This is a genomic window from Sporosarcina sp. G11-34 (assembly GCF_026931025.1).
In genome coordinates, this window is record NZ_JAHNZW010000006.1 from 57,672 (window position 1) to 173,014 (window position 115,343).

Annotated in this window: 116 protein-coding genes, 1 riboswitch and 1 other annotated feature (2 of these 118 cut by a window edge); of the genes, 8 read left to right on the forward strand and 108 right to left on the reverse strand. The window is 40.9% G+C overall.

The window, feature by feature from the left end:
- The 41 genes from KSU66_RS09860 to KSU66_RS10060 form a co-directional block, all read right to left on the reverse strand.
- Positions 1 to 670 carry the start of a PolC-type DNA polymerase III gene (locus tag KSU66_RS09860; RefSeq protein ID WP_443028963.1) on the reverse strand. Its footprint begins 3,653 nt before the window's first position, so the window shows 670 of its 4,323 coding nt (coding positions 1–670); it begins with the start codon at positions 668 to 670; the stop codon falls past the left edge of the window.
- Positions 671 to 745: 75 nt separating this feature from the next.
- Positions 746 to 2,452, reverse strand: coding sequence for a proline--tRNA ligase (locus KSU66_RS09865; RefSeq protein WP_269051281.1), 1,707 nt, complete (start codon positions 2,450 to 2,452; stop codon positions 746 to 748).
- A gap of 68 nt (positions 2,453 to 2,520) precedes the next feature.
- Positions 2,521 to 3,780, reverse strand: coding sequence for an RIP metalloprotease RseP (gene rseP / locus KSU66_RS09870; RefSeq protein WP_269051282.1), 1,260 nt, complete (start codon positions 3,778 to 3,780; stop codon positions 2,521 to 2,523).
- 76 nt (positions 3,781 to 3,856) lie between these two features.
- Entirely contained in the window at positions 3,857 to 5,005 is a 1,149-nt protein-coding gene (locus KSU66_RS09875) for a 1-deoxy-D-xylulose-5-phosphate reductoisomerase (RefSeq protein WP_269051283.1), read from the reverse strand.
- 16 nt (positions 5,006 to 5,021) lie between these two features.
- Entirely contained in the window at positions 5,022 to 5,816 is a 795-nt protein-coding gene (locus KSU66_RS09880; protein ID WP_269051284.1) for a phosphatidate cytidylyltransferase, read from the reverse strand.
- Positions 5,813 to 6,607 (reverse strand): isoprenyl transferase, encoded by a 795-nt coding sequence (locus tag KSU66_RS09885; RefSeq protein WP_269051285.1) that lies wholly within the window; start codon positions 6,605 to 6,607, stop codon positions 5,813 to 5,815. Before KSU66_RS09885 ends, KSU66_RS09880 begins: the two co-directional genes overlap by 4 nt.
- Before the next feature lie 199 nt (positions 6,608 to 6,806).
- Positions 6,807 to 7,364, reverse strand: coding sequence for a ribosome recycling factor (frr, locus tag KSU66_RS09890; protein WP_269051286.1), 558 nt, complete (start codon positions 7,362 to 7,364; stop codon positions 6,807 to 6,809).
- On the reverse strand, positions 7,364 to 8,089 hold the full coding sequence (pyrH, locus tag KSU66_RS09895) for a UMP kinase (protein ID WP_269051287.1): 726 nt from the start codon (positions 8,087 to 8,089) through the stop codon (positions 7,364 to 7,366). The genes frr and pyrH overlap by 1 nt, the downstream gene beginning before the upstream one ends.
- An 84-nt stretch (positions 8,090 to 8,173) precedes the next feature.
- A complete protein-coding gene (gene tsf, locus KSU66_RS09900; protein ID WP_269051288.1) occupies positions 8,174 to 9,064 on the reverse strand; it encodes a translation elongation factor Ts in 891 nt (296 codons plus the stop codon).
- A 240-nt stretch (positions 9,065 to 9,304) separates the two neighbouring features.
- Positions 9,305 to 10,027 (reverse strand): 30S ribosomal protein S2, encoded by a 723-nt coding sequence (gene rpsB / locus KSU66_RS09905; RefSeq protein ID WP_269051289.1) that lies wholly within the window; start codon positions 10,025 to 10,027, stop codon positions 9,305 to 9,307.
- Between the two features lie 335 nt (positions 10,028 to 10,362).
- Positions 10,363 to 11,139 (reverse strand): GTP-sensing pleiotropic transcriptional regulator CodY, encoded by a 777-nt coding sequence (gene codY / locus KSU66_RS09910; RefSeq protein WP_269051290.1) that lies wholly within the window; start codon positions 11,137 to 11,139, stop codon positions 10,363 to 10,365.
- 89 nt (positions 11,140 to 11,228) lie between these two features.
- Positions 11,229 to 12,629 (reverse strand): ATP-dependent protease ATPase subunit HslU, encoded by a 1,401-nt coding sequence (gene hslU / locus KSU66_RS09915; protein ID WP_269051291.1) that lies wholly within the window; start codon positions 12,627 to 12,629, stop codon positions 11,229 to 11,231.
- Entirely contained in the window at positions 12,629 to 13,168 is a 540-nt protein-coding gene (gene hslV, locus KSU66_RS09920; RefSeq protein ID WP_269051292.1) for an ATP-dependent protease subunit HslV, read from the reverse strand. Before hslV ends, hslU begins: the two co-directional genes overlap by 1 nt.
- 14 nt (positions 13,169 to 13,182) lie before the next feature.
- Positions 13,183 to 14,097, reverse strand: coding sequence for a tyrosine recombinase XerC (xerC, locus tag KSU66_RS09925; RefSeq protein WP_269051293.1), 915 nt, complete (start codon positions 14,095 to 14,097; stop codon positions 13,183 to 13,185).
- 375 nt (positions 14,098 to 14,472) lie between these two features.
- On the reverse strand, positions 14,473 to 16,560 hold the full coding sequence (gene topA / locus KSU66_RS09930; RefSeq protein WP_269051294.1) for a type I DNA topoisomerase: 2,088 nt from the start codon (positions 16,558 to 16,560) through the stop codon (positions 14,473 to 14,475).
- 107 nt (positions 16,561 to 16,667) lie between these two features.
- Positions 16,668 to 17,561, reverse strand: a complete 894-nt coding sequence (dprA, locus tag KSU66_RS09935) for a DNA-processing protein DprA (RefSeq protein WP_269051295.1) — start codon at positions 17,559 to 17,561, stop codon at positions 16,668 to 16,670.
- A gap of 71 nt (positions 17,562 to 17,632) precedes the next feature.
- A complete protein-coding gene (gene sucD / locus KSU66_RS09940; protein WP_269051296.1) occupies positions 17,633 to 18,535 on the reverse strand; it encodes a succinate--CoA ligase subunit alpha in 903 nt (300 codons plus the stop codon).
- Positions 18,536 to 18,553: 18 nt separating this feature from the next.
- Positions 18,554 to 19,714: an ADP-forming succinate--CoA ligase subunit beta gene (gene sucC / locus KSU66_RS09945; protein ID WP_269051297.1), complete on the reverse strand. Its 1,161-nt coding sequence runs from the start codon at positions 19,712 to 19,714 to the stop codon at positions 18,554 to 18,556.
- Between the two features lie 147 nt (positions 19,715 to 19,861).
- A complete protein-coding gene (locus KSU66_RS09950; protein WP_329958802.1) occupies positions 19,862 to 20,671 on the reverse strand; it encodes a ribonuclease HII in 810 nt (269 codons plus the stop codon).
- 187 nt (positions 20,672 to 20,858) lie between these two features.
- On the reverse strand, positions 20,859 to 21,707 hold the full coding sequence (gene ylqF / locus KSU66_RS09955; protein WP_269051298.1) for a ribosome biogenesis GTPase YlqF: 849 nt from the start codon (positions 21,705 to 21,707) through the stop codon (positions 20,859 to 20,861).
- A gap of 17 nt (positions 21,708 to 21,724) precedes the next feature.
- Positions 21,725 to 22,282 (reverse strand): signal peptidase I, encoded by a 558-nt coding sequence (gene lepB / locus KSU66_RS09960; RefSeq protein WP_269051299.1) that lies wholly within the window; start codon positions 22,280 to 22,282, stop codon positions 21,725 to 21,727.
- A 99-nt stretch (positions 22,283 to 22,381) separates the two neighbouring features.
- A complete protein-coding gene (gene rplS / locus KSU66_RS09965) occupies positions 22,382 to 22,729 on the reverse strand; it encodes a 50S ribosomal protein L19 (RefSeq protein WP_269051300.1) in 348 nt (115 codons plus the stop codon).
- 134 nt (positions 22,730 to 22,863) lie between these two features.
- Positions 22,864 to 23,601, reverse strand: a complete 738-nt coding sequence (gene trmD, locus KSU66_RS09970) for a tRNA (guanosine(37)-N1)-methyltransferase TrmD (protein WP_269051503.1) — start codon at positions 23,599 to 23,601, stop codon at positions 22,864 to 22,866.
- On the reverse strand, positions 23,601 to 24,116 hold the full coding sequence (gene rimM / locus KSU66_RS09975) for a ribosome maturation factor RimM (protein ID WP_269051301.1): 516 nt from the start codon (positions 24,114 to 24,116) through the stop codon (positions 23,601 to 23,603). The genes trmD and rimM overlap by 1 nt, the downstream gene beginning before the upstream one ends.
- Before the next feature lie 77 nt (positions 24,117 to 24,193).
- Positions 24,194 to 24,427 (reverse strand): KH domain-containing protein, encoded by a 234-nt coding sequence (locus KSU66_RS09980; RefSeq protein ID WP_269051302.1) that lies wholly within the window; start codon positions 24,425 to 24,427, stop codon positions 24,194 to 24,196.
- A gap of 15 nt (positions 24,428 to 24,442) precedes the next feature.
- Positions 24,443 to 24,715: a 30S ribosomal protein S16 gene (gene rpsP / locus KSU66_RS09985; protein WP_269051303.1), complete on the reverse strand. Its 273-nt coding sequence runs from the start codon at positions 24,713 to 24,715 to the stop codon at positions 24,443 to 24,445.
- Between the two features lie 113 nt (positions 24,716 to 24,828).
- Complete coding sequence (ffh, locus tag KSU66_RS09990; RefSeq protein WP_269051304.1) at positions 24,829 to 26,184, reverse strand: signal recognition particle protein; 1,356 nt, start codon at positions 26,182 to 26,184, stop codon at positions 24,829 to 24,831.
- 12 nt (positions 26,185 to 26,196) lie between these two features.
- Positions 26,197 to 26,532, reverse strand: coding sequence for a putative DNA-binding protein (locus KSU66_RS09995; protein ID WP_269051305.1), 336 nt, complete (start codon positions 26,530 to 26,532; stop codon positions 26,197 to 26,199).
- Positions 26,533 to 26,654: 122 nt separating this feature from the next.
- Positions 26,655 to 27,650, reverse strand: a complete 996-nt coding sequence (gene ftsY / locus KSU66_RS10000; protein ID WP_269051306.1) for a signal recognition particle-docking protein FtsY — start codon at positions 27,648 to 27,650, stop codon at positions 26,655 to 26,657.
- A gap of 62 nt (positions 27,651 to 27,712) precedes the next feature.
- Positions 27,713 to 31,270 (reverse strand): chromosome segregation protein SMC, encoded by a 3,558-nt coding sequence (smc, locus tag KSU66_RS10005; RefSeq protein ID WP_269051307.1) that lies wholly within the window; start codon positions 31,268 to 31,270, stop codon positions 27,713 to 27,715.
- A gap of 2 nt (positions 31,271 to 31,272) precedes the next feature.
- Positions 31,273 to 32,037 (reverse strand): ribonuclease III, encoded by a 765-nt coding sequence (gene rnc / locus KSU66_RS10010; protein WP_269051308.1) that lies wholly within the window; start codon positions 32,035 to 32,037, stop codon positions 31,273 to 31,275.
- Between the two features lie 129 nt (positions 32,038 to 32,166).
- Entirely contained in the window at positions 32,167 to 32,403 is a 237-nt protein-coding gene (locus KSU66_RS10015) for an acyl carrier protein (RefSeq protein WP_269051309.1), read from the reverse strand.
- 40 nt (positions 32,404 to 32,443) lie between these two features.
- Positions 32,444 to 33,190 carry a 3-oxoacyl-[acyl-carrier-protein] reductase gene (gene fabG, locus KSU66_RS10020; protein WP_269051310.1) on the reverse strand — a complete coding sequence of 249 codons (747 nt, stop codon included), beginning with the start codon at positions 33,188 to 33,190 and terminating at the stop codon, positions 32,444 to 32,446.
- Complete coding sequence (fabD, locus tag KSU66_RS10025; RefSeq protein ID WP_269051311.1) at positions 33,190 to 34,134, reverse strand: ACP S-malonyltransferase; 945 nt, start codon at positions 34,132 to 34,134, stop codon at positions 33,190 to 33,192. Before fabD ends, fabG begins: the two co-directional genes overlap by 1 nt.
- Positions 34,131 to 35,123 carry a phosphate acyltransferase PlsX gene (gene plsX, locus KSU66_RS10030; RefSeq protein WP_269051312.1) on the reverse strand — a complete coding sequence of 331 codons (993 nt, stop codon included), beginning with the start codon at positions 35,121 to 35,123 and terminating at the stop codon, positions 34,131 to 34,133. Before plsX ends, fabD begins: the two co-directional genes overlap by 4 nt.
- On the reverse strand, positions 35,120 to 35,704 hold the full coding sequence (gene fapR / locus KSU66_RS10035) for a transcription factor FapR (RefSeq protein WP_269051313.1): 585 nt from the start codon (positions 35,702 to 35,704) through the stop codon (positions 35,120 to 35,122). The genes plsX and fapR overlap by 4 nt, the downstream gene beginning before the upstream one ends.
- Positions 35,705 to 35,861: 157 nt before the next feature.
- Positions 35,862 to 37,910: an ATP-dependent DNA helicase RecG gene (gene recG / locus KSU66_RS10040; RefSeq protein WP_269051314.1), complete on the reverse strand. Its 2,049-nt coding sequence runs from the start codon at positions 37,908 to 37,910 to the stop codon at positions 35,862 to 35,864.
- Complete coding sequence (gene sdaAA, locus KSU66_RS10045; protein ID WP_269051315.1) at positions 37,891 to 38,799, reverse strand: L-serine ammonia-lyase, iron-sulfur-dependent, subunit alpha; 909 nt, start codon at positions 38,797 to 38,799, stop codon at positions 37,891 to 37,893. Before sdaAA ends, recG begins: the two co-directional genes overlap by 20 nt.
- 12 nt (positions 38,800 to 38,811) lie before the next feature.
- Entirely contained in the window at positions 38,812 to 39,474 is a 663-nt protein-coding gene (sdaAB, locus tag KSU66_RS10050) for an L-serine ammonia-lyase, iron-sulfur-dependent subunit beta (RefSeq protein WP_269051316.1), read from the reverse strand.
- A gap of 240 nt (positions 39,475 to 39,714) precedes the next feature.
- Complete coding sequence (locus tag KSU66_RS10055) at positions 39,715 to 41,370, reverse strand: DAK2 domain-containing protein (protein ID WP_269051317.1); 1,656 nt, start codon at positions 41,368 to 41,370, stop codon at positions 39,715 to 39,717.
- An 18-nt stretch (positions 41,371 to 41,388) separates the two neighbouring features.
- Entirely contained in the window at positions 41,389 to 41,751 is a 363-nt protein-coding gene (locus tag KSU66_RS10060; RefSeq protein ID WP_269051318.1) for an Asp23/Gls24 family envelope stress response protein, read from the reverse strand.
- Between the two features lie 217 nt (positions 41,752 to 41,968).
- Here KSU66_RS10060 and rpmB point away from each other — a divergent pair, with 217 nt between their 5' ends.
- Positions 41,969 to 42,157, forward strand: coding sequence for a 50S ribosomal protein L28 (rpmB, locus tag KSU66_RS10065; protein ID WP_269051319.1), 189 nt, complete (start codon positions 41,969 to 41,971; stop codon positions 42,155 to 42,157).
- 31 nt (positions 42,158 to 42,188) lie between these two features.
- On the opposite strand, the gene spoVM is transcribed toward rpmB, so the two are convergent.
- From spoVM to gmk, 13 genes are all read right to left on the reverse strand, one after another.
- Entirely contained in the window at positions 42,189 to 42,332 is a 144-nt protein-coding gene (spoVM, locus tag KSU66_RS10070; RefSeq protein WP_269051320.1) for a stage V sporulation protein SpoVM, read from the reverse strand.
- A 13-nt stretch (positions 42,333 to 42,345) separates the two neighbouring features.
- On the reverse strand, positions 42,346 to 42,999 hold the full coding sequence (locus KSU66_RS10075; protein ID WP_269051321.1) for a thiamine diphosphokinase: 654 nt from the start codon (positions 42,997 to 42,999) through the stop codon (positions 42,346 to 42,348).
- Positions 42,996 to 43,664, reverse strand: a complete 669-nt coding sequence (gene rpe / locus KSU66_RS10080; RefSeq protein WP_269051504.1) for a ribulose-phosphate 3-epimerase — start codon at positions 43,662 to 43,664, stop codon at positions 42,996 to 42,998. Before rpe ends, KSU66_RS10075 begins: the two co-directional genes overlap by 4 nt.
- Positions 43,657 to 44,550, reverse strand: a complete 894-nt coding sequence (gene rsgA, locus KSU66_RS10085) for a ribosome small subunit-dependent GTPase A (RefSeq protein WP_269051322.1) — start codon at positions 44,548 to 44,550, stop codon at positions 43,657 to 43,659. Before rsgA ends, rpe begins: the two co-directional genes overlap by 8 nt.
- A gap of 13 nt (positions 44,551 to 44,563) precedes the next feature.
- On the reverse strand, positions 44,564 to 46,585 hold the full coding sequence (gene pknB / locus KSU66_RS10090; RefSeq protein ID WP_269051323.1) for a Stk1 family PASTA domain-containing Ser/Thr kinase: 2,022 nt from the start codon (positions 46,583 to 46,585) through the stop codon (positions 44,564 to 44,566).
- Positions 46,582 to 47,343: a Stp1/IreP family PP2C-type Ser/Thr phosphatase gene (locus tag KSU66_RS10095; protein ID WP_269051324.1), complete on the reverse strand. Its 762-nt coding sequence runs from the start codon at positions 47,341 to 47,343 to the stop codon at positions 46,582 to 46,584. The genes pknB and KSU66_RS10095 overlap by 4 nt, the downstream gene beginning before the upstream one ends.
- Before the next feature lie 32 nt (positions 47,344 to 47,375).
- Complete coding sequence (gene rsmB, locus KSU66_RS10100; RefSeq protein WP_269051325.1) at positions 47,376 to 48,725, reverse strand: 16S rRNA (cytosine(967)-C(5))-methyltransferase RsmB; 1,350 nt, start codon at positions 48,723 to 48,725, stop codon at positions 47,376 to 47,378.
- Positions 48,722 to 49,663 carry a methionyl-tRNA formyltransferase gene (gene fmt, locus KSU66_RS10105; protein ID WP_269051326.1) on the reverse strand — a complete coding sequence of 314 codons (942 nt, stop codon included), beginning with the start codon at positions 49,661 to 49,663 and terminating at the stop codon, positions 48,722 to 48,724. The genes rsmB and fmt overlap by 4 nt, the downstream gene beginning before the upstream one ends.
- Entirely contained in the window at positions 49,660 to 50,160 is a 501-nt protein-coding gene (gene def, locus KSU66_RS10110; protein WP_269051327.1) for a peptide deformylase, read from the reverse strand. The genes fmt and def overlap by 4 nt, the downstream gene beginning before the upstream one ends.
- Before the next feature lie 19 nt (positions 50,161 to 50,179).
- Entirely contained in the window at positions 50,180 to 52,591 is a 2,412-nt protein-coding gene (gene priA, locus KSU66_RS10115) for a primosomal protein N' (RefSeq protein ID WP_269051505.1), read from the reverse strand.
- Positions 52,581 to 53,798, reverse strand: coding sequence for a bifunctional phosphopantothenoylcysteine decarboxylase/phosphopantothenate--cysteine ligase CoaBC (gene coaBC / locus KSU66_RS10120; protein ID WP_269051328.1), 1,218 nt, complete (start codon positions 53,796 to 53,798; stop codon positions 52,581 to 52,583). The genes priA and coaBC overlap by 11 nt, the downstream gene beginning before the upstream one ends.
- A 69-nt stretch (positions 53,799 to 53,867) precedes the next feature.
- Entirely contained in the window at positions 53,868 to 54,092 is a 225-nt protein-coding gene (rpoZ, locus tag KSU66_RS10125) for a DNA-directed RNA polymerase subunit omega (RefSeq protein ID WP_269051329.1), read from the reverse strand.
- The gene (gmk, locus tag KSU66_RS10130; protein WP_269051330.1) at positions 54,093 to 54,713 is read right to left on the reverse strand and encodes a guanylate kinase; all 621 of its coding nucleotides are present in this window, start codon (positions 54,711 to 54,713) and stop codon (positions 54,093 to 54,095) included.
- Between the two features lie 155 nt (positions 54,714 to 54,868).
- Here gmk and KSU66_RS10135 point away from each other — a divergent pair, with 155 nt between their 5' ends.
- Positions 54,869 to 56,560 (forward strand): Rqc2 family fibronectin-binding protein, encoded by a 1,692-nt coding sequence (locus KSU66_RS10135; RefSeq protein WP_269051331.1) that lies wholly within the window; start codon positions 54,869 to 54,871, stop codon positions 56,558 to 56,560.
- 561 nt (positions 56,561 to 57,121) lie between these two features.
- Here KSU66_RS10135 and pyrE read toward each other — a convergent pair.
- From pyrE to KSU66_RS10360, 45 genes are all read right to left on the reverse strand, one after another.
- Positions 57,122 to 57,760, reverse strand: a complete 639-nt coding sequence (pyrE, locus tag KSU66_RS10140) for an orotate phosphoribosyltransferase (protein ID WP_269051506.1) — start codon at positions 57,758 to 57,760, stop codon at positions 57,122 to 57,124.
- Positions 57,757 to 58,467 carry an orotidine-5'-phosphate decarboxylase gene (gene pyrF / locus KSU66_RS10145; protein WP_269051332.1) on the reverse strand — a complete coding sequence of 237 codons (711 nt, stop codon included), beginning with the start codon at positions 58,465 to 58,467 and terminating at the stop codon, positions 57,757 to 57,759. Before pyrF ends, pyrE begins: the two co-directional genes overlap by 4 nt.
- Complete coding sequence (locus KSU66_RS10150; RefSeq protein ID WP_269051333.1) at positions 58,464 to 59,378, reverse strand: dihydroorotate dehydrogenase; 915 nt, start codon at positions 59,376 to 59,378, stop codon at positions 58,464 to 58,466. Before KSU66_RS10150 ends, pyrF begins: the two co-directional genes overlap by 4 nt.
- On the reverse strand, positions 59,375 to 60,151 hold the full coding sequence (locus KSU66_RS10155; protein WP_269051334.1) for a dihydroorotate dehydrogenase electron transfer subunit: 777 nt from the start codon (positions 60,149 to 60,151) through the stop codon (positions 59,375 to 59,377). Before KSU66_RS10155 ends, KSU66_RS10150 begins: the two co-directional genes overlap by 4 nt.
- Positions 60,148 to 63,345, reverse strand: a complete 3,198-nt coding sequence (gene carB, locus KSU66_RS10160) for a carbamoyl-phosphate synthase large subunit (RefSeq protein ID WP_269051335.1) — start codon at positions 63,343 to 63,345, stop codon at positions 60,148 to 60,150. The genes KSU66_RS10155 and carB overlap by 4 nt, the downstream gene beginning before the upstream one ends.
- Positions 63,338 to 64,438 (reverse strand): carbamoyl phosphate synthase small subunit, encoded by a 1,101-nt coding sequence (locus tag KSU66_RS10165; RefSeq protein WP_269051507.1) that lies wholly within the window; start codon positions 64,436 to 64,438, stop codon positions 63,338 to 63,340. The genes carB and KSU66_RS10165 overlap by 8 nt, the downstream gene beginning before the upstream one ends.
- Positions 64,438 to 65,715, reverse strand: a complete 1,278-nt coding sequence (locus KSU66_RS10170) for a dihydroorotase (RefSeq protein ID WP_269051336.1) — start codon at positions 65,713 to 65,715, stop codon at positions 64,438 to 64,440. The genes KSU66_RS10165 and KSU66_RS10170 overlap by 1 nt, the downstream gene beginning before the upstream one ends.
- Position 65,716: 1 nt before the next feature.
- Positions 65,717 to 66,595, reverse strand: a complete 879-nt coding sequence (locus tag KSU66_RS10175) for an aspartate carbamoyltransferase catalytic subunit (protein WP_269051337.1) — start codon at positions 66,593 to 66,595, stop codon at positions 65,717 to 65,719.
- Positions 66,596 to 66,743: 148 nt separating this feature from the next.
- Positions 66,744 to 68,036, reverse strand: a complete 1,293-nt coding sequence (locus KSU66_RS10180; RefSeq protein WP_269051338.1) for a solute carrier family 23 protein — start codon at positions 68,034 to 68,036, stop codon at positions 66,744 to 66,746.
- A 31-nt stretch (positions 68,037 to 68,067) separates the two neighbouring features.
- The gene (gene pyrR / locus KSU66_RS10185; RefSeq protein ID WP_269051339.1) at positions 68,068 to 68,610 is read right to left on the reverse strand and encodes a bifunctional pyr operon transcriptional regulator/uracil phosphoribosyltransferase PyrR; all 543 of its coding nucleotides are present in this window, start codon (positions 68,608 to 68,610) and stop codon (positions 68,068 to 68,070) included.
- Between the two features lie 183 nt (positions 68,611 to 68,793).
- The gene (locus KSU66_RS10190) at positions 68,794 to 69,720 is read right to left on the reverse strand and encodes an RluA family pseudouridine synthase (RefSeq protein WP_269051340.1); all 927 of its coding nucleotides are present in this window, start codon (positions 69,718 to 69,720) and stop codon (positions 68,794 to 68,796) included.
- Entirely contained in the window at positions 69,720 to 70,196 is a 477-nt protein-coding gene (gene lspA / locus KSU66_RS10195; RefSeq protein ID WP_269051341.1) for a signal peptidase II, read from the reverse strand. The genes KSU66_RS10190 and lspA overlap by 1 nt, the downstream gene beginning before the upstream one ends.
- Positions 70,197 to 70,338: 142 nt before the next feature.
- Positions 70,339 to 73,110, reverse strand: coding sequence for an isoleucine--tRNA ligase (gene ileS / locus KSU66_RS10200; protein ID WP_269051342.1), 2,772 nt, complete (start codon positions 73,108 to 73,110; stop codon positions 70,339 to 70,341).
- Between the two features lie 42 nt (positions 73,111 to 73,152).
- Positions 73,153 to 73,376: a binding site (T-box leader), on the reverse strand.
- A 57-nt stretch (positions 73,377 to 73,433) separates the two neighbouring features.
- Positions 73,434 to 73,940 carry a DivIVA domain-containing protein gene (locus KSU66_RS10205; RefSeq protein ID WP_269051343.1) on the reverse strand — a complete coding sequence of 169 codons (507 nt, stop codon included), beginning with the start codon at positions 73,938 to 73,940 and terminating at the stop codon, positions 73,434 to 73,436.
- Between the two features lie 112 nt (positions 73,941 to 74,052).
- Positions 74,053 to 74,829, reverse strand: coding sequence for a YlmH family RNA-binding protein (locus KSU66_RS10210; protein ID WP_269051344.1), 777 nt, complete (start codon positions 74,827 to 74,829; stop codon positions 74,053 to 74,055).
- A gap of 43 nt (positions 74,830 to 74,872) precedes the next feature.
- A complete protein-coding gene (locus KSU66_RS10215) occupies positions 74,873 to 75,160 on the reverse strand; it encodes a YggT family protein (protein ID WP_269051345.1) in 288 nt (95 codons plus the stop codon).
- A 26-nt stretch (positions 75,161 to 75,186) separates the two neighbouring features.
- Positions 75,187 to 75,645: a cell division protein SepF gene (locus KSU66_RS10220; RefSeq protein WP_269051346.1), complete on the reverse strand. Its 459-nt coding sequence runs from the start codon at positions 75,643 to 75,645 to the stop codon at positions 75,187 to 75,189.
- Positions 75,642 to 76,334 carry a YggS family pyridoxal phosphate-dependent enzyme gene (locus KSU66_RS10225; protein WP_269051347.1) on the reverse strand — a complete coding sequence of 231 codons (693 nt, stop codon included), beginning with the start codon at positions 76,332 to 76,334 and terminating at the stop codon, positions 75,642 to 75,644. Before KSU66_RS10225 ends, KSU66_RS10220 begins: the two co-directional genes overlap by 4 nt.
- 70 nt (positions 76,335 to 76,404) lie before the next feature.
- Complete coding sequence (locus KSU66_RS10230) at positions 76,405 to 76,650, reverse strand: PRC-barrel domain-containing protein (protein WP_269051348.1); 246 nt, start codon at positions 76,648 to 76,650, stop codon at positions 76,405 to 76,407.
- Between the two features lie 83 nt (positions 76,651 to 76,733).
- Entirely contained in the window at positions 76,734 to 77,516 is a 783-nt protein-coding gene (gene sigG / locus KSU66_RS10235; protein WP_269051349.1) for an RNA polymerase sporulation sigma factor SigG, read from the reverse strand.
- Between the two features lie 94 nt (positions 77,517 to 77,610).
- Entirely contained in the window at positions 77,611 to 78,321 is a 711-nt protein-coding gene (gene sigE, locus KSU66_RS10240) for an RNA polymerase sporulation sigma factor SigE (protein WP_269051350.1), read from the reverse strand.
- A complete protein-coding gene (locus tag KSU66_RS10245; RefSeq protein WP_269051351.1) occupies positions 78,311 to 79,165 on the reverse strand; it encodes a sigma-E processing peptidase SpoIIGA in 855 nt (284 codons plus the stop codon). The genes sigE and KSU66_RS10245 overlap by 11 nt, the downstream gene beginning before the upstream one ends.
- A 277-nt stretch (positions 79,166 to 79,442) precedes the next feature.
- The gene (gene ftsZ, locus KSU66_RS10250) at positions 79,443 to 80,630 is read right to left on the reverse strand and encodes a cell division protein FtsZ (protein WP_269051352.1); all 1,188 of its coding nucleotides are present in this window, start codon (positions 80,628 to 80,630) and stop codon (positions 79,443 to 79,445) included.
- Positions 80,631 to 80,683: 53 nt separating this feature from the next.
- Positions 80,684 to 81,967 (reverse strand): cell division protein FtsA, encoded by a 1,284-nt coding sequence (ftsA, locus tag KSU66_RS10255; RefSeq protein ID WP_269051353.1) that lies wholly within the window; start codon positions 81,965 to 81,967, stop codon positions 80,684 to 80,686.
- Between the two features lie 93 nt (positions 81,968 to 82,060).
- A complete protein-coding gene (locus KSU66_RS10260) occupies positions 82,061 to 82,432 on the reverse strand; it encodes a small basic family protein (RefSeq protein WP_269051354.1) in 372 nt (123 codons plus the stop codon).
- A gap of 3 nt (positions 82,433 to 82,435) precedes the next feature.
- The gene (locus KSU66_RS10265) at positions 82,436 to 83,155 is read right to left on the reverse strand and encodes a DUF881 domain-containing protein (protein WP_269051355.1); all 720 of its coding nucleotides are present in this window, start codon (positions 83,153 to 83,155) and stop codon (positions 82,436 to 82,438) included.
- 18 nt (positions 83,156 to 83,173) lie between these two features.
- The gene (locus KSU66_RS10270) at positions 83,174 to 83,893 is read right to left on the reverse strand and encodes a DUF881 domain-containing protein (protein ID WP_269051356.1); all 720 of its coding nucleotides are present in this window, start codon (positions 83,891 to 83,893) and stop codon (positions 83,174 to 83,176) included.
- Positions 83,877 to 84,662 carry a cell division protein FtsQ/DivIB gene (locus KSU66_RS10275; protein ID WP_269051357.1) on the reverse strand — a complete coding sequence of 262 codons (786 nt, stop codon included), beginning with the start codon at positions 84,660 to 84,662 and terminating at the stop codon, positions 83,877 to 83,879. The genes KSU66_RS10270 and KSU66_RS10275 overlap by 17 nt, the downstream gene beginning before the upstream one ends.
- 15 nt (positions 84,663 to 84,677) lie before the next feature.
- The gene (gene ftsW / locus KSU66_RS10280; RefSeq protein WP_269051358.1) at positions 84,678 to 85,772 is read right to left on the reverse strand and encodes a putative lipid II flippase FtsW; all 1,095 of its coding nucleotides are present in this window, start codon (positions 85,770 to 85,772) and stop codon (positions 84,678 to 84,680) included.
- Positions 85,773 to 85,796: 24 nt separating this feature from the next.
- Positions 85,797 to 87,146, reverse strand: a complete 1,350-nt coding sequence (gene murD, locus KSU66_RS10285; protein WP_269051359.1) for a UDP-N-acetylmuramoyl-L-alanine--D-glutamate ligase — start codon at positions 87,144 to 87,146, stop codon at positions 85,797 to 85,799.
- Positions 87,147 to 88,127 carry a phospho-N-acetylmuramoyl-pentapeptide-transferase gene (gene mraY / locus KSU66_RS10290; protein ID WP_269051360.1) on the reverse strand — a complete coding sequence of 327 codons (981 nt, stop codon included), beginning with the start codon at positions 88,125 to 88,127 and terminating at the stop codon, positions 87,147 to 87,149. It abuts the gene before it with no gap.
- A 69-nt stretch (positions 88,128 to 88,196) separates the two neighbouring features.
- Positions 88,197 to 90,065, reverse strand: coding sequence for a penicillin-binding transpeptidase domain-containing protein (locus KSU66_RS10295; RefSeq protein WP_269051508.1), 1,869 nt, complete (start codon positions 90,063 to 90,065; stop codon positions 88,197 to 88,199).
- A 102-nt stretch (positions 90,066 to 90,167) separates the two neighbouring features.
- Positions 90,168 to 92,432: a penicillin-binding transpeptidase domain-containing protein gene (locus KSU66_RS10300; protein WP_269051361.1), complete on the reverse strand. Its 2,265-nt coding sequence runs from the start codon at positions 92,430 to 92,432 to the stop codon at positions 90,168 to 90,170.
- Positions 92,363 to 92,734: a cell division protein FtsL gene (gene ftsL / locus KSU66_RS10305; RefSeq protein WP_269051362.1), complete on the reverse strand. Its 372-nt coding sequence runs from the start codon at positions 92,732 to 92,734 to the stop codon at positions 92,363 to 92,365. Before ftsL ends, KSU66_RS10300 begins: the two co-directional genes overlap by 70 nt.
- Positions 92,735 to 92,750: 16 nt before the next feature.
- The gene (gene rsmH / locus KSU66_RS10310) at positions 92,751 to 93,683 is read right to left on the reverse strand and encodes a 16S rRNA (cytosine(1402)-N(4))-methyltransferase RsmH (protein ID WP_269051363.1); all 933 of its coding nucleotides are present in this window, start codon (positions 93,681 to 93,683) and stop codon (positions 92,751 to 92,753) included.
- Between the two features lie 29 nt (positions 93,684 to 93,712).
- Positions 93,713 to 94,144, reverse strand: a complete 432-nt coding sequence (mraZ, locus tag KSU66_RS10315; RefSeq protein ID WP_269051509.1) for a division/cell wall cluster transcriptional repressor MraZ — start codon at positions 94,142 to 94,144, stop codon at positions 93,713 to 93,715.
- A 229-nt stretch (positions 94,145 to 94,373) separates the two neighbouring features.
- On the reverse strand, positions 94,374 to 95,990 hold the full coding sequence (gene bshC / locus KSU66_RS10320) for a bacillithiol biosynthesis cysteine-adding enzyme BshC (RefSeq protein WP_269051364.1): 1,617 nt from the start codon (positions 95,988 to 95,990) through the stop codon (positions 94,374 to 94,376).
- A gap of 91 nt (positions 95,991 to 96,081) precedes the next feature.
- Positions 96,082 to 96,471 (reverse strand): DUF3397 family protein, encoded by a 390-nt coding sequence (locus KSU66_RS10325; RefSeq protein WP_269051365.1) that lies wholly within the window; start codon positions 96,469 to 96,471, stop codon positions 96,082 to 96,084.
- A complete protein-coding gene (locus KSU66_RS10330) occupies positions 96,468 to 96,632 on the reverse strand; it encodes a hypothetical protein (RefSeq protein WP_269051366.1) in 165 nt (54 codons plus the stop codon). Before KSU66_RS10330 ends, KSU66_RS10325 begins: the two co-directional genes overlap by 4 nt.
- Before the next feature lie 66 nt (positions 96,633 to 96,698).
- Positions 96,699 to 98,240 carry an acyl-CoA carboxylase subunit beta gene (locus KSU66_RS10335; protein WP_269051367.1) on the reverse strand — a complete coding sequence of 514 codons (1,542 nt, stop codon included), beginning with the start codon at positions 98,238 to 98,240 and terminating at the stop codon, positions 96,699 to 96,701.
- Positions 98,241 to 98,507: 267 nt separating this feature from the next.
- The gene (locus KSU66_RS10340; RefSeq protein WP_269051368.1) at positions 98,508 to 98,723 is read right to left on the reverse strand and encodes a biotin/lipoyl-containing protein; all 216 of its coding nucleotides are present in this window, start codon (positions 98,721 to 98,723) and stop codon (positions 98,508 to 98,510) included.
- Positions 98,720 to 100,078 carry an acetyl-CoA carboxylase biotin carboxylase subunit gene (locus KSU66_RS10345; RefSeq protein ID WP_269051369.1) on the reverse strand — a complete coding sequence of 453 codons (1,359 nt, stop codon included), beginning with the start codon at positions 100,076 to 100,078 and terminating at the stop codon, positions 98,720 to 98,722. Before KSU66_RS10345 ends, KSU66_RS10340 begins: the two co-directional genes overlap by 4 nt.
- A 140-nt stretch (positions 100,079 to 100,218) precedes the next feature.
- The gene (locus tag KSU66_RS10350) at positions 100,219 to 100,977 is read right to left on the reverse strand and encodes an enoyl-CoA hydratase/isomerase family protein (RefSeq protein WP_269051370.1); all 759 of its coding nucleotides are present in this window, start codon (positions 100,975 to 100,977) and stop codon (positions 100,219 to 100,221) included.
- An 80-nt stretch (positions 100,978 to 101,057) separates the two neighbouring features.
- Entirely contained in the window at positions 101,058 to 101,231 is a 174-nt protein-coding gene (rpmF, locus tag KSU66_RS10355) for a 50S ribosomal protein L32 (protein WP_269051371.1), read from the reverse strand.
- Positions 101,232 to 101,255: 24 nt separating this feature from the next.
- Positions 101,256 to 101,789, reverse strand: coding sequence for a YceD family protein (locus KSU66_RS10360; RefSeq protein ID WP_269051372.1), 534 nt, complete (start codon positions 101,787 to 101,789; stop codon positions 101,256 to 101,258).
- 116 nt (positions 101,790 to 101,905) lie between these two features.
- Between KSU66_RS10360 and KSU66_RS10365 the strand changes: the two genes are divergently transcribed.
- Complete coding sequence (locus tag KSU66_RS10365) at positions 101,906 to 103,132, forward strand: nucleotidyltransferase (protein WP_269051373.1); 1,227 nt, start codon at positions 101,906 to 101,908, stop codon at positions 103,130 to 103,132.
- Positions 103,133 to 103,179: 47 nt separating this feature from the next.
- Here the strand turns inward: KSU66_RS10365 and KSU66_RS10370 are convergent, their stop codons facing one another.
- The 3 genes from KSU66_RS10370 to KSU66_RS10380 form a co-directional block, all read right to left on the reverse strand.
- Positions 103,180 to 104,478 carry a nucleobase:cation symporter-2 family protein gene (locus tag KSU66_RS10370; protein WP_269051374.1) on the reverse strand — a complete coding sequence of 433 codons (1,299 nt, stop codon included), beginning with the start codon at positions 104,476 to 104,478 and terminating at the stop codon, positions 103,180 to 103,182.
- Positions 104,475 to 105,062, reverse strand: a complete 588-nt coding sequence (locus tag KSU66_RS10375; RefSeq protein ID WP_269051375.1) for a xanthine phosphoribosyltransferase — start codon at positions 105,060 to 105,062, stop codon at positions 104,475 to 104,477. Before KSU66_RS10375 ends, KSU66_RS10370 begins: the two co-directional genes overlap by 4 nt.
- A 155-nt stretch (positions 105,063 to 105,217) precedes the next feature.
- A riboswitch (purine riboswitch) is annotated at positions 105,218 to 105,319 on the reverse strand.
- A gap of 32 nt (positions 105,320 to 105,351) precedes the next feature.
- Positions 105,352 to 106,410, reverse strand: coding sequence for a SepM family pheromone-processing serine protease (locus KSU66_RS10380; RefSeq protein WP_269051376.1), 1,059 nt, complete (start codon positions 106,408 to 106,410; stop codon positions 105,352 to 105,354).
- Positions 106,411 to 106,584: 174 nt separating this feature from the next.
- On the opposite strand from KSU66_RS10380, the gene KSU66_RS10385 reads away from it, so the two are divergent.
- Positions 106,585 to 107,463: a hypothetical protein gene (locus KSU66_RS10385; RefSeq protein ID WP_269051377.1), complete on the forward strand. Its 879-nt coding sequence runs from the start codon at positions 106,585 to 106,587 to the stop codon at positions 107,461 to 107,463.
- A 33-nt stretch (positions 107,464 to 107,496) separates the two neighbouring features.
- On the opposite strand, the gene coaD is transcribed toward KSU66_RS10385, so the two are convergent.
- The 3 genes from coaD to KSU66_RS10400 all read right to left on the reverse strand — a co-directional run bounded on the left by coaD (position 107,497) and on the right by KSU66_RS10400 (position 108,931).
- Positions 107,497 to 107,979, reverse strand: a complete 483-nt coding sequence (gene coaD, locus KSU66_RS10390; RefSeq protein ID WP_269051378.1) for a pantetheine-phosphate adenylyltransferase — start codon at positions 107,977 to 107,979, stop codon at positions 107,497 to 107,499.
- A 10-nt stretch (positions 107,980 to 107,989) separates the two neighbouring features.
- On the reverse strand, positions 107,990 to 108,538 hold the full coding sequence (gene rsmD, locus KSU66_RS10395; RefSeq protein WP_269051379.1) for a 16S rRNA (guanine(966)-N(2))-methyltransferase RsmD: 549 nt from the start codon (positions 108,536 to 108,538) through the stop codon (positions 107,990 to 107,992).
- Between the two features lie 120 nt (positions 108,539 to 108,658).
- Positions 108,659 to 108,931 carry a YlbG family protein gene (locus KSU66_RS10400; protein WP_269051380.1) on the reverse strand — a complete coding sequence of 91 codons (273 nt, stop codon included), beginning with the start codon at positions 108,929 to 108,931 and terminating at the stop codon, positions 108,659 to 108,661.
- 131 nt (positions 108,932 to 109,062) lie between these two features.
- On the opposite strand from KSU66_RS10400, the gene KSU66_RS10405 reads away from it, so the two are divergent.
- The gene (locus KSU66_RS10405) at positions 109,063 to 109,974 is read left to right on the forward strand and encodes a glycerophosphodiester phosphodiesterase family protein (protein WP_269051381.1); all 912 of its coding nucleotides are present in this window, start codon (positions 109,063 to 109,065) and stop codon (positions 109,972 to 109,974) included.
- A gap of 135 nt (positions 109,975 to 110,109) precedes the next feature.
- Here the strand turns inward: KSU66_RS10405 and KSU66_RS10410 are convergent, their stop codons facing one another.
- Positions 110,110 to 110,553 carry a YlbF family regulator gene (locus tag KSU66_RS10410; protein WP_269051382.1) on the reverse strand — a complete coding sequence of 148 codons (444 nt, stop codon included), beginning with the start codon at positions 110,551 to 110,553 and terminating at the stop codon, positions 110,110 to 110,112.
- Positions 110,554 to 110,594: 41 nt separating this feature from the next.
- Positions 110,595 to 112,082: a UDP-N-acetylmuramoyl-L-alanyl-D-glutamate--2,6-diaminopimelate ligase gene (locus KSU66_RS10415; RefSeq protein WP_269051383.1), complete on the reverse strand. Its 1,488-nt coding sequence runs from the start codon at positions 112,080 to 112,082 to the stop codon at positions 110,595 to 110,597.
- An 83-nt stretch (positions 112,083 to 112,165) separates the two neighbouring features.
- On the opposite strand from KSU66_RS10415, the gene KSU66_RS10420 reads away from it, so the two are divergent.
- Positions 112,166 to 112,924 (forward strand): amino acid kinase family protein, encoded by a 759-nt coding sequence (locus KSU66_RS10420; protein WP_269051384.1) that lies wholly within the window; start codon positions 112,166 to 112,168, stop codon positions 112,922 to 112,924.
- Between the two features lie 7 nt (positions 112,925 to 112,931).
- On the opposite strand, the gene KSU66_RS10425 is transcribed toward KSU66_RS10420, so the two are convergent.
- Positions 112,932 to 114,005, reverse strand: a complete 1,074-nt coding sequence (locus tag KSU66_RS10425; protein WP_269051385.1) for a CAP domain-containing protein — start codon at positions 114,003 to 114,005, stop codon at positions 112,932 to 112,934.
- A 211-nt stretch (positions 114,006 to 114,216) separates the two neighbouring features.
- Here KSU66_RS10425 and KSU66_RS10430 point away from each other — a divergent pair, with 211 nt between their 5' ends.
- On the forward strand, positions 114,217 to 114,582 hold the full coding sequence (locus KSU66_RS10430) for a YugN family protein (protein WP_269051386.1): 366 nt from the start codon (positions 114,217 to 114,219) through the stop codon (positions 114,580 to 114,582).
- 113 nt (positions 114,583 to 114,695) lie between these two features.
- A protein-coding gene (ytvI, locus tag KSU66_RS10435) for a sporulation integral membrane protein YtvI (RefSeq protein WP_269051387.1) crosses the window boundary here: on the forward strand, positions 114,696 to 115,343 show its 5' portion. It continues 411 nt past the right edge of the window; the window shows 648 of its 1,059 coding nt (coding positions 1–648); it begins with the start codon at positions 114,696 to 114,698; its stop codon lies beyond the right edge, outside the window.

Genomic DNA, 115,343 nt, shown 5'->3' on the forward strand with positions numbered 1-115,343 from the left:
TAATAGGTGTGCCCAATTGAAATGGTCCGGAAGGGATGTTGCTTTCTTTCCGATCTGTTTCTCGTTTTTTCATATCTGCCAATGCCTTTTTAGCGTATTCTTCTTCTTCAACGAGTCGTTGTGCCAAGAATGCCATACGTGCTTCTTCTGCACCGCTATTTTCTTCGGTTAACGTAAATTCAACAAACGGTTTTGAAAATCCAAACGATGTATACACGTCTGATATGAGGTTCCCATATTTTCCTTTCATCGTTTGAAGCTCTATATCATTTGTGCAAAGTAAGACCATTTTTCCACCGGTCATCATCGGTTGCTGATTCGTAAGCAATTCACGAATCGGAGGTGACATACCACTAATTTCCTCGATGACAATTGGCCAATATTGCCCATAACTTTCTGCATCTGCTACTGTATCCTCACAGACTATTTCTAAACGAATGGTTGCAATTGCTGCAAATGCCTCGTTTACCCGCTGTGTAAATGTTTTGTAGATTTCTATTGGAAGTAATTTTGTTAGCTTCAAATTAAATTGCCATACGCGTGATTTCCGATGTATGCTTACTCTTTCTAAAGAAGCACCTTCAAAAAAACGAACAAATTGATCTTCCGTCAAATCAATTTGCTGAAGCAATAAGTGCAATTTCATCTTCCCGTCATTCATCTGATCCAAGAGTATCCACCTTTCTCAATAAAGAAAAAGAAAAGAAGTACCGATAATCGGCCTTCCTTCCTTCCTTTCTTCTTGTTATTCAGCTCCGAAAAATGCTTGTAATTTTTCAGTAATTTCTTCTTTCGGCCATTCAGTTGACTCGCCTGATTCGCGGAATTTCACTTCAACGATTCCTTCCGAAGCTTTTTTACCGATTGTTATTCTTATTGGTAAACCAATTAAATCTGAATCCGCAAATTTAACTCCTGCCCGTTCTGCCCGATCATCGTAAAGCACTTCGAATCGATACGATTTTAAAAGTTTATACAATTCATCCGCAAGTTCTTTTTGTTTTTCATCTTTCATATTCACAGCAACTAAATGAATATTGAAAGGCGCAAGGTTTTTCGGCCATTTCAAGCCGCTTTCATCGTTAAACTGTTCTGCGACAGCCGCCATAATACGCGATACACCAATTCCGTAACAACCCATCAAATACGGCTTTGACCTACCGTTTTCATCGAGGAATGTGCCCTGCATCGGTTCGCTATATGTTGTTCCAAGTTTAAAGATATGTCCTACTTCAATCCCTCTTGCAAATTTAACAGTTCCTTCACCATCTGGTGTAAGATCGCCTTCTTGAATAAAACGAAGATCGGCATACTGGTCAACCGCAAAATCCCGCTCAGGATTGACGTTCGTTAGATGATATCCATCCTCATTCGCACCACAGACGCCGTTAACAACAGAAGCTACCGAGTGGTCAGCAATTACTTGCAAGTCCAATGGAAGCTGTACAGGACCTATTGAACCCACTTCACAAGAAAGTAATTGTAAGACATCTCCTTCATATGCAAATTCTACAGTCGTTGCATCGAGTGCATTTTTTAGTTTAATGTCATTGATTTCATGGTCGCCTCGGCAAAGGACTGCAACTAGTTTTTCATCTACCTGGAAAATAAGTGTTTTTATGCAATCTACTGCTTCAACATTTAAAAATGTTGCTACTTCTTCGATTGTCTTTTGATCAGGTGTAGCGACTTTTTCCATTTCTTTTAATGGTTCATCGGACTTTTCGTAGTTTGCATTTACTTCGGCCATTTCAATGTTAGCAGCATAGGACGATGTATCACTATAAGCGATTGTGTCTTCCCCAATTTCGGACAGCGCCATAAATTCATGAGTGTCTGTACCACCAATTGTACCGCCATCTGCAATAACTGAACGGAAGTCAAGTCCTAGCCTTGTAAAGATATTTGTATATGCTTGTTTCATTTCCATATACTTTTCGTCAAGACTTTCTTCTGTTGCGTGGAAAGAGTATGCATCTTTCATAATGAATTCGCGACCACGTAATAGACCGAAACGAGGACGTTGTTCATCCCTGAACTTTGTTTGGATTTGGTAAAGAGTCATAGGGAGCTTTTTATATGATTTCACTTCGTCACGTAGAAGAGATGTAATCACTTCTTCATGTGTCGCGCCAAGGGCAAATTCTCTTCCGTGACGATCTTTCACACGGAAGAGTTCGGGTCCGTAAGAAAACCATCTTTCGGTTTCCTTCCAAAGCTCCGCTTGTTGCAATGCAGGCATAAATACCTCAAATGCATCAATTGCTTCCATTTCTTCTTTAATAATACCCTCGATGTTGTCGAGTACTTTTTTTCCTAGTGGAAGATATGAATAAACTCCGCTTGTATTTTGACGAATAAACCCTGCGCGAAGCAGAAGCTGATGTGATCTGATTTCTGCATCGGAAGGTACTTCTCGCATTGTAGGTATAAATGTTAGTGATTGTTTCATATTTCTTTCCACCCCATGTCAGTTATTATATAGATTCGAATCGTCTAATCTTCTCGTTCGTTTCTTGACTAGAAGAAAAACCGTTGTATGTCGTTCCAAGTGACGACAAGCATAAGAAGCATAAGAAGCGCAATCCCGACAAAATGGATCATTCCTTCTTTTCTCTTGTCGATCGGTTTGCCACGTATTGCTTCAAACAAGAAAAACAATAATCTTCCACCATCAAGCGCGGGAAGAGGCAACAAGTTCATAATGCCGAGGTTAATGCTTAATATTGCTGCCCAATTCATTAAATTGAATATACCATATTGGGCAACTTCCTCGGTTGCTTTATAGATTCCTACCGGTCCCGATAAAGCATCGATTGTAAATTTCCCGGTAACGAGCATGCCAAGTAATTCAAATATCCTTCCAAACCAAACTACAGTCTGTTCAGCACCGAATGCAATGGCTTTTAACGGACCTTTTTCAACCGGACTCGTATAACGTACACCAATTTGGCCAAACTTTCTTCCGGCTTCTTCAAGCGTGTCTGGGACGACTTCAATCCTAACTAGTTCGCCGCCACGTTCTACTTCAAATTCCAATGGAACGCCTGGATTTTCTTGGATAATACCCGCAAATTCCGTCCACGTCTGAATGCCCACACCATTTACTTCTTTTACATAATCATCTTGTTTCATCCCCGCGGCAAAAGCAGGGCCTTCACTTACTACTTCAGAAATAATTGGCTCGTTTGTCGGTACTCCTTGAAGAAGCCCAATCGCAATGAATATGAAAAACGCAAGAATGAAGTTAAACAAAGGACCCGCGAAAATCGTCATTGTACGTTTACCGACGGACTTCGATTCAAACTGCCTGTCATATGGAGCGATAATCGTTTCTTGCCCTTTTTCTACTACGACCGCTTGTCTAGATACATTAAAGCGAACAAGTTCACCGTCATCATTGTACCCTTCGATGAATAACTCTTTTTCAAAATCCGACGACTCAGTTTCTATAAACATAACCTCTGGATTTGAAACGTTGCGATTCAAATAGACTTTCTCAACTTCACCTGATGTACCTAGGTAAAGTCCTACACGATATCCCGGTTGGAGTTCAACAGTATCAAAATCTTCGCCCGCCATTCGAACATAACCGCCAAGCGGCAAAAGACGAAGAGTATATAGTGTTTCACCTTTAGTAATCCCGATAATCTTCGGTCCAAATCCAATTGCAAATTCACGCACCATAATTCCCGCTCTTTTCGCAAAAAGGAAATGCCCTAATTCATGAAAAAAGACAAGAGAACCGAATATAATAACAAATGCTAATACGGTTTCCAAGATAAAACCACCTCACTGGCCCCAAGGCCGGATTTAACTCATTAACGGCTCAATCTAGCCGCAATTAATCAATAATTCATTCTACCATAGCGTACACCATTTTTCGAGCTCTTGAATCTGCTTCCAATATCGCCTCAAAGTTTGGTGTTGAAATTGTTTCATGATTATTCATTACACGTTCTACAAATTCTTCAATTTGAAGAAATGGTATTTTCCCTTGCATGAACAAACCGACTGCTATTTCATTTGCGGCATTCATCACGGTTGGTAATGTTCCGCCTTCCCTTCCGGCTGCATAGGCAAGTTCTAACGCCTTAAAACGAACAAAGTCGACTTTTTCAAAATGTAACTGTCCTATTTCTTCAAGACGAAGCCTGTTCGCATTTTTCATAGGAATACGATCGGGATATGTAAGTGCATATTGGATCGGCACTCTCATGTCGGGAGAACCTAGTTGAGCCATTACACTCGTATCTTCAAATTCCACCATTGAATGAATTATGCTCTCTCTATGGAGTAAGACATCGATATCATCGTAAGGCATCCCGAAAAGATGATGCGCTTCAATTACTTCGAGCCCTTTATTCATCATAGTTGCCGAATCAATAGTTAGTTTGTTACCCATTGACCAGTTTGGATGTGCAAGTGCTTGCGCTACTGTAACATTAGCAAGTTCCTCACGCGACAAATCTCTAAAGCTGCCACCCGATGCCGTTAAAATTAACTTGGATACGCGTTTTGGATTTTCTCCGTTCAACGCTTGGAATAATGCAGAGTGTTCACTGTCAACCGGGAGTAAAGGAACGTTATATTTACGCGCTTCTTCAATAACAATATCCCCAGCCGCGACAAGCGTTTCTTTGTTAGCAATTGCTATTGTAATACCTGAACGGATTGCTTCGAGTGTTGGCCTAAGACCAACACTACCAATAACAGCATTCACTACCACATCCGCACCTGTATGTGCTGCAATTTCAATAAGTCCTTCATGCCCGTAAATGAATTTAATGGCTGGGAATTCGGACTGCAGTTTTGCAGCATCCTCACGTAAAATAACCGAAACGACTTTTGGTTTTAAAGTGCTAGCAATTTCCCTTACTTTATCAATATTCTTTCCCGCGGAAAAAGATACGAGTTGGAATTTATCTGGATTCGATTGGATAATATCAATTGTTTGTGTTCCAATGGAGCCCGTAGCGCCTAACAAACTTATTTTCTTTTTCAAAATAACACCCTCTCCGTTATGCTACAAAATGAAGTAAATGAAGCAATGGCAAAACGAAAAGAAGACTGTCAAATCTATCCAGAATTCCACCATGCCCCGGCAGAAGTTTACCTGAATCCTTCACATCATAATGCCTTTTAATTGCTGATTCGACGAGATCGCCCATTTGCCCAACGATTGACGCGATAATTGTTACAACTATAAGTATTAGATAAGAATTGGCGACTGGAAGAAAGTATTGAAAAATACAAGCGAAGACAATTGCCCAGACAATTCCTCCTACAGCACCCTCAATTGTTTTATTTGGTGAAATTTCCGGCCATAGTTTCCTCTTTCCTATCTTTCTACCGGTGAAATATGCTCCCGTGTCTGTCATCCAAATGACAATGAATGCATAAGCGACATATTCAATACCGAAATTTCTCGTTTCTATTAAATAATAAAATCCAATCCCGATATATAACGCACCGAGAATAGAAAATGCAACATGATCAAATGTAAAACGATTTTTAACAAGGACCGTATACGCCAAAAGCATCAATATCGCAGCAAACATTAGTTCAAATTTTGTATAACCAATCGCTTCATAAATCGTGTTACTCCAATTTGTCGGCATAAGCATGACAATTAGAACAATCCACGTGAATAATCCGGGGAGAGAGAATAGATGGAGGTCTTTCATCCGCAATATTTCATATAAACCAATGGTAGCCATTATATAAATTGCAACAGTAAACGGCGTTCCTCCGACTAGTATAAGCGGAACGAATAGTGCCAATGCAACTGCCGCCGTTAAAATTCTTTCTTTCAAGCGTTGTTCTCTCCTTCCACACTACCAAAGCGTCGGCTACGTGACTGAAACTCCTTCATTGCGTTAAGCATACACTGCTCATCGAAGTCCGGCCATAACACATCTGTAAACGAAAACTCGGTATAGGCAAGCTGCCATAACATAAAATTAGATAGTCTTACTTCACCACTCGTTCGAATTAGTAAATCTGGTTCTGGCAAATGCGCTGTCATAAGATGGGAATTAATGACCGTTTCATCGATGTTTTCAACAGATAATACACCTTCTTGCGCAAGTTGTGCTATTTCCTTCACAGCTTCCACAAGTTCAAGTCTAGAACCGTAATTCATCGCAAAGTTAAGGGTCATTCCATCGTTATTAGCCGTTTCTTTCATAGCTTTATGGATTGCGGATTTTGTATGTTCTGGTAATACATCAAAGTTTCCAATCATTTCAACTTTTACATTTTGCTCGATTAGTTCAGGGAGATACGTACTTAGAAATTCTCCAGGTAGTTTCATAAGAAAATCTATTTCAATTTTTGGTCGTTTCCAATTTTCTGTCGAGAACGCATAAAGCGTTAGCACTTTTACACCTAAATCGTTTGAGATTCGGGTAATTTTGCGGACTGTTTTCATACCTTCGTGATGTCCAGCAATTCTTGGTAAATTACGACGTTTTGCCCATCTTCCATTACCATCCATGATAATCGCAACGTGAGCAGGGATTTGTCTGCTTTTCATGTCCGTAATTTGGTCCGATAATGATACCGCAGAACTCACAGGTTTCTTTCGAATTAGTTTTCCTAGCATGTCATTTCCTCCACTCAGTTACTTTTCAGAGCAACCATAATCTTATCGTAACAAATACCTCATTGAATTTCATACTATATAGATTGAACTTATGAATATGAACACCAATTTAGCGAAGGCATCCCCTACCGCCAAGGTCTGGAAAAATAAAAAAGACGCCCTGAAATAAGGACGTCTCGAAATATAGAAAGTTCTTCTATCAGATTTCCATGATTTCATTTTCTTTATCATTTGCAATATCATCGATTTTCTTAATATAAGAATCAGTTAGTTTCTGAACATCTTCACCGCTACGATGTAGACCATCTTCCGTAATTTCACTATTCTTCTCAAGTTTTTTAGCCTCTTCGTTCGCCTCACGACGTACATTACGGATTGCAACTTTCGCTTCTTCCGCTTCTTTTTTCACCGATTTAACTAGTTCTTTTCGACGTTCTTCAGTCAATGCCGGTACGGCAAGACGAATAACAGCGCCATCATTTGAAGGCGTGATACCAATGTCTGATTTCATGATTGCTTTTTCAATATCTCCCAATATCGTCTTATCATATGGTTGAATGACTAGAAGACGAGCTTCGGGTACTGAAACGCCCGCCACCTGATTAATAGGTGTAGGTGATCCGTAATAATCAATTGTAATTCTTTCTAACATTGAAGCGCTCGCACGTCCTGCACGAATTGTTGCGAGTGCACGTGTATAACCACCGAGTGCTTTTTCCATATTATCATTCGCTTGGGTTAAAACTTCTTTTGCCATTACAAATTCCTCCTGACGACCGTCCCGATCGCTTCACCGAGTACGGCTCTTTTTATATTTCCATTTTCCATAATTGAGAATACTACGAGAGGGATGTCATTGTCCATACAAAGAGTTGATGCCGTTGAATCCATCACTTCAAGTCCTTGACTGATTACATCCAGAAACGACAACTCTGTATATTTGACTGCGCTTGGATCTTTCATTGGATCTGCGGAATATACTCCGTCAACGTTATTTTTCGCCATAAGAATTACATCTGCTTCAATTTCTGCAGCTCTAAGCGCCGCCGTTGTATCTGTTGAAAAATACGGATTCCCTGTACCGGCTGCGAATATGACGACGCGCTTCTTCTCAAGGTGGCGTATTGCTTTACGTCTTATGTATGGTTCCGCAACCTGTCTCATTTCGATAGATGAAGATACGCGAGTTTCAACATCTAGTTTTTCGAGGGAATCTTGAAGGGCTAGAGAATTCATAACGGTCGCGAGCATACCCATATAATCTGCTGTCGCGCGGTCCATACCCATTTCACTACCTACTTTGCCACGCCAAATGTTCCCGCCACCGACAACAACAGCAACTTCTACACCAAGTGCAACAACTTCTTTTACTTGTAAGGCGACCGTCTTGATTATATCAGGAGATAACCCAAAACCTTGTTCACCGGCAAGTGCTTCTCCACTTAACTTTAAAACGATTCGTTTATATTTAGGGATGCTCATTTGTATCCTCCGTCTATTGAGATTTCTCGAAAAATAGGGAACACCACTTAGTTGTGTGTTCCCTAATTAGTTATTGTTCGAAAATTAGTTTCCTTTTAATTGGCTTGCTACTTCGTCCGCAAAGTTTTCTTCGCGTTTTTCGATTCCTTCACCAACAGCATAGCGAATGAATTCTTTCAAAGTTCCACCAGTTGTTTTTACGAATTCCCCAACTTTTTGATCGGAGTTTTTAACGAATGCTTGGTCAAGAACACAAATATCTTCGAAATATTTACCGATACGGCCTTCAACCATTTTCGCTACGATATTTTCAGGTTTTCCTTCATTAAGTGCTTGTTCTGTAAGGACTTTTTTCTCACGCTCAACTTCTTCTTCAGAAACTTGATCACGTGAAACGTATTTTGGATTCAATGCTGCAACGTGCATTGCAATGTCTTTCGCAGCTTGTTCATCCGTGCTACCTTCAAGAACAACGAGTACACCGATACGGCCACCCATATGAAGATATGGACCGAAAGCGTCGTTATCCGTTTTTGTGCGAATTTCGTAGCGGCGAAGAGTAATCTTTTCACCGATTTTAGCAACTGCGTTTGAAATGTGATCTGCAACAGTTAAACCGTTATCCAATTTCGACTCGTTTGCTTCTTCAATTGTTGCTGGTTTTGTAGCAAGTAAGTGTTCAGCAAGTTCTTTTACAAGCGTTTGGAAACCTTCGTTTTTCGCAACGAAATCTGTTTCAGCGTTCACTTCAAGAAGAATTGCTTCGTTGCCATTGATGTAGACAGATGTTGTACCGTCTGCAGCAATACGATCTGCTTTACTAGCTGAGCTTGACAATCCTTTTTCACGTAGGAAATCGATTGCAGCTTCCATATCTCCGTTAACTTCTGTTAGTGCTTTTTTGCAATCCATCATACCTGCACCTGTTTTTTCACGTAATTCTTTTACCATTTGTGCTGTAACTTTTACTGTCATTTTCCATTCCTCCAGTTTATGTCGTAAATTCCTAGAAAAAGACGATAAGGGTATATGGCCACTTATCGTCTTTTATTTTACAAAGATTGTCCGAAAAGACTGGTAGAAAAAGCTGTCGAATTCCGTTGTCAGCTTACTTCCTCGACCAACACGTATTAAAACGTGAATGAATTTAGGAGTTTGCATTTCTTAGAATTTCTCGGCTTTTCCCAACCCCCTTTTCAATCTTATATTTAAGTCTTACTCTGCCGCAACTTCTTCTGCTGCAACTTCGTCTTCTTCGCCTTGTCTTGCTTCAAGCAAAGCGTCAGCCATTTTACTTGTTAGTAAACGTACTGCACGGATTGCGTCATCATTCGCAGGAATGATGTAATCGATTTCGTCCGGATCACAGTTTGTGTCTACAATTCCTACAATAGGAATGTGTAATTTAATTGCTTCAGCGACCGCGATACGCTCTTTGCGTGGGTCAACGACGTACATTACGTCTGGAAGTGATTTCATGTCCCGGATTCCGCCTAGGAATTTAACTAATCTTTCGTGCTCTTTATTCAATTGGCCAACTTCTTTTTTAGGTAACACTTCGAACGTTCCGTCTTCTTCCATACGCTCAATTTGCTTCATACGTGCAACGCGTTTTTGGATTGTACCGAAGTTTGTAAGTGTACCACCAAGCCAACGTTGGTTAATGTAGTACATGCCAGCACGTTCCGCTTCTTCTTTGATTGCATCTTGTGCTTGTTTTTTCGTACCGACGAATAGAACTTTACCGCCGTCTTCTCCAACTTGACGCATAAATGCATATGCTTCTTCAAGAAGTTTAACCGTTTTTTGAAGATCGATGATGTAAATACCGTTACGCTCTACGAAAATAAACTTCTTCATTTTCGGGTTCCAGCGACGTGTTTGGTGTCCGAAGTGAACACCTGCTTCTAGTAATTGTTTCATTGAGACTACTGCCATTTTATATTCCTCCTGTTTTGGTTTGATTCCTCCGCGCAAATCATCCGATGGAACGACCTTTCGGCACCGTTTCCTTCGTCCATGCACGTGTGTAGTAATACCACTAGATAATATATCATAAGGTGTTTTTCTTTGCAACTAATTTTATGTAAATCTTAATAATTATTCAACCTATATTTGTTGAAATAACATATCCGGCTAAAAAACGCTTGGTATTTAAATGGGAACGCCTTATTTCAGCACACCCGAAAATCGTTGAATAAGGCGACACCAATGTTTATATAGTAAAACAAAAACACTTCCCCATGAAAGAAGAAGTGTTTTTCATCTTGTTATTAAGATCTTTGTTTTTCTAACTCTTCAAGGAATTTGTCGTTTAGCACTTTGATATAAGTACCTTTCATTCCAAGTGAACGAGATTCGATTACGCCGGCACTTTCAAGTTTACGCAATGCGTTAACAATTACCGAACGAGTAATACCTACGCGGTCAGCAATTTTAGAAGCAACTAGTAGGCCTTCGTTACCATCAAGCTCTTTAAAGATATGTTCGATTGCTTCGTGTTCACTATAAGAAAGTGAATTGATAGCCATTTGTACGACTGCTTTGCTTCGTGCTTCAATTTCGATTACTTCAGATTTCTCACGTAAAATTTCCATTCCAACAACTGTTGCACCGTATTCAGCAAGAATTAAATCATCGTCTCGGAACTCATCTTGCAGTCTTGCCAAAATAAGTGTACCAAGGCGTTCGCCTCCACCCAAAATCGGAACAATTGTCGTTAAGCCATTTTTGAACAGCTCTTTGTTCTCCTCAGGGAATGCCGAATGGATACTATCAATATCTATGTTCGGTGATGTTTCGTTCACATCGAACAACCTTCTTGTGTAGTCTTCAGGGAATTGACGTTCTTCAAACATTTTTTTCATGCGTTCGTTTTCAATCTGTTGGTGAATTTCAACACCTAGAAGTTTTCCTTTGCGACTTACGATAAATGAGTTACATTCGATAACTGAACTAAGTTTTTCAGCCATCTCCTTGAAATTCACTTGTTTCCCTGCTGATTGTTGTAGCATTGCATTGATTTGACGCGTTCTTGATAATAAAGTCATTATGTTCGTTTCCTCCTCAAATTAGTTGCGATTTACTTATACGAATATTCTAAAGGTTTTCAATAATTAAATAAACTAAAGTGCTTCAGTTATAGGATAAATTGTGACAGATCTTTGTTTTTTGCAATTTCTTGTAGTTTTTCGTCGACATAACTCGGCGTTATTTTAATCGTTGTAGGCCCGATATCCGCGGCTTCATATGATAACTCTTCCAAAAGTTTCTCCAAAATTGTATGAAGACGCCTTGCACCAATATTTTCAGTATTATCGTTTACTTCGAAGGCAATTTCTGCGATTCTGCTGACCGCCTCTTCCGTAAAATCAATTACGACACCTTCTGTATTGAGCAATTTTTCATATTGCCGAATTAAAGAAAAGTCAGGTTCTTTTAAAATTCGTTCAAAATCATCTTTGGACAGTTTATCGAGTTCAACACGAATCGGGAATCGACCTTGAAGTTCTGGAATGATGTCCGATGGTTTCGCCGTATGAAATGCACCCGCTGCAATAAATAAGATAAAGTCTGTATTTACCGTACCGTATTTAGTAGATACAGCCGACCCTTCAACGATCGGTAAAATATCACGTTGAACACCTTCCCGTGAAACATCCGCTGAAGAACCACTTCCACCGCGACTAGCTATTTTATCCATCTCGTCAAGGAATATAATTCCCGACTGCTCGGTTAATTCAACAGCACGTCTTGCGATTTCATCGTGATCAATCAACTTATCCGCTTCTTCACTTTCAAGAATGGGACGTGCATCTTTTATTTTTAGTTTACGTTTCGTTGTTTTTTTAGGCATAAGCGAAGATAACGCATCTTGCATGTTGGCACCCATTTGCTCCATGCCCGAGCCTTGAAACGCATCGTATAGAGATGCCGATTGCGCGGTTACTTCTACGGCAATCGTTTCTTCTTCAAGTTCACCCAACTGAAGTTTCTTCGCTATATCAGAACGCTTTTGTTTCACTGCTGCTTCTGCTACGTGATCCGTTTCTTCCTCTTCCGCCTTTTGTCCAAACAACATTTCGAAAGGATTTTGCATCCCACTACTTTTCTTTTTTTCAGGTACGAGTAGTTCAATCAGTCGTTCATTCGCAAGTTTCGTTGCTTGTTCTTTAACTGATTCACGTTTTTCTTCCTTGACAATTCGTATACCAGCCTCGACTAAATCTCTCACCATAGATTCAACATCGCGACCGACATAGCCCACCTCTGTAAATTTAGTTGCCTCAACCTTAAGAAACGGGGCATTGACAAGCTTAGCGATTCTCCTAGCAATTTCAGTCTTCCCAACACCAGTCGGACCAATCATTAGAATGTTTTTCGGAATAATTTCGTTTTTCTCCTCATCCGAAAGAAGACTTCTTCTATATCTGTTTCGGATTGCCACCGCAACTGCTCGCTTTGCATTTTCTTGACCAATAATATAACGGTCCAGATGCGCAGTAAGTTCCTTTGGAGTCAATTCCACTCTTTTTGTCATCATAGTACCTCCACTATAATCTGATCATTTGTAAATACGCATATTTCAGAAGCAGTTTCAAGGGCTGCTTGAGCAATTTCAGTGGCCGTTAGTGTATCGCCACTGTATTTTTTTAACGCTCGCCCAGCAGCAAGGGCATAATGTCCACCAGATCCGATAGCAAGTATACCGTCGTCAGGTTCAATTACTTCACCCGTTCCCGAAACGAGAAGTAGCGTTTCATTGTCCATAACGAGTAGCATTGCCTCGAGTTTGCGTAGTATTCTGTCCCCTCGCCATTCTTTTGCAAGTTCCACAGCCGCCCGTTGAAGATTACCGTTATACTCATTTAACTTTACTTCAAACAACTCGTAAAGCGTAAAAGCATCTGCGACGGAGCCAGCAAAACCTGCTAGCACCTTCCCATTAAATAATCTGCGAACTTTCTTTGCAGTGCGTTTCATGACAACCGAATTTCCAACAGTCACTTGACCATCACCAGACATCGCGCAAGCGCCGTTATGCCGAATTGCAAAAATTGTCGTTGCATGGAATTCCAAAAAAATCACTCTCCCTATGCTCTTGGATGTGTGTTCATATACGTTTTTCTTAAATGTTCTTTCGTTATATGTGTATATACTTGGGTAGAAGATAGATTTGAATGTCCAAGTAGTTCTTGAACAGTTCTTATATCAGCTCCACTTGCAAGTAAATGCGTGGCAAATGAATGACGAATCATATGTGGATAGACTTTTGAATGAAGTGATGCCTGTTCTACCATGGCGCTAAGAACATATCGCACACCGCGATCAGTTATCGGATCTCCGCGTAGACTAACAAACAATTGGTCATGCTCTTTCTTTTTTACTAGTGCCGGACGACTATTCTCTCTATACAAATCAAGCGCATCTTGGGCAAAACTACCGAAAGGAACATAACGTTCTTTTCTACCTTTCCCCATAACAAGAACAATACCCAACGTATCGTCGATATCGCCCATCTTAATCGATGTAAGTTCACTGACACGGATGCCCGTTGCGTAAAGCATTTCAAGTATCGCACGATCCCGTAGTGATTTTTTATCATCACCCGCACAAGAAGTAAATAATAACTCCATTTCTTTTTCGTAAAAAAAGTCTGGAAGCCTCTTTTCTTTCTTTGGATGATGAAGTGACCTAAATGCATTATCGTTAATGTCATATCTCGAACTTGCAAATTTGAAAAAAGAACGGACAGAGGATATTTTTCTGGAAATAGTTGCTCTAGATAAACCAAAGTCATATAAACCAGTTACATAAATTCTTGCTTCTGGATAAGTAACATCATTCAAATCTTGAATTCCTTCAGCTGATAAAAACGAAAGAAATCCGTCTACATCTTTTTCATACTCTGAAACTGTTAATGGTGAGAAGTTTCTTTCAAGACGAACATAAGTAATATACTCATCACGGACAATTGAAGGTTCTATCACTGCATGTTTCACCTCCATAATGAAAAGCCTCTAAAATCTAGTGGATATTTTCTGGATAATGATAGCTTGGCAAAGCTGATTATTCCCGGAATTCAAAATTCATAAACCATCCGCTACTTACTATACCGCAATTGTTTGTGCTACGGCAACTACGAGTCATCTAAGTTGTCCGTACTTCTATGAAAACATAAAAAAATGTCACTTATTTGTCACTTAATAATTAGAAACACGACTTTATAAAAAAGCGGATAGATTCCAAAGCCTAAATACTGTTAAAAGATGAATCTCGTAAAAAAAGAGGCGGCACACGCCACCCCTTTTCAATCTATGCTATGCACGTCAATAATGTTCAAAGCAAGTGCTGCTCTTCTATGTTAAGCACCTTTTCCGATATTATTGTACGTCTTCTTTATAATCACATTCTGTACATTGAACGTGTACACCTTTTTTCGATTTTTTCTCAACAAGTGGATTGTTACATTTCGGACAAGGTCTTGCCACGGGCTTATCCCAAGAAACATATTCACATTCTGGGTATTGGTCACAACCGTAAAAAATTCGCTTCGTCTTACTTTTACGTTCAACGACTTCCCCTTCTTTACATGTAGGACATTTAACACCAATCGGCTTAATGATTGCTTTTGTATTACGGCAATCCGGAAAACCAGAACAAGCCATAAACTTACCGTACCGACCAAGTTTAAACACCATCGGTAATCCACATTTTTCACAATCTTCACCAGCGGGTTCATCTTTGATTTCTATCTTTTCCATTTCAGTGTCTGCGTATTCAACTGTTTTTTCAAAGTCTATATAAAAATCATCGATTACTTTTTTCCACTTTTTATTACCTTCTTCTACATCATCCAACTCTTTTTCCATTTGTGCAGTAAACTCGACATCAATAATTTTCGGGAAAAATTCATCCACTGCTTGATGAACGATTCCACCGAGCTCTGTCGGCATGAACCTTTTCGCATCTAGCGTGACATATCCCCGCTTTTGAATCGTATCAAGTGTCGGTGCAAATGTAGAAGGACGACCTATACCGAGTTCTTCTAGCGTTTTAACAAGGCGCGCTTCCGTAAATCTTGGAGGTGGCTGTGTAAAATGCTGCTTTGGATCAATATTTTTATAATGTACTTGTTCACCTTCTTCTAAAGGTGGAAGGATGCGATCTTTTTCTTTCTCTTCTTCTTTATCGTCATTACCTTCTACATACACTTTCATAAATCCATGAAATTTCACTTGTGAACCATTCGCTCTAAATCGAACGTCATTGTTAACTAGATCCGCAGAAACCGTATCAAGAACAGCCGGGGCCATCCGACTTGCGACGAACCGCTCCCAAATTAGTTTATATAACCTTAGTTGATCACGTGATAATACCGTTTTCATCGCAGCCGGTAAACGCATAACAGATGTTGGACGAACCGCTTCATGCGCATCTTGTGTTTTTGCGGCTTTCCCAGTACCTTTAGCCGCCGGTTTCCCTTCCGTTTGAAACTCTTTTCCATAAGTAGTTTCTATAAACGATGCCGCCTCTTCATTTGCCGTATCCGAAGTTCTTGTGGAATCTGTTCGCATATAGGTGATCAGACCGACGTTTCCTTCTTTTCCAATATTAATACCTTCATATAATTGCTGGGCAATCATCATCGTTTTTCGAGCGCGGAAATTTAGTTTTCGCGCTGCTTCTTGTTGTAAAGATGACGTAGTAAAAGGGAGCGCGGGATTACGCTTCCGCTCTTTCTTTACCACTTTGTCAATTTCGAAAGTGTCTCCTTCTAATCGACCAAGAATTTCATCTACTTGCACTTTATCCGTCAACTTAACCTTCTTCTTACCTACACCGTAGAAAGTTGTGTCAAATTCAGATTTCCCTTTAGTCACTTTAGCGGCAATGCTCCAATACTCTTCAGGTACAAATGCATTGATTTCATTTTCCCTGTCAATAATTAGACGTAGCGCGACAGATTGGACTCGTCCAGCTGAAAGACCTTTTTTAACTTTCTTCCATAGAATTGGACTGATGTTATAGCCAACAAGTCGGTCAAGAATTCGTCTTGCTTGTTGTGAATCTACAAGATCCATATCAATTGGACGTGGATTTTTAAATGAGTCTTTAATTGCTTCTTTTGTTATTTCGTTAAATACAACGCGACAATCCGATTCTACATCAACGCCAAGCTGATTCGCCAAATGCCAAGCAATCGCTTCCCCTTCTCTGTCGGGGTCAGCTGCGAGATAAATTTTCTTTACTTTTTTTGCTTCTTTCTTTAATTCTTGAAGAATCGGGCCTTTACCACGAATCGTAATATATTTAGGTTCATAATCATTTTCGGTGTCTACACCCATTTGACTGCGGGGAAGATCCCTTAAGTGTCCAAGTGAAGCCCGTACGATATATTTTTTCCCTAGGTAGCGTTCAATTGTTTTCGCTTTCGCTGGGGACTCTACAATTACCAAAAAATCAGCCATTTACTTGTGCCTCCTCAGAGAGGTTCCATATTTATTCCTAAAAAGAATATCTGTTGCAAAATGTATACTAGATTCTAAAAAAAAGCAAACTTTTCAGCAATCTTCCTTTAATTCGGTTCGCGTGAAGATAGTGCTTCGATAATCTGAAAACCGCTCCATAACGGCTGTGCCCCTTCATCTATGAGCTTATGTGGTCCTGCCGAAAGAAGGGATGTGACAAGTCCCGGAACCGCGTAAATGTCCTTGCCATGATCTAGCGCATGCTCGACTGTACTCATCGTACCACTTTTGTCTGCAGATTCTGTTACAACGACTGCATCGGACAAACCACTAATGATACGGTTTCGCATTGGAAATGTCCATCGTTCCGGCTTTAAATAAGGCGGATACTCTGTAATAAGTAATTGATTTTCGGCCATTTCTTCGGCAAGATCTTTGTTTTCCTTCGGATAAAGATGAAAAAATCCATGCCCTAAAACAGCAATTGTCTTGCCTCCGTAGGCGATTGCGGCCTTGTGTGCCATCGTATCGGCCCCTTTAGCTAGCCCGGATACAATGATTATATTATTCTCCACAAGAGGCGGGACAACGAATTTCATCGCCTGTTGCGAATACACAGTCGCCTTACGTGAACCGATGATTGCTACTTGAAAGTTTTGGGATAGTAAACTCGAATCACCTTTTGTATAAAGGACCGTGGGGGGATCAATTAACAGTAAAAGTTGTTTAGGATATAAGGGATTTGTAAACGGAATTGGGGTTATATCATACCGTTCATACAATTTTTCATAAGGGGTTGTTACGCTTTTTTGTAAGTTTTCTTTTAACTGAATCGCTTTTTGAACCGTAATTCGTAATACTTTGGCAAGCTTGTCAGCCGAATAGGTATGAAAGTTTACTAGATCGGGGTCCATCTCGTAAAGTATTTTCAACCTATTTACAGGGACTGGAAATAAATAATGAAGAGCCAACAATCGTCTTTCCACATCTGTTAGTTTCACTGAATTCCTCCTTGCATTAAATTATATTAAAAAAATGCAGCGCATCGAATAGACACGCTGCATCTTCTATATTAATGTGTTTTACACTGTTCGTATAGACCTTTTTCTTTAATAACTTTAATTAATGTTTCTCCGATAACTGATGGAGTATCAGCAGTTTCGACGCCAGCTTCGTTAAGAGCTTTAATTTTATCTGCTGCAGTTCCTTTACCACCAGAAATGATTGCACCCGCGTGACCCATACGTTTTCCTTCAGGAGCCGTTTGGCCACCGATGAAACCAACTACAGGTTTTGTCATGTTTTCTTTGATCCACTGGGCAGCTTCTTCTTCTGCTGTTCCACCGATCTCACCAATCATAACAACCGCATATGTTTCAGGATCTTCGTTGAATTCTTTAAGAACATCAATGAAGTTTGTCCCGTTAACAGGGTCTCCACCGATACCAACAGCAGTCGTTTGACCGATTCCTGCTTGTGATAATTGGTGAACTGCTTCATACGTCAATGTCCCAGAGCGTGAAACTACGCCTACGTGACCTTTTGTATGGATGTAACCCGGCATAATACCAATTTTACATTCGTCAGACGTAATAACGCCCGGGCAGTTTGGCCCAACAAGACGAGTCTTTTTGCCTTGCATATAACGTTTAACTTTAACCATATCAAGAATCGGAATATGCTCTGTAATACAGATTGCCATATCTAGATCTGCGTCAACCGCTTCCATAATCGCATCTGCTGCGAATGGTGCTGGTACATAAATAACTGAAACGTTAGCGCCTGTTGCTTTCACAGCTTCTTGAACCGTGTTAAATACAGGTACGCCTTCAGCTTCTGTTCCACCTTTACCTGGAGTGACACCGCCGACAATTTTTGTTCCGTATTCAAGCATTTCCTTCGTGTGGAAAAGTGCTGTGGAACCTGTGATTCCTTGTACGATTACTTTTGTATCTTTATTAATATAAATACTCATCGTTTGTCCCTGCCTTTCTTAGCCTACAAGCTCAACAATCTTTTGTGCACCGTCTGCCATTGAACCAGCAGCGATGATGTTAAGTCCTGATTCGTTCAATAGAGCTTTACCTTTGTCGACGTTTGTACCTTCTAGACGTACAACAAGTGGTACTTGGAGACCGACTTCTTTCGCAGCTGTAATAACACCTTCTGCGATAACGTCACACTTCATGATACCACCGAAAATGTTAACAAAGATTCCTTTAACAGCTTCGTCGGAAAGGATGATTTTGAACGCTTCTGTAACTTTTTCAGCAGTCGCACCGCCCCCAACGTCAAGGAAGTTTGCGGGTGATCCGCCGTAGTAATTGATTGTATCCATCGTAGCCATCGCAAGTCCTGCACCGTTTACCATACAACCGATATTTCCATCTAGAGAAATATAGCTAAGGTCATATTTAGAAGCTTCGATTTCTTTCGAATCTTCCTCGTCGAAATCACGAAGTTCTACGATGTCTTTATGACGATAAAGTGCGCTTTCGTCAAAGTTAAATTTCGCATCTAGTGCTAAAATGTCGCCTTCTGCTGTAACAGCAAGTGGGTTAATCTCAACAGTTGACGCGTCTTTTTCGATAAATACTTGATAAAGACCAGCCATGAACTTAACTGCTTTGTTTACAAGTTTCGTAGGAATATTCATATTGAATGCCATACGACGTGCTTGGAAACCAGTAAGTCCTACTACTGGGTCAATAACTTCTTTAAATATTTTTTCTGGCGTAGCATCTGCAACTGCTTCGATGTCTACTCCGCCTTCTTCAGAACCCATAAGCGTTACACGACTTGTCGCGCTATCAAGAACAAGACCGATATAGTATTCTTTTTCGATATTTGACCCTTCTTCAATAAGAAGACGTTTAACTTCTTTACCTTCTGGACCTGTTTGTTCTGTTACTAAAATCTTACCAAGCAATTCTTTTGCATAAGCTTGCACTTCGTCAAAAGTTTTTGCAATCTTAACTCCGCCGGCTTTCCCTCGTCCACCCGCGTGGATTTGTGCTTTCACAACATATACACCTGCTGTGAGTTGTTTTGCCGCTTTAACTGCCTCTTCAGGAGAAAACGCGACTATTCCGTTAGAAACAGCTACACCATAATCTCTTAATAGCTGTTTACCTTGATACTCATGGATATTCATCTTACATCCTCCAATCGAACTTGTAACTCAATTTATTTAGTGCCTTATCTATTGTAGTAAACATGTCAAACAATGTCCACAGTTGGGCACTAAATGTCGAATTTTATATGTAACAAATTTGCTTTGAACGATAAATCGTTATTTAATTTACTTATTTATCCTATTAATCATTGATTTTACTGGCTCAAAACTATTTCTATGATGTTTGCAAGGGCCAAGTAATGTTAAGGCCTCCAAATGCTCAGATGTACCATACCCAGCATTTTTCGCGAAATTATATGTCGGGTACTCATTATGTATTTCCTCCATAATCGCATCCCTTGTAGTTTTAGCAAGAATGGACGCCGCCGCGACCGCTAAACTTTTCGCATCGCCTTTAATAACAGATGCAGTCGGACAGTTAATCGTAAGAGCCATTGCATCTACAATAACAAAATCAGGTTGCACGGAAAGGCTTTTCACCGCCGATTCCATCGAGTCTCTAGTAGCTACGTAAATATTCAACTCATCTATTTTTGTAGCGGGTTGAATATGAATTGAATAGTCAATGGCGACGTTACGGATTTTTTCAGCGAGGTTTTCCCGATTTATTTTTGAAATCGCTTTAGAATCATCTAACCCTATAAGTTCCGGGACGTCTTCTGGTAAAATAACGACTGCAGACACTACAGGCCCCGCTAGAGGACCCCGCCCCGCTTCGTCAACACCTGCAATAAGCGCACCGTCAAACCGCGCATAGGACCTGTCAAACGCCACTTTAGACGCATGCTCTTTTTTCACAAGTTCTCTTTTAGCGTATCGGCGCTGCCACTTCGCAAGAGCCGCCTTTACCCCGGCCCTTGAATCCCCGGCTAATTCATCCATCCAAGGTGCTAGCTCATCAGTAACTTTTAATTTTCCTTCGATTTCTTTTATCGTTTTCAACTTAATCACCTTTCGTTCTATAGCTTTCCGCACTTATTGGACCGCCCGCGGAAAGCGTCCGCTCGGAACGGAAATCAACGGCTTGGTAAAGTTCATCATTGGACTCTTTCAGGTTAGAAACTTTAATTCAACATATATAATACTTTTATTGAAACTTGGAATGCAAAAGACCGATTGCTATGGAGAATCTTCCATATCATATCGGTCTGTCAACTAATTTTTACTCCCCAACGAAGTCAAATGTCACTTTCCCTAGAAGTTCACTCCGAATATCCCGAACGACTAATTCAGCCACTTTGTCGTAATCGACCTCACCGCCGGTTGTATACACAGCACGACGTGCACCGATCTTATTAAAGACGTCCATGATGTCATCACCTACTGTTGTCAGGTCATACCTTTCGGTCAACCGGTTCGGGTAATGCTCCTCAAGAAAACGAAGACCATACACTGCAAGATCCTCCATAACGAGAATCGTATCTTTAATCGCTCCTGTTAGCGCTAGCTTATAGCCTGCTTCTTTGTCTTCAAATTTCGGCCAAAGAATTCCCGGCGTATCGAGCAGTTCTAGTTCTTTTTCATACTTTATCCATTGCTGGGCTTTCGTAACACCTGGCATATTACCAGTTTTCGCAATATTCTTCTTCGCAAGTCGGTTAATAAGTGTTGATTTCCCCACATTTGGAATGCCGACAATCATTGCCCGGATAGCTCCAGGTCGAATTCCTCTTGAGCGCATTCGCGCCAATTTCGGCTCTAGTATTTCTTTTGCCGCTTTCAGTATCGTTTGCATCCCTTTTCCTTCAAAGGAATTAATGGCAACCGCTCGACTTCCCTGTTCTTCGAAGTATCGCAACCATTTTTTTGTTTCCATGTCATCAGCAAGATCTGCTTTATTCAATATAAGAAGTCTTGGCTTTTGATGTATTACTTCGTCAATCATCGGATTTCTTGAAGATAGGGGAAGTCTTGCATCCACCAATTCAAAAACGATATCTACGAGTTTTAGCTTTTCAGTAACTTCTCTGCGTGCTTTTGCCATATGTCCAGGAAACCATTGGATTGTCATAGAATCATCTCTTTTCGTCAGTTAACGATACCAAAATCTTTTATCGGCCAGAAGACAATTTTTGTATTGCCAATTATCTCGTCGATCGATATGACTCCGATATGTCTTGAATCTTTACTTTTTCTTCGATTATCTCCAAGCACAAACACATGCCCTTCAGGGATCGTTTTACTTTGGATTTTATCTTCCAGTTTAAAGTCTTCAGTTAGCGGACTATCAGGAATTTCAGCTTTGTACTGGTCAAGATATGGCTCGTCAAAGGCTTTTCCATTCACGTATAATACGTCGTCAATGTATTCCACTTCGTCACCCGGAAGACCAATAATTCGTTTAATATAGTCTTTTTTCTCTGGTGCATGAAAGACAACAATGTCAAAACGATTCGGTTTTCCAATTGTATAACCAATTTTATTGACAACCATTCGATCCCCATCTGAAAGCGTTGGCATCATAGAAATCCCATCGACGACAATTGGTGTAAATAGAAAAACTCGAATAATCGCGGCGAGTCCAAAAGCGATTAGAAGTGCTTTAATCCATTCCCATGTTTCATTTTTAGTTTTCTTTTCTTTCATTACCAAAGCCCCCCCGCATTATTCTTTCCTCATTGTACAGTCTATTCAATTTTGAGGCAAAAAGAAAGGAGGCCGTGTTGATGGCCTCCTAAATCTTTTTTAGTATCGAATCTCTTTGATACGTGCAGCTTTTCCACGTAGTGAACGAAGGTAGTACAATTTCGCACGACGTACTTTACCGCGACGTATAACGTCAATTTTTACGATTTTTGGTGTATGCAAAGGAAACGTACGTTCCACGCCTACTCCGTTAGAAATTTTACGAACAGTGAATGTTTCACTGATTCCTCCACCACGGCGCTTGATAACAACACCTTCAAATAGTTGGATACGTTCACGCGTACCCTCTACTACTTTTACGTGTAGAGTTACAGTATCTCCCGCACGGAAGTTTGGGTGATCAGTACGAATCTGATCTTGTGTAATTTCTGAAATAATGTTTTGCATTTATATTCCTCTCCCTTATCCACAGATGCTCATACACAGTTTACCTTGCAGCGGAACACCAGTAAGTATGTACTTCTATATAGAAGTACATACAAGATGTTATCACAAACAGGCAAAGCATGCAACACGCACCTTTACTTTTTTTCTTGTTTTAATTTCTTTAATAATTTGCGTTGATGGTCAGTCAAAGGGGCGGTTTCGAGTAGATCCTCTCTTCTGTCGAACGTTCTAAGAAGTGATTGCTCTTCGCGCCACTGATCTACTAACCCATGATTTCCCGATAACAAAACAGGGGGCACTTCCATCCCTTTAAAATTGGCGGGTCGAGTATATTGAGGATGTTCAAGGAGTCCCGTTGAAAATGAATCCAATATTGGAGATTCCGCATTACCTAGTACATTTGGCAACAGCCTGACGACACTATCGATGACAGCCATTGCGGCAATTTCTCCACCCGTTAGAACAAAATCCCCCAACGATAATTCATCCGTTACTAGAAAGTCACGGATTCGTTCGTCATACCCTTCATAATGTCCGCAAATGAAAACGAGGTGCTCTTCAGAAGCCAGCTCTTCGGCCTTCTGCTGAGTGAATCGCTCCCCTTGAGGGCACATAAGGATAACTCGAGGTGTTGTTTTTGTAGTAGCTGTAATCGCTTCTACAGCAGCAAAGAGTGGCTCTGGTTTAAGAACCATTCCCGCTCCACCCCCGTAAGGATAGTCGTCTACTTTTTTGTGCTTGTCCGTAGAATAATCTCGAAAGTTAGTAACTTTGAAAGTTACCGCATCAGTCGATTGTGCTTTCTTCATAATCGAAGAATGAAGCACACCTTCAAACATTTCTGGAAACAAAGAAAGGACATCGACTTTCATCACGAAAGAAGCCCCTCCATTGTTTCAATCGTAATCTTCTTGTTTTCTATATCGATTTCTTTTACGACGTCATCTATATAAGGGATGTACTGCGGTTTACCTTTTTCCGGAGTTACTGTCCAAACGTCATTAGCGCCCGTTTCTAAAATATCGGTAACTTTACCCAAGTTTACGCCCTCAGTCGTAACAACAGCGCATCCTAGAATCTCGTGGTAATAAAATTCACCTTCGTCAAGATCGCCAAGATCATTTTCCGAAATTTTCAACATACCATCTCTGTATTTTTCAACATCATTTAAATTCGGGTGGTTTTCGAACGTTAAAAGTTTAAAGTTTTTATGTGGTCTTTGGCTCGCTATAATTAAGGTGATTGGTTTCGTACTATCGGGCATAAAAAGAGCTAACTTGTTTCCAACAGCAAAGCGTTCTTCCGGAAAGTCAGTATATGAATTCACCCGAACTTCTCCGCGAATACCATGTGTATTAACAATTTTACCAACATTGAACCATTGCATTACTTAACACCATCCTTTTTTAAAAAGCTTAGATATAGACAAAAAAGGAAGGAACATGGGCTCCTTCCTTTTCCATCTCAATCTATTATATCGACATATACCTTTTTGCCGTGGTGACTTCCCGCTGCTGAATAAACAATAGTACGTAATGCTTTTGCTACACGTCCTTGCTTTCCAATTACTTTGCCCATATCTTCGGCATTCACGGAAAGTTTGTAAGTAACTCGGCTATCATGTTCATCCATCACAACCCGGACATCATCCGGATTATCGACCAATGGTTTAACAATTGTTTCAATCAGCTGCTTCATGTACACCCCTCCTGATTATTTACCGTGTTTAGCGTTATGGAATTTTTCCATGATGCCTTGGTCAGAAAACAGGTTGCGAACTGTGTCAGATGGTTGAGCACCGTTTTGAAGCCATTTAAGCGCTAGCTCTTCATCGATTTTTAGTTCAGCTGGTTTTGTAAGTGGGTTGTAAGTTCCCACTGTTTCGATTTGACGTCCGTCACGTGGTGAACGTGAGTCCGCTACTACAATACGATAGAAAGGAGTTTTCTTTGCTCCAATACGTTTAAGACGAATTTTAACTGCCATTATTATTGCACCTCCGAATAGTTTCACACAAGATAGTATGTTATCAAGCTTTTGTTTGTTTGTAAAGTGTTTTTTCTTAACACCCTAAATTTAATTTTTTTCGGCCCTGTTTTTCACTTGAAAAACGCGTCGAAATTGGGCATTTTATTCTTCTTTTTTCCTTTTCCTTGCATACCTGACATTTGCTTAACCATTTTTTTCATATCTTCAAACTGCTTAAGCAAACGGTTTACTTCTTGAATCGACGTGCCTGAGCCTTTTGCGATTCGTCTTCGACGGTTCGCGTTAATAATTTCAGGTGTCGTACGCTCAGTCGGCGTCATGGACTGAATGACTGCTTCAACGCGGCCCATTTGTCCTTCGTCAACTTGGGCATTTTCAAGTCCTTTTATTTTCCCCGCACCCGGCATCATTTTCAATAACTCATCAAGCGGGCCCATTTTCTTCACCTGTTGCAATTGCTCAAGAAAATCGTCGAGTGTAAATGTTTGCGTCCGGAACTTTTCCTCAAGTTCTTTCGCTTTATCTTCATCAACGTTTTCTTGCGCTTTCTCAATTAGCGACATAACATCGCCCATGCCAAGAATTCTTGAGGCCATTCGCTCTGGATGGAACGGTTCTAACGCATCCATTTTCTCGCCCATACCAACAAACTTAATCGGTTTGTCAGTGACCGCACGGATCGATAGCGCTGCCCCTCCTCGCGTATCACCATCAAGCTTAGTTAAAATAACTCCCGTTATCCCAACAGTTTCGTTAAAGTTTTTTGCAACGTTAACAGCATCTTGTCCAGTCATCGCATCGACAATTAAAAATACCTCATCAGGTGTTGTCAAATCACGAATGTCCGCCAATTCCTGCATTAAATTTTCATCGACATGAAGTCTTCCCGCCGTGTCGACGATCACAACATCATGGTGTTCCTTCTCCGCCTCAACAAGCGCTTGTCTAACAATCTCAACTGGGGAAATATCGGTCCCCATTGAAAATACGGGTAACGTCAATTGCTTCCCTAATGTTTCTAGTTGCTGAATTGCAGCAGGTCTATAGACGTCAGCGGCAACAAGAAGCGGCTTCTTATTGTGACGTTTGCGAAGCACCGATGCTAATTTACCAGAAGTTGTTGTCTTCCCCGCACCTTGCAAACCTACCATCATAATGACAGTGGGAGATTTCCTTGCAAACTGAATCGGATTTTGTTCTCCACCCATAAGGTTTGTCAGTTCATCTTTAACTATTTTTACAACTTGTTGACCAGGAGTCAAACTCTTCATAACTTCCTGACCAATCGCTCGTTCACTTACCGTTTTCACAAACTCTCTAACGACTTTCAAGTTAACGTCTGCTTCGATAAGCGCAAAGCGCACCTCACGCATCATCTCTTTGACGTCTGCTTCGTTTATCTTACCCTTGCCCCTTATTTTCTGGAGCGTTCCTTGCAGCCGCTCGGCTAACCCTTCAAATGCCATGCACGCCGCCTCCTAGTCATAATCTTTTAACGTGACCAACAAGTTTCGCAACGTTTCTGATTGGTCATCCATGCCTGTTATGAGTTGTTGCATACTTTCAACAATTTTCTTCCGTTCTTGAAACTTGTCAAATAAGTTCAACTTCACTTCATAATCTTCAAGCATCGCTTCAGTTCTACGAACATTATCATACACCGCTTGACGCGATACACCAAATTCTCCAGCAATTTCTCCAAGCGAAAGATCTTCTAAGTAATACAAATTCATATACATTCTTTGTTTATCAGTCAACAGCGATTGATAAAAATCAAAGAGGAAATTTATGCGGGTTGTTTTTATAAGGGCCATCTATTTCCCCCCTCAACTTACTTCTACCTTCGAATCATAATATGAATCATTATAACTGTCAAGTACTTTTACTTGTCTGTAGTGCATTATCTATAATTATATAAAAGGGAGTTTTGCTGCGATTAGTTATTTGCTTCTTCTTGTTCTAAACCGTCTGCAAATAAACCGTAGACATATTTTTCGGGATCAAAGGGTTGTAGATCATCTACACCTTCACCAAGACCTACAAATTTCACCGGGATATTCAACTTATTACGAATCGCTAAAACGATGCCGCCTTTTGCTGTGCCGTCTAGCTTCGTTAAAACAATTCCAGTGACGTTTGTTGCATCTTTAAATGTTTGCGCCTGAACAAGCGCGTTCTGACCTGTAGTTGCGTCAAGTGCAAGAAGAACCTCGTGAGGCGCACCTTCTACTTCTTTACTAATCACTCGATGAATTTTCTGAAGTTCGTTCATTAAGTTCACTTTATTTTGTAGTCTTCCTGCCGTATCACAAATAAGTACGTCGACTTTCCGACTTTTAGCAGCATGGATTGCATCGTACATAACCGCGGCGGGATCAGAACCTTCCGACTGCCTAATTACTTCCACGCCTGCACGTTCTCCCCAGACAACTAACTGATCAATGGCACCTGCTCTGAATGTGTCCCCCGCTGCTAGCATTACCGTTTTACCCTCTGCCATCAGACGAGCAGCTAACTTTCCAATAGTCGTCGTTTTCCCGACACCATTCACACCAACCATTAAAATAACCGAGAGCTCGCCTTCTTGTATGTTTAAGCCGCTGTCCAGTTTTTCGCCCGCTTCATAAATTCCAACTAACTTCTCAGAGATAACGGATTGGATTCCAGCAGTATCTTTAATATTTTTCCTTTGTACTTCCAGTTTTAGTTGATCGATAAGTTCCATAACCGTTTCGAATCCGACGTCGGCTTGAAGCAATAGCTCCTCAAGTTCTTCAAAAAACTCTTCGTCAACTTCCCTAAATTGTGCAACAAGATCGTTTATTTTCGACGTGAACTGATCACGTGTCTTCGTTAATCCTAATTTAAACTTTTCTGTTACCGCTTCATTTGTACCTGTGATTTTTTCTTTGATTTTTCTAAAAAAAGACACTATTATTCGCTCCTTAAAGAGAGATTATATTTCGTCCCTCGTTTTTTATTAATCGTTCTTTCTTACATAATCGCTTCTTCTGGGACATCGGAAAGTTTTACCGAAATTAAATTGGAAACTCCTGATTCTTGCATCGTTATGCCGTAAAGAACATCGGCACCTTCCATTGTTCCTTTTCTATGTGTAATTACAATAAACTGTGTGTTTTCCGAAAACTTATTTAAGTATTTACTGTACCGGATAACATTTGCTTCGTCGAGTGCCGCTTCGACTTCATCAAGTATACAAAACGGAACAGGTCGTACTTCTATTATAGAAAACAGAAGTGCTATTGCGGTTAAAGCTCTTTCACCGCCGGAAAGCAGGCTCAGATTTTGCAACTTTTTCCCCGGAGGACGTGCAACAATATCAACGCCAGTTTCAAGTAAATTATCAGGTTTCGTAAGAACTAAATCCGCATCTCCTCCACCAAACATTTCTTTGAACACCGTTCGAAAACGATTTTGTACGGCGTCAAACGTCGCGGAAAATCGTAGTGACATTTCCGCATCCATTTCGGACATCGCTTCTTGGAGTGTTTGCTTCGCACCAATGAGATCGTTTCGTTGAATTGTTAAAAAGTCATGGCGCTTGGATACTTCTTCGAATTCGATAATCGCCCCGGGATTAACTGGCCCGATTGCGGAAACTTCCCGCTTTAGCTCTGTTAATGTATTTCTCATTTTTTTCTCATCAAATTCATCAAGGGCGTTGAAATCTGGGAATAAACCATATTCGTTTAGCAACCGATTTGTTATCGCTTCATATTTCACTTCAAGTCTCGACAAATCAACTGTTACTGTATTTAATCCAGCGATTGTTCGATCGGCATTCGCTCTGATTGTTCCGAGCAACACGACTAACTTATCAAGGGATGATACATGCCCCACTCGTTCTTTCTTCCCCTTTGCAATTGCGGATTCAATTGCCTCTTTTTCGGAAACTTCTTTTTCTATACGCTTAACGAGCTCCTCGGAAGTAAGTTCTCCACCTTCTTCATTGCCGTTGAAATAGTTTAGTTCTTCATCTAGCGAAGTAATTCTTCGCTCAGCAGATGATATCGTTCGCTCCATATCATTGATAGACATTTGTTGATAGTTTTTTTGTTCCCGTAGAACTGCTGCACGTTCACGAAACGCCGTAAGACGAGTAGTGAGTGAAGCCTCCTCATTGCGCCAGTCGATGGCAAGACGTTCTAACATTTCTACTTCTTCTTTAATTTTCTCTAATTCATTTTTTATTACAATATGACGATTTTGTAGTTCTTTTTTCTGAGTTTTCAATTCAGAACCGGTATTTTCAGAACCACGCCTTCCGATTTCCGCGGACGCTATTTCCCCTTCAACAGAACGAATGGAAATGTCGGTTTCACGTATTCCTGATTCCGAGGCCGCAATTTTAAGTTGAAGTCTTTCGAAATGGAGACGTGCCTGCTCCGTTTCCTCCATCAACTTACCAACCGTCATTCTTGTATCGCCTATCGTTTTTGTCGCGGATTCAATCGAAGTTGCCAATTGGGCATATTGACCTTTCAATGTTTCAAGTTCGGCTTTTCGCGTAAATACGGAAGCTTGTCCTTTAACACCACCACCAGTAAGCGAACCGCCAGCATTGACGATATCCCCATCAGTAGTTACAACCCGGTAACGATAGCCAATGGCACTTGCAATTTGAGAAGCGCCCGACAAAGAAGAGGCGATGATTACATTCCCTAGAAGATTTTCAGTAATAATTTTATATGGGCCTTCTACTTGCACTAGGCTGTCCGCAGTTCCTATATATTCCGGATAGCCCTCTGCCAATTTCAAAACGGCTGGTTGGATTTTCCTTGACTTCATAACATCTAAAGGAAGAAATGTAGCTCGCCCGGCGTTTTTCGCTTTCAAATAAGAAATTGCCTTTCTCGCTTCTACTTCCGATGAAGTTACGATATTTTGCATCGCACCGCCAAGCGCTGTTTCGACGGCTTTCACATAGTTATTTCCGACAGAAATAAGTTCAGCTACAGCCCCATTTATGCCCGTAAGTTGCTTTGTCTTTTTAGCAATTAAAATTTCTTTTACGCCCGAATAGAAACCGGAAAAATCAGCTTCCATACTTTCAAGTGCACGCATACGCCCTTGCATTTCATGTTGTTTGTTATATGCTTTTTGCAATAGTTCTTGTTTTTGTCTAAGTTCATCTTCAACATTTCGTAAAGTCGTGACAGCTGTTTTATAGTTGGACTCCCCATCACTAATGCTTTTCTTTAATAGCGATAAGTCACTTTTCTTTTCTATTTTTTCAGCTAGCAGTTGTTTACGCCGATTTTTTAAAAAGGATGTATGTTGAAACATTTTTTCAGTAGAAGATTTTTCGCCCAAAAGACGCTCGTCAATATGTTTCAAATCATTCCTAATCGTCGCCTCTTCGTTTAATCGATCGATATAGGTTGACTTCAACTCTTCTATTTCGTTTTCTGTTTCTTTAACGGACCTTTTTAAAGTTTGCGAAATACCGTCCATTTGGCTCGTTACATGATTGTATTCAGTTTGTGTTACAGCCAACTTTTCCAATGCAATTTGTAACTTTTCGGACAGGTCTATTTTTTCTTTTTTCGTAGCGAGTAGTTCGGTACGTATTCGTTCAATCTGTTGGTCTGCATTGCGCCGTTTTTCAACCGAAAGAAGGCGTCGACCTTCCCATTTTTCGATTTCGGAACTCGCATCGACAAGTCGTTTTTGTAAATGATCTAATTTAGTATCTAAAATCGCAAGTTGCTCTTTTAAATGGTTTGACTTTTCTTCCGCTGCCTTTGTAGACAGTTTAAGCTTTTCTTTTTCCTCTTGAAACTTTTCAGCTTTACCCAACATCGATTCTATTTCAACTCGAAAATGTCTAGCGTCGTAATTGAGTAACAATATATCTGTTTCAAACATTTTCTCGGAAATAGTAGCATGTTTCTGAGCATCTTCGGCATTTTTTTGAAGCGGACCAATCCGCGTCTCCAGTTCCTTCAATATATCAAGAACACGATCCAGATTATCAGCCGTTTCAAAAAGCTTGTGCTCAGCTTTCTTTTTCCTCGTCCTGTATTTCAAAACACCCGCGGCCTCGTCAAAAATACTTCGTCTATCTTCCGGCTTACTGTTCAATACTTCATCGACCCGGCCTTGTGAAATAATAGAGAATGCCTCTTTACCGAGACCTGAGTCCATAAAAACATCGGTAATATCTTTTAAGCGACATTGTTGCCCATTTAATAAATAAGCACTTTCCCCAGAGCGGAATACACGTCTACTTACACTGATTTCTGTATAATCCAATGGAAAAAGACCTTTTGTATTGTCAAGAATAAGAGTAACCTCTGCGAAATTAAGAGGTTTTCTTGAATCGCTCCCCGAAAAGATGACATCTTCCATCTTCGCGCCACGCAGTGACTTGGCAGATTGCTCTCCAAGAACCCATCGGATGGCATCGGTAATATTACTTTTTCCGCTTCCGTTCGGACCGACAATAGCCGTTACACCAGGGACAAAGTCAATCCCGATTCGTTCAGCAAAAGATTTAAATCCAATAATTTCGAGCCTTTTAAGAAACACTTTTAATTCTCTCCTTCAGCTTGCTGCCTCTTCAGTTCCCCGATTGCGTGGCGAGCTGCTTCTTGCTCTGCTTCTTTTTTAGATTTCCCGCTTCCTTTTCCAAGCTGTTCATCCGAAAGTTGAACAACGGTCACGAATACTTTAGCATGCGCGGGACCTTTCTCTTCAATCACTTCGTATTGAAGTTGCCCACTATTTGTTTGTTGAACAATTTCTTGTAATCTACTTTTATAATCCATCACATGAGAAAAAGCACCGGATGTAATTTTCGGGAAAACGACACTTTCCAGAAATTTTGTGACAACTTCCATTCCTTGGTCAATATACAAGGCTCCTATGAACGCCTCAAATACGTCGGCTAGAAGAGCTGGACGCATCCTTCCACCAGTTTGCTCTTCCCCTTTTCCAAGCAAAACATAATGACCAAAATCGAGTTCATCAGCAAATTTAACGAGCGCAGGTTCACAAACAATTGCTGCTCTAAGCTTTGTAAGTTCTCCTTCACTCATTCCCGGTTCCGTAGAATAAAGGAATCGGGATACGCCAAGTTCAAGGACTGCGTCTCCTAAAAATTCGAGTCTTTCGTTATCCGTAAAGTTTTTTCTTCGGTGCTCATTCACATATGATGAATGAGTGAATGCATTATAAAGCAACGAATTATCGTTAAATGTTATTTGAAGCTTTTGTTGCAGTTCACTAAATCGATTCCGTGCTGCTTGCGGAAGTGTTGCTTTTGTCTGTTTTCCTATGTTGCGTTTACTGTTCATCGAAATCCTGCCTTTCAATACATAATCCCTTTAATTTTAACCTTTCAAATGGATTAGTGCAAAAATGAAAAGAGACGCCTTGCATTCTTTCGTAAAGAAAGGAGGCAAGGGTCTCAATCAAAAGATAACTTAGTTTACTTTCGTTTCGATATAAGTAACTGTGTCACCGACAGTCGCAATCTTTTCTGCATCGTCATCGGAAATTTCCATATCGAATTCATCTTCTAATTCCATTACAAGTTCTACGACGTCTAGTGAGTCTGCGCCGAGATCATCACGGAAAGAAGCTTCCATTTTAATTTCGCTTTCATCGACACCAAGGCGATCGACGATTACTTTTGTTACACGTTCAAGTACTGTTGACAAATTTGTCACCTCCCCTCGATGGTTTACGCTAATTACAATACTACATGACCATCCCGCCGTCTACATGAATTGTTTGTCCCGTAATATAAGCGGCATCTTCCGAGAGCAGAAATAGCACAGTCCGCGCTACGTTTTCAGGACTTCCCAATTTTCCAAGCGGAATAGCAGAGAGCATTTGATTTTTCACATCTTCATTCATCGCATCGGTCATATCTGTAGTGATAAAGCCGGGCGCAACCGCATTTACATTAATATGTCTTGACGCAAGCTCTTTGGCAACTGTCTTTGTCAATCCAATGACCCCCGCTTTAGCTGCAACGTAATTCGCTTGTCCCGGATTACCCGAAACCCCAACGATTGACGCAACGTTGACGATTTTCCCCGCACGTTGCCTCATCATCTGGCGCGTCACGCCTTTTGTGCATAGAAAGACTCCTTTAAGGTTAATGTTAATCACATCGTCCCACTCGTCTTCTTTCATCCGCATAAGTAAATTATCTTTCGTAATGCCCGCATTATTTACTAGTATATCAATCGAACCAAATAATTCGATTGTCTGATCCACCATGTTTTTCACACTATCGGGATTAGATACATCCGCTTGAATAGCAAACGCTTCCCCGCCAGCGTCGGTAATAATTTGTACCACTTCGTCCGCTTTATCTTTGCTACCACTATAATTGACAGCAACACGCGCACCTTCTTTTGCAAGTTGCAATGCAATTTCGCGGCCAATCCCACGGGATGCACCTGTGACGATTGCTGATTTACCTTCAAATCTACTCATTACGACCACCCTTTCGAAGCTTCAATAACTTCTTCTAGCGTCAATTTGTCATAGACTGGAAATACTTTTGCTTCACGGTCGATTTTCCTAACAAGTCCGCTTAGCACTTTTCCAGGACCACATTCGATAAAATGTGTAACTCCTTGTTCAATTAACATACGAACGGAATCTTCCCATAACACGGGAGAATATAATTGTTCAACAAGTAACTCTTTGATGTCCGCACTATTTTTCACAACTGAAGCATTGACGTTTGCCACGACGGGAATTGTAGCGTCATCCATTTGAATGCCGTCAAGGGCAGCTCGAAGTTGTTCTGCGGCCGGTTTCATAAGTGATGAATGAAAAGGTCCACTAACGTCAAGGGGTATTGCGCGTCGCGCACCTACTTCTTTCAATTGAATACAGGCCTTTTCGACGCCTTCTTTCGTACCGGAAATAACAATTTGACCAGGACAATTTAAATTCGCGGGTTGCACTGAATGGCCATCCGCGGTAATCGCGTCCGTTACCGTTTTGACTTGTTCGCCATCGAGGCCGAGTATTGCAGCCATTGCACCTTCTCCCGCCGGAACCGCATCGTTCATATACAGACCACGCTTATGCACAGCCGATACGCCATCTTCAAATGACATGACACCCGAAGCAACGAGTGCAGTGTATTCGCCTAAGCTATGACCTGCTGTAAAATCCGGAGTAATTCCTCCTTCAATCAGCTTAGACGCAATCATTGATCCAACTGTCAGGAGTGATGGTTGCGCATTATATGTAACTGTCAATTCTTCTTGTGGACCTTCTAGAATTAATGAGCTTAGCTGAAATCCAAGAACACGATCCGCATCCTGAAAATATTGCATGCTCCGTTCATCCATATCTACAAGTTCTTTTCCCATTCCAACTGATTGTGAGCCTTGTCCCGGGAATATAAATGCAACTTTCGTCATTCTACTTGCCCCTTTCTAATCGTTTCACGAATTGTACCGCACACATCATATGTAACCATTGTACGTGCTTGTCGAATGGCATTAAATACCGCATTGGCATTTGAAGATCCATGCGCTTTTATAACAGGAGAATTCAATCCAAATAATCCCGCACCGCCATACTCCGTGTAATCCATTTTCTTTTTAAGTCCGTGCAAATCATTTTTTACAAGTGCCGCAGAAATTTTCGATTTCACGGAAGAACTATATACTTCTTTTAACATGGAGAAAAAGCCGAGCGCTGTTCCTTCAAGCGTCTTTAACACCATATTCCCTGTAAAACCGTCCGTTACGACGACATCGGCAATTCCCATGAGTAGATCTCTCGCTTCGACATTACCGATAAAATTAATTGGTTCCTCGGAAAGAAGTCCATAAGCCGCTTTTGTCAATTCATTTCCTTTACCTTCTTCGGTTCCAATATTCAACAAACCAACCCGTGGTTGTTCTATGCCACGAACTTTTTCCGCGTAAATACTACCCATAACTGCGTATTGCGCAAGATGTGATGGTTTCGCATCTGAATTTGCACCAAGGTCAAGCATAACAAACCCTTTACCGTCAATCGTAGGTAATGTCGGCGCAAGAGCTGGACGTTCAATTCCATCGATTCGGTTTACAATAAACAAACCTGCCGCCATAAGTGCACCTGTATTTCCCGCTGACACACACGCCACAGCTTCGTTGTCTTTAACAGCTTGTGCCATCCTGACCATTGAAGCATCTTTTTTCCTACGTATCGCACGCACGGGTTCATCGTCTGCTTCGATTCTTTCCGTACAATGAATTACTTTCAAACGTGGATGATCTTTCAAAAAAGGCTCCATTACTTTTTCGTCACCATAAATATGTATATGTATATCATCGAATGCAGCAAGGCTCTTTAGGGCTCCCGTGATGATTTCTCCCGGTGCATGATCGCCGCCCATTCCGTCGACTGCTATAATCATTTGGCTTCCTCCTGCTTTTCATCCGTCATTCGGTACATGTAAAACTCACCTGTAAATACCGTCTCGTCACCAACCGTTGAAGTGACTTCAACAAGCGTTCGTTTCTCCATTAAACTTGCCTTTTTTACGTTTGCACGTGCAACTACTCGATCTCCAGCTTTAACCGGCATTAAAAAATGAATCGTCGACTTCACGGTTAAGGCCAGATCGTCGTCCATTACGGCTACGGCGAGTGAATTTGCTTGAGCAAAAAGATGATGCCCACGTGCGATTCCATTTCGCTGAAATACATGATCTTCAGTTACGTCGAATATCGACAATGCCCTGTCATCTAATTTTATATCAACGATGTCGCCGATTACTTCATCAGTATGCAATGATTTTACTTCGCCGGTCATTGTTCGGGAAGCAACATTTTTTAAGCGTTCGCGAAGTTCCGGGATTCCACATTCAAGTCGGTCCAATCGGATTGTTTGGACACTCACTTGAAAATGCCCCGACAGCACTTCATCTGTGAGAAACGGATTCTCTTCAAGCAACTTACCGAGCAACCGCTGTCTTTCTTTCTTAGGCTTACGCAATAGTTTCACCTTCCAGATTAGCACTTGGTACTAACATCAGTATATAAAGATAAAAAAAAGAAAGCAAGCAAGAAATGTAGAAGTTTTTTGTATAAGCCCACGGAAAAAATAAAAAAGACCTGGAAAGCACTGTTTAGCTTTTCAGGTCCCCATTCTATCAATCAATTCTGTCTTTACTTAGTGCGCCAGATTCTTCGAGTTGGTTTCTAAGAACTTCATACTCTTCGTCTTCCCAAAAGCTATTGGATTCGAGAAACCTCTCCGCATCTTTCCTTGCTGTTTCCAAAGCTCGGTAATCATGAACTAAATCTGCCATTTTGAATTCAGGCATTCCACTTTGTTTTTTTCCGAAAAAGTCACCAGCACCTCTTAGTTCAAGGTCCTTTTCCGCAAGTATAAACCCGTCATTCGTTTCTGTCATCGATTGCATTCGTTCTTTTCCTTCTTCCGTCTTCGGATCAGCAAGTAGAATACAATAAGACTGCTTAGCGCCCCTACCAACTCTACCTCTAAGTTGATGAAGCTGTGAGAGTCCGAACCGGCCCGCATCGTAAATGAGCATGAATGTAGCATTGGGAACGTTCACGCCAACTTCAACAACGGTCGTCGACACAAGAACATCAATCGTACCTTCACTAAATTCACGCATGATAGCCTCTTTGTCGTCCGCATGTAGCCTTCCATGCATTAGGCCAACTGTATGGCGTCCGCTAAAATGAACCGTTAATTGGCTATGTACATCCACCGCGTTTTGCACATCTAATTTGTCGGATTCCTCAATTAATGGACAAATAACATACGCTTGTTGTCCATTATTCAATTCCTTCTCCATTTTTTGCAAGATTGGAAGCAGGGAATCTTCTTTCATCCAATGCGTTTCAATCTCTTTCCTTCCAGCGGGTAATTCATCAAGTACCGATACATCCATTTCGCCAAATGCGGTAATCGCAAGCGTTCGTGGAATCGGAGTTGCTGTCATGAATAGCACGTTCGGATTGAGCCCTTTATCGCGCAAAATACGGCGCTGTTCAACGCCGAATCTATGTTGTTCATCCGTTATGACAAGGCCCGGATTTTTAAAAAGGACATCCGGCTGAATGAGTGCGTGCGTTCCAATAAGTAAATCGATTTCACCCGATTCCAACTTTTCAAGAAGGTTTCTTCTCGCTTTTACTTTCGTGGATCCCGCAAGAAAAGCGACTGTTACATCGAAAGGCTCGAGCCACTCTGCCAGTGATGCCGCATGTTGCTCGGCAAGAATTTCTGTTGGTGCCATAAGCGCGCCTTGGAAGCCCGCCGTAATCGATGCATAAAGTGCAATCGCTGCAACAACCGTTTTTCCTGAGCCAACATCTCCTTGAAGAAGTCGGTTCATTCGCATTGGACTTTTTAGTTCCGCGCATAATTCATTGACGACACGTTTTTGGGCGCTTGTTAATTCGAATGGTAAAGAAGCGATAAAGTTTTTCACTTTTGCAAGATCATAATGAATAACCATGCCTTTCTCGGCTTCTTTTCGAATTTTCTTCATCCCTTGCATCTTGAGTTGGAACAATAAAAGCTCTTCGTAAACAAATCGTCTTCTTGCATGTTTCACGTCTTCGGGGCTTTTCGGGAAGTGGACCATCTCCATAGCAGCACCTATCGTTGGAAGCCTGTACGCTTGTAAGATGTCGGCTGGAAGCGATTCGATATGCTCTCCATTCACATAGTCCAAAGCATTTCTCATAAGCCTGCGAAATGACTTTTGGTGCATAACAGTTTTCAAACTATAAACAGGCTCAAAATCCGCCTGATCCGTTTTTGGGCCATCAGAAAAATTACTAACGTTAATTAATTGCCTGCCACGGTCCCATTTTCCCGAAATCGTTACGATCATCCCCGGGGCTAGACGGTTTTTCAAGTAATGTTGGTTAAAGAAAACCGCCTTCACAAGATGTCGTCCAGTAAGTACACGGACTTGTAAACGGGAGCGATTCTTCCCCAAAAAAAGAATGGAAGGCTCACTTTCGACCTTTCCCTCAATCGTAACTTGCTCATTATGTGGTGTTTCCAATAAGTCTTTCAACCTGTAATCTTCATGACGGTATGGGAACATCATAACGAGATCATAGACAGAGATGATACCAAGTGCTTCAAGCTGCTGTCCCGTTGTCTTACCAATCCCTTTTATAGACGTTACTGGATCATGAATTGATGTGGACACTATCTACTTTTTCTCCACCAAATATTTGAGCTTCGAGTGCTTTTCCGGTCGGTGTCGCAGCTAGTCCACCTTTTCCGGTTTCTCGTAAAGCAGAAGGCATTGATAACCCGATTTTATACATCGCTTCAATTACTTCGTCCGTCGGTATGCGGCTTACAACACCTGCTAGAGCCATATCTGCACCTACTAGTGCTTTGGCAGCCCCCATTGCATTCCGTTTCACACAAGGAACTTCAACAAGTCCAGCAACTGGGTCACAGACGAGACCAAGCATATTTTTCATAACAATCGAGAACGCTTCCGCACTTTGTTGCGGTGTGCCACCAGCCATCTCTACAATCGCAGCCGCTGCCATCGAACCCGCGGAACCAGTTTCTGCCTGACACCCTCCAGCTGCACCTGAAATCGATGCATTATTTGCAACGACAAATCCAAATGCACCTGTTGTAAATAAGTAATTAATCATTTGCTCACGTGTTGGATTTAATTTATTTTTCACTGCAAACAATGTACCTGGTACAATACCAGCTGCTCCAGCTGTCGGTGTTGCACAAATTGTTCCCATCGCAGCGTTCACTTCATTTGTAGCGACCGCTTTACTAACAGCGTCCATAATGATGTCGCCAGAAAGTGATTTTCCTGTTTCCATATACTTTTGAATCAGAACCGCGTCTCCACCTGTCAAACCAGATGTAGAATGGACACCTTTTAATCCTTTTTCAACAGCCTCTTCCATAACCGTTAAGTTATTATCCATTTGAGCAATAATTTCTTCACGTGAACGTCTGGAAACAAGCATTTCCTGTTCTATCATAATTTCTGAAATTGGTTTACTTTGCGATTCAGCAAGTGCCACAAGCTCTTTTACGGAACTAAATAAAATTTTCATCGATTTTCCCCCTCAGTCTGCTACTGTTGAAACTTGAGTAATATGTGGTAAAGCTTTAAGTTCTTCGATAAGTGACTCATCTATTAGCTGATCTACTTCAATGACCATTAAAGCCATTTCACCTTTTTCTTTTCGACCAACTTCCATATGTGCAATATTAATGTCCCGATTAGCCAATGCATTGGAAACGCTTGCAATTAAACCTGCCCTGTCATCATGAACGACGAGAAGTGCTGGGTAGTGTCCTGAAAGTCGTAGTGAAAAACCATTCAAATCAACAACTTCCATTTTTCCTCCACCGATAGAAATACCTGTTAACTCCATAACGCTTTGGCTATCTCCAATTACCACGCGGGCCGTGTTCGGGTGATCCGCCTCTTCTTCTTCTGGAATAAACTCATAAGTCATTCCAACTTTATCCGCTTCGCTAAAAGCAGTTTTTATACGTTCATCAAAAGTATCGTAACCGAGTAATCCGCCTATAATTGCTACATCCGTACTATGACCTTTGTACGTTTCCGCAAAAGAGCCGTACAGATGGATACGAGCCCATTCTGGCTGTCTTCCAAACAGGTTGCGGGCAACTAATCCAATACGTGCAGCACCTGCTGTATGTGAAGATGAAGGCCCAATCATAACTGGACCGATTATATCGAATACTGAGCGAAATTTCATAATATTACCCTCCTTCTTAAGAATGGACATATATATGTTGAAATAAAGAATCCTATATAAACCCGCTTCGGTTACCTCTTGAAAGGCACCTTCGCTAAACTTTATACATATTCATCAATTCAACGTCTATAGTTTCATTTTACACGAAAAACGTCTTGGACACAAAAAACTCATATTTGAGCCTAAGTAAAATATAAAAAACAGTACGAAATTGATCTTCGCACTGTTTTTATATTTTACTTATTCAACCGCAATGATATATGGATATAATGGTTGCTTACCATCATAAAATTCAATGTCTACATGCTGAAAGTTTTCTTCAATATAACTTTCAAATTTACTAGCATCTTCTTTCGTTACATCTTCACCGTATAATATCGTAACAATTTCTGCATCTTCATCAATAATTGCCGATAAAATAGTTTTCATTACTTCCTCAAGAGAAGAGGCTGATGCTACAATTTTACCTTCCGAAATACCCATAAAATCATTTTTCTTTATTTCTATTCCGTCAATTGAAGTATCTCTGACGGCATTTGTTACTTGTCCAGTTTTGACATACGATGCTGCTTTTTTCATGGATTCAGCGTTCGCGCTTACTTTCGCTTCTGGATTAAAAGCAAGAATTGCAGCGAGACCTTCTGGAACGGTTTTTGTCGGTACGACAGCCGCTTCAATACCAATGATTTCTGCAGCTTGTTCCGCAGCCATAATAATATTTTTGTTGTTTGGTAAAATTAGAACGCGCTCAGCGCCTACCTTTTCAATCGCCTTAACAATATCTTCTGTTGAAGGATTCATCGTTTGACCGCCTTCAATGACAACGGAGGCTCCAACACTTTTTAATAGTTCGGCAATCCCTGAACCCATCGCAACGGTAACAATTGCATATGGATGTTTTTGTTTTTGCGTATGTACGTTATGATTTTCACCAACAATATCAAGATGCTGTTGACGCATATTTTCAATTTTTATATCGATAAGCGAACCAAATTTCTTACTAAATGTAAGAACATCTCCCGGTTCTTCCGAATGGATATGTACTTTCGCAACTTCATCATCTGAAATAACAAGAAGTGAATCTCCAAATCGGCTTAATTCTTGTCTGAAATCTGATTCGTTATACGGGTTATTCTCGAGTTTTCCAGCTTCAAATTTGACCATAAACTCCGTACAATATCCATAAATGATATCTGCGGTATTCATGAACCCTTGAATGCTTTTATGGTGTTCGGCATTTACAAGATCGTCCATTGAATGAGCATCTATCCTGTCAGGTAGTTCTTCGCCTTTCAAACACGCCAAAAAGCCCTCATACACGTAAACAAGACCTTGCCCGCCACTGTCAACGACTCCGACTTCTTTTAGCACTGCTAATAGGTCGGGTGTCCGCTCTAAAGAAGCTTTTGACTCTTCAACAATCGCTTCCAATACTTCGATAAAGTCAGTTGTCGTCGCCGCCACTTCTACACCAACATTTGCAGCATCTTTCGCGACGGTTAAGATCGTTCCTTCAACAGGTTTCATAACCGCTTTATATGCGGTTTCCACACCATACTTCAATGCCGCTGCAAAAGTAACACCATCGACTGACGATTCGTTTTCTATTGCTTTCCCAAATCCACGGAATAATTGCGATAGAATAACACCTGAATTTCCTCGTGCACCCATTAGTAAACCTTTTGATAGCGCTTGTGCGGTTTTTCCAATATGTGCTTGTGCGTGCGCTTCAACTTCTTTCGCACCTGATGTCATCGACAAATTCATATTCGTTCCCGTATCACCATCTGGAACAGGGAATACGTTCAAGGAATCGACATAATCGGCATTCTGATAAAGATGATGAGAACCAAGCTTCACCATCTCTGCAAACTTTAAACCATCTATAGACTTCATTACGTTTATTTCCTCCTTCTACAGGTTTGCCACACGGACTCCCTGGACAAAAATATTAACCGATTTTACAGACAGACCGACTGTCTTTTTTAATGTATATTTTACTTTTGATTGTACTTGATAAGCGACTTCCGAAATTTTTGTCCCATACCCGATCACGACATACATATCAATATGAGTATCTTCGCCAATGTTTCGTACGATAACACCTCGCGCAAAATTTTCTTTCCGGAGGATGTCAGTTAGCCCATCACGGATCTGATGCCTAGAAGCCATACCAACAATACCATAACATTCGATTGTCGCCTCCCCAACTACTTGGGCAATAACATCGTTCGTGATATCGATCTTGCCGTATTTATTCTTTACTTCGATTGACATGGTCGTATCCCTCCGTATCGTTTTTCACTCACCCTATTGTACTATATCCATTATCATAATAAAAGAAAGCATATCTTTTAATATATTCCTGTAAAGCATTTCTCCTTGAAAGGTTGTTCGAAAAAGGTTGCAACACATTATCTCATATGATACATTAGTAAAGTATGCGAATTATAAAGTGTATTATTAAATCTTCATTCGCAAGGAGGTAACATAAATGGCTAAAGAATGTGTTATTACAGGACGCAAAGCCCGTACAGGAAACGCTCGTTCACACGCTTTGAACTCGACTAGACGTACGTGGGGTGCGAACCTTCAAAAAGTCCGTATTCTTGTTAACGGAAAACCTAAAAGAGTTTGGGTTTCTGCAAGAGCTCTTAAATCAGGTAAAGTTCAACGAGTTTAATGGACGAAAAATAAAACGCCAAGCTGAAACTTCAGCTTGGCGTTTTTTCTTTCTTCCTTTTTGCACTCTTACTATTTTTCTTCGCCTTCGGTTCGTCTTCTTTTTGAAACACATATATACACTTTCGAACAAAACCGCTTACGAATTTCGGTAGTGTAAATGTATAAACTCGCAACTCCCCACTCCTTTCAAGCATCTGAACTCCTTACCATTAAGCATATGCCTTCACGGAAAGAGATAGTACAAACACCCGTAGCAAGTTCGTTGCTCGTAAACTTTGTCATACCTGTTTCTAAAGATTCCTCTGAAATTTCATACTTAAATCCGGCAAGCGAAAGTCCCCTCACCGATCCCCCAAAAGGAAAAAAAGATACGTATGGAAGTTGCTTCTCTTGTGTCAATTCATGAATACCGGGATTAAGCATCGTTAACTCATTTAACGGATTGCGAATTGCGAACTGTATATGTGGAAATTCCGTTTGAAACCGATACAAAAGATGGAGGACCGATTCGGCATGATCCAGTCTCCCCCCCGTTACTCCCGTCAAAATGATTTTTTCCGGATGATAGGTCATTGCACGCTCCACGGCAAGTTCCGTATCCGTTTCATTTTTTTCGGCACGAAATCGATCAACAATACGAACCGCTTCAATAATTGTTTTATATTCATTTTCCGAAACAGAATCGAAATCACCTACTGCTTCATGAGGGATAATCCCCATTTGCAACAAATGCAATGCCCCTCTATCAGCGCCGATAAATATCGTTTCACTCGTATGAAGCTTTTTAAGCTCGGCGATTTCCGCTGCCGGCCCACCGGCACAGATTATGACATTTTTCATTTACTAAGTGCACTTTCCCCAGCTTTTTTTATACGCTGCAAAGCCGCTGCACGGTCAACTTCATTGTATATAGCCGATCCCGCAACAAAAATAGTTGCACCCGCTTCTACACATGGAATGATTGTTTCCTCATTTATTCCTCCGTCGATTTCAATCTCAATCGGAAGATTACGCTCACGAATAATTTCTGACAGTTGTTTTATTTTAGGTATAACCGAATGAATAAACTTCTGTCCTCCAAAACCAGGATTGACCGTCATAAACAAGACAAGATCGATTTCATCAAGTACATGCATAATCGTTTCAATTGGTGTATGTGGATTAAGGACTACACCCGATTTTACACCCTTGGATTGAATAAACTGAAGTGTGCGATGTAAATGCTTGCAAGTTTCTACGTGAACAGTGATATAATCGGCTCCGGCATTTGCAAATTGCTCAATATACATGTCAGGATTCTCAATCATAAGGTGAACGTCAAGTGGCAATTTTGTAATAGGTCGAAGTGCTTCTACGACAATCGCACCCATTGTAATATTCGGTACAAAGTGGCCGTCCATTACATCGATGTGAATCAGTTCCGCCCCAGCTGCTTCCACTTCTTTTACTTCTTCTGCTAGTTTTGAAAAATCCGCTGCTAATATTGAAGGTGCTATTTTAATCATTTTTTTCATACCTCGGCTTTCGTTCAGTAATTTCTTGCAAAAAGTGCAAATAGTTCGTATAACGATGACGTAAAATCTCCCCGTCCTCCACTTTTTCTTTCACGGCACATTTAGGTTCTTTCAAGTGGAGACATCCACGAAATTTACACCCGGATGAAGCTTCATTCATCTCAATAAAATAATCGGCTAGTTCTTCTTTATCAATGTGATCGAATTCCAAAGAACTAAAACCTGGCGTATCCGCAACAAGACCACCCGCCACTTCAAGTAACTCCACATGGCGTGTTGTATGCTTTCCGCGTCCAAGTGCTGTTGATATTTCCCCGGTCTTTAGTCCAAGTGATGGGAGCACCGTGTTTAAAAGGGTCGATTTTCCGACACCGGATTGACCAGCTAATACAGTGGTCTTTTCTTTCATAATCGGACCAAGAATAGCAGGTAACTCTTCATCACCTATGAACGTATTAATTACTTTATATCCAATTTCTTCATAATACGTAGCAATTTCAACGACTTTCATAAGTTCTGTATCGGTTGCCAAATCTTTTTTTGTTAAACAAATAACCGGTTTTATCCCGAAGGATTCAATAACTACGAGAAATCGATCCAAAAGATGGTGGCTAAACGCCGGTTCAACGATTGAAAACACAAGCAATGCCTGGTCTACATTCGATATAGGAGGTCGGATAAGCTCGTTCTTTCTTTCATGGACAACTGTAATCGTCGCGTCATTCTCCCCGTCCGGCACATACGTTACAACATCACCAACAAGTGGATGTACTCCACGTTTTCTGAATACGCCTCGCCCTTTACATCTAATAATTTCCCCGTCATCTTCAACATAATAAAATCCACTAATGGCTTTTCTTATTTGTCCTTCTGGCATTCAATCCCTCTTTCTAGTTGGCATCCGCATAATTGAACTTTTCTTCCGCAATTTGCATATTGTCACGCATAATTCTGTACGCTCCACTTTGCCCTTCTTCAAGCTCTATTGTTATACGTTTTGTCAGATTTGTAGTAATCATAAACTCTTCGAACACATCGTTCATGGAGTGATTTCTATCTTGTATAAAGATACGAATTTGTTGAGGTTTTAGTTCTGGTTCTTTTGGCTGTACTGTTTCTCCCTCTTCTTCAGGGTTTTCAACGTCTTCTTCACTAGCACCCTCATCAACAGCATCTGCCAATTCTGGTTTATATTCTATCAATACGGAAGAGACAATATGCTTCACAGGTTTTTTCTCGACACCTTGCGATAAGACGACAGAAACACTTCCACCTTTCGCAATTTCTGCTTCAGGCGCTGGTTGTTGGGAAATAACCCTTCCGGCAGGTACGCTTCCGGAATACATTTCTTTCGAAATAGTTACTTTTAGCCCCGAACTTTTTTCATACTCCGCCAATTCTTTTTTATCGTATCCACTAAGATCTTCGAGAACAACTACTTCTTCACCTTTACTCACTTTAAATTTGAGAACTGTTTCTGATGGAATAATTTCCGTACCTTCTGCTGGATCTTGACTAATAATTAGCCCGGCAACTTGATCCGAAAACACTTCCTCGGATTCAATTGATTTAACATAGTTTGCTAACAAACTTGCAACTTGCGTAAAACTTCTACCTGTATAATCTTCAAGTTCATCCGTTTCTTTACCGATACTTACGTACAGTGAAACAGGTGATCCAAAATCCCGACTTCTTCCGACTTCTGGGTTTGTCTGAATAACTTGGCCCATTTCGAATTCATCAGATGTTTGCTCAATTACTTTATCTAAAACAAACCCATCTTCCTCAAGCAGTTTAGTCGCTTCTACTTCATCTTTCCCAATGACATCTGTTATCTCTACTTTTTTGGGACTAATCATTCCAGGAAGGAAAAGGATTAGAAGTGCTATAACGAGAATTCCGGAAAGAATTGAAACAACAATGGGCCATTTTTTCTTCTTTTTAATAACTCCGGGCGAGGTTGGTTCCAGTTGTACAGGTTCGACTTTTTTCGTATCTGTAACGTTTTCAAATCGATTTGCATCTGTAATTACAGGGATTGCACGTGTCATATCATCATCGTATGGAATTGCGAACCTTTTTTCGTTTGCACGTTGTGGCAGCAGTACTGTCGCTAAATCATCTTGCATTTCATCTGCCGATTGATATCGATTTGAAGTATTTTTTGTAGTTGCTTTTAAAATGACGTTTTCCACACTTTGCGGAATCGATGGATATAATTCTCGAACAGATGGCGTTTCTTCTTGTAAATGCTTCAATGCAATTGAAACGGCTGACTCACCTGAAAAAGGCAATTTGCCCGTAAGTAGTTCGTAAAATACAATTCCGACCGAATAAATATCCGATTTTTTTGTCGCCATGCCACCGCGCGCTTGCTCGGGTGACAAATAGTGAACAGTACCTAAAATCGAGTTCGTTTTTGTATGTGCCGTGGCACTTAGCGCCATTGCAATACCGAAATCCGTTATCTTTACATTCCCATCTGAATCCATCAATATGTTTTGGGGCTTAATATCCCTATGAACGATGCCGTTATAATGGGCATTGGAAATAGCCGAAATAAGTTGGTGCATAATTGGTAAAGCTGCTTCAGGTGACAAAGGCCCATTTGAAGTGATGAATTCTTTTAGCGTTTGGCCTTCCACATATTCCATGACTAAATAGTGAAGCTCACCCTCTTCACCAACATCAAATATATCGACGATATGTGGATGAGTTAAACTTGTTGCTGAAAGTGCTTCCCTCATAAATCTTTTCTTCAGATCTTCTTCGTTTGAAAAATCATAATTCAGTATTTTAATTGCAACGTTGCGATCCAAAATGACATCATGTGCAAGATATACTTTTGACATCCCGCCGCCGCCAATATATTTAATGATTTCATAGCGGCCACCAACTCTTCTTCCAATCATGGAGCATTCACCTCCATATCAAAAGGTTTTAATGCAATAACTGAAATATTGTCTTCTCCGCCCTGACTATTTGCAAGTTCTACAAGCGTTTCAACTTTTTCCCGCAATCCAGTTTCGGACAACATAATATTCAACATCGATTCGCTATCTACTTTATTGCTCAACCCATCTGTGCAAATAAGCAAAAATGTGTCGTCATCAAGTTCAATGGAATGTAAATCGGGGTAAATATGTTTTTCAGATCCTACTGCTTTCATAATCCAATTTCGCTGTGGATGCACTTCCGCTTCTTCTTCAGTGATTTCTCCACTGTCCAGCAGTACATTCACATAGGAGTGGTCCCTTGTAATTTGGTGTACGCCGTCTTGATTGATCGCATACACCCGACTGTCACCTACATGGGAAATAAGACATGAACGACCTCTTACAAGCGCCACTTCAAGTGTTGTTCCCATTCCTTCTAATTCATCGTTTTCACTTGCATATTCAAAAAGTAGCCGGTTCACATGAAAAATTGCTTCTTTCAACCATTCAGTCCAATTTTCCTCCGTAGTGAACTCTGAACTATCGAGTTCCATGAATTGTTCACCGATTACTTTAACTGCAGTAGAACTTGCAAATCCGCCACCTTGATGACCACCCATGCCATCCGCTATAATCGCAAGGATTATTCCTTCGGGATGCGTATAGACCGCTGCGCTATCTTCATTAATCGTTCGTTTTTTACCGATGTCCGATAGAACTTCGAATTGCAACATATATCCCCCGTTTCCACTTCACATTCTTTTGTTCACTTTTTTCGGAAAGCAGTTACAAAGAAACCATCGCTTCCAAAATGTTGTGGAAGTACTTGTAGTAAATTGCCTTCAAACTGTAATTTTTCATTTCCAGTCAGATGGGGTAACGGAATTGTTTCCATATCTGTGTGACGCTCAAGAAAACTAGACACGACGCCTTGATTTTCTGCATACTCCACGGTACACGTACTGTAAACAATTACTCCTTCTGGTTTGATGAGTTCTTTTGCCGTATCAAGAAGCTCTGATTGAATCTTTACGAGTCCATCAAAATCAGCTGCCGTTTTAACGTATTTTATTTCAGGCTTTCTACGAATTACACCAAGCCCACTACAAGGAGCATCAACAAGAATTCGGTCAAATGACGAGCTTTCGTACAATTTAACCAATTCCCGGCTGTCCCCGCTTTTTGTTGAAATCGATGAAAGTCCGAGCCTTGTCGCATTTGCTTCGATAAGTGCTAATTTATGCTCGTGAAGATCATGTGCAAAAACTTCGCCATCATCGTTCATTTTCTCGGCAATATGAGTCGTTTTACCACCAGGTGCGGCGCACATATCAAGTACTTTCATACCCGGTTTGACATCGAGTGCAACAACTGGCAACATTGAGCTTTCATCCTGAATCGTAACAAGTCCTTTTTTATAAGCAGTCGTTTTTGAAGGGTTTCCGGATCCCGAAATGATACACTCCTCGACAACTTCCCCGTTTCTAATTTGGATACCTTCCGATTCAAGGGATTCAACAACTTCTTTCATTGTTGCTTTAGCCGTGTTTACCCGCATCGTCATATGCGCTGGATTGTTATTTTCATGCGCCATAATTGTCGCTTCTTCTACACCGTACAACTCAATCCATCTTGCAATGAGCCATTCCGGGTGACTTGTTTCAATCGAAATTCGAATCACTTCATCTTCTATTTCTTCAAGCGAGCGGACACCTTTACGCAACACCGAACGAAGGATACCATTTACTGTCGGGGCAATTCGTTTATGGCCACGTCTTTTAGCGATTTCAACTGCTTCATGTACAACTGCGTGTGGAGGAATTTTCGTTAAATAAACGATTTGATAGAGTGACAACCTAAGTAATTCTCGAACCCAACCGTCTAATTTTCCACGTACAAACGGCTCCAAATAATAATCGAGTGTCATTCGCTGTTGAAGCGTTCCATATGTCAGCTCTGTTAAAAGGCCACGGTCCTTCGCTTCAATTCCATACTTTTCAATCGTACGATGGAGTAATAAATTACTGTATGCCTGATTATTATTTATTTCCATTAAGATTGACAGTGCTGCATCGCGTACGTTGCCGTTCCATATTTTCTTTTGCGGTCTCTTCACTCGAACATGTCTCCTTCATTCCACTGTGCACCATTACCTCTAATAAATACTTCGGCAGACAATCGTTTTCTTCCGGCTGGTTGTAAATCTGTTATCGCAAGTCCAATATTATCGCCTGTTTTTACAATAATTCGATCTTTATCAATATGTAAAATTGTACCCGGTGCAGCATTTTCAGTTGTTTGGACTTTTTCGCCCCACCATACTTTCACATTTTCACCTTGAAAAACCGAATAAGCGACTGGCCATGGGTGAAGCCCGCGAATTTTATCGTAGATTGCTTTCCCGCCTTGTGACCAATCAATTTTTTCCTGTTCACGTGATATGTTACGCGCGAAAGTTACTAAAGATTCATCTTGCACGATTCGTTCATTCGTTCCTTCAAGTATAGATGGCAACGTCTTTTCTAGTAGATCCATACCGACTACTGACAACGTTTCAAAAAGATTTCCTGTATTTTCTGTATCTGAAATTGGAACAGTTGCTTGGGAAATAATATCACCCGCATCTAGTTTTTCCACCATATACATAATCGTGACGCCCGTTTCTGTTTCCCCATCAATAATTGCTTGGTGAATCGGCGCTCCCCCGCGGTATTTTGGAAGAAGAGACGCATGGACATTTATACATCCAAGCTTTGGAGCATCCAGCAATTCTTTCGGCAAGATTTGTCCAAATGCAGCTGTAATAATAAGATCTGGTTGAAGCGCAATAATTTCTTCAAGTTCAGATGATCCGATTAACTTTTCTGGTTGAATTATCGGTAAACCAAGCTTCAACGCTTCCACTTTTACAGGTGGTGGCGTAAGTACGCGCTTCCTTCCAACCGGTCTATCTGGTTGTGTCACAACAGCTTTTATGTTGTACCCTTTTTCGTGAAGCATCGCTAAAATTGGGGCAGAAAAATCGGGAGTTCCCATGAAAACAATGGATTTCATAGGTCATCCTCTCCTTCTTCTTGTAACCGTTCCAACTCTTCAAGATCTACGACTCGAATAATTTTCGATTCAAACAAAATACCATTCAAATGATCAATTTCATGAAGGATCGCACGTGCCTCATATCCTTCCGCTTCAAGTTCATAAAGTGCCCCATTTCGTTCTTGTGCTTCGATTTTCACGTAAAATGGACGCTTTACTTCACCGTAAAGTCCCGGGAAACTAAGACAACCTTCAATTTCAATTTCTTCTCCACCAATTGCAGTGACGACGGGGTTAATCATTTCAATAATATCTTGCCCTTCATCAAAATCAACGATTGCTACTTGAATGGGTTCTCCTACTTGAGGTGCCGCTAAGCCTACCCCATCGGCTGCAATCATTGTCTCGTGCATATCGTCAAGTAGCTTCGCCAGTTTCTTATCGAATTTAACTACTTCTTTACATTTCATATCTAATATTGGGGATGGATGCTTCACTATTTCTTTTATTGCCAATTCAATTCCTCTTTTCTTTTCAATAAATGGATGTCGGTTCAACATCAACAGTCATTACAAGACCCGATTTCATCCAATTTGTTTTATATAATTTAATAAGTTGTTGCAACGCTTCAGTTAGTTTCGGTTCTTTTTTGTATTTTAACAGACATTGGTACCGATATCTATTGTTAACACGGCTAATCGCGGCTGCTGTTGGCCCAATTATTACGGTTTCTTGCGACAAGTTTTCTTTTAAATAGCGTGCTCCTTTTTCTGCGAAGTCGGCCACTTTTAACAGATCTTCATGAGAAAACTGAACAAGTGTCACAAAATAGAAGGGAGGATAACCGAATTGTCTTCGTGCAAGCATTTCGTGCTTATAAAACGGTTCGTAATGTTGCTCTTTAGCTAGTTCGATTGCATAGTGATCTGGGGTATAGGTTTGTATGAAAACTTCGCCGGGCAAATCATGCCTACCTGCTCGTCCACTTACTTGTGTCATCAGTTGAAACGTTTTTTCGGCCGCACGAAAATCGGCTAAATGCAATGTTGTATCCGCTGCAAGAACACCTACAAGTGTAATATTGGGGAAATCCAATCCTTTTGCAATCATTTGTGTACCGAGTAATATATCCGCTTTTCCTTCACTAAACTGCCGTAGTAGTCGTTCATGGGACCCTTTTTGCCTTGTCGTATCTACATCCATTCGAAGGACACGTGCTACCGGAAACAATTTCGCAATTTCCTCTTCCACTTTTTGAGTACCTGTTCCGAAAAAACGAATATGTTCACTTGTACATTCTGGACAAGCAAGAGGGACGTTTTCCTCATGACCGCAATAATGACACTTCAGTCGCTCATGTGCACGATGATAAGTAAGCGAGATATCACAGTTCGGACACTCAACAACCGTTCCGCAATCTCTGCATAAAACGAACGCAGAAAAACCACGTTTGTTTAAAAATAAAACAATTTGCTCATTTGCCTCCAAGCGCTTACGAATCGCTTCTGCTAGTGGCACTGAAAACATCGAACGATTTCCCGTTCGAAGCTCTTCACGCATATCCACGATATTCACTTCGGGAAGTTGCTGATTTCTGGCACGCTTCATTAATGTTAAAAGGGTGTACACACCTTTAGAAGCCCTAGCATACGATTCCAAAGACGGAGTCGCACTTCCAAGTATGACCGGACAACCATAATACTCGGCGCGTCTAATAGCCACATCTCTTGCGTGATAGCGTGGTGTATCTTCTTGTTTATACGTCGATTCATGCTCCTCGTCGAGAATGATAATACCAACATTTTCAAACGGAGCAAAAATAGCCGATCTTGCACCAACGACAACTTTCACTTCGCCCCGGTGAATTTTACGCCATTCATCGTACTTCTCACCCGCGGATAATGCACTATGCATCACAGCGACGAGTGGTCCAAAACGAGCTTTAAAGCGGGATGTCATTTGTGGCGTTAAGGAGATTTCCGGTACGAGAACAATTGCATCTTGTCCTTTAGCTAACACTTCTTGAATCGAACGCAAATAGACTTCAGTTTTTCCGCTTCCCGTAACGCCGTGCAGAAGAAATGTTTCTGCTTTGCCGCTCTTTATAGAAGTTGACAGTTGAGCCAATGCCACTTGTTGCTCATCCGTTAACTGTTCTGGAATGGCTACATCCTTCATACCCGGCGCTTCGGGTTCGCGGTACACTTCAACGTATTCTTCAATGGCAGCCCCCCGCTCGATGACTGCTTTTAGAACAGACGGTTGAATATTTGTTAACTCGAAAAGTTGCTTCGCACGCAAAGTTTGTCCTTCATTTTCAATCATCCACTGAATAAGTTCTGTTTGTTTTCTAGCATTTACATGAAGAGATTCCAATATGCGTTGAAGTTCGGATTTTTTTCCAATTCGAATCATTCGTTCTTTCTTTACAGCCGTTTTTTGCCCAACTGTCGTATCTACTGTAATAATGCCTTCCGCTGCATACTTTTTCAATACTCTTAAAAAGTCGAATTCAATTGCCTCTTTCATAGACACACGTTTTCGACCCGCAATAAAACGACTAAAATCTTCACTTTCTATTTGTTCAGGTTCATTGACGACAATAAACTTCTCGTATTTTGCACGCATAGCAGCTGGCAACATCACTTGCAATGCATCTATTTCGTAAGACAACGTTTGCACGGCAAGCCACTTCGACAGTTCCAATAACTCTTTTGAAAGGACCGGCTCAAGATCGATTAGTTCATCGATTTCTTTTAATTTATCAATTTCCAGTTCACTTTCATTTTTCAAACGAGTGACATATCCTAGTACGTTTCTTCGACCGAATGGTACTTTTACCCGGACACCCGGTTCTATTATCGATTCTATCACTTGCGGAACAATGTAATCGAACGGCCGATCAATTGGATAAGCCGCCACGTCAACAATAACTTCAGCGATCATGAATGACCCCAAAGCCTTCCTCTTTAATGATATTTTCTAATAAAAGATGTGCTAATTCTTTTTTAGACATTGCTGGATATGGCGTGTTTGTACCGCTTTTCGATAGTAATGTGACAACATTCGTTTCGCTACCAAATCCACCATCTGGATCGGTTACATCATTAACGACGATGAAGTCCAAGTTTTTCCCTATCAGTTTAGTCATTCCGTTTTTCAATACATTCTCAGTTTCCGCCGCGAAGCCTACAAGAAGTTGCTTTTCTTTTCTTTCACCAAGCGTTTTTAAAATGTCCGTTGTGCGTTCAAGTTCAATAACAGCAAGGTCCTCACCTTTTTTAATTTTCTGGGGATGGATTTCCGCTGGACGATAGTCCGCTACTGCCGCTGATTTAATAACAATTGAAGCATCCTCGTAATTTTCGCATACCGCATTAAACATTTCAGCCGCACTTTCTACATCGATAACCGTTACTCCGGCAGGTTTCGGAAGACTAACAGGACCGGATATTAACGTCGTGTCAGCGCCGAGTGTTACGGCGGCTTCTGCCATTGCATAGCCCATTTTTCCACTCGAGAAATTTGACACATACCGTACTGGGTCAATACGTTCCCTCGTTGGTCCAGCTGTAATAACAACCTTTTTTCCAGTAAGTGGTAAGTTTTTCGGTTCGAACCGCTCGCTTATAAGCTCAACAACTTTTTCTGGTTCTTCAAGACGACCTTTGCCTACATAGCCACATGCCAAAAAGCCTTCAGATGGTTCGATAAATCGGTAACCGTCTTCAGCCAGCCTTGAAATATTACGAATCACGGCCTTGTTTCCATACATATTGACATTCATAGCAGGTGCAAACCAAACTTCCGCTGTCGTTGCAAGGAGGACAGTTGACACCATATCATCGGATATCCCGTTCGCTACTTTTCCTATTACATTTGCCGTAGCTGGTGCAACAACGACAAGATCTGCCCAATCGGCTAAGTCAATATGTGCAATAACAGAGGAATCTTTTTCGTCAAACGTATCGAAGAATACATCATTGCGTGACATTGCTTGAAAAGTTAACGGTGTGACGAACTCCATCGCTGATTTAGTCATGACAACTTTCACATCCGCGCCGGCTTGTGCCAACTTGCTGACGAGCGCGACTGATTTGTATACTGCAATTCCACCCGTTACACAAATAAGAATTTTTTTATTTACTAACACTGCCCTCTTCCTTTCTAAAATGACAAACTCCCAAAGAAAAATCGATTCTAAGGGAGTTGCACATATTTTTTAAATTTCGTCTTCGTAAATAATCGATTGGTCTTGTGTTCTTTTCGTTAAAACGCCTGCAGCGACTTCTTCAAGTGCCCTACCTACGTTCTTTTTCGATTTGTATGTTGGAAGCAGTTCATTATGAAGCTCCTGTATTTCTCGGGCACGTTTTGAAGCAATCGTAACGAGCGTGTATTTCGAATCAATCTTTTCTTTCAATGAGTCCACGGATGGATGTAACATTTATTTTTCCCCCTCTAACATATGTAAGTAAATTTTCTCGACGCGTTCTCTACGACAATGTTCGGCAATAACGATTGAATTGATTTTATCGCAAGCATTTTTAACTTCGTCATTTTCAACAACATAATCGTATAAATTCATCATTTCAAGCTCTTCTCGTGCTTTTATAATACGTGAAGCGATTACTTCTGACGGTTCAGTTCCTCTTCCGACGAGCCTGTCTTTAAGTGCGGACAAACTTGGGGGTGCAAGGAAGATAAAAAGACCATCTGGAACTTTTTCACGCACTTGCGCTGCACCGACAACTTCAATTTCAAGAAACACATCTCTTCCAGCATCGAGTGTTTCATTGACATAGTCAAGCGGTGTTCCATAATAATTACCGACGTATTCCGCGTATTCAAGAAGTTTTCCTTCTTCAATTAGCTTTTCAAATTCATCCCTCGATTTGAAAAAATAGTCTACTCCGTCTACTTCGCCGTCACGTGCGCTTCTGGTCGTCATTGAAATAGAGTATTCATAGTTCGTATCAGGCTGTGTGAAAAGTTCTTTTCGTACCGTTCCTTTACCTACACCGGATGGGCCAGATAGAACGATTAACAGTCCCCGTTTTTTATGCATGCAATCCCTCTTCTTATCTAGTCTAATTTACAGTCAATTCTGGTATTACCCTAAGGAGCACCAATTTTTAAAATCAAAACAACTTGTTCATATTATAGCATATCTAGCACCCAGAGTGCTAAAATGGTACTAAACGAATTGAAAGAGGAATCAGTATGGCATTTGACGGTTTATTTACAACGGCAATGGTTCAAGAACTGCAAGTCCTCCAAAATGGACGCATTTCACGTATTCATCAGCCGAATGCACAAGAGCTCGTGTTTCTTATTCGAGCGGGCGGACAAAATCACAAACTTCTTATTTCAATCCATCCATCTTATTCAAGGATTCAACTGACTGACGAATCGCTTACAAATCCTGCCGAACCCCCACTGTTCTGTATGGTATTGCGAAAACAACTTGAAGGTGGCACAATTACATCCATTAATCAGTACGGTTCCGACCGGATTATTACAATTGATGTACGAGCAAAAAATGAAATCGGGGATGATATGGAGCGTAGAATCCATGTCGAAATAATGGGTCGTCATAGTAACTTCATTTTGGTCGATCCGACGCGCAACCTAATTATCGACGCCCAGAAGCATCTCCCTCCTTCTGTAAACAGTTACCGAACAATTTTACCGGGACAAACGTACATACCCGCTCCCCCTCAAGAAAAGTTAGATCCTTTTTTAGTTGACTCTGCACAATTTACAGCGTTACTTCAAGGGGTTGAAAGCGGACGCGACTTCGTTAAAATACTTTCGGGCTTTTCTCCGATAAATGGTGAGGAGTTGCTATTTCGGCTAAACAACAATCAACAACAAGAGCCATATGAAGTGTACAAAACATTCTTATCCGCATTTCAAGGAATAGACAATCATCCAAACATTTCCGAAATCAACGCAAAAACAGTATTTTCTGCAGCCGCATTAACGCATGCCGACAAACAACTAGCGGAGTTTAGTACGTTGAGTAATCTTTTGGATAAAGTGTATTTTGAACGTGCCGAAAGAGAACGAGTCAAATCTCAAGCGTTTGATTTGGAGCGATGGCTCGACAATGAAATTGCCAAATTGAACTTGAAAATAAAAAAACTTATAAAAGAAAAATCGAATGCTGGAAAACTCGATACGTTTCAATTATACGGCGAGCTTTTAACAGCAAATAGTTACCAGATTGAAAAAGGACAAACAGAGGCGATCGTAAATAACTATTACGAAGAAGGAACAACTGAAACAATCCCTCTTGACCCTCGAAAAAATGCAATTGAAAATGCACAGCGATTTTATTCAAGATATTCGAAAGCGAAAACGGCTTTAATAATGATTGCGCAGCAACTTAAAATAGCAGATGAAGATATCGAATACTTTGAAATGATCAAGCAACAAGTAATTCAAGCTGCACCGGAAGACATCGAAGAAATTCGCGAGGAACTTGCAGAACTCGGCTTGATGAAAGCAAGAAGGGGCAAGAAAAAGAAAAGACCTAAAAAACCTGCTCCAGAGCAGTATGTCTCATCTTCGGGCATAAAAATCTCTGTAGGAAAAAATAATAAACAAAATGACTATTTAACGTTTAAAGTAGCCGCAAGGAACGATATTTGGCTCCATACGAAAGACATCCCGGGTTCGCATGTCGTCATTCATGACGGAGAAGCAGATGAAGAAACAATCCAAGAAGCTGCAATGCTCTCTGCTTATTTTAGTAAAGCACGAGGTTCATCATCCGTTCCGGTCGACTATACGGAAGTGAAACATGTTAAGAAGCCGAATGGCTCCAAACCTGGATTTGTTATCTATTTCGAACAAAAAACGCTATTCGTCACACCAGATGAAGATCTCGTCAGGAAATTACGGAAATAAAATATGCGATTCCATTTGTCTAATCGACTTATGGAATCGCATTATTTGTATATGTTGAAACAGGGATTTCCGCTAAAAAAATCGTTGAACCGGCTCCCTTTTCGCGGGCATTGCCCCAGCCTCCTCGCTACGCTTGCGGGGTCTTCGGCTAATGCTATTCCCGCTGGAGTGTCGCCTTATTCAACGATTTTCGGGTGTGCTAAAATAAGGTCTTCCTAATTTAAACACCCCTCTAGCGAAGGCGGCCGCCAGGGTAACCGGAGCAATAAGACAGAAGTGGGAGGAAGTTCACTCTCTCCTTGTTGTTAGTCAAATTCTTTAGTTCAACATATATAGGTTGAACTAAAGAATGTGACACCTAGTTGATTGTAGTGGAGAGCGGCGACTCCAGCGGGAAAGCAAGAGATCCGAGACCCTGGACGGAGCGTAGCGAAGGAAGCGGCTCGGTCCTTGCCCGCGGAAAGCGTCCGCTCGCAACGGAAATCAACGGCTCCGTAAAGTGATCATCATTAGACTTTTTCAGGTTAGAATCTTTAGTTCAGAATATATAGGTATATATATTTATTTAGTCAAAAGACCCGCCTTGAGTTTTCCGTGCCAATCAAGTAAATCGATGATTGCTTTTTCTTCAATTGATCCGCTATCTTTTGCTGCTTCAGCAAGTGCACCGAAATCTGTCAAGCTGTTATACGTTAACCCTTCAGCTGCAAATGTTTCATCGGCTTTTTTAAGCTCATATGTAAATATCGAAACAACACCAGTTACTTCAATACCTTCGGAACGAAGAGCTTTCGCTGCATTTAAACTACTTCCTCCTGTTGAAATCAAATCTTCGATAATAATCGCTTTATCACCTTTAGCTATTTTACCTTCAATTTGACGACTTCGTCCGTGACCTTTTGCAGTTGAACGGATGTACACCATCGGCAATCCTAAAATATCCGCAACCCATGCAGCATGTGGAATGCCAGCTGTTGCAGTTCCCGCTACGACTGTCGTATCCGAATAATTTTCACGGATTAATTGTGCAAGTCCTCCTGCAATTGTTTTACGTCCAATTGGATCTGCCATTACGAGCCGGTTATCACAGTAAATCGGTGATTCGATTCCCGATGCCCAAATGAATGGATCATTTGGATTGAGCTCAACCGCGCCTACATTTAATAAAATTTGTGCAATTTCTTTTTTCCCCATCGTCATTTCGCCCCTTTCCATTGTGCATTGATAATGTTATAAGCGGCCAGTGGATCATTCGCACCCGTAATCGCTCGTCCTACGACGATATGTGTAGAACCCGCAAGTCGTGCCTCTTCCGGTGTTGCAATTCGTTTTTGGTCATGCGCACCGCCATCAGCGAGTCGAATGCCTGGTGTTACTTTGAAAAATTCTTTGCCGCAAACATCAGTAAGTACTGCCGCTTCGTGAACAGAACAAACAACACCATCGAGCCCGGCCTCTTTTGAAAGTTGTCCGTAATGAAGGACAGACTGTTGTAGTGACACTTCAATCAACTGCTCTTTTCGAACTTGTTGTTCATCCGTTGATGTAAGCTGTGTCACAGCGATGAGTGAAGGCCGGTTTTTACCCATAGGGGTTCCTTTATCAAGCCCTTCAAGTGCTGCCTCCATCATCGTTTTTCCACCTGCCGCATGGACGTTTACAAGATTTGCACCCATTCCAGCAAGAACTTCCATCGATGATTTCACTGTGTTCGGAATATCATGCAATTTCAAGTCGAGAAACACATCATATCCTTGGTCTTTTAACCGAGCAACAATAGAAGGACCCTCTTTATAATAAAGTTGCATACCTACTTTCACGTTTAGACCACCATCAAATGAGTGAAGAAAATCGAATGTTTTTTCCGCCGAATCAAAATCGAGCGCAATGATTGGTGACGTATTCACAGGCGATGGCTCCTTCCTATTAGTTCGGATATTTGATTAATACCTAATTCGTCCAATTTAGCCGGTAATTCTTTAATGATTTCTGGACAAATAAACGGATTTACAAAGTTCGCTGTTCCAATTGCAACCGCGCTCGCACCTGCCGATAAAAAATCGATTACGTCAATTGTATCTTTAATACCACCCATTCCAATAATCGGAATGTTGACGGCTTGACTTACTTCGTACACCATTTTAAGTGCGACAGGTTTAATAGCTGGACCAGATAATCCACCTGTAATATTCGCGATGATCGGTTTCCCTGTTTTTTCATCTAAACGCATTCCAAGAAGCGTATTAATCATCGTGATACCATCTGCTCCGCCTTCTTCAACTGCTTTTGCAATTGCGGATATATCCGTTACGTTTGGCGAAAGTTTAACGTACACTGGCACTTTCGATACCGCCTTCACAGCCGCAGTCAGTTCTCTTGCAACTTTAGGATCTGTACCAAATGTAATTCCACCTTCTTTAACGTTTGGACATGAAATATTGAGCTCCAATGCCGTCACGTTAGGAGCTGTAGAAATCACTTTGGCAACTTCTACATAATCCGCCGTTTCTGTACCAGCAACGTTTGCAATAATTGGCACATCGAATTTTTCCAACCATGGAAGTTCATTTGCCATTACACCTTGAAGTCCTGGATTTTGAAGTCCAATTGCATTCAGCATGCCCGATGACGTTTCTGCAACACGTGGCGTTGGATTACCTAGTCTTGTTTCAAGTGTTGTCGCTTTAATCATAATCGCTCCGAGAAGTGACAAGTCATACAGATTGCCATATTCCTGGCCAAAGCCAAAACAACCGGATGCTGGCATAATTGGATTTTTCAATTGAAGTCCTGGTAAATCTACTGATAATCTATTCATATTGACACCATCCCCGCAGGAAAGACTGGACCATCTGAGCATACTTTTATGTATGCTTTATCGTTTCCTTCTGTTGTTTGACAAACACAAGCGAAACATGCACCAATTCCGCATCCCATACGTTGTTCGAAAGACAGAAAGCCTTTCTTCCCTGTGTACATATTTTGAACCGCTTCAAGCATTGGCATCGGGCCACAGCTATAGTATGTTGAAAAATCATTACCTAGATTCTCCATGACTGTCGTTACAAATCCCGCAGCTCCTTTTGTTCCGTCAACAGTCACAATATGCGTTTCGCCGAGAGTAGAAAACTCTTCTTCGTAAAAAACGACATTGTCTGACTGAAAACCTAGTACATGAATACATCTCACGCCTTTTGCAGTTAATTGCTTAGACAATTCATAAAGAGGAGGCACACCGATGCCCCCTCCAACAAGGACAGCTGTTTCACCCGGTGCTGTTTCTGCAACTGGAAACCCGTTGCCTAGTGGACCTAGGACATCGACTTCGTCACCTTCGCGCTTTTTTGAAAGTTCATTCGTTCCTTGACCTTCCGCGCGATATAAAATTGTCATTTCATTTTCTACTTTGTTGATTGATGCGATGGATATTGGGCGTCTTAACAGTAATTCATAGGAGTCGCTCACTCGAATGTGGACAAACTGCCCCGGAGAGGAAATCTCTCCGACCAGTTTACCTGACAACTTCATTTCGAATATGTTGTGCGCAACTTGTTTTTGAGACGTAACTGTCATTCGATCTTGGATAATCATATAATTACCTCCTGCTTGGACATGGCCTCCGTTTGAAACTTCATCGATTCAATGACGCTAAGCATAGCCACGGCCGTATCTAAAGAAGTAAAACATGGTACCCCATTTTCAACCGATTCACGACGAATTCTAAATCCGTCACGTGCTGGTTGTTTACCAACCGTCAATGTGTTGATAATGAATTGTGCTTCTCCTTTTTGAATAACGTCAAGAAGTGTAGGACCGTCGGAACCAATTTTACCGACCGTTTTAACGCGGATTCCTGCATCTTCTAAAACATTGGCTGTTCCTTCTGTTGCCATAATATGATAACCGATATTTATGAAGCGCTTCGCAATTCCAATCATTTCTTCTTTATCTTTATCAGATACGGTCATAAGTACTGTTCCGTATTCTTTGATTTCCATTCCTGCCGCTACAAGCCCTTTGTAAAGTGCTTTTTCAAGCGTAACGTCTTTCCCCATAACTTCTCCTGTTGATTTCATTTCAGGTCCGAGTGTAATATCTACACGGCGCAACTTAGCGAAGGAAAACACAGGTACTTTCACGTAGACACCCGTTGGTGGTTGTGCAAGTCCACCTTTATATCCTTGGTCTATAAGCGATTGGCCAAGGATTGCTTTCGTTGCAATGTTTGCCATTGGAATATTTGTAATTTTACTTAAGAATGGCACCGTCCGGCTCGATCTTGGGTTGACTTCAATGACGTACACTTCATCTTCCGAAATAACATATTGAATATTAAGTAGACCGATAATATTAAGTCCGCGCGCCAGTCGAGTTGTGTAATCCGTAATTGTTTTTATATGTTCTTGTGATAAGTTTTGTGGTGGGAATACGGCAATCGAGTCACCTGAGTGAACACCGGCGCGTTCTATATGCTCCATAATCCCTGGAATTAGTACGTTTTCACCATCACTAATTGCATCCACTTCAATTTCCGTACCTGTCAAATACCTATCTACAAGTACCGGTTGTTCTGGACTTGCTTCAACCGCATGCTCCATGTAATAGACAAGTTCTTCTTCTTTATAGACGATTTCCATTGCACGTCCACCAAGTACATAAGAAGGCCTTACTAACACTGGGTAGCCGATTTCATTTGCAATCGTAACAGCTTCTGGGACCGTTACTGCTGTCATTCCGAGTGGTTGTGGAATGTCGATTTCACGCAGTGCACGTTCGAACTTATTACGGTTTTCTGCACGGTCCGTGTCTTCAAGAGTCGTTCCTAAGATTTTTACGCCGCGTGCTTCAAGACCCGCCGCAAGATTAATAGCTGTTTGACCACCGAATTGAACAACAACACCTTCAGGTTGCTCAAGATCGACGATATGCATAACATCTTCAAGTGTTAGCGGTTCAAAGTAAAGTTTATCGGAAATGGAGAAGTCAGTCGAAACGGTTTCCGGGTTATTATTGATAATGATTGCTTCATAACCGGATTGTTGAATAGCCCAAACAGAGTGCACGGTTGCGTAGTCAAATTCCACTCCTTGACCGATTCGAATTGGTCCCGAACCTAAAACGATAATGCTTTTTTTGTCTGTCTTAATCGATTCGTTTTCCTCTTCATATGTTCCGTAAAAGTATGGTGTATCTGATTCGTATTCACCGGCACATGTATCTACTTTTTTATAAACAGGAACCATGCCGCGCTCTTTACGCCAATCGTAAATTGTTTTCTCGTCTGTTTTCCATAGCTCTGCAACTGTTACGTCAGAGAAACCTAGACGTTTTGCTGTATATAATGTTGAAGCATCATACGGACTTGCTTCTAGCACTTTTTCATATTGAACAATCTTTTCAAGTTTTCTAAGGAAAAAGACGTCGATCATACTCCACTCATGAAGTGTTTCAACTGTCACGCCTCTACGCAATGCTTCACCTATGAAGAATAGTCTTTCATCGCCAGCACGGCGGATACGTTTTTCAATCCATTCGTCTGTCATTGTATCGCCATTTTTCAATGACAAATTAAATTGACCTGTTTCAAGTGAGCGAACTGCTTTTAAAATTGACTCCTCGAATGTCCGTCCAATCGCCATTACTTCGCCCGTTGCTTTCATTTGCGTACCAAGATTTCGTTTTGCTGATTCAAATTTATCGAATGGCCAGCGTGGGATTTTCGTAACGATGTAGTCTAGTGCCGGTTCGAAACATGCATATGTCGTACCTGTAACTGGATTCATCATTTCGTCCAATGTTAGCCCTACCGCGATTTTCGCTGCAATTTTTGCAATTGGATATCCAGTTGCTTTCGATGCAAGTGCCGAAGATCTACTTACCCGTGGGTTCACTTCAATAATGTAGTAGTTAAATGAATTCGGGTCGAGTGCAAGTTGTACGTTACATCCACCTTCAATTTTCAATTCGCGAATAATTTTCAATGACACATTTCTCAGCATTTGATATTCACGGTCCGTCAGCGTCTGGCTTGGTGCAGCAACGATGGAATCCCCTGTATGAATACCGACCGCGTCAACGTTTTCCATATTACAAACAACGATTGCATTATCCGCCGAGTCACGCATCACTTCATATTCAATTTCTTTGAAACCAGCAATTGATTTTTCAAGAAGACATTGTGTCACTGGGCTATATTTCAAACCGCTTGCAACTGTTTCTTCTAGTTCTTTATCGTTTTCACAAATCCCGCCACCTGTTCCACCTAGCGTAAATGCCGGACGAACAATAACCGGGTAGCCAATTCTTTCAACGAATGCATAAGCTTCCTCAAGATTATGGATAATATCACTTTCTGGAACTGGTTCGCCAAGTTCGTTCATAAGTGTTCGGAATAAGTCCCGATCTTCTGCTTTATGGATTGCATCTAATTTTGTACCTAAAATTTCAATGTTTAGTTCGTCCAAAATACCTGATTCATGAAGCTCAATTGCCATATTCAAGCCTGTTTGTCCACCAAGTGTAGCAAGAAGTGCATCTGGACGTTCTTTACGGATAATACCGCTCACGAATTCTAGTGTAATTGGTTCAATATATACTTTGTCAGCAATTTCTGTATCCGTCATAATTGTTGCAGGGTTTGAGTTAATTAAAATAACTCGGTACCCCTCTTCTTTCAATGACAGACATGCTTGTGTTCCTGCATAGTCGAATTCCGCTGCTTGTCCGATAACAATTGGTCCCGAACCGATAACTAAAATGGTTTCAATATCTTCGCGTTTAGGCATTTAACTGCTCCTTCCGGTTGTTGGTTTTCATTAAGTCTGTAAATCTATCAAAAAGATGATTGGCATCTTCAGGTCCAGGTGAAGCTTCTGGATGAAACTGAACGGAAAATGCATTATATTCCGTATTTTTTAAGCCTTCGATGGATCCATCATTTAATGCCTTATGAGTAATTTCAAGATTGGTTCCACTTAAAGATGCTTCCTCAACCGCATAACCGTGGTTTTGTACAGTCAATTCCGTACGACCGGATAACAAATCTTTCACAGGGTGATTTCCCCCGCGATGACCATTTTTCAACTTTACTGTCTTTGCTCCGCAAGCAAGAGCCAGTAATTGGTGTCCAAGTCCTATACCAAATATAGGCGCTTTTCCTAGCAATTCCTTAATTATATCGATTGTCACTTGAACGTCTTCCGGATTTCCGGGACCGTTCGAAAGGACAATGCCATCCGGGAACAAGGAAAGGATGACATTTGAAGGCGTATTAAATGGCACAACAATTACATCGCAATCTCTTTTGTTTAACTCTCTTAAAATTCCGTGTTTCATGCCACAATCAATCAAGACAACCCGTTCTCCACGACCTGGACTTGGATATGCTTTTTTTGTAGAGACACGAGTTACAAGGTTTGTCGGTAACTTGTAAGCTTTTACGTCCTCTAACTTATCTTCTACAGACACGGTATCTCCAGCCGCGGTTAGCATTCCTTTAAGGGCTCCTTTTTCACGTAGAATACGCGTCAACTTTCGCGTATCAATTCCTTGAATACCAGGGACCCCTTTCATCATAAGGACGTCGCCTAAACTCATGCCACTACGAAAATTTGAAGGTTCGTCTTCCAACTCACGTACAACAACGCCGTTTACAGCTGTTTCAATCGATTCAAAGTCATCGCGGTTCACACCGTAATTCCCAATTAGTGGATAAGTCATTACAATAATTTGCCCACAACCTGATGGATTCGAAATGGTTTCTTGGTACCCTGTCATACCCGTCGTGAAAACTGTTTCACCGATTGAAGCGTTGTCCGAACCAAATGCAGTACCTTCGAAAATCGTTCCGTCTTCCAATATGAGCATTCTTTTTTTCATCATTTTCCATCCTCCCAAACAACTTTTCCACCATATATCGTCGTTACCGGCCAACCTGAACATTCCCAACCGTCAAATGGCGTATTTTTTCCTTCTGAAACAAATGTCGTGCGATCTATTTTTTGTTCTTTGTTTAAGTCAATCAATACAAGATCCGCCGGAGCACCTTTTTCAATTTTTCCATAAGGCAAACCGAAGACATCTGCGGGTTTTATCGTCATCCAGTCAATCAGTTGTTGCATTGTCCATATCCCTTCTTTTACGAAGTTTGTATATAAAAGTGGAAATGCCGTTTCAAGACCCGTTATACCAAAAGGTGCTGTTTTCATACCGACAGCTTTTTCATCCGCTGTGTGTGGTGCATGATCCGTTGCGATGAAGTCGAGCGTACCGTCAAGCAATCCTTCACGCAATGCGTCTAAATCTTCTTGTCCACGAAGTGGCGGATTCATTTTCCAGTCTGCGTTGTCCCCTGGAATATCATTTTCCGATAAAAGTAGGTGATGTGGGCTTACTTCTCCCGTTACGTGGACACCCGCTTTTTTCGCGTCACGAATCACTCGTACCGACTCTTTTGTACTTACGTGGCAGACATGGTAATGTGCACCCGCCGCTTCAGCCAATAAAATATCTCGTGCGATATGTACAGATTCCGCAATCGAAGGAATTCCTAGTAAACCAAGTTCTTTATTTCTTTTTCCTTCATGCAACGCGCCGCCGTAAATAAGTGTGTTGTCTTCACAATGCGCAACAATTGCCATACCGATTTTGGCTGCATCTTGCATCGCTTCATACATCATTCCCGCTTCTTGTACGCCGACACCGTCGTCAGTAAACGCGAACGCACCATGTTCTTTTAACTCCGCAAGATTCGTTCTTTCCTTGCCCGCCTCACGAATTGTAATAGACGCATACGGAAGTACACGAATAAGTGCATTTTCTTTAATAAGGTTATTAACAAGCGTTAAGTTTTCTTTCGTGTCCGGTACAGGCCTCGTATTTGGCATCGGACAAATCGTTGTATATCCACCTTTTGCTGCCGCAAGTGTACCGCTTTTAATCGTTTCTTTATGTTCTCCACCTGGTTCACGTAAATGAACATGAACGTCTATGAAACCTGGCGATAGGAATAACCCTTCACCACGAATCACTTCGGCGTTTGACACGTCCAAATTGGTGCCTACCTCACTAATGGTATCCTCCGTAATTCGAACATCCCCTACGATTATTTCACCTTCATTGTTTAACATTTGTACACCTTGAATAAGTTTCCCCATATTATTTCCTCCCCTTCAGTATTTTTTCTAGTACTGCCATCCTAACATAAACTCCATTTTTTATCTGCATAAAAATTCTAGACCTTGCATGCTCTATAAGTTCACTTGCAATTTCCACTCCCCTATTAAAAGGAGCCGGGTGCATAATGATTGCACGTTCTTTCATTCTTAAGACACGTTCTGTTGTTAAACCATATTGTTCGTGGTAACTTTCCTTCGTGAATAATTCTTCACCGCCATGCCTTTCATGTTGAATGCGTAGAAGCATAACAACATCGCTACTTTCCAGCACCTCATCCCAATCATTTACCGATTTGAATTCATCGGCCCATTCATCGGGGCAAAGGAAAGTTACGTTCGCACCGAGTTTTGTAAGTGCTTGCGCATTCGAACGTGCCACTCGGCTATGTCCAATATCACCTACAATTAAAACATTTAAGCCTTCAAATGAACCGAACTCTTCCCTAATTGTAAATAGATCTAAAAGTGATTGTGTAGGGTGTTGACCAGATCCATCACCGCCGTTAATGATTGACAAACTTGTCCGACCGATTAGTTCTTCATAATAACCATCTTCGGGATGTCTGATGACGAGGGCATCGACTCCAATTGCTTCTAGCGTTTTCACTGTGTCGTATAATGTTTCACCTTTTAACGTACTTGAAAATGCGGCTTCGAATGGTAGTACGTCTAACCCAAGTTTTCGTTCGGCCATTTCAAAGCTCATTTTCGTTCGTGTACTCGGTTCAAAGAACAAATTGCTGACCGTATATTTCCCAGGCAATTCATGCGTTCCATTTTTTTTAAACATTTCTGCCCTGTCAAGAAATTCAATGATTTCTTTTTCTGTAAGTTCCTTCATCGACACAAAATGATCCATTCGAATTCCCCTTTCCGCTACAAAAAGAACCTTCCCATTTTATGGAAAGGTCCGTAACTTATGACAACTTACACGCAACCGAAGTTGCCGGTTGAATGTTTGTCAAACGAACCTTTTCTTATCTCACTGGACAATTTTAAAAGGTTTCCTATTCAGTTTCGTCCGTTAGTAAATCATCCGTTTTTCCAGGCAACACTAGATTGAGTAAAACGCCAACAATTGCGGCAAGCGCCATTCCTTCGATTTCGAATGTTTCACTGAACTTAATCGTTGCGCCACCAATTCCGATGACTAGGATGACAGAAGCTATGACAAGATTGCGTTGATTTCCAAAATCGATTTTATGATCGACGAGCATACGAAGCCCCGACGATGCGATAATTCCAAACAATAGAATTGAAATTCCACCTAAGACAGCGGTTGGAATGGTTGCAATAACCGCCATTACTTTACCTAAGAATGAGAAGATAATAGCAAAGATTGCGGCTCCGATAATTACGTACACGCTGTAGACGCGCGTCAGTGCAAGGACACCGATATTTTCACCGTAAGTTGTCTTTGGTGGCCCACCGATAAAACCACTAATTAGTGTTCCTATTCCATCTCCAAGCAAGGAGCGATTCAAGCCCGGACTTTTTATGTAATCTTTTCCAACAATACGTCCAAGAACAAGTTGGTGCCCTATATGCTCTGAAATCGTTACGATCGCTATTGGTACCATTACCATGAGTAGCGTAGGCGTAACTACAAATTCATAGTCGATACCTGGTATGAGCATTTCAGGAACTTCGAATACCTTTGCTTCAATTACTTTCGTGAAATCTAGAATTCCGATGAAAGCCGAGTAAATATAGCCAACAATAATTCCAATAAGAATCGGCATTAGGCTGATGATTCCTTTAAAGAACATCAAGCAAATAATCGCCGCTGCAAGCGTAACAATAGCTGCTGAGAAGTGAAGAAGATTGTACACATTTTCACCGTCTACTTGAATCGTACTTGCCATACTAACAGCAGTTGGTGCAAGTGCAAGCCCGATAACGACAATGACTGGCGCTACAACAATTGGCGGTAAAACTTTCATAATCCATCCGGAACCTGTCTTCCAAATTAGCAACGAGACGATGCCGTAAACAAGGGCCACGAACATACTTCCAATCATTGCACTTCCAATTCCACCACTTACTGTTGCTACTTGGATGGGGATTATAAAGGCGAATGATGAACCCAAGTATGCCGGAACTTGGAATCGAGTGACGATGATAAATATAATTGTTGCAATTCCGCTTGTAAGTAACGCAATCGCGGGGCTTAACCCAACGAGTTGTGGGACTAAAATAGTTGCACCAAACATCGCAAACATATGCTGTAAACTTAAAGTTAACCAATGGCCTAGTTTGGGTTTCTCGTGTACATCTAAGACTTTTTCAGATTCGGACATTTTTTATTCCCTCCGTGATATAACGACTAAATTACTTCGAATGAATTGAAACACTATCTTTGCCGTCTGTTTCTTCCACACTGACAATGACTTGTTCATCACTTGACGTAGGGATATTTTTTCCGACGTAGTCCGGTCTTATCGGCAGTTCCCGATGCCCTCTGTCAACAAGTACAGCTAACTGCACGGTTGCCGGTCTCCCAAGATCCATCACTGCGTCCATCGCAGCACGGACTGTTCTGCCCGTATAAAGGACATCGTCGACCAGGATGACATTTTTGTCCGTTACATTATGATTGATATCTACCTGTTGGACAAGTGGTTCGTTACTGCCATGTTTCAGCATAAGATCGTCCCTGTATAATGTGATATCCAGTTCACCCGAAAGGATTGGTTTCCCTTCGAATTTTTCAATTTTTTCAGCGAGTCTTGTTGCAAGATATGCACCTCTCGTTTTAATACCAACGAGGATACAATCGTCAATTCCTTTATTTCGTTCGATAATTTCATGTGCAATTCGTGTAAGTGCTCGATTGACTGCTTGCTCATCTAATATATTTGCTTTTTCAGTCATACTTTTACTCCCCTTTCTCAAAACAAAAACCTCCCTGCCTAAGGTGGCGGGAGGTGTACGTGCAGAAAAAATTGTACAGTAAAATTGCGCGCAGCAATCCACAGTACTTCCATGCAACCTTCCCAGCCTCTCTGGACTGATTTTAAAGGTGTCGCTATTCATTTGCTTTGTTTAGTATACGATTTACTCTTCTATTTTGTCAACATTATTTCGAACCTTTTCGACTAACTCCATAAAGTCTTCTGGTGGTGGAGTTGTAAACTCCATATACTCGCCAGTTTCGGGATGATTAAATCCAAGTGTACCCGCATGTAAAAGTTGGCCTCCGAAATTGAGTGTCTTTTTCGGGCCGTATTTCGGATCACCCGCAAGTGGAAATTCGATATACTTCATATGGACACGAATTTGATGCGTCCTTCCCGTTTCAAGTTTACATTCAACAAGCGTAAATTTGCCAAATCGTTCAATTACTTTAAAATGAGTGACTGCATCTTTTCCACGATCCGTAACGGTCATATTTTGTCTTTCACGTTGATCACGACCAATTGGCGCATCGATTGTTCCATGATCATGTGGAATATGACCGTGAACAAGTGCTGTATACACACGTGTAACTGTTTTTTCAACAAGTTGGTTGACAAGTGATACATGGGCCTTATCATTTTTGGCAACCATAAGCAGGCCAGACGTATCCTTATCAATGCGGTGAACAATACCGGGACGAAGCACGCCATTAATACCCGAAAGGTCTGTGCAATGGTACATAAGACCGTTGACGACAGTTCCATTCGGATGGCCAGGTGCTGGATGCACAACCATACCACGTGGTTTGTTAACGACTAGGACATCTTCGTCTTCGTAAACAATATCCAGATTAAGATCTTCCGCAATCACATCAAGCAATTCCGGTTCTGGCTCTGCTACCGTTAATACGTCGCCTTGCTTCATCTTGTAACTTGCCTTTACATTTTCCCCGTTAATCAGAACAAATCCATCTTTCATCCATTGTTGAATTTGACTCCTTGACCAATCCGGACGGGTTGTTGTTAATGCTTTATCAATTCGACTACCTTCAAGTTCTTCTGTAATTTCAATAACGATTTTTTCCATTAAGACACCTTTTTCTTATTCTTTTTTTCATCTATAATCACATGAATAATTATTAAAACGACACCGACTGTTAACGCCGCATCTGCAATATTAAATATCGGAAAATCATACTTTATGATAGGAATAAACACATCGACAAAATCGACGACTTCTTTGCGCCATACACGATCGATGAAGTTCCCAATTGCTCCACCAAGGAGCATCATCAGACTAACTGCAAAAAGGGGTTGTCCTTTTGCTTCTTTATGAAAGTAATACAAAATCCCTGCTGACACAATAACGGTGACAATATAAAACAGCCACATTTGTCCTTCAAGCATTCCCCAAGCGGCTCCCTTATTTCGATGCGAAAAAAATCCTAAATACGGATCCATTATCGATATCCTTTCGCCCAGGTCCATTTTGTTAACAACAATCCATTTTGTTAGTTGGTCTAGTAGGACTACTAGTGCTGCCAACCCGTAATATATAAACATTTTCGAATTCCCCCGTCCAACAGATTCGATATCATTTTACCATATTGAGCGGTAATAAACCGAACTTTCCTGCAAATAAATAGGGAAGCAATTGTGACGGTCTGAAATTTAGACCGCCACATCTGCCCCCCCCTTAAATAGGTTATTCAGTCAAGCTGTAATGATTTTTTACAACTTCGGCACATCTTGCACAAATTTCTGGATGTGTTTCGTCTGTACCAACTGTCTCGGAAATTGTCCAGCAACGCTCACACTTCTCCCCATCGGCTTCTTCAACAAGAACACTTACAGTATCAAGTTTAAGTGCCTGTTCAGGGGCATTTCCGACTTCATCTTCCGCAAATTTAGAAACGATAAAGAACTGTGCAAAGTCAATATCTTTTGCGTGGAATACGTCTTTCAACTCTTCCGGAACATAGATTGTCACTTTAGCCTCCAGTGACTTCCCAATAACTTTTTCATTCCGTGCAACTTCAAGCGCCTTAAGCACATCATCACGGATAAGCATCAGTGTTTCAAATTGTTCACGAATTTGAATCGCTTCTTCCCCAAAGTCTTGTGCTTCCGGCATATCCGTTAATTGAACACTTTCTTCGGTAACATGTTCAAAATGTGCCCAAATCTCATCGGCTGTATGAGGCAAGATCGGCGTCAATAATTTCACTAAACTCATCAACGTTTCGTACATAACCGTTTGCATCGCCCGACGATGTGGGTGATTCATGTTTTCAATATAAACAACGTCTTTCGCAATATCCAGATACAGGGAACTTAAAACGCCCGTACAGAAATTATTCACCGCATGATAAACGCCCGAAAATTCATAACTTTCATAAGCCTCACGTACTTCTTTAATCAGATCCTGAAGTTTTACATAGACATATTTATCAACTGGACGAAGATCCGCAAACGCTACGCTATCCGTCGCTGGATTAAAGTCGGATGTATTCCCATGGATAAAGCGGAATGTATTCCGAATTTTCCTGTATACTTCTGATACTTGTTTAAAGTTCGAATCCGATACACGTACATCCGCCGTATAATCAACTGAAGATACCCATAAACGAAGAATATCGGCACCCATCTGATTCATCACTTTTGCCGGTACAATTGTATTACCAAGTGATTTACTCATTTTGCGACCATTTTTGTCAAGTGTAAATCCGTGACTTAGCAATCCTTTATAAGGCGCATGCCCATGAACTGCAACACTAATCGTAAGCGATGAGTTGAACCAACCACGGTATTGGTCAGAACCTTCTAGATAGAGGTCTGCCGGGTACACAAGGTCATCACGCTCGTCAAGAACACCTTGGTGAGAAGAACCTGAATCGAACCACACATCCATAATATCTGTTTCCTTCGTAAACACGCCATTCGGGCTTCCTTCATGAGTGAATCCTTCTGGAAGAAGATCGACCGCTTCGCGTTCAAACCAAATATTTGAACCATGTTCACGGAATAATTTCGATACGTGAGCAATCGTTTCATCTTTAATAATTGGCTCTCCGTCTTCTCCGTAAAATACTGGGATTGGAACACCCCATACGCGTTGACGTGAAATACACCAGTCACCACGGTCCCGAACCATATTATAAAGCCTTGTTTCACCCCATGAAGGTGTGAATTTCGTTTCTTTAATAGCGCCTAGTAGCTCTTCACGGAATGCTGCAATTGAAGCAAACCACTGTGCTGTTGCGCGGTAAATAACGGGCTTCTTTGTTCTCCAATCATGTGGGTATGAGTGAGTGACAAAGCTTAATTTAAGCAGTGCTTCAACTTTTTCAAGCGCTTCTGTAACTGCTTTGTTTGCATCTTCATAGAACAAACCTTCGAATCCTGGCGCTTCGTCCGTCATCACACCGCGATCGTCGACTGGACAAAGAGCATCAATGCCATAAGCTTTTGAAACGTAGAAGTCTTCTTCACCGTGACCAGGTGCTGTGTGTACGCAACCTGTTCCCGCATCAATTGTTACGTGATCTCCAAGCATGACAAGTGAAGTCCGGTCATAAAGAGGATGTTGTGCTTCTACGCGGTCCAGTGCAGAACCTTGTAATTCACGCTCGATTGAATAGTCTTCCCAACCAAGTTCTTCCACAACAAATGCCAATAAATCTTTTGCAATCAAATACTTTTCTTCCCCAACGTTTACAATAATATACGTAAATTCAGGATGAACTGTAATTCCAAGGTTCGCTGGAATTGTCCAAGGTGTTGTTGTCCAGATAATGAACTTCACGCCTTCTTCAACGACACCTAATCCATCTTTAACAGCAAAGCTTACATAAATTGAAGCCGACTTTTTATCTTGATATTCAATTTCGGCTTCAGCAAGTGCTGATTCACTTGATGGAGACCAAAATACAGGTTTCAATCCTTTATAGATATATCCTTTTTTCGCCATTTCGCCGAATACTTGAATTTGGCGTGCCTCATAAGCGGGCTTCAATGTAATATATGGATTATCCCAGTCCCCACGAACACCAATCCGTTTAAATTGCGTACGTTGACTATCGATTTGACCCAATGCATATTCCTCACACATCTTACGGAATTCAGCAATTGAATGATCTTGTCGTTTCACTCCCGTGTTGACAAGTGCTTGCTCAATTGGAAGTCCGTGCGTATCCCATCCCGGGACATACGGTGCATGGAATCCGGTCATCGATTTGTGACGAACAATCATATCTTTTAGTACTTTATTAAGTGCATGCCCCATATGAAGGTCACCATTCGCATAAGGAGGTCCATCGTGTAGGACGAAAAATGGACGACCCGCAGTCCGTTCTTGCACTTTTTTATAAATATCCATTTGCTCCCACTGTGTCTGCATTTCAGGTTCTCTATTTGGTAAGTTCCCACGCATTGGGAAGTTCGTTTTCGGCATTAGTAAAGTATCTTTGTATTCCATCTGTATTCCTCCTCATATAAATAAAAAAACCCCCCGCCCCTAAAAAGGGACGAGGAATATAAACCCGCGTTACCACCCTAACTTGCAACAAATACGTAATTGTTGCCACTCAGACACCATAACGGGGTGTTACCGGGACATACGAATTTTTTCGAAAGTCCAAAGCTCCAGAGTGATTTTCGTGTCTATTCTGCTGACTAGGCTTTCACCATCCCTAGCTCGCTTTGCGCAGCAATAAAAAGTACTCTCTCTTTCAACGCCTATAGTAAATATATGCAGTTAATTATAAGTGTGTCATATAGTATAGTCAAGTTCTGATAATTCTACTCTTTTGTCGTGAACTCCATTTGCTCAGATCCAATTTCACTTTCAACCAATTTGTCCCATTCGTCTGCTTGCATTAGTTCGAGTTGCGCCTCGAGAAGCATACGAAAACGACTTCGGAAAACTTTTGATTGTTTTTTCAAATCGTCAACTTCTATTGCAATTTCACGCGCTCGTGAAAGGGCTTCATTTACAATACGATCGGCGTTTCTTTCGGCCTCTTTCACAATGAGTTGGGATTCTTTTTTGGAATTCCGACGTACATCTTCCGCTGCTTCTTGTGCAGTTAGAATTGAACTATGTAAGGTTTCTTCTATCGTATTGTAATGGGATATTTGTTCTTTGGATTGTTTTAAATCCGCTTTTAATACTTTGTTTTCTTCCAGTACATTTTCATAATCTTTTAAAACTTGCTCTAAAAACTCATTCACATCGTCTTCATCATATCCACGGAACATCGAACGACCGAATTCCTTATTATGAATATCGAGTGGTGATAAAGCCATCTGACGCATCTCCTTTTTACATATTACCTATTCTTTATCTATTATACATGTAGATGACACCTATAACAGTAATTTTCCACAATTTCAAAAACTATTCTTGCCTATATATATGTTACTCTAATTTTCCGATTAACAGTCGAATTTTATCTTTTCGAGTTTTTCCTTCTACGGCAAGTACTTTATAGCGCCCAAAACCACGAATCGATAGCATGTCTGCTTCGAACAATTCGAATGCTGGTTGGCTTCGAACTACCCAGTTTACTTTTACTTTCTCTCCATGAATTAAAGTCGCCGCTTTTTGCCTTGCAATATTCCCTACGGCCGCAACAACTACATCCAATCGCATGGAACTAATGATATACATCGTTTCTATCCACTTGTCAAAAGTGACAATCATCTCTTCTAAATTAGAAACTTCTTCAACAGTCACTTTAGCTTTACCGATTGATGTAAAATTTGCAGTCATATAATCCTTCAACTCATTTGCGACTGCAAATTGAACCTCGTCTTCCCCAATTCGAATGTCGCCGAATTTAGATCGTTCAATCCCCAATGACATCATCGATCCAAGTACATCTTTGTGACCAAGCGTAAGAAACTTCGAAGCATATTTCACTTTAAATGTGGTGATTTGATACTCACTCGGCTCCGGAACATAATAATCCGGATAAATAAGCACCCTCATTCGTTCGGCTTCTGAAAACGCACCATAAGATTCAAACTTAAGGTTTGTACCAGCCGCAATCGATTCAACAATAAAACGTTGCCTCGGATCTAGAAATCCAGTCAATTTCGGTGCGTACGTATCTTCTACTTCACGTATCCAGCCAATCGCCATCTCTACATAGGGCTGCTCGTCTTTCCTGAAATGCTGCATGACTTCTTCCATAACCGTCTTCTCCTTAAACAAAAATCCTCACGATTGTGAGGATTTAAATAATCGCTTTAATAATCAAATTAAATACATTGAAAACACCACTTGAAATAAAACGCAAAGCAAATATTGCCACAATCGGTGAAATATCAATCATCCCAAGTGGCGGGATAAACTGACGGAAAAAAGATAAATAAGGTTCTACAATTTTCCCAACGAACACACCAAATTTTGTTTCACGAAGAGATGGTACCCAAGACATAAGTATATATATTATGAGAAGGAAGCTATAAATCGATATTGCATACATTGTTGTATCTCTAAGAAGTAACAAGAATTGAATCATTATTAAACGTACACCTCATTCAGTTTCTATTGTTCAAAGAAGTCAGATATTGCTCCGTCAACTTCGATATTTTCCGGTACACATAGAAATATGTCTGTACCAATTCGTTGGATGTCTCCACCAATTGCATATACCGTACCACTTAGAAAATCGACAATCCGAATCCCTTGCTCACGGTCAATTCGTTGTAAGTTTACAACGACTGCTTTTTTATTTTTTAATTGTTCGGATATATCCTGTGCTTCGGCATAAACACGGGGTTCAACAAGAACAACTTTTGAAGACTTTTGAGCACTTTTCAAGCTTACAACTGTCGCTGGTTGTACGGGTTCACCGAAGCTTTGATTTCTCGGTTTCACCTGTTTAGGTTGTTCTCTTACAGTGCGCGGTTCTTGTCGTTGTCGAGTTGGCGGTGGAGTAGCAACTGTTTCCTCTTCTTCATCATCAAGGTAAAAAAAGTTTTGAAGTTTATTTTTTATACTCAAACATTTCCCTCGCTTTCTGCTCCGACAAGTGCTGTACCAATTCGAACATAGGTTGCACCTTCCTCGATTGCAATGGTAAAATCATTGGACATTCCCATAGATAACTCAGTACACGGTGCGTGAGGTAGTTTTAGAGATACGATATCATCACGAAGCTCTTTAAGATTTCGGAAATAAGAACGGATTAGTTCCGTATCCTCAATGTGAGGAGCCATCGTCATTAAACCAACAATTTCAATTTTATCATAAGCTGCTATTTCCGTAACAAAACCTTCAAGTTCTTCGGGTGATACACCCGACTTGGAGCTTTCTCCAGAAACATTTACTTGTACAAAACATTTAATTTTTTTAGTTGCTCGCTTCTGAATTTCTTTCGCAATACTTATTCGGTCAAGTGAGTGTAAATAGTCGATTTCATCAATAATTCCACGCACTTTTCGACTTTGGATATTCCCTATAAAGTGCCAATCTACGCCATCTTTAATCACTTCTTGCTTGTGAATAAGACCTTCTGCGCGGTTTTCCCCTAATTGGATAATTCCCGCATTCTTAACTTCTTCAGCCCTTGCTGCCGAAACACTTTTCGTCACCGCTACAACATTGATTTCCGAGCGATTTCGTTTTGATTTATCGCAAGCTGTTTGAATTTCTTGTTCAACTTTTTGTATTCTTTTTTTCAGTTCGCTCATATATAATCACTACTTTTCATTAATCGTTCTTTTCATTGTATCAAGCAAAAAGGTACATATCAATGTTTATTCATTTATTCCCCTCTTTTTTGCCGACTAATACGATATCTTTCCCGATTGTTGTAATATCTTGCAGTCGAACTTTTTTCGTATCCTTATCTTTCGAATCGAAAAATATATTCTTGTCTCCTTCGCCAATATGCAAAGCTTCTACCTTACCACTTACGATATCAATTGTTGCATCTTGAACATACCCAAGAAAAGCACCTTTCCTTGCATCAATTACTTCTTTTTTTTGAATTTCTGAAAACCTCATAAAATCCCTCCTTTAGAGAAATATATGCAGTAGGAATAGAAAAAACGCAATGCAAGTTTCGCATCACGTTTTACTCTCTTCCTTTATTCTTTTTCCATACCTTCTCGTATAATCTCTACCGCATTCTTTTCCAACCTTGAAATTTGAGCTTGTGATATACCAAGTTCTTTTGCAATCTCAGTTTGTGTCTGTCCAAGGTAGTAACGTTTTGACAGAATCGATTGTTGTCTTTCATTCATACTTGAAACTGTTTCTTTTACTGAAACATACGTCGACCAACGCTCTTCAGTTACCGTTTTATCTTGCAACTGATCCATCATAAATATTGGATCTCCATCACCGCTATTCATCGGCTCGTGAAGTGACATGGGATCTTGGATTGCATCGAGTGCAAAAAGAATATCGTCTTCCGGTATTCCGGTCGCTTCCGCTAAATCCGATAATCTCGGTTCTTTCAAATTGTCGTTTATAAATTGTTCTTTTGCTCTCATTGCTTTATATGCGATATCGCGAAGTGATCTTGAAACACGCACCGCATGATGATCCCGCAGATGTCGTTTGATCTCCCCAATAATCATCGGGACTGCGTATGTTGAAAAACGAACATTATGTTTTAAATCAAAGTTGTCGATTGATTTTAAAAGCCCAATACAACCGACCTGAAACAAATCATCCGCTTGTTCGCCCCGATAAGCAAATCGCTGGACGAGACTTAAAACGAGACGTAAATTTCCAATGACCAGTTCTTCTCTTGCTGAGTAATCCCCGCTTTGCATCCTTATAAAAGTCTCTTTCATCACTTCATTCGTTAGTAATGGCAGTTCGGACGTATTGACACCACATATCTCAACCTTTGTACGCACCATTAGCATTTCCTCCGTATTCTGTAGATGACTGTACAAGATAGTCTGTCCGCAGTCTTACGGAATATGCGAAATATAATACGACCAATTTAAACCATTAAGTAATTGGTTGATTTAAGCTTTCACGCAAATCGGTAATTATTTTTTTTTCGAGTCGGGAGATATAGGACTGTGATATGCCTAGCAGTTCGGCAACTTCCTTCTGAGTCATTTCTATTTTTCCCGTCAGTCCAAAACGGCATTCCATAATATAGCGCTCACGTTCATCCAAAACACGGATAGCTTCAATCATATGTTGCCGCTCTATCTTTTTTTCTACATCGTCAATAATAATATGTTCATCTGTTCCGAGAATATCCGAAAGCAATAGCTCATTTCCATCCGCATCGGAATTTAGTGGTTCATCGAACGAAATTTCCGACCGTAGTTTATTTGTTTTGCGCAAATGCATTAGAATTTCGTTTTCGATACAGCGAGATGCATACGTTGCAAGCTTTATATTTTTATCGACCTTAAACGTTTCAATTGCTTTTATAAGTCCGATTGCACCAATACTTATTAAATCCTCGATATGTGTGTTTGTATTGTCGAACCGACGAGCAATATAAACAACAAGACGTAAATTTTTCTCTATTAGCGTGTCCCGTGCGTTCATATCGCCATTCATAAATGCTTGAATTGTAATAGCCTCCTCCTCCCGTGTTAATGGTTTTGGAAGTGACTCGTGACCTCCAATATAATACGTGCCATTTTTCTGTTTGAAAAAGGTAGCAATTACCGACATCCATTTTTTCAATTCATGCAGCATGAGCAGTTCCCCTTTCCTGATTTAAATTTTCCATGGCGGATACATGAAGGATTGCATCAGCGCCTTCCGGGTAGCGCCGATCACTTTTTGTAAGGACGATATAGCCCGGTCTAAGAGTTTTACCCGTAACAATGGACCATTGTTCAAATTTGAACCCAACGACCCAAGATCGACCTTGTACGGTTTGTAATCGAACGAGTCGCATGTCCTTATGATAAATAGATGAAAAATGCGACAAAGTCGGTGAACTCACCGGATCCCATGACAATAGTTGTTCTTTTAAATCTTGTGGAATAAACTCTTCCACCGCTTTCAATGAAACAAAATGAACAGGTGCGCCTGATAACGGCTCGGTACAACCATTTCCCGTGTCCACGAAGACATCCATCTGAATAGTAGCCCCCCAAATTTGAAGATTGGAAGTTGCCGACAGTTCAGAGACATGCCGTGCTATTCTTACATCCAACCATTTTTTTCTCATGTAATAAAGAGAGGCATACGCAATAATGGCGTATGTAAGAACAGTAATCCAATCATTAAATGTATGGATTCGGTATTGAAAAGCTGTCAACATTCCTCCCGCAAACAATGCACCGACCAATACCATTGACGCTGACTTCTTCCACGGTTCAAATGTTCTTCCGAATGCACATACTGTCATTCCAATAAATGTAATAATAACGACAATAGAAGACGTTGGAAACAATGTAACTGGTACGGCACCAACAAATGACGCAAGCACAAGGCGTTTTCTAGGGGATTCAGCGTTGCCTATCTTGTTTGCAAATGAGAGGATTGCGTAATTGAACAACATATTCACTCCGACAATAACTTCTCCATACATAGACCGCCCTCCCTATTAGCAACGATAGCATTTAGATTGTGAAATGTTTGTCAGTTTGAGGAACCATTTTCAAAAAAAGATTCGACAACATTTACAAAGAAATGCCAGACACCCGGGTCTATAAATAGCGCATTGGTATACGTGTATAAACCGATCGTAGGTGCCTTACTAGGAGAGCAGATTCGATGGAATACTTTTATTTCAACATATATAGCAACACAAAAAGACTTTGCGACATGTGAAATCACATGTCGCAAAGTCTTTTATAACCAATTATTTATTTACGGCGCTGTCTATTGCGTAAAAATGTTGGAATATCTAGTCCATCGTCCATTTGTCCGCTTTGTTGCGACCTAGTCGTTTCAGGTTCAGGTTGGAACTGAGGAGCCTCTTCGTCACGTTGAGTCCTTGCGGGCTGTTGTGATGGTGATGGTTGCTGTTCACGTACTGGTGGACGTGATGGACTTGCACCAAAACCAGAACCTCTTGCAGGTCGAGCAGCCAATAATTGCTCTTCACTAAACCCTGTTGCAATTACAGTGACAATGATCTCGTCTTTCAAGTTATCGTTGATAACTGAACCGAAAATCATATTAACATCTTCATCAGATGCAGATGCCACGATATCCGCAGCTTCTTGCACTTCGAAAAGACTCAAGTTTGAACCGCCCGTAATATTCATCAGTACACCTTTTGCACCGTCAATTGACGTTTCAAGCAATGGACTTGAAATAGCTTTTTTCGCCGCCTCTGCAGCTCGGTTTTCACCGGTAGAAATACCAATTCCCATAAGTGCGGATCCTTTGTTCGACATAATTGTTTTAACGTCGGCAAAGTCTAAGTTAATAAGACCCGGTACGGCTATCAAATCGGATATACCTTGAACACCTTGACGAAGTACATTGTCTGCTTCACGGAATGCTTCAAGCATTGGCGTATTTTTATCGACAATTTCAAGAAGTTTATCATTTGGAATAACGATAAGCGTATCTACGGACTCTTTCATAGCCGTAATTCCACCAATTGCTTGAGTTTGACGTTTCCGCCCTTCAAACGTAAATGGACGAGTGACAACCCCTACAGTTAACGCCCCTAAATCCTTCGCGATTTGTGCAATAACAGGAGCTGCACCCGTTCCTGTACCTCCGCCCATACCCGCGGTAACAAACACCATATCCGCTCCGCGTAGTGCTTCTTCAATTTGTTCTTTACTTTCATCCGCAGCTTTTTTACCAACATCCGGATTCGCACCGGCCCCTAAACCACGTGTAAGTTTCGTACCTATTTGTAATTTTACTTCAGCTGATGAAAGATTAAGTGCTTGAGCGTCCGTATTTACAGAGATGAACTCTACACCTTTCACACCGTGTTCAATCATTCGGTTTACAGCATTATTTCCCCCGCCTCCAACTCCAATCACTTTAATAAGTGCAAGTTGGTCAGCATTTGTATCAAATTCTAGCATTGTCTCTCCTCCTAGTCTATCTCCATCGAATTCATTGCATCGTTAGTAAATTTTCATTCAAAAAAGTTGTCAAAGACATTTTTTGCCCTGCTAAATAAACCCGGTTTTTTCTCTTGTGCTCTATCAGACTGTTTGTTTCGATTATTTGCGTTTGGAACAGTCGATTCCATAGCTGTAACCGGTGGAGCATCGGATAATTTCCCGAAATACTCTTCATGTGTATGGGCGTATCGTATGAGTCCTACGGCTGTTGAATACATCGGTTCTCTTACACCAATGTATTCAGGTGTATGGACACGTACTCTTGTCTTCATAACATGCCTTGCTAATTGTAGGATTCCATCGATTTTTGTAATACCGCCGGTCAACACGACTCCACCCGGCAAATCACGTACGCCCATTCGATACAACTCTTCAAGAATTAGATCGAAAAGTTCCTCCAGGCGAACACCGATGATTTCCGATATGTATCTTTGGCTATATTGATCTTTCGTGTCGGCGCCAATGACAGGGACCTCGAAAAGTTCGTCATCCGATGCGTCGTCATAAAATGCATGGCCATATTGGTGTTTTATTTTTCTTGCTTGTTCAGTTGGTGTTTTTAATATTATTGATAAGTCTTTAGTAATATGGTCCCCACCGACAGGGATAACAGCGGTCGATAACAGACGATCTTCTCCGAAAATTGCAACTGTCGTGGATCCCCCGCCAATATCAATGTATGCGGTACCATGATTTTTTTCATCTTCTGTTAGTGCAAATGTACCCGCCGCAAGTGGTTGCAAGTAAATTTCGCGGATATTTAGACCCGCGCGTTCCACACAGCGTAAAATATTGTGTACAAGCGTTTTCGAAGTGGTGATAAGTGTACCATCCATTTCTAAACGAACACCTATCATACCACGTGGATCTTTTATTTCCCCGTAATCATCTACTATAAATTGCTTTGGTACAATATTAACGATTTCCCTGTCAGGCGGAACGGACATAACTTGTGCTGACTTCATAACCCGATCCAGATCGTCATCTGTAATTTCACGATTTTCACTATTAACTGCCACGACGCCTTTTACATCTTGTAATTGTACGCCGTTTGCAGGTATTCCCAGTATAACTTCATTAATTTTCATACCTATCATTCGTTCGGCTTGATCGACCGCCTTCCTGATTGACTGTACAGTTGCATCAATATCAATAATTGTTCCTTTACGGATACCTGCCGATTGTACATTTCCTACCCCTACAACATGCAATGATCCTTCATTCACTTCACCAATTAGTACTTTAACTGATGAAGAACCTATATCAAGCGATACATATAATTCTGATTGGCTCAACGACTGGCACCTCCCTAACAACTCTTAGATTCCATTCTATTGTATTTTGACTGCATTGTCTAAATAAGTTCGACATCTTACATCCAAATCCTTTCATTCGGGTACTTTTGTGCTAGATGGCTTGTTTCTATCCGTCCATTTAGTCAAAAGGATTCTTCTAATAACAGCAATATTTTGGAACAACCGAACGCCGAAAGCAAATACCGCTGCCAAATACAAGTCAACGCCTAGATGTACTCCGATAAATGCAAGTCCAGCAGCAAGGGCCACGTTAAAAAAGAATCCGGAAACGAACACTTTATCATCATATACTTGCTGTAAATAAGCACGGATTCCTCCAAATAATGTGTCTAGTGCGGCGAGAACGGCAATGGATAAATAGTTGCCGTAAACTTGCGGGATTTCAATATCAGATAAAAGACCGAGTGAAACCCCAATTATAAGACCCAATAAAGGCAACCACATATCTTATTCCCCTTTCGGCAATTCCTTTAAGTATCGGTTTTCAAACTTGTCACCCCAGCCACGTATTTCCATGGTTGAATTCGGTTTATGAATATCTAAATTAAAATTTTCAAGATAAAAATCATCATGAATCGGGGACGCCAGCAAATAATTATATAATTTTTCACCGTCTTCCAAAGACTGTGTAATCACCTTCATTTTAAAAGGCGGCGTTGAAACATTCAGTCCATTGACTGTTGTTATACCATTGATATCTCTTATTGAACTTAACGTTGTAAACCGTTTGCCATCAATTTCAAGGGAAATTCCTTTAAACCGATTTAAATCGTTCACAAACTTATTAAGTAAATCTGGCGTAATTCCAGAAATCGGTATACCTAAAGCAATGCTTTCTTCAGATGGTCGAACTTCCATGACAAAGCCCGTCCCTTTTAAATCCGTCATTCCGGCTTGTTTATAAAGCTTGTCCACTGTTTCCGTTAATGCTTTTTCTGTATTTCCATCTTCAAGCGAATCATATGTGTGGATTGTTTTATCAAGTTCCCGTATTTCAGATAACAACTCTGAATTGAGTTGTTTCTCCATTGTCAATTCTTGACGGATTGCCCAAATGTCTCTTGTATCACGCTCTTCAGGATTTTTCACGGTATTGTATTGAATGGCGAGCATTAATCCAATGATTAGCAACACAATTGAGAACTTCCACTTTACCGGATTATACATCCACCATTCCCCCTTACTTTATCCTTCGTTTCGCAATGCGGATATTTTTAGCTCCTTCGACGTTTCAGTTGTGACAACTATGTTTTCATTAAGAAGACTGTCAATAACCCCGCCTTTCAAATATAAAGAAGATGATAGAACGTCGGCATCGCCAATTGCCTCTATAAAAAATGGCGCCGGGAAAGTTCTATCGTCCACAGTAATAACGGGACCTGTACACTTTATATACGAATTCGCGGTTATCCTTTGCCCGTTTATCGCTAAGCCCTGTGCTCCAGCAATCCAAAGTTCGTTGACAACTCTTAAGATGTGACTTTCATGTACTATGTAGTCGTTTGGGTTTTGTTCAACCGGATTGTATTCCGCATCTTTAAGTGTAACTTTAATACCTGGACCGACTGCCGGTACTGCACCAAGCAACAGGCGAAGATCCTTTGCTTCTTCAACTAAAGACCCGTGATCTTTTTCTCTTTTGGAAAAGGAACGCTCATACGAACGTATTTCCTCTTGCTTGGCGGCGATTTCATCAGTTAGTTCTTTGTTTCGTTCTTTTTGCTTACTTAAATCTTCTCGATATTGTTCTTCTTGGATGAATGCTGCCGATTGATGTATTTCAGTTTTATCGCTTCCACCAAGTGTTTTATATGAAAACGCTAGGATGAAACCAAGGACTAGAAAAACGATTGAAAAAAGAATATGTCTGCCTCTCTTCCGGTATTCATCATTCTTCTTCGACAACCTCGTCGTCCTCCTTACTTAAACCATATATTTTACTATAGGGTGTGAAATACGTTCCAACTTCCATATCAATCACGCCTTTTTCTAAACCGTTTAACTGGGCCGTAACGTCGGGGTAATAATCCATTTTTTCAGAAAGGGTTGAGAGGATTGCCCGTACTTCATATCCATCATCCATATAGATTGTCAATTTTTCTGGATCCTCTTCAGTACCCGTAAATACAATTTCGGAAATAAGATGATACACGTCGCTATCCAGTTTCAATAGCTGTGCGCTTACTTGCTTTATTACTTTAGCACTTCCAAAGTTATTTAAAACAGGTATATCCGATTCTAGTAATAACGCATCTCCTGGAAATACTTCCCCATTTTCCATTAATAAATTATAAAGTCCCCTATCTTCAAGATAGGCGATCGTTTTCCATTCCACTATTTCAATCTTAACTTTGTTAGGCCATTTTCGTGAAATAGACGCCTTTTGTACAAGCTCTTGCTTCATCAATAAATCCTCCGCGGACGTCGTTCTGAACCCCCATAAAGGATTATCGACTACAAGACCACTTTTTTCTTCATAGTACTCTGAGTTTTTAAGGATTGCGCCACTTACCGCAATTTCTTTTATACGACTAAGTGGTGACTGGAAGTAAAGTATAGCGAGGAGGGCGACGATAAATATTAAAAACACAAATAGAAACTTCTTATTCGTCTTTTTGCGCCGTTTTTCGCGCATTGAGGGAATCCGCTCCTCAATGTCAATTACTTTTTTCATACTAAACCCCTCCAGTCAACTCGTCTGTCTATTCATCGTGAAGTGAAGAATAACTCCCGCTGAAATCCACGTCGTCATCAATGACGATCCGCCGTAGCTTATGAATGGCAGCGTCACACCCGTTACGGGCAAAAGTCCTGACACGACACCTATATTTAAAAATGTTTGAAAAATGATGATTGACCCCATACCCGCAACCATTAGGAACGCGAAGTGCTCTTTTGTCCGAATCGCAATTCCAAATGTCGAAATAAGTAGGCATGCAAAAAGCAGTATAACGACTGTCGCACCGATGAATCCTGTTTCTTCGGCGATGATTGAAAAGATGAAATCATTTTGTGGTTCGGGCAAGTATAAATACTTTTGCCGGCTATTCCCATACCCATGGCCGAATAATCCACCAGGTGCAATAGCAAATATGGATTGAATTCCTTGGAAACCGGTACCAAGTGGATCATTCCACGGATCAATATACGATTTTATTCTGTCAAGTCTGTATGTCGCCATCGCGATCAAAGCGACAAATGCACCTACACCTGCGAAACCGATAAAAAAGAAAAAACGTAACGGATACCCCGATAGAAATAAAACAATAAAAGCCGACACAATTAAAATAACCGTCGAACCTAAGTCAGGTTGTGTCATAATCAGGGCTGCCGGAAGTAAAATGAGGCCTATATGACTGAAACGGAAGATCCGCTTCCCTCTCCCTTTCTCATTCAACAATGCAGCAAGTTTACCAATGAGTGCAACCTTCATAAATTCGGCGGGTTGAAGGCTAAAAGGCCCTAGTGCAATCCAACTTTGAGAACCGTTGCGGTAAACGCCAATACCCGGAATGAGTACTGCCACAAGTAATAAAATGGCTAACCAATAAACAACTGTCCACGTTTTTGGGATTGACGTTAAAGGACTTTTCATAATTAAAAGCGCAATACCGACAGACACAATCATGTATATCAATTGTTTTACGATAAAAGGGGAGGAGTCCGCGTAGTGAACCGTTCCCCAGTAAGATCCTGCTGAATAGACAAATGCCAAACCAATCAATGACAGCGCAGTGGCTGAAATGGCAAAGGTAATCTTCAACTTTTCTTCCAGTGTACGCATCCTTCCGATTTCAAACTAGATAGCTTAAAGAGACATAACCGCTTTAATAAATGCATCACCGCGAATTTCAAAGCTTTGATATTCATCCCAACTTGCGCATGATGGTGATAACAGTACAGTATCCCCTTTTTGAGATATTGTATCTGCTTGCTTCACAGCGTCTTCCATATCTTTCGAGTGGATAATCATTTGAACCCCGCAAGAGGATGCAAATTCGGCAAATCGATTTTTCGTTTCGCCCAACGTCACAACCGCCTTCACATTGCCCATGAACGGCCTTAACTCTTCGAAGGTATGTCCCCTATCAAGACCCCCCGCAAGAAGTACAATCGGCGTGTCGAACGCGGCAAGGGCACTTTTCGTAGCCAATGTGTTTGTCGCTTTGGAATCATTATAAAACTTACGATCTTTTAACTCTTTTACAAATTGCATTCTATGTTTCACACCAGCGAACGAACTAAGTACACTTTCAATCGAATCTTTATCGCAACCGGAAAGGATTGCAGCGGCTGTGGCCGACATAATGTTTTCAAGATTATGCTGCCCAGGTAGCTTAATGATTTTACGGTTAATGTAAGGCTCCCCGTTCCAGTATATTTCTGATTCGTCTGCGGATATGCCTATTTCTAATTTCTCTTTAAGTGAAAATGGAACTTTTATCGCCGATGACTGTGCAGCAAAGGCCCGTAGTTCCTCTTGATCTGCGTTATATATAAGGTAATCGTCCGCATGCTGATTTTTTGAAATTTGTGCTTTCGCTTTTATATATTCGGCCGACGTCCCGTGATAGTCGAGATGAGAATCATAGACATTCGTCCAAATTGCAATTGTCGGGCGGAATGAATCTGTCCCCATAAGTTGGAATGAGGATGCTTCCAAAACAATTACGTTACCCGCAGTCGCCTTTTCGGCTACTGCACAAGATACAGTACCAATATTACCTGCTATTAAAGGCTGTTTCTTAGCTGCATTTAACATGTGATATAAAATAGTTGTTGTCGTTGTTTTACCATTCGATCCTGTAATTGCAATAATAGGTGCTTCACTAATTCGTGATGCAATTTCCACCTCAGTCCATACTGGAATTCCTTTTCGAACAGCCTCCATAACGACAGGATTGCTATACGGAATTCCTGGATTTTTCACAATTAACTCATAGCCCTCTTCAAGGAGTCCATCTGGATGTCCACCGCAAATGACTCGGATTCCTTCCGAACGAAGCTCCATTGCTTCCGCATTGCCTTCATAAGGTGATGCGTCATTCACAGTCACGTCCGCACCGAGTGTGTGAAGAAGCTTTGTCGCTGCATATCCACTTTTGGCAAGACCAAGTATAAGTATTTTCATATCCTTAAATTGTTTAGTATCTTTCAATTACATCACCTCCAACAATACGGGTACTATTGCCGCCAAGAAGGCGATTCCCCAGAAAACGATAACGATTTTCCACTCGGACCAACCAGATAGTTCAAAATGATGATGAATGGGGCTCATTTTAAAGACACGTTTACCAGTTGTTTTAAAGCTAATTACTTGAATGATTACTGACAACGTTTCTACAACGTACACAATCCCGATTAAGAGCAAAAGTATTTCTTGTTTAATAAGAATCGATATCATTGCGAGCGCGCCACCAAGGGCTAAAGATCCCGTATCCCCCATAAACACTTGAGCCGGCTTAAGATTAAAGATTAAAAATCCAAGCATGGCGCCTGCCACAACGAAAGAAAATAACGCAATATCTAATTGTGCAAGTTGTTCGTTAGTAAGTGCGAGAACACCAAAGGCAGTAAATGCAATGGAAGATGTCCCTGCAACGAGTCCGTCAAGCCCATCCGAAAGATTGACCGCATTGGAAAAACCAACAAGCCAAATAATAAGAAATCCGACATAAAAGATACCAAGGTCGATTTTGAAATCAATGAATGGCAACGCAATCATTGTGTCAAACGGTCCTAGTTTTAATAAGAAAAAAGCGGTAACTGCGATAATAATTTGTCCGATTAGTTTTTGAAGGGATGTGAGTCCAAGATTTCGTTTCATGACAACGATAATAAAGTCGTCTAAAAACCCGATAACTCCGAAACCTACAAGAACTATAAGAAGCACTATCGTTTGTGTCGTTAGAACCTCATATATGTATGACAAAGCAAGTGTTGAAATAATAATGGAACTTAAAAAGATAAGTCCGCCCATTGTTGGGGTACCTGCTTTTTTCTGATGCGATTCTGGACCTTCCTCACGGATACTTTGGCCAAATTTCATCCTTCTAAGAATCGGCAAAATAATAAAGCCTAAAACTACTGACATTATAAAGCTAACAGAAATAATTATCATGGTCGTTCCGAGTGTCATTATAAATTCTCCCTCTATCTTCTGAAACAAAATCCAATCCGAGACAGGATCGGATTTTGCTTTAATATGTTATTCAGTATAAACATGAATGACATCATCCACAGTGATAAGCGTGTCAATTGCTGGCAATTGATACTTTACTTTTTCACCTTTACCATGCCATTCGATTCGATACGTATATAATTGGAGTCCGATTTTTTCTTTTGTCATGCCCGTTAAATCAGGTACGCGGTGCGTAATAGGATCACCCCATCTATACTCTTTCTCGAGTTGACCCGCACGTCCACTCAAGCCAACTAAAGGGGCTATCTCATCAATGATACGCCCAACAATAGGAGCCGCGATAACACCACCAAACTGGACAGAGTTCCGCGGACTATCAATGGCTATATAGACAAGTAATTCTGGATCATCTGCTGGGGCAAATCCAATGAATGATACAATATATTCGCCATCTTTATAAACACCGTCCACTACCTTTTGCGCAGTTCCCGTTTTACCTCCAACACGCAAACCATCCGTATATGCATTACGTCCAGAACCGTTCGCCACAACAGACTCAAGTGCTTCCCTTACTTGTGCGGATGCTTCATCACTAATCACACGTCTTTTTAGTTCGGGTTCGAATGAACGAATCGCCTTTCCTGAATCGTCCGATATTTCTTTTACAATATACGGTTTATACAAATTGCCGCCATTAATTGCAGCAGCAACAGCTTGCACTTGTTGAATAGGTGTAACTGAAATTCCTTGACCAAAGGCAGTTGTAGCTTGCTCCACTGGACCGAATGCCTTTTCGGAGAACAAAATACCTTTTGACTCCCCTGCAATTCCTGAGTTTGTCGTTTCTCCAAATCCAAAGTCCCGAATGTATTTCCCTAACGTTTTACTGCCCAACCGTTGGCCAATTTCAACAAAGCCCGGATTACAAGAGTTTTCAACGACTTCGAGAAATGTTTGATCTTTATGCCCTTCTCTTCTCCAACATCGAAGACGTGCTTTAGCAACCATCACATACCCGGGGTCGTAAAATTGATCCTTGTGTAAGTCGACCACTTTTTCTTCAAGCCCCGCTGCGAGCGTTACAATTTTGAAAGTTGAGCCCGGCTCAAACGTCATCCAGACAGGCAAATTCCGATTATATATGCTCGGATCGACGTCTTGATAGTTCGCTGGATGGAATGTTGGTACAGAAGCAAGAGAAAGTAATTCACCTGTTTTCGGATTCATAACAATTGCAAGTGCTTGTGTTGCTTCATACTTTTCCATCGCTTGCATCAATTCACGTTCCACTACTTGTTGAATACGTAAATCGATTGTAAGTTTAACCGCAGCACCTTTGTTCCCCGTTTTAAATCCATCATCTACGTGGGGTAACGGAACCCCTTTCGCATCTGTGAAAAGACGGATTTTGTCGCCGCTACCTTGTAAAAACTCCTCGTATGCATACTCAATTCCGGCTAAACCTTGCCCATCATAACCCGTAAATCCGATAAGCCTTGATAAAAGTTCACCGTTTGGGTAATGTCTAACAAAATCGACGCCTGTGTATAACCCATCAATTTGAAGTTTTGCGATTTCATCTGCTTGCTTTTGACTAATATTCTTTCCTTCAGGCGCTATTTTCACCATATATTCTTTCTGAGATAGCTTTTCCTCAAGTACGGCGGCTTCCGTTCCAAGTATTGTTGAAAGGTTGATTGCAGCTTGACGGATATCTTTGTTTTGAGAAGGCATGAAATACAAAGTTGGTGCAAGCATACTCCCAACAATCAATTTCCCATTCCGGTCAACAATATCTCCACGCATTCCTCCAAATGGAATTTCACGATCCCAATTTTCTTCGGCTCGCCCTTTTAACAAATCGTGTTGTATAATTTGCATGTGGAATAGCTTAATAATAACCATCCCAAGAAGAATTAAAAAAATGATAAACATCGCACGAAGTCTTTTTTTCGACTGCAATTCAATAATTTTCCGCAGCGCCGATACACCTCACGTTTTTCTTTAAACGTATGAGTTCGCGCGTACAGCTATTCGTCAGCCACCAATAATACTTTCCTCTTCCTCATCATCGATTTCAATTTCCTTATATATTTCAGACGGTTTCTCTAAGTTAATAACAATAGGTTCGTCAATTCCCGCAACAGTCCCTTGCGACAAACCTTGACTCGTTACATAACCATCACCGTTAATACGGATATCGAGCCCAGATAATGTTTTATAGGAAAGAACCATTTTTTTCGACCATCCGGTGAAATCGGGTAAAGAGGTCTGACCTTCCGATTTTAATATGACGACTGTATCCTTAGCAAGTTTCACACCTTGGAGAGGATACTGGTTAATTATGTCTCCGCCTTCCCCTATAAGTGCATGGGTCAACCCGTCCTTTTCTAACTGAGCGATTGCATCAACCGATTTCAACCCCGTATAGTCATTTAACGTGATTGCTTTATCAATCACATCGCCTTCAGGAACGATGTTCAAATACTTTAGGCTATTTTCCATTATAGATTTAAATAATTTTGCAACCGGGTCTGCCCCTACTTCTCCAGCCTTCAATTTCGGGTGTTGCACAAGAATATACGTAATAAGTTGCGGATCTTCGGCTGGCGCCATTCCAAGAAATGAGTACAGATAATTCGTACCTTCTGAATAATACCCACCTGTTGGTTTTGGAATCTCAGCGGTTCCGGTTTTACCACCCATTGTATAATCATCGAGGGCAAAAATCCTTCCTGTCCCCTTTTCAGATGTAACAGTCGAAGCAAGAATTTCTCTCACTTTTTTTGCGGTTTCCGCAGAAATTGGTTTTCCATTTTCCTCGACTTTTTTATCCTTAACGACTTCACCCGTGTTTGGATTCGTAATTTTATCAATGACAAAAGGTTTCATCATAACCCCGTCATTGGCAATCGCCGTTGCTGCTTGGAGCATCTGCATCGGTGTTACCGTTGAGCCTTGTCCGTAAGACGTTGTCACACGTTCAATTGGATGTTTTTCGAGTATCACTCCAGCGGCTTCATTCGGTAAATCAATTCCGGTTTTCTCTCCGAAACCAAATTTACGGACATAGTCAATAAACTTTTCGCTTCCCATTCGTTCCAATAAGAAAGCCATTGAAACGTTGGAGGAGCGTTGGAACCCTTCAAGAAAACTAATTGTTCCCCATCCGCTTCGCTTATGATCTCGTATCGTCCGGTCAAACATTGTATATTGCCCAGATTGAAAATAAGCATTCGGATCCCATTTGTTCTCCTCTATTGCTGCTGCAAGTGTGAACATCTTCATAGGCGAGCCTGGCTCGATTGTGGTCTCAATCGCTTCGTTAAGCCAGTTTTCCGTTAGTCCTTCTCTTGTGGTAGGATTGAACGCGGGTCGTTGACTCATTGCTAAAATTTCACCTGTTTTTGGATTTACTACAAGTGCAAGCATCTTGTCTGGAGAATACTCTTTATCAACACGATTCATAGCATCTTCTACGAAGTTTTCAATTGTCTTATCTAGCGTTAGTTGAATTTCATAACCATCTTGCGCTGCGACGATTGTCTTTTCTGTCTTTGGAAGTACAAAACCCCATTTGTCCGCTTCGAACTCCATTTTACCATCGACCCCGTTTAACTCTTTATTGTAAGTCGATTCAAGGCCCATTTTTCCGACAGTCTGTACATTTCCTTTTTCATCTTCTTCTTTTACGGCAAAGCCTATCAAATAAGAAGCGAAGACACCATTCGGATAAAATCTTTTTTTGTCTTCCACGAATAGCAATCCCGGTAATTCACGCTCTTTCAATGCAAGAACTGTTTCGTGACTTAAGTCACGTCCTGCTTGGCCAAACTCAACTTGATATGCTCCTTCTTTTGTTAAGCGTTCAAGAATAGCATCTTTCTCAAGTGGAATATACTTAGCGAGCATCTTGGCTGTTTCCTCCGGATCTACTACATGCCTTTTCGTTTTCGACCCTTTACTTGCCGATTCGTCAAGAACCGCCACAAGTCGATAACTAAGTGTATCCGCGGCAATGAGTTCACCATTTCGGTCAACAATCGTCCCACGTTCGGATTTAAGTAATGATTCTCTTGCATATTTTGCCTCCGCAAGCGATGCCATTACTCGACCTTCTGCTTCTCCCGTTAACTGAATCATAAACACCCTTCCAAACAAAAGGAAAAAGAGCCCTCCGTAAACCAAAAACATCAGAAAGGCTCCCCATTGGAATCGAAATTTTTTCTTCTTCATCGTCCAGGCACGACCTTCACGTTTTGCTCGTTCAGATTCAAGCCGAGTGCCTTTGCTTTCTCCCATACTTGTTCATATGTCGATTTCTCATTCACTTCGATTGCTAATTCCTTATTTTTTTTCATTGTTTCACCAATATCTTTTTCAAGAATTTGAACTTCTCGGTTCACATCGTTAAGTTGTGATTGAGTATGTAAAGTCATAGTTGAGAAAAGAACGAGGACTGTTGCAAACAACACAAATAAAAACTTTTCCCCAGACGAAATCCTTTTCCGGGAAGTTCTTATTTTTGTTTGTTTTTTTGGTGTTTCTGGAATCTGATGTTCACGTATGTACGGCGATGTAAATTGTCTTTGCTCTAATGCCATTAGTCATCTTCCCCCTTTACATTTTTTCCGCAACCCTAAGTTTTGCGGATCGTGCCCGCTTATTTTCTTCTACTTCTTCTTTACTCGGAATGATTGGTTTTCGGGTAATCAATTTCAAAATCGGTTCCATGCCTTCTGGTATTATCGGTAAATTCGGTGGTAATTCAGGTAACGATGATGCTTCTTTAAAAATCGATTTGCATAGTCGATCTTCCAAAGAGTGAAACGTAATCACGCTAAGCCTTCCTTTTGGATTTAATAACGTAATTGCGTCCGTCAGGGATTCTTCAGCTGCTCCTAATTCATCATTAACTGCAATTCGTATTGCTTGGAAAACTCTTTTGGCCGGATGTCCACCAGTTCTTCTTGTCGCTGCTGGAATACCACTCTTAATCAATTCGGCAAGTTCAAAAGTTGTCTCAATAGGCGCTTGCATTCGCGCTGTCTCAATTTTACGCGCAACCGGTTTAGAAAATTTCTCCTCACCATATCTGAAAAAGATTCGTATAAGATCTTGATATGCCCATTCATTAACAACTTCATAAGCGCTAAGCGATGCGTCCATATCCATACGCATATCAAGTGGCGCATCTAAGTTGTAACTAAATCCACGTTCCCGAGTATCAAGTTGTGGCGATGAAACCCCTAAATCATAAAGGATCCCGTCTACACTCGTTACACCAATTTTCTCCAATTCTTTTTTCAAGTTTCTAAAATTCGAATGAATAAATGTTACTTGATGAAGATGATCTTTTAGTCTTTCTTCAGCAACTTTTATCGCGGTCATATCTTGATCGAAACAAATTAATCTTCCTTCAGATGATAATCGCTTTACTATTTCTTTACTATGTCCTGCCCCACCAAGTGTACAATCCACATAAATACCGTCGCTTTTTATATTCAATCCTTCGACGGCCTCGTTCAGTAACACTGTCGTATGATCAAACAATTGAATCCACCTACTCTCTACCATGAAATTTAAAAATCAAAGTCTATAATATTTTCTGCAATGTCATTGAATGATTCCTCAGACTCATCATAATAGTTGTCCCAAAGTAGTTTAGACCAAATCTCAATACGACCGGAAACACCGATTACAACACAATCTTTTTCGACTTTTGCATAACTTAATAGCGATGATGGAATATTGATACGCCCTTGCTTATCGAGCTCCACTTCAGTTGCTCCTGAAAAGAAGAATCGAGTAAATGCACGCGCATCTTTTTTCGTTACCGGTAAAGCTTTGAGCTTTTCCTCGAGTATTTTCCATTCATCCATAGGGTAACCGAAGAGACAATTATCAAGACCTCGAGTCAATACAAATCCCGCACCCAAATGTTCCCTAAACTTCGATGGAACAATAAGACGACCTTTTGCATCGACTGTATGTTGATACTCCCCCATGAACATACTCTTCACCCCACTATATGAAATTAATGTACCACATCCCCCCACATTCCTCCACCCATTTCTCGATATTCTTTTCAATACTGTAAAAAATGTGCCAATAGTACTTGTTACATTGAGATATATAGAAAAGCGGAAGGTGCTGCTTCGCCCCGAAAAGGAAATAAGTTCCCAACAAAAAACACCCCCGCCCGCACGAACTGTGCTTGCAAGAGTGTTCTTTAAACTATGGTCAAAGATAGATGATTTTATGCGTCCCATCCATTTTGTATGGTAAACGAAGTAAATCCTTAATAAGCGTAGGCCCGTAATTATTCAAATACGCAAACGGGGTATACAACCGCTCCTGTAAAGAACCTTCGGGATATAATTCAGATTCCATTTCACCATACTTCCGTAAAAGAGTATCGTGTTTCAATAAAAAGGCATCTTCTACTTTTTCTTTCAAGTATTCGAATTGCATCGAGTGAAACCCTACATTTTTTTTCAGCAGTTCATCCATTTTCAAATCTTGCTCTTCAAGAAGGCCACGGATTTCTTCGTATTGGCCCTTCAATTTACTCATCGTTTCATCGACCACCAAATTTAAGCGGTCGTCTCTTAGCTCGTCAATTTCCTGCTCTCTAGCAGCAATCACTTTACCAGCCATTACATCTTCAACAGTAAACGATTTCGTTTGAAGTGCCTGTGCCGTTCTTGCAGTGACAAGCGTCAAAGACATCCTTGGAACAATAATTGGCATTTTCATATGTAGATGATGAAATGCTTCTTTTAAAATTGCCCAGTACGCAATTTCTCCCGGTCCACCTATAAATGCTAATACCGGAAAAACAAAGTCTTGCATAATCGGTCTTGTCACAACATTATTACTCAGAAGCCTTGGATTTTTTCGGGCAATTTCAAGAAGCTCTTCTTCAGTAAAGCGAATCCCGACGCTATCATTAATAAAATCCCCATTTTCCTTCGAAAGAAGCACACGCCCAGTTTCATGTACGTAAAACAAATGAGCACCGTCGGCTTGCACTTCAATTGGATGACCGAACCCTCCAGCCGCAAATCGCTCTTCTTTTTTCAATACGACTTGAGCAATTTTGTCCGAACCTAAAATCAGGCGGGTAAAATATTCACTTTCAAGCTTACGCAAAGGGCCATATGCCGCGTCAAGGAACAGTAAACCTTCCTCTTGGAAAAGCCCATTCATCAAGCGAACAAAGAAACCTGTAAACGTCTCTTCTTTCGCCACCGCCGCAAGGACATCATTCAACAAATCTTTCGTATAAGCCGTTTCACCGTATGTGCCGAATATTTCTTTTACAAATGTAGACATACGCTCTTGTTCGTATGATGCATCCGAAGCCATTAACTTTAACACGTATTTTTCACGATATTGATTTTTCGTTACTTTCTGGTCCGTTACTGTATGAACGTGATTAATTTCATTCAAGTCATGGTCTTCCCCTGCCACCCAAAATACAGGTATAACGGGTATGCCTAAATCTTCGCGTTGTTTTTTCGCCAATAAAATAACTGAAATTGCCTTATGTACAGAATACAAAGGGCCTGTTAGTAGTCCGGCTTGTTGACCACCGACAACAGCAACCCCATCAGCAGCTAATTCGGCAATATGCTTTTCGGCAAGTTCAGACACCCCGAAAGGTTCCATATACGACCGAATTACGTTCGCCAATTCAGATCTTTTAAATGTGCGTTCGGAAAGTTCATTCAATCTTTCTTGAAATGAAGCATCTTTGTTTTCGTAGTCAAAATACGTATGTATAAATTCTTTATCGTTATTATATGACTGCATTACCTTGTTTTGATTAGGCAACACCAAAGTTTCTAATTTCATTTTCATACCCCTTTTATGACAATCACTATTTGCAAAGTATAGCATTCAAAGGTGGCCGATTGAAAAATAAATGCTTAAGAACCCATTCAAGTTAATATACATAATCAATAATTTTTAAAACGACGCCTAGAACGAGTAAAACGATATAGGCCATAGCCAAAGTCAGGAAAAATAACCGCCATGTTTTACGTAAAAACTGGACGACTTGAAACTCTTTCCTTTTCGTTCGTTCAATAACTGCATAAACAATCGCAAGAATGACTGCGATGATTGCAATGTAAAAACCAACCTCAATTTCAAAAATGGAACGAGAAATGATATAAATAGCAAGAAATAAAAAAGGTGTCGTAACATCTGCCGCGAATCCTATTACCTTCGCCGGGGATTTCCCTTTTCGACGGAAGAAAAAAAGAAGAGCAATCGTAACGAAAAATGGACATGCAATAAGCACACCAACAAGCACTGAAATAAACGTACTCATAGCGCCACCTTATTTCCTACGCTTGCTTGTCGACCTAGACCCGCAAATATATTTACAGCAAGGACACTGTCCGAACAATACAAATCAAGGTGCATCATTTGCGTCCGCTTTTCCCTTCTAACAAACATAGTCGCATTCATCACCACAGTGGTGCCTTTCATAATGCAATCCCCCCAATTCTAAAAGGCCCGCCTAAATTTCGACGGACCTTCTATTTCATAAAATAATTATACAGGATATACCGGATGCTTACGAGGTGGTTGCGGAATATCTTTTGTACTATAAAGTTCCAATCGATCCGAAAGTACTTCTCTTAAACTAGAAGGTGCAACTATTTCGTCAACAATTAGCTCCGACGCCATTTTGTAAATATCGATTTCTTCAGTATATTCTTTATGCTTTTCTTGCACAAAAGCCAACCGTTCTTTTGGATCTTCGATTGCTTCAATTTTATTTGAATAAACGGCATTTACGGCCGCATCAGGTCCCATAACGGCGATTTGCGCAGTTGGTAACGCAATACACACATCTGGTTCAAATGCCGGGCCTGCCATCGCATAAAGACCGGCACCGTATGCTTTACGCACAATGACTGAGATTTTCGGCACAGTCGCTGAACTCATTGCCATAATCAGTTTGGCACCATGACGAATAATTCCCGCACGTTCCACACTTGTACCGATCATGAAACCTGGTACATCGGCAAGGAATAGAAGTGGAATCGAAAACGCATCACATAGATTGATGAATTTCGTTACTTTATCCGCTGAATCGACGAACAGTACGCCACCTTTTACTTTTGGCTGATTCGCAATAATTCCAACTGGTTGTCCGTCAATTCGCGCCAGTCCGGTAATGATTTCCTTTGCAAAAAGTTGTTTCACATCGAAGAAACTGCCTTCATCAATTAATACATCAATTGCTTCGTACATATCAAAAGGTGCATTTTGGTTTTCAGGAATGATTTCTTCAAGTGAACGACCCACTTTCGCCGCCACCGCCTCTTTCAACGCAGGTTTCTCCGTGAAATTCGCTGGGAAAAACTCAAGATATCGGCGCGCTTCCGAAATTGCCTCTTGCTCGTTTGCTGCGAGTACATCGCCACAACCACTTATAGAGCAATGCATGCGAGCGCCGCCCATTTGTTCAAGCGTCACTTTTTCCCCAATTACTTTTTCCGCCATACGTGGTGAACCAAGATACATCGAAGAGTTGCCTTCAACCATAATCAACAGATCACAAAATGCAGGAATATATGCGCCTCCCGCCGCCGACGGTCCAAATAAAATACAAATTTGTGGAATGAAACCAGATAATCTTACTTGGTTGTGGAATATCTTCCCTGCCCCACGACGATTCGGGAACATTTCAAGTTGGTCCGTAATCCGAGCACCCGCAGAATCTACGAGATACAACATTGGCACACGGTTTTTCTCCGCAATTTCTTGGATTCGAATAATTTTCTCAACCGTGCGCGATCCCCAAGATCCCGCTTTAACCGTTGAATCATTCGCCATAACGCAAACTGTTTGGCCGTTTACTTTCCCCATTGCTGTAACAACACCATCAGCGGGAAGGTCACCCGCTTCAAAGTTTGCAAACCTACCATCTTCTGTATACTTCCCATCGTCAAACAATAATTCAAGTCGATCTCTGACAAAAAGCTTATTTTGCTCCTTTTGTCTTTCGTGATATTTTGGATCTCCCCCGGCGTAGATTTCTTCTATTCTTTTTTCGAGCAATCTATTGTACCCCGTATTGTTTGTCATTCTATTTCCCCCTTTTAAAAAATGTTCCCCTAGTGCCGAAGCGAATTTAATCGCTTTTTTTCTTTCAAGCTATATATGTCGAACTAAAGAATTCTTCTCAGCCCGCTCGCCGCTAAAGGATGCCTCCCGCAATAAGCCAGACGGAAAGGTACTGGGGAGGGATTGAACTGCATCCCTCTTTCGTCCCATTGCTTCGGCTACCCCAGTAGTCGCCTTTGCTGAAGATTACGTGAAAATCAAAAGTTCAACCTAATATATACAGTTCAATTACTCTTCAAACGTTACAACAACGTCGTTTTCATTTACGAAATCGCCAACTTGTGCATTGATTTCCAATACTTTACCCGCAGTTTCTGCTTCTACCGGAATTTCCATTTTCATAGACTCTAATACCATAACGACTTGTCCAGCCGCTACCTCTTCACCAATTGCCACATTTACTGTAAATACTGAACCAGCCATTGTCGATTTAACTTTTGTCATTTTACTTCCTCCTTTTTCTGTTCAAACCATTCTGCTAGAACCGCTGTTGTATAATTTCCCGAACAAAATGCCTCAGAATCGAGAAATTCATTGAATAGCGGGATATTCGTTCTTAGTCCTTCGATTTCTACACCTGCGAGAAACGCTTTCGATTTCTCAATCGCTTCTTCCCTCGTAGACGAGTGGATAATTACTTTAGATAAAAGTGGATCATAGAAAGGTGTTACTTTTCCGCCTTCCACATAGCCCGAATCGATTCGGACACCAGTCGTGTCGCCCCAATCGAGTTTATTAAGCGGTCCTGGTGACGGCATGAATTTAACCGGATCCTCGGCGTAAATACGGAATTCAATCGCATGACCAGTTGACGTAATGTCGGCCTGATTTTTCACCGGAAGATCATTCCCTTTAGCAATTTCAATTTGCCATTCGACTAGATCGTATCCAGTTACCGCTTCTGTTACCGGGTGTTCGACTTGAAGTCTAGTATTCATCTCAAGGAAATAAAATTCGTTATTTTCATCAACGATAAATTCTACTGTTCCCGCGTTTTTATAGTTAACTGCTTTCGCAGCATCAACCGCGGCTTTATGAAGACTTCGTCGTGTCTCTTCCGGCAATTGAGGTGATGGCGATTCTTCAATCACCTTTTGATTACGTCTTTGAACAGAACAGTTTCGCTCAAAAAGATGAACCGCATTTCCTGCATTATCGCCAAAGATTTGTACTTCGATATGGCGAGCATTTGCGATGAATTTCTCCAAAAATACGACATCATCTCCGAAGTATGATTTTGCCCGATTTTTCACAGAGTCAAATTGTTGACTGAGCGCTTGCTCATCTTCACAACGCACCATTCCGATTCCACCGCCGCCTGCACTTGCCTTTAGCATGATAGGATATCCTATGTCTTTCGCCATGTGAAGCGCGTCTTCCAACGTAGCAATGCCTTCATTTGTTCCTGGTACAATCGGCACCCCAGCCGCTTGCATCGTTACACGGGAACCTATTTTGTCACCCATTTTTATAATCGTTTCCGCATCCGGACCGATAAACTTAATGCCCACTGCTTCTACCTGACGTGCAAAGTCGGAGTTCTCCGATAACAAACCATATCCAGGATGAACTGCATCGACCCCTTCGCGCACGGCAATTTCGATTATCGTATCCGCTTTTAAATAAGATTGCTGTACTTGCGAAGGACCAATTAGGAATGCTTCATCCGATTCTTTTACAAATGGCATATCCTTATCCGCCTCCGAATAGACAGCGACCGTCTTTATGCCAAGACGTTTACACGTTTCGATTACTCTGAGTGCGATTTCCCCACGATTCGCAATTAATATCTTTTTCATTCTTTAGCCCCCAACTAGTTGAATGTTTTCATTTCCTACTCCTCTAGTTTATACGATAGATGAAACCGTTTTCAACCTTTGTCTGAAAATAAAATTAAAAACGCCATCAATAATTTCTTATTGACGGCGTTTTCGCACTATTATTTCTTCGTTAAAAAGTTATCCACTGCTGCGTGATGCGCTTCATTTTCCCATAGAACTGAGCACTGACGCGCTTCTTCAATCATTCGATCACGCATAAAGTCCGCAGTCCATTTTCGGATTGCGATTGTTTTATATGCTTTATGAACCGTATGATGAATTTGAGACATTTTTGAAAGAAAATGCAAAAGTCCAGCTTTCGCATCGCCTTCATAAATTTCTGTAGCCCATTTTTCTTCCAATAACTTTTCGGCAGAATGAATTTCCGCTTCGGATAAAAGCCGCAACACTCGATCATGTTTTCCATCTTTTTCAAACAATAACGTCGCGCCGCCCCATCCGGTAGTTATGGCAAGTGTCCCTTGTATAAAGCCGGCTTTTGCTTTCGATGAAATGAGTCGATAATCACAAGCCATTGCAATTTCGCAACCGCCCCCGACAGCGACACCATTCACAAGTGCAATTACAGGTATTGGAAGTGTCGAAAGCTTATAGAGAAGGTCTGCCATTCTGCTTAACATCGGGAACGTTTCCTGGGCTGTACGTAACTTATGAAATTCTGATAAATCTCCACCTGAACAAAACGCTTCATTGCCCGCGCCCGTAATGACAGCAAAATGAATCGCAGCATCACTTTTAACTTGTTCAATAAATTCTTCTAGCCCATCCATGACGGCCGTATTGACCGCATTTCGTCTTTCGGGACGATTAATTGTGAATGTAGCGATACTTTCTTCAATGGTTATTAAATAAGACAAAAGAATTCCCCCTTTTGATATAGAAAAAAGGCCACCGAGAGCCATGGGTCTCTCGGCGACCTTATATAAGCGAGTCTAAATTATTCGCTTATGATTTCTTTTCCTTTGTATTGACCACATGATTTACAAATGTGGTGAGCTAATTTTGTTTCGCCACAGTTATCGCAAGTTGTCATGCCGGGAAGTTGTAATTTAAAATGCGTACGGCGTTTTCTTGTAACTGTAGTAGATGTTCTTCTTTTTGGAACAGCCATCTGGGGCACCTCCTTACCAATTACCTATTCGTCTTTCTCTTCGAATAACTTTGCCAATCCAGCAAATCTCGGATCCACTTTTGTTTCCTGTTCTGCTTGGAGTCGAGCATTGTATTCCTCGTCGGTTGCATATGACCAGCCTTTTCCTTTAGCCTCTGTCATGTTCTCGGCATTTTCACCGAAAATCTGGAGCGGCACTTCAAGGAGGACGAGCTCCTCGAAGACAGGGGTTGGATCAACGAAATCACCTTCAACAGGATGAATCTCATCGTTTGTTAACAACATTTCCTCATCCCAACTGAATTGTTCCTCAGCTTCGATTACAAACGGATAGTCAACATCTTCCCACGTCCGGGAACAAGGCAGTATCATTGTACCTTCAAGTCGGAATCGGCACATGATATCTCTTGGGCCGATTGTACAACTTCCGGTGACATGGACTGGCTCGATTTTTCGTATTTCTGGATTCCGTTTTAACACGGAATTTAGGTTCACCGCTTCGTCAAGCGGCATGTCCCCTTGCCTGTATCTCTGCAATTGATTGATGGACCATTTCATGTCGATCACCTCAAGACAACATTCTTGATTATATAATGGGCGAAAAGAGATGTCAAGATAATTTCTTGTCACTTCATCTGCCACATATGTATAATACTCTTTATTATAGCAAAGGAGTGACCACTTTGAAAGCAACTGGAATCATTGTTGAATATAATCCGTTCCATAATGGACATATGTATCATGCCAATGAGGCAAGAAGGACAACAGATGCCGACGTTTTAATTGCCGTTATGAGCGGAAACTTTTTACAAAGAGGCGAGCCGGCATTTGTAGATAAATGGACCCGAGCGAAAATGGCGCTTTCAAACGGCGTCGATCTTTTATTTGAGCTTCCTTATGCGTTTGCAACATCCTACGCGCCTAGATTTGCTAAAGGTGCCATTCAAATTTTAGATGCGGTTCGTTGTGATTCGTTTTGTTTTGGAAGCGAAGACGGAAAAATTCAGCCTTTCGAACAAAGCCTATCTATTATTCATGACTCAAAAGAATATGAACAAAATGTGAAAAATGGAGTTGATCTCGGACTAAGCTATCCAAAAGCATTAAACGAAGCATACAAAGCAGTTACCCAATCGTCCAATATAAAATTGCCTTTTGTAAACTTAACAAAACCGAATAATATCCTAGGCTTTCATTATATGCAAGCGGCATACGAAATCCAGTCCACTATGAAAGCTGCTACAGTTCAGCGGATTGCCGCCCAGTTTCACGATGATGCTGTAAAAGGAAATCCAATTGCCAGTGCAACTGGGATTCGTAAATCATTTTTTGAAGAACATACACTTGATGCCGTCGATACTTTTTTCCCAAGCGCCACGCGGAACTTTTTGGACGAATGGCAGTCTACATATAATTCCTTTGGCAGCTGGACATCATTTTATCCTTTCCTTCGTTTCACCATTCTGCGTGAAGGTCCAGCACGTTTAGCACAAATTGCAGATGTCGTTGAAGGTATTGAGAATTTGATATACCGAGCCGCAGCTAAAAACGATACATTCGATGGTTTCATGCGTGAAGTGAAATCTAAGCGCTATACATGGACACGTATTCAGCGTATGCTCACCCACATCTTCACAGGTTTCACATATGACATGCGCAACCAAATCAGTGAGCCATCGTATTTAAGGTTACTCGGCATGACGCAAAAAGGTCGGTTGTATTTAAATGAAAACAAAAAGACACTAAAACTACCGCTTGTAAGTAAAGCAGCGGCGTTTTCAGGGCCGTCACTCACCTTAGATACCCACGCAGCGGATATGTACGCCCTAGGCATTGCAGGGACTGATAACCGCCTTACAATCGGTTCTGATTATACGACTCATCCAATCTTCGTAAAATGACAAAAGCTTGTAGATATCCAACCGTTCGGAATACCTACAAGCTTTTATTATATTTCTTGTTCAGCTAAATTTGGTTTTTGTTTACGAGTCGGAAGCATATTAAATAATATGTTCAATGCAATCGCGGTTAAACTCCCCGCAACAATTCCGTTGCTCGTGAACATTTGCAAACTGACTGGAAGGTTTGCAAACAGTTCAGGCGCAACCGTGACACCAAGACCAATTCCGATTGAACAAGCAATAATCATCGGGTTTTCTTGTGAAGACGTAAAGGTTTTACTAAGCATTTTTATCCCTTGAGAGATGACCATTCCAAACATCGCAATCATCGCGCCACCCAATACAGCTATTGGTATAACCGTTGTAACTGCGGCTATCTTAGGCACAAAACCAAGCGTAATAAGCATAAGTGCCGTTACTAGAATAACTTTTCTCGATTTAACACCAGACATTTGAGTTAAACCAACGTTTTGTGAAAATGTCGTATACGGAAATGCGTTGAATATCCCGCCTAATACAATCGCAATTCCTTCCGCACGATACCCTTTTGACAAATCCTTCTTCTTTAAATCACGCTCACATATATCTCCAAGCGCAAAATAGACACCTGTCGATTCAACTAAAGACACCATGGCAACGAGAATCATCGTTAAAATAGCCGACCATTCAAACGTAGGAAGTCCAAAGTAAAAAGGTTTCACCATATGAAGAACAGCCGCTTCATTTACAGGTGCAAAGTCGACAATCCCCATAAATATAGCCGCAACTGTTCCAAAGAGAAGTCCTAACAAAATCGAAATCGCACGAATAAACCCTTTAGACATTTTATACAAAATGATAATGAAAAACAATGTTCCAAAAGCGAGCGAAAGGTTTGTTAGCGAACCAAAATCGCTAGCACCTTGTCCACCACCCACATTATTAATAGCGACTGGAATGAGTGTAATTCCAATAATAGTTACAACCGAACCTGTAACGACAGGCGGAAAAAACCGAACAAGATTTCCAAAAAACGTACTGACGAGGACAACAAAAATTCCAGAAACAATAATTGCACCGTAAATAGCGGAAATCCCAAATTCTCCACCAATAGCAATCATTGGTCCAACGGCGGTAAACGTACAACCAAGAACAACTGGCAGTCCAATTCCGAAAAAGCGATTGTTCATGATTTGTAATATTGTCGCTACACCACACATTAAGATATCTATAGAAACAAGATAGGTAAGCTGAGTTGAAGTAAGACCAAGTGCTTCCCCTACAATTAGTGGAACGAGAACAGCACCTGCATACATTGCAAGGACATGTTGGAGTCCTAAAGCCGTCGTTCTAACGCCATTTTTCATTTGAAAGATCCCTCTTCAAAAAATTCGACATTACCATTTTCTAACGAGCGAATATTCGCAAGCGACTCTACACGAATACCTCGTTGTCGAATTTCAGCACCGCCCGGTTGGAATCCTTTTTCAATGACAATTCCGACACCTGAAAGCGTTGCTCCAGCTTGCTCAAGAATATCAATTAATCCAAGGGCAGCTTGTCCATTCGCAAGGAAATCATCGATCACAAGTACTACATCATTTTCAAGAATAAAATCTTTCGAGACCGAAATATCATTTGTTTCATTTTTTGTAAACGAATGTACGCTTGCTGTATATAAATGATCGACTAACGTAAGAGACTTTCTTTTTCTCGCAAAAATAACAGGCACACCTAAATACAAACCCGCCATCATAGACGGAGCAATGCCCGATGATTCAATCGTCAATATTTTCGTAATACCTGAATCTGCAAATCGTTCCGCAAATTCCTTACCGACTGCTTGCATAAGCTCCGGGTCAATTTGATGGTTTAAAAACGAATCTACTTTTAAAACACTGTCCGATAAAACCTTACCCTCTTGTATAATCTTCATCTTTAGTTGTTCCAATGTATTGTTTCTCCCTTCGATTTTCACGGTCAAAAGACAATAAAAAAAAGCCCATAGACCGTGCATCCAATCATGACCTTGAGTGGAGCAATGTCCTTCGACTTTATCGTTCGAAAGGAAATGAAAAGAAAACGTACTGAAAAATTACAAAGCACGTCGCTTTCATTGCTTCTCATAGTCGATTTGTTTACGGCAAATCGGTAGATACTTGCGGGCCATATTCCCGCTATTATATGAGTGAATGTACTATAATATTTTTATTGTACCATGCAAAAAACGTTTTACAATGTTATTTAAAAGTGATTTTTGATTCCAACTTATCTAAATAGTCAAGCGCATCGTCAATCGTTTTAACTGGTACAATTTTCATCTTCGTGTCAATTTTTTTTGCCATTTCTACCGCTTCTTCATAATTCGTTTTTAGGCCCGGATTTTTCGCCAACACTTCTACAGGTAAATCGTCATCCGGCGCAAAAAATATTTCAACCCCTTGACGTGATGCGGCAATTACCTTAAAGTCAGCCCCGCCGATTCTACCAACTGTACCGTCTTCTAACATTTCACCGGTACCTGCAATATTATATCCTTTTGCAATGTCTTCTTCCTTCAATTGGTTCAGTATTTCAAGCGTGAAAAGCAACCCTGCCGAAGGTCCACCGATATTGGACGTATGGAACACAACTTCCGGGTCTGTTGTTAACGTTCGATCTTCTTGAAAACGAACACCTAACCCCGCCTTGCCGTCGCCACCTGGAATATTTTTGACTTCCACCGATAATTCCATGGCCTCTTCATCTCTTTGAAGGGACATTTGCACCGTATCTCCAACTTTCTTGTCGGCGATAAGTGTGTAGAACTGACCTGACTCTTCAAGTTGTACGCCGTCAATTGAATGGATTTTATCGCCAACTTCCAAAATACCATCCGCAGCACCATTTTCTACTATCCCCATGACAAATACTCCGTCAAAATCGATCCCAACAGGCAATCCGGCTTTTTCAAAAGCAATTGTTACTGCATTGAATTGTGAATCGGACATTAACTTTTTCTGTCGCACATTGTATTCCTTATCATTTTCTCCAGACCTTCTGACATTTTCAGCTGGAAGAACTTTTCTTTTATCAGAGAATTTCGAAGCTGTATACGTAAATGGAGTTGCCTTTGCAAGTGATATCGTCATAAGGCTAAATGTGCCGATATCGTCATGATCTCCGCTTCCTACTTCAACAAGTGGGGTAAGATCATAGGCTCCGCCTGGTTTTGATATATACGAATCAAGTGGAAAACCAAAAAACGCAGCAACTATGATGAGTGCAACTACTAGTAATCCGATTTTTTTCTTTTTCATTTTAAGGACCACCTCCATTAATAGCCTGTACTCTCTTTACATATATATTACGTAAGCACTTAAAACTTTTACGGACAACAAACTTTACATATTTTCTGTACAGAATATGAAAGGAGTAGAATACATGAAAAAAATACTACACATAGACATGTACACAGTAAGTGTATGATCAATATGGCACTTGTTTGGGGACTTATACTCCTTTTCATTATCCAACCGGGAATTGCACACGATGGTGCTGTAGCAGGAGCACAATTATTTGTTCGCGCCCTTCTTCCTTATTTGCTTCCATATATTATTCTGACACAGTGGCTTTTAAAGATGCCTGCCTCTTCCAAGAAAAATCCCGTATGGAGGCGATTCGTTAAAGCATTTATTCTTGGTTCATTCGGAGGTTTTCCCGTAGGTGCAATAACAGTTACAGAAATGACAAAAAACGATGAATTAACAAATAAACAAAGTGCGTTACTTCTTGCAGTATGTCATGCCCCTGGTCCTATGTTCATTATCGGATTTGTCGGAAGCGAACTGCTTGGCGACGTTACGACCGGCTGGAAATTACTTATTGCCATTCATTTAGCTAATATTTTCTTTTTCGTCGTAATGACTTTCTTTTTTAAATCTGAACGTGAAAAAAGTGCAATTTCTATTCCAAAAATCAAAAAGGCGGAAGGAATGCCGCTCCTTGAAGCAATAAAAGGGAGTTCAACAATAATCACTCTTATTGCTACAACGGTCATATTCTTTTCCGCTATCGGTACTGTATTGGCGACTGTTATTTCGTCGGCGTTTGATGTAGATACTGGAATTGCTCAAACGATTGCCCTTTCAATATTTGAAATGACGACAGGTGTTCAGTCCGCAACTGACCATTTTAGTCAGTTGCCTATTTTTCCATTTCTTATTGCTGCAATTATTTCAATGAATGGTCTAAGTATTCATATGCAAGTGACTGTAATTGCCAAGGCTGCAAACATTTCTATGATTCCTTACATTTTCGGAAGAGTTTGGAGCGTTTTAACAGTTCCTATCCTTTTTTATATAATTTTTTAAAAAAAGGTCGCCCTATCGTACACAATCGCTTTTTTAAAGTACAAATTTTCGTTTCAGTGCGTCTTCTACTGGTTTAGGAACGAGTACGGAAATATTTCCGCCGTATTTTGCAACTTCTTTCACAATACTTGAACTAAGGAACGAATACTGGTTGTTTGTCATGATGAAAAATGTTTCGATACTTTCATCTAACACACGGTTCATAGAGGTAATTTGCATTTCATATTCAAAATCTGTTACAGCGCGCAATCCTCTAACAACCGCAGTAGCCCCGACACTTTTGGCATAATCAATCATCAAACCCGAAGACGTTTCTACTTCTACGTTTGGAATCGTGGCAGTTACTTCTTTGATAAGCGCCATCCGCTCTTCTACAGTGAACAACGAATCTTTCGCAGAGTTATTCATGATGGCAACCTTTACAACTCCAAAAACCCGCGCTGCGCGCTTTATAACATCAAGATGCCCATTCGTCAGCGGATCAAAACTTCCTGGTACAACTGCAATTTTTGACATTCGTGAACCCTCATTTCTTATATATCGATATCGCGCTATTGCCGTACACTGTGCAATTACTTTTTTGATATAAACCGAACGTTTCTGGTAGAGACATTTTTTTGTCATGTTCACAAATAACAATTGCCCGATTTGAAAGAAGGTCGGCTTCCGCAATTTTTTGTGCTAGTTCATAATACTTTGTTTCAGCATAGGGCGGGTCGATGAAAAGATAGTCTACAATTTTTTCTTGTTTCCGTAATACAACGACAGCGCTTTTTGCGTCTGCTCGTTCAATATGTATTCGATCCGCTAGTCGACTTTTTTCCGCGTTTGCGCGAATAATTGTACATGCCTTCGCATTTTTTTCAAACACAATCGCTTCATCTGCCCCCCGCGACAGCGCTTCTAGTGCAAGGGATCCGCTGCCGCCAAAAAGATCGACGACAACCCCACCGTCAAAATAAGGACCAATTCTATTAAATAATGATTCTTTCACTTTGTCGGAAGTCGGCCGCGTTTCGTTTCCAGGCAATGACTTAAGCGAAATGCCCCTACTGGAACCCGCAACAATCCTCATTCATCATCTTTCCCTTCTCAGACATCACTTTCTGTATAGTTATCTTCCGATTATATTTCGCACTATTACTTGAACAAGCTAATTGTCGTTTATATAAATTCGATACGACCGAACTTATTTCTATAAACCTGTTTTATAATCGTATTCTTTTGCCCGGTCCGGTTTTGCGTTTTCAAAGAACGTTTTGACAAAAGGTCGATAAGAAGGCAATACTTTCTTTACAGAAGGTAGACGTTCAACCTTACTCATAACCGACTCTACATCTTCTTGATCGCAATAAAGAACAACATACTTCATTTTCCTAGATATATAATGAACATGTCCATATTTACGCAATGACTTTGCTTGCCTCAGGTGATGCAGATAGATGATTACGCCTTGTCGATCAATCATAGATTTCCCCTCTTTTCCTATATCATACAATACCATAAGTCCGAAATAAGCCGCAACCTAACATAGCTGACACACTTACTCTTTTGCACTATAATAAAGAAAGTACTTGTAAATGACAAGGGGGATTCATAGTGGGTAGAAAAACTAAAGTAGCCCTAACTGTAGGTGCCGCTGGTATCGCGGCTTGGGCGGCTTCCAAAGCCATCGTAAAACCGATTCCACGAGTAGGTAAAAAGGCACTAGAATTTGATACAACAATCATTCTTGCAAACCGGGGGGGTTTACTCGAAGCACCCGAAAATACAAACGCCGCATTTTCAAAGTCAGCAGCACTTGGCGTACATGGTTTCGCAATTGATATTCGTCTGACAAAAGACGAAGAAATTCTTGTCTTTCATGACGAATATGCAGACCGTACAACCGATCTTGCCGGTAAAATATCGGACTTTACACTTAGCGAGTTAAAAAATGCCGATGCAGGCTACAGATTTAAAAGCGAAAAAGGTGAATATTCTTATCGTGGAAAAGGCGAACAGCTTCTTTCACTTCGTGAACTATTAAATCAATTCACGCATATGTTTATGAACATTAATCTAAAAGATTCACCGGAAACATATGAGGGCAGTTTAATGCCTTCCAAACTTTGGAGACTGATTGAAGAGCTTGGAGCGGAAGACCGTATCGTTATTACGAGTGCGTATGATGAACAAATCGATCGTTTTAATTTATATGCACAAAATCGTGTTGCAACTGGAGCCGGGGAAGACGAAGTGAAAAAAGCATACGCCGCTTTTACGAGCCAATTTGGGCATCTTTATAATCCACGTGCAGATTTGTTCCGCATACCAGAAAAGCTCGGCGTGTTTCCACTTGGGACCGAAGGATTTATAAAGTTTCTTTTACAACTCAATATACCGACCTATTATGAAAATGTGAATAACCGCGATTCAATGATTCAACTTATTAATGCGGGTGCTGCCGGGTTGATAACGGACTGCCCAACCTTCGCAATGGAAATAATTCAAGGTAACTTAGCGGAGTAGAAATCGGCTAAGTTATCTTGAATTAAGGAATTCCTATAGCACAATAAAACTGTCCCATCTACCGGAAAACCTGTAGATAGGACAGTTTTATTTTAAATATAGACTTTTAACACCTAGGCGCTTACGCTTTTCTGATTAAGCCGAGCAAGAGCAACTTCCACCAGAACCGCAACCACTGTCACATGATGAACTTGTAAAAAATGCGCTACCTGCTGGGACTTTTACAGATTCCGAAACGGATCTTGCAACAATTGCCCCGACCTCGTCGAATAGTTGTTGTACATCATTTTCAGCAATTCGAAGCTCGGCAACTTGTTCGTTTAAATCTAGTTCCCGCTTCTGCACACGAATGCTTTTCATTACTATATTGTAATCCGGATGGTACCTACCGAATCTTTGCACTTCTTCATAACGCTCTTTCATGACCGTGAATTCCCGGATTGACTTCGCCAATTCTACATCCGTATAAACGGCTGCATGTGCTTGGCGGTAACTGTCCACTACCTCAGATGAGAGTAAAATGTCAGTAAGTTCTTCCGCATGTTCAATGATGGTCATCCATTCATCCGTCATTAACATAGACGCAACCCCTTTCGTTCATCCCCCATCATAGCAGATTTTCACCTTTCCGTGAATGGATTGGTTATTAATTTTTGACTCCCCCCCATTTGTTTTTTAAATAATGCGCGTATCGCCTCTTCTGCGTCTGAAAACGGGAAAATACCTTCTGCGGTATGTTGAATTTTTTCATGACCTTTCCCTGCAATAAGAACAATATCGCCTGGCATGGCTCTAAATATCGCTTTCCGGATTGCACTTCTTCTATCCGGTTCGACTTCAACCGCGTTGCAGTTCTCCCCAAAACCTTCCACTATATCTGCGATAATAGATAATGGATCTTCGTTTCTTGGATTGTCTGATGTGACAATTACACTTGAGGAATAAAAGACAGCGAGTTCCCCCATTTCATTCCTCTTTCCTTTGTCTCGGTTCCCGCCGCAACCAAAGACCGTTATTAACCGACCTTTGCATACACTCGCCAACGCACGAAGTACCGCTTCAATTGCATCGGGTGTATGTGCAAAGTCAACATAAACAACAACTCCCTCTCTTTCTATACGTTGTAATCTCCCCGCAGGGAGCTTAAGCCGGGATAAATGCGGCAAAATATCATTCAACGCAAAACCTAAAACAAGAAGTGTGCTAATTGCGGCAGCCGCATTCATACGATTGAAATGCCCCGGCATGGAAAGTTGAAATGCCCCTTCGTCTTTTCCGTAACACACCAATGATTTACCTTGAGGGATACACACATCCGCTAAACGATTCTTTCCAAAAAACGTACAAGGACCCTTCGAAAACTTTGACATTTGAACACATACTTCATCATCCATATTGACAATAACTTGTTTTGCATCTTTCAAAAGGATCTTTTTGGCGTTTATATAATTTTCTTTTCCGGCGTGTTCATCGTAGTGATCCGAACCAATGTTCAATAAAATACCTACGTCAATTTCGCAATCCGCCAATCGGTTTGTCGAAAGACCTAGCGAGGACGCTTCGAGGACAATATGTGTCATTCCTTCTTCTTCACATTTTTTTAATAAAGGATGAAAATATTCCGCCGGCAACGTTGTCATTTCCGGTATATTAAATTCCATCTGAATCCCGTCTATAAAAACGCCAGTTGTGCCAATGACGGCGGCTCTTATACCCATACACTTTAATAATTGACCAATAAAATGAGTGACTGTCGTCTTGCCGTTCGTTCCAGTTACCGCTATGATAGTAAGCTTACCCGACGGATTGCCTGCAAATCGTGCACATGCATACGATAAAAAGCGCTGACAATTCAAAACTGTAATAATCGGAATCGATGTCGACAAACTACTTGGCAGTGGCCTATCAATGACAATCGCTATCGCACCTCTTTCGACAGCTTCGGCTATAAAAGATGCCCCATCGTCATTTTTCCCCCTTCTTGCTACAAAAACGAACCCGGGTTTGACGTTCCGTGAATCTTCCGTTATTCCACATACTTCCTGCCCAAAATTTTCCCCAATAATTGTACACGGCCAATCATTTAAAAGTTCCGGTAATAGCAGCACCACTCTCCCCTTCCCGAACATTTTTTGTACAAACGAATATATTGAGAGCGAACCTACTTTATCGTATGAGCAATGTCTAACGAATGTCACGAAGAAAGTTGGGAGCCGAAATGATTGTTCAAAAGTTTGGCGGGATTGCGATGAAAGATGAAACAATAAGAATGAAATGCATTGAGCATATAAACATTGGAATCGAACAACATAAGAAGGTCGTTATCGTTGTTTCTGCAATTGGTCGACTTGGCGATCCCTACGCCACGGACAGCCTTCTAGGCCTGAGTCCTGCACTATCTGCAGATCCTGCAGCAAAAGACCTTATTGCTTCATGTGGGGAGCTTATAGCCGCTTCAGTACTCTCAGCGGAGCTTAACAATTACGGAATCACTAATACCGTTCTTCATGGGACGCAAACGGGAATTTTAACTGATGGTGTTTTTGGTGATGCGGCCATTATTCAAATTGACCCTTCCAACATACTGAGTCATCTAAAAGAAACGGATTGTATCATCATTCCAGGGTTTCAAGGTATGGACATAAACGGAAATGTCACAACACTTGGTAGAGGGGGAAGTGATTTGACCGCAGTTTCTCTAGCCTCTGCATTATTCGCTTCACATGCGGAGTTTTTTAAAGATGTTCCAGGGGTTATGACTGCCGATCCACGTGAAGTGGCGAATAGCAAAAAAATTGATTCGCTGAAGATTAGTGAGTTCCTTTCTCTTCTAAACAGTGAACGACCTATTATTCAAAAACGGGCTGCGCTTCTTGCACAAAAAATGGCGATACCTCTTTACATACGAGGTATCGCCGGAAACGAAGACGGAACATGGGTTACACCTTAACATTTCTTTATTGTTGCTTTAGATCTTTCTTATTAAAATGAACGAGGTCCTGTGTATAATACTTGCCATAAGCACCTATTCCTACATGGGTAAAGTTCTTATCAAGTAAAACATTACGATGCGCTGGGGAATTAAGCCAACCATGGACTGCCTCGATTCCATCTACGTAATCCAAGGCGATATTTTCCCCCGCACCTCGATGTTCAATCATGGCCTCTTTTAAACGATCCGTTAAACTATTGGACTCCACTGAATCATAAGACGAATGACCTTCCAATACCTCATTCACACTATTTTGCCGAGCGACAACCGTAAGTCGATAGTCATTTTCGAGTCCCTCTACCCCATACTTTTTTCTGTACCCATTCGTTAGCTCAAATATCTGTCGTTCCGCCGCCCAGTCAACTTCCAATTGTTTTGTAGAAGATGGCACAGGTGGGGTTAACAAATCACCCATATACGTCATTCCATACGGTTGATGAAGGACAAGCGTTTCGGGATCCAAGAACCGTACAGCCACAAGTTTCCCCTCAACCCCATCGATGTATAATTGGGTGTACAAATCTTTATAAATAATTAATAGTCGGTTTTGTAAATCATCACTATTCAAGGAAAATGTATAGACGTTTTCATCAATCACAACGTCTATTTCCGAACCTACAATTGTAAAACGATAAATATCTTGAATATCCTGCCCAATCACAAAAGGTGCAACATCTGCCGTATTTTCTGCCGTGTAAACTTGATTGACTACTCCTTTATCCGTAACGCCTGCCATAAAGTGTAAATTACCTAAATAGACCCACCATTCGTAGCCATAAGCTGAAGGTTCTTTACGGGTTGGTTTTCCATATTTTTCAATCAATTTCTCCGCATGTTCTCCGACAAATGTCGACAATCCTTTTTCCGGCCGTTCTGTCTGTGAAATTGCCGCCCCTACACCTTTATCGGGTACTGGCACAGCCGCCCCTTGCTTAACTGGGGATTCCAATAACTTGTTTTCTTTTATACGGCTATCTGAACAATAAAAAAGTAATAGTACAACAATTAATAAAATAATAATTCTCCAAAATACTTTCATATTTCTCTCTACTTTCAAATGAATTTTATCAGTCCTTTTTTTCTATATAAATTCAACCTTAGTTTTGCTTAGCTATACTTTTTAGATGTAGCCATTCTTTTTAGCCTTATTCTACTGACACAATCTTGTCATTGCAACTATTGCTAAATTGCTCTATTATGGATAGGTATAGGGAAATAGCTGATTGATATATTGAAGGAGGATTCGTAACATGTATATTGAAAATACAGGTATCGAAAATATTATTGCCGACATATCCGTACTGGACGAAATTATGCTAAACAATGATCTTATTCGCGCTGGCCAATGGGACTATGAACGGGCAACATACGACAAGAAATACGTAATGAAAGAAGGGACTTTCTATTTACGCGTTTTCTGTTATACAAAAGAAGGTGACGTTGACAAGCGTGATGCAATTATGATTCTTAAAAAGCCTGTTCTCGGAAAACATTACTATCCACACGGCGTTGAATACGGCGAGGACGAGAACTTTCCAAAAAGCCTTGTAAAAGACTGTGAAGCAACTTTGAAAGCTGTAAATAGTGCATTAACACCTTATAACCTCAAAAAATAATAACGTAATTCATCCAAATCGGAGAACTTCATGTTCTTCGATTTTTTTAAAACTTATTTAAAACTGGCATTTTGGCTAGAATTAGGTAAATGCAAGTTTAAGGGGGATGACTAGTGACAAAATGGCTAACGAAACGCAACTTAATCATAGCACTTAGTATTGCGATCATCATAATAATTTTCATTTATATTATTCCTGTTTCATTACCCATTATTTTTGCTTTGCTTACGGCTCTACTAATCGATCCTCTCGTAAGACTAGCTGAGGATAAATTAAATTGGAAGCGTAATTTAGCGGTTATTTCCGTATTCATCTTTATAATCGGTCTTCTTTCTTCGCTTTTTTACTTTACTGTAACTCGATTAATTGGCAAAATCATCGATTTCACAAAAGCGGCGCCGGAATACTTCAATACACTCGCCGGATTGTGGATTGATGTGCAAGCCAAACTTTTCCAGTACACATCTGGTATGCCCTTAGAAGTTGTCAATGCAATTCAATCCGAATCCAAAGTCATCTTCGATTCCATGCGAACTTCCATATTACATCTGCTCAGTTATGAACGGATTGTATCCTTCGCAACCGATATACCAAACCTACTTGTTAGCTTAATCGTGTACATTATAGCACTTTTCTTATTCATGTTGGAATTGCCAAATCTTAAGAAGATGTTGTTTAGACATCTCACAAATGAAACAGCAGAAAAAGTACGTATTATGATTACAAGACTCAATGGAGTCCTTATCGGTTTTATGAAAGCC

Bases quoted from the DNA above. Each gene is read 5' to 3' on its own strand.
- KSU66_RS09865 (WP_269051281.1), bottom strand. From the start codon at position 2,452: ATGAAACAATCACTAACATTTATACCTACAATGCGAGAAGTACCTTCC.
- KSU66_RS09885 (WP_269051285.1), bottom strand. From the start codon at position 6,607: ATGCTAGGAAAACTAATTCGAAAGAAACCTGTGAGTTCTGCGGTATCA.
- frr (WP_269051286.1), bottom strand. From the start codon at position 7,364: ATGGCAAAAGAAGTTTTAACCCAAGCGAATGATAATATGGAAAAAGCA.
- pyrH (WP_269051287.1), bottom strand. From the start codon at position 8,089: ATGAGCATCCCTAAATATAAACGAATCGTTTTAAAGTTAAGTGGAGAA.
- tsf (WP_269051288.1), bottom strand. From the start codon at position 9,064: ATGACAGTAAAAGTTACAGCACAAATGGTAAAAGAATTACGTGAAAAA.
- rpsB (WP_269051289.1), bottom strand. From the start codon at position 10,027: ATGGCAGTAGTCTCAATGAAACAATTACTAGAAGCAGGTGTTCACTTC.
- codY (WP_269051290.1), bottom strand. From the start codon at position 11,139: ATGACTTTATTATCAAGAACGCGTCAAATCAATGCAATGCTACAACAA.
- hslU (WP_269051291.1), bottom strand. From the start codon at position 12,629: ATGACAAAAAGAGTGGAATTGACTCCAAAGGAACTTACTGCGCATCTG.
- xerC (WP_269051293.1), bottom strand. From the start codon at position 14,097: ATGGAGGTGAAACATGCAGTGATAGAACCTTCAATTGTCCGTGATGAG.
- topA (WP_269051294.1), bottom strand. From the start codon at position 16,560: ATGGCTGATTTTTTGGTAATTGTAGAGTCCCCAGCGAAAGCGAAAACA.
- sucD (WP_269051296.1), bottom strand. From the start codon at position 18,535: ATGAGTATTTATATTAATAAAGATACAAAAGTAATCGTACAAGGAATC.
- sucC (WP_269051297.1), bottom strand. From the start codon at position 19,714: ATGAATATCCATGAGTATCAAGGTAAACAGCTATTAAGAGATTATGGT.
- ylqF (WP_269051298.1), bottom strand. From the start codon at position 21,707: ATGACAATCCAATGGTTTCCTGGACATATGGCAAAAGCACGCAGAGAA.
- lepB (WP_269051299.1), bottom strand. From the start codon at position 22,282: ATGAAAGAAAAGAAAACTAAAAATGAAACATGGGAATGGATTAAAGCA.
- rplS (WP_269051300.1), bottom strand. From the start codon at position 22,729: ATGCAAAACATTATTTCAGAAATTACACAAGATCAGATTCGTACTGAT.
- trmD (WP_269051503.1), bottom strand. From the start codon at position 23,601: ATGAAAGTCGATGTCCTTTCTTTGTTTCCAGAAATGTTTGAAGGTGTG.
- rimM (WP_269051301.1), bottom strand. From the start codon at position 24,116: ATGCAATGGTTCAATGTTGGTAAAATTGTTAATACACATGGTATTCGC.
- KSU66_RS09980 (WP_269051302.1), bottom strand. From the start codon at position 24,427: ATGAAGCAGCTGATTGAAACAATTGTTAAACCATTGGTCGATAATCCG.
- rpsP (WP_269051303.1), bottom strand. From the start codon at position 24,715: ATGGCAGTTAAAATTCGTCTTAAACGTATTGGAGCAAAGAAAACTCCT.
- ffh (WP_269051304.1), bottom strand. From the start codon at position 26,184: ATGGCATTTGAAGGGTTAGCCGAGCGGCTGCAAGGAACGCTCCAGAAA.
- KSU66_RS09995 (WP_269051305.1), bottom strand. From the start codon at position 26,532: ATGGCCCTTATAAAAACAACCCGCATAAATTTCCTCTTTGATTTTTAT.
- rnc (WP_269051308.1), bottom strand. From the start codon at position 32,037: ATGAACAGTAAACGCAACATAGGAAAACAGACAAAAGCAACACTTCCG.
- fabG (WP_269051310.1), bottom strand. From the start codon at position 33,190: ATGAGTAGATTTGAAGGTAAATCAGCAATCGTCACAGGTGCATCCCGT.
- fabD (WP_269051311.1), bottom strand. From the start codon at position 34,134: ATGACGAAAGTTGCATTTATATTCCCGGGACAAGGCTCACAATCAGTT.
- plsX (WP_269051312.1), bottom strand. From the start codon at position 35,123: ATGATTATAGCAGTCGACGGAATGGGCGGCGATCATGCACCGGGAGAA.
- sdaAA (WP_269051315.1), bottom strand. From the start codon at position 38,799: ATGAAAATTTTATTTAGTTCCGTAAAAGAGCTTGTGGCACTTGCTGAA.
- sdaAB (WP_269051316.1), bottom strand. From the start codon at position 39,474: ATGAAATTTCGCTCAGTATTCGATATAATCGGTCCAGTTATGATTGGG.
- KSU66_RS10055 (WP_269051317.1), bottom strand. From the start codon at position 41,370: ATGAAGTCTATAGATGGTTTAAAGTTTGCAGAGATGGTGAAGCTTGGT.
- KSU66_RS10060 (WP_269051318.1), bottom strand. From the start codon at position 41,751: ATGTCAATCGAAGTAAAGAATAAATACGGCAAGATCGATATCACGAAC.
- rpmB (WP_269051319.1), top strand. From the start codon at position 41,969: ATGGCTAAAGAATGTGTTATTACAGGACGCAAAGCCCGTACAGGAAAC.
- KSU66_RS10075 (WP_269051321.1), bottom strand. From the start codon at position 42,999: ATGAAAAATGTCATAATCTGTGCCGGTGGGCCGGCAGCGGAAATCGCC.
- rpe (WP_269051504.1), bottom strand. From the start codon at position 43,664: ATGATTAAAATAGCACCTTCAATATTAGCAGCGGATTTTTCAAAACTA.
- rsgA (WP_269051322.1), bottom strand. From the start codon at position 44,550: ATGCCAGAAGGACAAATAAGAAAAGCCATTAGTGGATTTTATTATGTT.
- pknB (WP_269051323.1), bottom strand. From the start codon at position 46,585: ATGATTGGAAGAAGAGTTGGTGGCCGCTATGAAATCATTAAATATATT.
- KSU66_RS10095 (WP_269051324.1), bottom strand. From the start codon at position 47,343: ATGTTGCAATTCGAAGTTCTATCGGACATCGGTAAAAAACGAACGATT.
- fmt (WP_269051326.1), bottom strand. From the start codon at position 49,663: ATGAAATCCATTGTTTTCATGGGAACTCCCGATTTTTCTGCCCCAATT.
- priA (WP_269051505.1), bottom strand. From the start codon at position 52,591: ATGATCGCTGAAGTTATTGTTGACGTGGCGGCTTATCCAATTGATCGG.
- rpoZ (WP_269051329.1), bottom strand. From the start codon at position 54,092: ATGTTACATCCATCCGTGGACTCATTGAAAGAAAAGATTGATTCGAAA.
- gmk (WP_269051330.1), bottom strand. From the start codon at position 54,713: ATGCATAAAAAACGGGGACTGTTAATCGTTCTATCTGGCCCATCCGGT.
- KSU66_RS10135 (WP_269051331.1), top strand. From the start codon at position 54,869: ATGGCATTTGACGGTTTATTTACAACGGCAATGGTTCAAGAACTGCAA.
- pyrE (WP_269051506.1), bottom strand. From the start codon at position 57,760: ATGACGATGGGGAAAAAAGAAATTGCACAAATTTTATTAAATGTAGGC.
- KSU66_RS10150 (WP_269051333.1), bottom strand. From the start codon at position 59,378: ATGAATAGATTATCAGTAGATTTACCAGGACTTCAATTGAAAAATCCA.
- KSU66_RS10155 (WP_269051334.1), bottom strand. From the start codon at position 60,151: ATGATTATCCAAGATCGAATGACAGTTACGTCTCAAAAACAAGTTGCG.
- carB (WP_269051335.1), bottom strand. From the start codon at position 63,345: ATGCCTAAACGCGAAGATATTGAAACCATTTTAGTTATCGGTTCGGGA.
- KSU66_RS10165 (WP_269051507.1), bottom strand. From the start codon at position 64,438: ATGAAAAAAAGAATGCTCATATTGGAAGACGGAACGATTTTCGAAGGT.
- KSU66_RS10170 (WP_269051336.1), bottom strand. From the start codon at position 65,715: ATGGGGAAACTTATTCAAGGTGTACAAATGTTAAACAATGAAGGTGAA.
- KSU66_RS10175 (WP_269051337.1), bottom strand. From the start codon at position 66,595: ATGGATCATTTTGTGTCGATGAAGGAACTTACAGAAAAAGAAATCATT.
- KSU66_RS10180 (WP_269051338.1), bottom strand. From the start codon at position 68,036: ATGTCCGAATCTGAAAAAGTCTTAGATGTACACGAGAAACCCAAACTA.
- pyrR (WP_269051339.1), bottom strand. From the start codon at position 68,610: ATGACTGAAAAAGCAAATATATTAGATGAGCAAGCAGTCAATCGAGCA.
- KSU66_RS10190 (WP_269051340.1), bottom strand. From the start codon at position 69,720: ATGGAAAAAATCGTTATTGAAATTACAGAAGAACTTGAAGGTAGTCGA.
- lspA (WP_269051341.1), bottom strand. From the start codon at position 70,196: ATGTTTATATATTACGGGTTGGCAGCACTAGTAGTCCTACTAGACCAA.
- ileS (WP_269051342.1), bottom strand. From the start codon at position 73,110: ATGGAATACAAAGATACTTTACTAATGCCGAAAACGAACTTCCCAATG.
- KSU66_RS10205 (WP_269051343.1), bottom strand. From the start codon at position 73,940: ATGGCTTTATCACCACTCGATATTCATAATAAGGAATTCGGTCGTTCG.
- KSU66_RS10210 (WP_269051344.1), bottom strand. From the start codon at position 74,829: ATGGAAGAAGTCATGCAGCATTTCAGGAAAGACGAGCAGCCCTATGTA.
- KSU66_RS10215 (WP_269051345.1), bottom strand. From the start codon at position 75,160: ATGATTCAATTCTTGTTACTTCTTAGAGATACAACAATGTATGCAATA.
- KSU66_RS10225 (WP_269051347.1), bottom strand. From the start codon at position 76,334: ATGAGCGAACTGAAAAAAAGAATACAAAAAGTTGAACAAGAAATTCAA.
- KSU66_RS10230 (WP_269051348.1), bottom strand. From the start codon at position 76,650: ATGAGGTTTTCAGAAATTCAAAAAAAAGAAGTAATTGATGCAAGGAAA.
- sigG (WP_269051349.1), bottom strand. From the start codon at position 77,516: ATGGTGCGTACAAAGGTTGAGATATGTGGTGTCAATACGTCCGAACTG.
- sigE (WP_269051350.1), bottom strand. From the start codon at position 78,321: ATGCTGCATGAATTGAAAAAATGGATGTCGGTAATTGCTACCTTTTTC.
- KSU66_RS10245 (WP_269051351.1), bottom strand. From the start codon at position 79,165: ATGTATGGAGAAGTTATTGTCGGAGTGAATATGTTGTTCAATTACGCA.
- ftsZ (WP_269051352.1), bottom strand. From the start codon at position 80,630: ATGCTAGAATTTGATACAAATGCTGACCAACTTGCACTTATTAAAGTG.
- KSU66_RS10260 (WP_269051354.1), bottom strand. From the start codon at position 82,432: ATGTGGTTGCCTTTATTGGGTCTTATAATTGGGGTTTCACTCGGTCTT.
- KSU66_RS10265 (WP_269051355.1), bottom strand. From the start codon at position 83,155: ATGTATAATCCGGTAAAGTGGAAGTTCTCAATTGTGTTGCTAATCATT.
- KSU66_RS10275 (WP_269051357.1), bottom strand. From the start codon at position 84,662: ATGAAAAAAGTAATTGACATTGAGGAGCGGATTCCCTCAATGCGCGAA.
- ftsW (WP_269051358.1), bottom strand. From the start codon at position 85,772: ATGCGTACACTGGAAGAAAAGTTGAAGATTACCTTTGCCATTTCAGCC.
- mraY (WP_269051360.1), bottom strand. From the start codon at position 88,127: ATGACACTCGGAACGACCATGATAATTATTTCTGTTAGCTTTATAATG.
- KSU66_RS10295 (WP_269051508.1), bottom strand. From the start codon at position 90,065: ATGTTTATCATTTTTTTAATTCTTCTTGGGATGGTTATTATTAAGCTA.
- KSU66_RS10300 (WP_269051361.1), bottom strand. From the start codon at position 92,432: ATGGGAGAAAGCAAAGGCACTCGGCTTGAATCTGAACGAGCAAAACGT.
- ftsL (WP_269051362.1), bottom strand. From the start codon at position 92,734: ATGGCATTAGAGCAAAGACAATTTACATCGCCGTACATACGTGAACAT.
- mraZ (WP_269051509.1), bottom strand. From the start codon at position 94,144: ATGTTCATGGGGGAGTATCAACATACAGTCGATGCAAAAGGTCGTCTT.
- bshC (WP_269051364.1), bottom strand. From the start codon at position 95,990: ATGAAATTAGAAACTTTGGTGTTGCCTAATCAAAACAAGGTAATGCAG.
- KSU66_RS10325 (WP_269051365.1), bottom strand. From the start codon at position 96,471: ATGAGTACGTTTATTTCAGTGCTTGTTGGTGTGCTTATTGCATGTCCA.
- KSU66_RS10330 (WP_269051366.1), bottom strand. From the start codon at position 96,632: ATGAAAGGCACCACTGTGGTGATGAATGCGACTATGTTTGTTAGAAGG.
- KSU66_RS10335 (WP_269051367.1), bottom strand. From the start codon at position 98,240: ATGACAAACAATACGGGGTACAATAGATTGCTCGAAAAAAGAATAGAA.
- KSU66_RS10340 (WP_269051368.1), bottom strand. From the start codon at position 98,723: ATGACAAAAGTTAAATCGACAATGGCTGGTTCAGTATTTACAGTAAAT.
- KSU66_RS10345 (WP_269051369.1), bottom strand. From the start codon at position 100,078: ATGAAAAAGATATTAATTGCGAATCGTGGGGAAATCGCACTCAGAGTA.
- rpmF (WP_269051371.1), bottom strand. From the start codon at position 101,231: ATGGCTGTTCCAAAAAGAAGAACATCTACTACAGTTACAAGAAAACGC.
- KSU66_RS10360 (WP_269051372.1), bottom strand. From the start codon at position 101,789: ATGAAATGGTCCATCAATCAATTGCAGAGATACAGGCAAGGGGACATG.
- KSU66_RS10370 (WP_269051374.1), bottom strand. From the start codon at position 104,478: ATGAAAAATGGCGTTAGAACGACGGCTTTAGGACTCCAACATGTCCTT.
- KSU66_RS10380 (WP_269051376.1), bottom strand. From the start codon at position 106,410: ATGAAAAAGAAAAAAATCGGATTACTAGTAGTTGCACTCATCATAGTT.
- KSU66_RS10385 (WP_269051377.1), top strand. From the start codon at position 106,585: ATGGCACTTGTTTGGGGACTTATACTCCTTTTCATTATCCAACCGGGA.
- coaD (WP_269051378.1), bottom strand. From the start codon at position 107,979: ATGTCAAAAATTGCAGTTGTACCAGGAAGTTTTGATCCGCTGACGAAT.
- rsmD (WP_269051379.1), bottom strand. From the start codon at position 108,538: ATGAGGATTGTTGCGGGTTCCAGTAGGGGCATTTCGCTTAAGTCATTG.
- KSU66_RS10400 (WP_269051380.1), bottom strand. From the start codon at position 108,931: ATGATTGATCGACAAGGCGTAATCATCTATCTGCATCACCTGAGGCAA.
- KSU66_RS10410 (WP_269051382.1), bottom strand. From the start codon at position 110,553: ATGTTAATGACGGATGAATGGATGACCATCATTGAACATGCGGAAGAA.
- KSU66_RS10420 (WP_269051384.1), top strand. From the start codon at position 112,166: ATGTCACGAAGAAAGTTGGGAGCCGAAATGATTGTTCAAAAGTTTGGC.
- KSU66_RS10425 (WP_269051385.1), bottom strand. From the start codon at position 114,005: ATGAAAGTATTTTGGAGAATTATTATTTTATTAATTGTTGTACTATTA.
- KSU66_RS10430 (WP_269051386.1), top strand. From the start codon at position 114,217: ATGTATATTGAAAATACAGGTATCGAAAATATTATTGCCGACATATCC.